The sequence below is a fragment of the Brevundimonas naejangsanensis DSM 23858 genome (assembly GCF_000421705.1).
GTDB classification, from domain to species: Bacteria; Pseudomonadota; Alphaproteobacteria; order Caulobacterales; family Caulobacteraceae; genus Brevundimonas; species Brevundimonas naejangsanensis.
In genome coordinates this window covers 284205-396333 of the sequence record NZ_ATXN01000003.1, presented here as the reverse complement: position 1 = coordinate 396333, position 112129 = coordinate 284205, and the positions used below count along the sequence as shown (strand labels likewise).

The 112129-nt window shown below is 65.1% G+C and carries 115 protein-coding genes, 8 tRNA genes and 1 other RNA gene (2 of these 124 only partly in view); 70 read left to right on the top strand and 54 right to left on the bottom strand.

Annotated features, from left to right (window positions below; translation table 11 throughout):
- From H556_RS0109430 to H556_RS0109345, 17 genes are all read left to right on the top strand, one after another.
- Positions 1-289: the final stretch of an NUMOD4 motif-containing HNH endonuclease gene (locus H556_RS0109430; protein ID WP_024354187.1), read on the top strand. The gene continues 308 nt to the left of window position 1, outside the view; 289 of the gene's 597 nt are visible here — the last part of the coding sequence; its start codon lies off the left edge, out of view; its stop codon occupies positions 287-289.
- On the top strand, positions 286-1236 hold the full coding sequence (locus tag H556_RS0109420) for a PD-(D/E)XK nuclease-like domain-containing protein (RefSeq protein WP_024354186.1): 951 nt from the start codon (positions 286-288) through the stop codon (positions 1234-1236). The genes H556_RS0109430 and H556_RS0109420 overlap by 4 nt, the downstream gene beginning before the upstream one ends.
- Positions 1237-1403: 167 nt before the next feature.
- The gene (locus tag H556_RS15885; RefSeq protein ID WP_051130248.1) at positions 1404-2270 is read left to right on the top strand and encodes a hypothetical protein; all 867 of its coding nucleotides are present in this window, start codon (positions 1404-1406) and stop codon (positions 2268-2270) included.
- Positions 2271-2273: 3 nt separating this feature from the next.
- On the top strand, positions 2274-2978 hold the full coding sequence (locus tag H556_RS0109410; protein WP_024354184.1) for a 3'-5' exonuclease: 705 nt from the start codon (positions 2274-2276) through the stop codon (positions 2976-2978).
- Positions 2975-3376, top strand: a complete 402-nt coding sequence (locus H556_RS0109405; protein ID WP_024354183.1) for a hypothetical protein — start codon at positions 2975-2977, stop codon at positions 3374-3376. The genes H556_RS0109410 and H556_RS0109405 overlap by 4 nt, the downstream gene beginning before the upstream one ends.
- The gene (locus tag H556_RS0109400; RefSeq protein WP_024354182.1) at positions 3376-3612 is read left to right on the top strand and encodes a hypothetical protein; all 237 of its coding nucleotides are present in this window, start codon (positions 3376-3378) and stop codon (positions 3610-3612) included. Before H556_RS0109405 ends, H556_RS0109400 begins: the two co-directional genes overlap by 1 nt.
- A complete protein-coding gene (locus tag H556_RS0109395; protein WP_024354181.1) occupies positions 3605-4120 on the top strand; it encodes a hypothetical protein in 516 nt (171 codons plus the stop codon). Before H556_RS0109400 ends, H556_RS0109395 begins: the two co-directional genes overlap by 8 nt.
- 468 nt (positions 4121-4588) lie before the next feature.
- Positions 4589-5137 carry a hypothetical protein gene (locus H556_RS0109390; protein WP_024354180.1) on the top strand — a complete coding sequence of 183 codons (549 nt, stop codon included), beginning with the start codon at positions 4589-4591 and terminating at the stop codon, positions 5135-5137.
- Positions 5130-5363 (top strand): hypothetical protein, encoded by a 234-nt coding sequence (locus H556_RS0109385; protein WP_024354179.1) that lies wholly within the window; start codon positions 5130-5132, stop codon positions 5361-5363. Before H556_RS0109390 ends, H556_RS0109385 begins: the two co-directional genes overlap by 8 nt.
- A 365-nt stretch (positions 5364-5728) precedes the next feature.
- Positions 5729-5902 carry a hypothetical protein gene (locus H556_RS16345; protein ID WP_155802457.1) on the top strand — a complete coding sequence of 58 codons (174 nt, stop codon included), beginning with the start codon at positions 5729-5731 and terminating at the stop codon, positions 5900-5902.
- On the top strand, positions 5899-6111 hold the full coding sequence (locus tag H556_RS0109375) for a hypothetical protein (RefSeq protein ID WP_024354178.1): 213 nt from the start codon (positions 5899-5901) through the stop codon (positions 6109-6111). Before H556_RS16345 ends, H556_RS0109375 begins: the two co-directional genes overlap by 4 nt.
- A complete protein-coding gene (locus H556_RS0109370) occupies positions 6104-6373 on the top strand; it encodes a hypothetical protein (RefSeq protein WP_155802455.1) in 270 nt (89 codons plus the stop codon). Before H556_RS0109375 ends, H556_RS0109370 begins: the two co-directional genes overlap by 8 nt.
- On the top strand, positions 6370-6669 hold the full coding sequence (locus H556_RS0109365; protein ID WP_024354176.1) for a hypothetical protein: 300 nt from the start codon (positions 6370-6372) through the stop codon (positions 6667-6669). Before H556_RS0109370 ends, H556_RS0109365 begins: the two co-directional genes overlap by 4 nt.
- The gene (locus H556_RS16340) at positions 6666-6836 is read left to right on the top strand and encodes a hypothetical protein (RefSeq protein ID WP_155802453.1); all 171 of its coding nucleotides are present in this window, start codon (positions 6666-6668) and stop codon (positions 6834-6836) included. Before H556_RS0109365 ends, H556_RS16340 begins: the two co-directional genes overlap by 4 nt.
- On the top strand, positions 6833-7297 hold the full coding sequence (locus H556_RS0109355) for a hypothetical protein (RefSeq protein WP_024354175.1): 465 nt from the start codon (positions 6833-6835) through the stop codon (positions 7295-7297). The genes H556_RS16340 and H556_RS0109355 overlap by 4 nt, the downstream gene beginning before the upstream one ends.
- Positions 7294-7713: a thermonuclease family protein gene (locus H556_RS15880; RefSeq protein WP_024354174.1), complete on the top strand. Its 420-nt coding sequence runs from the start codon at positions 7294-7296 to the stop codon at positions 7711-7713. Before H556_RS0109355 ends, H556_RS15880 begins: the two co-directional genes overlap by 4 nt.
- A gap of 217 nt (positions 7714-7930) precedes the next feature.
- Positions 7931-9088, top strand: coding sequence for a tyrosine-type recombinase/integrase (locus H556_RS0109345; RefSeq protein ID WP_024354173.1), 1158 nt, complete (start codon positions 7931-7933; stop codon positions 9086-9088).
- A 75-nt stretch (positions 9089-9163) separates the two neighbouring features.
- On the opposite strand, the gene H556_RS0109340 is transcribed toward H556_RS0109345, so the two are convergent.
- The 4 genes from H556_RS0109340 to clpX form a co-directional block, all read right to left on the bottom strand.
- Positions 9164-9240, bottom strand: a tRNA-Val gene (locus tag H556_RS0109340).
- Positions 9241-9289: 49 nt separating this feature from the next.
- Positions 9290-9565 (bottom strand): HU family DNA-binding protein, encoded by a 276-nt coding sequence (locus H556_RS0109335; RefSeq protein WP_003170215.1) that lies wholly within the window; start codon positions 9563-9565, stop codon positions 9290-9292.
- 122 nt (positions 9566-9687) lie between these two features.
- Positions 9688-12087 carry an endopeptidase La gene (gene lon, locus H556_RS0109330; RefSeq protein ID WP_024354172.1) on the bottom strand — a complete coding sequence of 800 codons (2400 nt, stop codon included), beginning with the start codon at positions 12085-12087 and terminating at the stop codon, positions 9688-9690.
- 273 nt (positions 12088-12360) lie between these two features.
- Positions 12361-13629: an ATP-dependent Clp protease ATP-binding subunit ClpX gene (gene clpX, locus H556_RS0109325; protein ID WP_024354171.1), complete on the bottom strand. Its 1269-nt coding sequence runs from the start codon at positions 13627-13629 to the stop codon at positions 12361-12363.
- A 196-nt stretch (positions 13630-13825) separates the two neighbouring features.
- On the opposite strand from clpX, the gene H556_RS0109320 reads away from it, so the two are divergent.
- Positions 13826-14473, top strand: coding sequence for an HAD-IB family hydrolase (locus H556_RS0109320; RefSeq protein WP_024354170.1), 648 nt, complete (start codon positions 13826-13828; stop codon positions 14471-14473).
- Between the two features lie 13 nt (positions 14474-14486).
- On the opposite strand, the gene H556_RS0109315 is transcribed toward H556_RS0109320, so the two are convergent.
- From H556_RS0109315 to tig, 4 genes are all read right to left on the bottom strand, one after another.
- Positions 14487-14987 (bottom strand): cytochrome b, encoded by a 501-nt coding sequence (locus H556_RS0109315; protein ID WP_245559457.1) that lies wholly within the window; start codon positions 14985-14987, stop codon positions 14487-14489.
- A 144-nt stretch (positions 14988-15131) separates the two neighbouring features.
- Positions 15132-15773: an ATP-dependent Clp protease proteolytic subunit gene (locus H556_RS0109310; protein ID WP_024354168.1), complete on the bottom strand. Its 642-nt coding sequence runs from the start codon at positions 15771-15773 to the stop codon at positions 15132-15134.
- 108 nt (positions 15774-15881) lie between these two features.
- Positions 15882-16787 (bottom strand): hypothetical protein, encoded by a 906-nt coding sequence (locus H556_RS15875; protein WP_155802452.1) that lies wholly within the window; start codon positions 16785-16787, stop codon positions 15882-15884.
- Positions 16788-16906: 119 nt separating this feature from the next.
- Entirely contained in the window at positions 16907-18250 is a 1344-nt protein-coding gene (tig, locus tag H556_RS0109300) for a trigger factor (RefSeq protein WP_024354166.1), read from the bottom strand.
- Between the two features lie 172 nt (positions 18251-18422).
- On the opposite strand from tig, the gene H556_RS0109295 reads away from it, so the two are divergent.
- On the top strand, positions 18423-19136 hold the full coding sequence (locus H556_RS0109295; RefSeq protein ID WP_024354165.1) for an MBL fold metallo-hydrolase: 714 nt from the start codon (positions 18423-18425) through the stop codon (positions 19134-19136).
- A 1-nt stretch (position 19137) separates the two neighbouring features.
- Here the strand turns inward: H556_RS0109295 and H556_RS0109290 are convergent, their stop codons facing one another.
- Positions 19138-19434, bottom strand: coding sequence for a hypothetical protein (locus tag H556_RS0109290; protein ID WP_024354164.1), 297 nt, complete (start codon positions 19432-19434; stop codon positions 19138-19140).
- 183 nt (positions 19435-19617) lie between these two features.
- On the opposite strand from H556_RS0109290, the gene H556_RS0109285 reads away from it, so the two are divergent.
- Positions 19618-19851 (top strand): con-10 family general stress protein, encoded by a 234-nt coding sequence (locus tag H556_RS0109285; RefSeq protein WP_029673451.1) that lies wholly within the window; start codon positions 19618-19620, stop codon positions 19849-19851.
- A gap of 79 nt (positions 19852-19930) precedes the next feature.
- Here the strand turns inward: H556_RS0109285 and egtB are convergent, their stop codons facing one another.
- Positions 19931-22096 carry an ergothioneine biosynthesis protein EgtB gene (egtB, locus tag H556_RS0109280; RefSeq protein ID WP_024354163.1) on the bottom strand — a complete coding sequence of 722 codons (2166 nt, stop codon included), beginning with the start codon at positions 22094-22096 and terminating at the stop codon, positions 19931-19933.
- Positions 22097-22650: 554 nt separating this feature from the next.
- The gene (locus H556_RS0109270) at positions 22651-22956 is read right to left on the bottom strand and encodes an SCP2 sterol-binding domain-containing protein (RefSeq protein ID WP_024354161.1); all 306 of its coding nucleotides are present in this window, start codon (positions 22954-22956) and stop codon (positions 22651-22653) included.
- Between the two features lie 199 nt (positions 22957-23155).
- Between H556_RS0109270 and H556_RS16475 the strand changes: the two genes are divergently transcribed.
- Complete coding sequence (locus H556_RS16475) at positions 23156-23332, top strand: hypothetical protein (protein ID WP_169469200.1); 177 nt, start codon at positions 23156-23158, stop codon at positions 23330-23332.
- Positions 23333-23365: 33 nt separating this feature from the next.
- On the opposite strand, the gene H556_RS0109260 is transcribed toward H556_RS16475, so the two are convergent.
- A tRNA-Ser gene (locus H556_RS0109260) sits at positions 23366-23457 on the bottom strand.
- A 132-nt stretch (positions 23458-23589) separates the two neighbouring features.
- Between H556_RS0109260 and H556_RS0109255 the strand changes: the two genes are divergently transcribed.
- The 4 genes from H556_RS0109255 to H556_RS0109240 are packed head-to-tail and all read left to right on the top strand — an operon-like array spanning position 23590 to position 28473.
- The gene (locus H556_RS0109255) at positions 23590-25143 is read left to right on the top strand and encodes an exopolysaccharide biosynthesis polyprenyl glycosylphosphotransferase (RefSeq protein WP_024354160.1); all 1554 of its coding nucleotides are present in this window, start codon (positions 23590-23592) and stop codon (positions 25141-25143) included.
- Positions 25143-26594, top strand: a complete 1452-nt coding sequence (locus H556_RS0109250; protein WP_024354159.1) for a lipopolysaccharide biosynthesis protein — start codon at positions 25143-25145, stop codon at positions 26592-26594. Before H556_RS0109255 ends, H556_RS0109250 begins: the two co-directional genes overlap by 1 nt.
- Complete coding sequence (locus H556_RS0109245) at positions 26591-27523, top strand: glycosyltransferase family 2 protein (RefSeq protein ID WP_024354158.1); 933 nt, start codon at positions 26591-26593, stop codon at positions 27521-27523. Before H556_RS0109250 ends, H556_RS0109245 begins: the two co-directional genes overlap by 4 nt.
- Positions 27520-28473, top strand: coding sequence for a glycosyltransferase family 2 protein (locus tag H556_RS0109240; RefSeq protein WP_024354157.1), 954 nt, complete (start codon positions 27520-27522; stop codon positions 28471-28473). The genes H556_RS0109245 and H556_RS0109240 overlap by 4 nt, the downstream gene beginning before the upstream one ends.
- Here H556_RS0109240 and H556_RS0109235 read toward each other — a convergent pair.
- Together H556_RS0109235 and H556_RS0109230 are read right to left on the bottom strand one after the other, a co-directional pair.
- Entirely contained in the window at positions 28466-29167 is a 702-nt protein-coding gene (locus tag H556_RS0109235) for a P-loop NTPase family protein (RefSeq protein WP_024354156.1), read from the bottom strand. The two genes, H556_RS0109240 and H556_RS0109235, sit on opposite strands and share 8 nt — an antisense overlap.
- Before the next feature lie 84 nt (positions 29168-29251).
- Positions 29252-30697, bottom strand: a complete 1446-nt coding sequence (locus H556_RS0109230; protein ID WP_024354155.1) for a GumC family protein — start codon at positions 30695-30697, stop codon at positions 29252-29254.
- 125 nt (positions 30698-30822) lie between these two features.
- Between H556_RS0109230 and H556_RS0109225 the strand changes: the two genes are divergently transcribed.
- Positions 30823-31551: a polysaccharide biosynthesis/export family protein gene (locus H556_RS0109225; RefSeq protein WP_024354154.1), complete on the top strand. Its 729-nt coding sequence runs from the start codon at positions 30823-30825 to the stop codon at positions 31549-31551.
- Between the two features lie 130 nt (positions 31552-31681).
- Here the strand turns inward: H556_RS0109225 and H556_RS0109220 are convergent, their stop codons facing one another.
- The 8 genes from H556_RS0109220 to H556_RS0109185 all read right to left on the bottom strand — a co-directional run bounded on the left by H556_RS0109220 (position 31682) and on the right by H556_RS0109185 (position 36790).
- Positions 31682-32368: an acyl carrier protein gene (locus H556_RS0109220; protein ID WP_024354153.1), complete on the bottom strand. Its 687-nt coding sequence runs from the start codon at positions 32366-32368 to the stop codon at positions 31682-31684.
- A gap of 172 nt (positions 32369-32540) precedes the next feature.
- Positions 32541-32617: transfer RNA gene (locus tag H556_RS0109215), tRNA-Pro, on the bottom strand.
- Positions 32618-32685: 68 nt separating this feature from the next.
- The gene (locus H556_RS0109210) at positions 32686-33165 is read right to left on the bottom strand and encodes a DUF192 domain-containing protein (RefSeq protein WP_051130254.1); all 480 of its coding nucleotides are present in this window, start codon (positions 33163-33165) and stop codon (positions 32686-32688) included.
- Positions 33166-33186: 21 nt separating this feature from the next.
- Complete coding sequence (locus tag H556_RS0109205) at positions 33187-33726, bottom strand: cold-shock protein (RefSeq protein ID WP_024354151.1); 540 nt, start codon at positions 33724-33726, stop codon at positions 33187-33189.
- A 181-nt stretch (positions 33727-33907) separates the two neighbouring features.
- Positions 33908-33982: transfer RNA gene (locus H556_RS0109200), tRNA-Glu, on the bottom strand.
- 183 nt (positions 33983-34165) lie between these two features.
- Positions 34166-34240, bottom strand: a tRNA-Glu gene (locus H556_RS0109195).
- Positions 34241-34355: 115 nt separating this feature from the next.
- A complete protein-coding gene (gene recJ, locus H556_RS0109190) occupies positions 34356-36158 on the bottom strand; it encodes a single-stranded-DNA-specific exonuclease RecJ (RefSeq protein ID WP_024354150.1) in 1803 nt (600 codons plus the stop codon).
- Positions 36159-36340: 182 nt separating this feature from the next.
- Complete coding sequence (locus H556_RS0109185; protein ID WP_245559456.1) at positions 36341-36790, bottom strand: hypothetical protein; 450 nt, start codon at positions 36788-36790, stop codon at positions 36341-36343.
- 88 nt (positions 36791-36878) lie between these two features.
- On the opposite strand from H556_RS0109185, the gene phaC reads away from it, so the two are divergent.
- Both phaC and H556_RS0109175 read left to right on the top strand, forming a co-directional pair.
- Positions 36879-38849, top strand: coding sequence for a class I poly(R)-hydroxyalkanoic acid synthase (phaC, locus tag H556_RS0109180; protein ID WP_024354148.1), 1971 nt, complete (start codon positions 36879-36881; stop codon positions 38847-38849).
- On the top strand, positions 38846-39223 hold the full coding sequence (locus H556_RS0109175; RefSeq protein ID WP_024354147.1) for a hypothetical protein: 378 nt from the start codon (positions 38846-38848) through the stop codon (positions 39221-39223). Before phaC ends, H556_RS0109175 begins: the two co-directional genes overlap by 4 nt.
- Positions 39224-39242: 19 nt before the next feature.
- Here the strand turns inward: H556_RS0109175 and argC are convergent, their stop codons facing one another.
- From argC to rplM, 4 genes are all read right to left on the bottom strand, one after another.
- Positions 39243-40178, bottom strand: coding sequence for an N-acetyl-gamma-glutamyl-phosphate reductase (gene argC / locus H556_RS0109170; RefSeq protein WP_024354146.1), 936 nt, complete (start codon positions 40176-40178; stop codon positions 39243-39245).
- A 121-nt stretch (positions 40179-40299) separates the two neighbouring features.
- A complete protein-coding gene (locus H556_RS16335; RefSeq protein ID WP_147399870.1) occupies positions 40300-40557 on the bottom strand; it encodes a hypothetical protein in 258 nt (85 codons plus the stop codon).
- A 96-nt stretch (positions 40558-40653) separates the two neighbouring features.
- Entirely contained in the window at positions 40654-41142 is a 489-nt protein-coding gene (rpsI, locus tag H556_RS0109165) for a 30S ribosomal protein S9 (RefSeq protein WP_024354145.1), read from the bottom strand.
- A 2-nt stretch (positions 41143-41144) separates the two neighbouring features.
- Entirely contained in the window at positions 41145-41618 is a 474-nt protein-coding gene (gene rplM / locus H556_RS0109160; RefSeq protein WP_181409293.1) for a 50S ribosomal protein L13, read from the bottom strand.
- 278 nt (positions 41619-41896) lie between these two features.
- Between rplM and H556_RS0109155 the strand changes: the two genes are divergently transcribed.
- From H556_RS0109155 to H556_RS0109115, 9 genes are all read left to right on the top strand, one after another.
- Positions 41897-42508 (top strand): TIGR02466 family protein, encoded by a 612-nt coding sequence (locus H556_RS0109155; RefSeq protein ID WP_024354143.1) that lies wholly within the window; start codon positions 41897-41899, stop codon positions 42506-42508.
- Positions 42509-42592: 84 nt separating this feature from the next.
- Positions 42593-43522, top strand: a complete 930-nt coding sequence (locus H556_RS0109150; RefSeq protein WP_024354142.1) for an alpha/beta hydrolase — start codon at positions 42593-42595, stop codon at positions 43520-43522.
- Between the two features lie 113 nt (positions 43523-43635).
- Positions 43636-45303: an energy-dependent translational throttle protein EttA gene (gene ettA, locus H556_RS0109145; protein ID WP_024354141.1), complete on the top strand. Its 1668-nt coding sequence runs from the start codon at positions 43636-43638 to the stop codon at positions 45301-45303.
- A gap of 219 nt (positions 45304-45522) precedes the next feature.
- Entirely contained in the window at positions 45523-46452 is a 930-nt protein-coding gene (locus H556_RS0109140; RefSeq protein ID WP_024354140.1) for a 2-hydroxyacid dehydrogenase, read from the top strand.
- Between the two features lie 136 nt (positions 46453-46588).
- Positions 46589-47551: an ArsR/SmtB family transcription factor gene (locus tag H556_RS0109135; RefSeq protein WP_024354139.1), complete on the top strand. Its 963-nt coding sequence runs from the start codon at positions 46589-46591 to the stop codon at positions 47549-47551.
- Positions 47551-48498 (top strand): methylenetetrahydrofolate reductase [NAD(P)H], encoded by a 948-nt coding sequence (metF, locus tag H556_RS0109130; RefSeq protein ID WP_024354138.1) that lies wholly within the window; start codon positions 47551-47553, stop codon positions 48496-48498. Before H556_RS0109135 ends, metF begins: the two co-directional genes overlap by 1 nt.
- On the top strand, positions 48499-49575 hold the full coding sequence (locus H556_RS0109125; protein ID WP_024354137.1) for a homocysteine S-methyltransferase family protein: 1077 nt from the start codon (positions 48499-48501) through the stop codon (positions 49573-49575).
- Between the two features lie 138 nt (positions 49576-49713).
- Positions 49714-52428, top strand: a complete 2715-nt coding sequence (gene metH / locus H556_RS0109120) for a methionine synthase (protein ID WP_155802451.1) — start codon at positions 49714-49716, stop codon at positions 52426-52428.
- 87 nt (positions 52429-52515) lie between these two features.
- The gene (locus H556_RS0109115) at positions 52516-53667 is read left to right on the top strand and encodes an amidohydrolase (protein ID WP_024354135.1); all 1152 of its coding nucleotides are present in this window, start codon (positions 52516-52518) and stop codon (positions 53665-53667) included.
- A gap of 22 nt (positions 53668-53689) precedes the next feature.
- On the opposite strand, the gene H556_RS0109110 is transcribed toward H556_RS0109115, so the two are convergent.
- Both H556_RS0109110 and H556_RS0109105 read right to left on the bottom strand, forming a co-directional pair.
- Complete coding sequence (locus tag H556_RS0109110; protein ID WP_024354134.1) at positions 53690-54103, bottom strand: ArsR/SmtB family transcription factor; 414 nt, start codon at positions 54101-54103, stop codon at positions 53690-53692.
- Positions 54100-54726, bottom strand: coding sequence for a peroxiredoxin (locus H556_RS0109105; protein WP_419185426.1), 627 nt, complete (start codon positions 54724-54726; stop codon positions 54100-54102). Before H556_RS0109105 ends, H556_RS0109110 begins: the two co-directional genes overlap by 4 nt.
- A gap of 107 nt (positions 54727-54833) precedes the next feature.
- Here H556_RS0109105 and H556_RS0109100 point away from each other — a divergent pair, with 107 nt between their 5' ends.
- From H556_RS0109100 to H556_RS0109085, 4 genes are read left to right on the top strand one after another with little or no spacing between them, the layout of a single operon-like run.
- Positions 54834-55790, top strand: a complete 957-nt coding sequence (locus H556_RS0109100) for an MBL fold metallo-hydrolase (RefSeq protein WP_029673447.1) — start codon at positions 54834-54836, stop codon at positions 55788-55790.
- Positions 55791-55831: 41 nt separating this feature from the next.
- Positions 55832-56245, top strand: coding sequence for a protein tyrosine phosphatase family protein (locus H556_RS16690; RefSeq protein WP_024354131.1), 414 nt, complete (start codon positions 55832-55834; stop codon positions 56243-56245).
- A gap of 3 nt (positions 56246-56248) precedes the next feature.
- Entirely contained in the window at positions 56249-57544 is a 1296-nt protein-coding gene (locus H556_RS0109090; protein ID WP_024354130.1) for an NAD(P)/FAD-dependent oxidoreductase, read from the top strand.
- Positions 57544-58338 (top strand): sulfite exporter TauE/SafE family protein, encoded by a 795-nt coding sequence (locus H556_RS0109085; RefSeq protein WP_024354129.1) that lies wholly within the window; start codon positions 57544-57546, stop codon positions 58336-58338. The genes H556_RS0109090 and H556_RS0109085 overlap by 1 nt, the downstream gene beginning before the upstream one ends.
- Positions 58339-58358: 20 nt before the next feature.
- Here H556_RS0109085 and hemA read toward each other — a convergent pair whose 3' ends face one another.
- Positions 58359-59606 (bottom strand): 5-aminolevulinate synthase, encoded by a 1248-nt coding sequence (hemA, locus tag H556_RS0109080; protein ID WP_024354128.1) that lies wholly within the window; start codon positions 59604-59606, stop codon positions 58359-58361.
- A gap of 129 nt (positions 59607-59735) precedes the next feature.
- Between hemA and pdxR (H556_RS0109075) the strand changes: the two genes are divergently transcribed.
- The 3 genes from pdxR (H556_RS0109075) (at position 59736) to H556_RS0109065 (ending at position 63319) form a co-directional block, all read left to right on the top strand.
- Positions 59736-61223 carry a MocR-like pyridoxine biosynthesis transcription factor PdxR gene (gene pdxR / locus H556_RS0109075; RefSeq protein WP_024354127.1) on the top strand — a complete coding sequence of 496 codons (1488 nt, stop codon included), beginning with the start codon at positions 59736-59738 and terminating at the stop codon, positions 61221-61223.
- Between the two features lie 133 nt (positions 61224-61356).
- The gene (locus tag H556_RS0109070) at positions 61357-62142 is read left to right on the top strand and encodes a YggS family pyridoxal phosphate-dependent enzyme (RefSeq protein WP_024354126.1); all 786 of its coding nucleotides are present in this window, start codon (positions 61357-61359) and stop codon (positions 62140-62142) included.
- Between the two features lie 19 nt (positions 62143-62161).
- Complete coding sequence (locus tag H556_RS0109065) at positions 62162-63319, top strand: DegT/DnrJ/EryC1/StrS family aminotransferase (protein ID WP_024354125.1); 1158 nt, start codon at positions 62162-62164, stop codon at positions 63317-63319.
- Between the two features lie 78 nt (positions 63320-63397).
- Here the strand turns inward: H556_RS0109065 and pdxY are convergent, their stop codons facing one another.
- The 3 genes from pdxY to H556_RS0109050 form a co-directional block, all read right to left on the bottom strand.
- Positions 63398-64198: a pyridoxal kinase gene (pdxY, locus tag H556_RS0109060; RefSeq protein WP_029673446.1), complete on the bottom strand. Its 801-nt coding sequence runs from the start codon at positions 64196-64198 to the stop codon at positions 63398-63400.
- Between the two features lie 13 nt (positions 64199-64211).
- Positions 64212-65480, bottom strand: coding sequence for a serine hydroxymethyltransferase (gene glyA, locus H556_RS0109055; protein ID WP_024354124.1), 1269 nt, complete (start codon positions 65478-65480; stop codon positions 64212-64214).
- A 109-nt stretch (positions 65481-65589) separates the two neighbouring features.
- Entirely contained in the window at positions 65590-65826 is a 237-nt protein-coding gene (locus H556_RS0109050) for a hypothetical protein (protein WP_024354123.1), read from the bottom strand.
- Positions 65827-65943: 117 nt separating this feature from the next.
- On the opposite strand from H556_RS0109050, the gene pdxR (H556_RS0109045) reads away from it, so the two are divergent.
- A complete protein-coding gene (gene pdxR, locus H556_RS0109045) occupies positions 65944-67380 on the top strand; it encodes a MocR-like pyridoxine biosynthesis transcription factor PdxR (RefSeq protein WP_024354122.1) in 1437 nt (478 codons plus the stop codon).
- 5 nt (positions 67381-67385) lie between these two features.
- Here pdxR (H556_RS0109045) and H556_RS0109040 read toward each other — a convergent pair whose 3' ends face one another.
- The 9 genes from H556_RS0109040 to H556_RS0109000 form a co-directional block, all read right to left on the bottom strand.
- Positions 67386-67871, bottom strand: coding sequence for a peroxiredoxin family protein (locus H556_RS0109040; RefSeq protein ID WP_024354121.1), 486 nt, complete (start codon positions 67869-67871; stop codon positions 67386-67388).
- An 82-nt stretch (positions 67872-67953) separates the two neighbouring features.
- Positions 67954-68027 (bottom strand) — tRNA-Cys (locus tag H556_RS0109035).
- A gap of 106 nt (positions 68028-68133) precedes the next feature.
- Entirely contained in the window at positions 68134-69435 is a 1302-nt protein-coding gene (locus H556_RS0109030) for an NAD(P)/FAD-dependent oxidoreductase (RefSeq protein WP_245559463.1), read from the bottom strand.
- A gap of 55 nt (positions 69436-69490) precedes the next feature.
- Positions 69491-69988 (bottom strand): MarR family winged helix-turn-helix transcriptional regulator, encoded by a 498-nt coding sequence (locus H556_RS0109025; RefSeq protein ID WP_024354119.1) that lies wholly within the window; start codon positions 69986-69988, stop codon positions 69491-69493.
- 4 nt (positions 69989-69992) lie between these two features.
- Positions 69993-70874, bottom strand: coding sequence for a bile acid:sodium symporter family protein (locus H556_RS0109020; protein WP_162140910.1), 882 nt, complete (start codon positions 70872-70874; stop codon positions 69993-69995).
- 34 nt (positions 70875-70908) lie between these two features.
- The gene (locus tag H556_RS0109015; RefSeq protein WP_024354117.1) at positions 70909-71388 is read right to left on the bottom strand and encodes a DUF3830 family protein; all 480 of its coding nucleotides are present in this window, start codon (positions 71386-71388) and stop codon (positions 70909-70911) included.
- 109 nt (positions 71389-71497) lie between these two features.
- Complete coding sequence (locus tag H556_RS0109010) at positions 71498-73156, bottom strand: DUF885 family protein (RefSeq protein WP_024354116.1); 1659 nt, start codon at positions 73154-73156, stop codon at positions 71498-71500.
- On the bottom strand, positions 73153-75360 hold the full coding sequence (locus H556_RS0109005; protein ID WP_162140909.1) for a prolyl oligopeptidase family serine peptidase: 2208 nt from the start codon (positions 75358-75360) through the stop codon (positions 73153-73155). Before H556_RS0109005 ends, H556_RS0109010 begins: the two co-directional genes overlap by 4 nt.
- 116 nt (positions 75361-75476) lie before the next feature.
- Positions 75477-78404 (bottom strand): TonB-dependent receptor plug domain-containing protein, encoded by a 2928-nt coding sequence (locus H556_RS0109000; RefSeq protein ID WP_081650929.1) that lies wholly within the window; start codon positions 78402-78404, stop codon positions 75477-75479.
- A 296-nt stretch (positions 78405-78700) separates the two neighbouring features.
- Here H556_RS0109000 and H556_RS0108995 point away from each other — a divergent pair, with 296 nt between their 5' ends.
- Complete coding sequence (locus H556_RS0108995) at positions 78701-80398, top strand: DUF885 family protein (protein WP_162140908.1); 1698 nt, start codon at positions 78701-78703, stop codon at positions 80396-80398.
- A 63-nt stretch (positions 80399-80461) separates the two neighbouring features.
- On the opposite strand, the gene H556_RS0108990 is transcribed toward H556_RS0108995, so the two are convergent.
- Positions 80462-82126, bottom strand: coding sequence for a DUF885 family protein (locus H556_RS0108990; RefSeq protein ID WP_035302843.1), 1665 nt, complete (start codon positions 82124-82126; stop codon positions 80462-80464).
- 76 nt (positions 82127-82202) lie between these two features.
- On the bottom strand, positions 82203-83393 hold the full coding sequence (locus H556_RS0108985) for a pyridoxal phosphate-dependent aminotransferase (protein ID WP_211216119.1): 1191 nt from the start codon (positions 83391-83393) through the stop codon (positions 82203-82205).
- 156 nt (positions 83394-83549) lie between these two features.
- Here H556_RS0108985 and H556_RS0108980 point away from each other — a divergent pair, with 156 nt between their 5' ends.
- Positions 83550-85325 carry a DUF885 domain-containing protein gene (locus H556_RS0108980; protein WP_081650926.1) on the top strand — a complete coding sequence of 592 codons (1776 nt, stop codon included), beginning with the start codon at positions 83550-83552 and terminating at the stop codon, positions 85323-85325.
- A 552-nt stretch (positions 85326-85877) separates the two neighbouring features.
- Here the strand turns inward: H556_RS0108980 and H556_RS0108975 are convergent.
- Positions 85878-85951: transfer RNA gene (locus H556_RS0108975), tRNA-Gln, on the bottom strand.
- A gap of 218 nt (positions 85952-86169) precedes the next feature.
- Here H556_RS0108975 and H556_RS0108970 point away from each other — a divergent pair.
- The 9 genes from H556_RS0108970 to H556_RS0108930 all read left to right on the top strand — a co-directional run bounded on the left by H556_RS0108970 (position 86170) and on the right by H556_RS0108930 (position 92345).
- Positions 86170-86246: transfer RNA gene (locus H556_RS0108970), tRNA-Pro, on the top strand.
- Between the two features lie 76 nt (positions 86247-86322).
- A complete protein-coding gene (locus tag H556_RS0108965; protein WP_024354109.1) occupies positions 86323-86871 on the top strand; it encodes a DUF924 family protein in 549 nt (182 codons plus the stop codon).
- A 68-nt stretch (positions 86872-86939) separates the two neighbouring features.
- Positions 86940-88223 carry a hypothetical protein gene (locus tag H556_RS0108960; protein WP_024354108.1) on the top strand — a complete coding sequence of 428 codons (1284 nt, stop codon included), beginning with the start codon at positions 86940-86942 and terminating at the stop codon, positions 88221-88223.
- 102 nt (positions 88224-88325) lie between these two features.
- Positions 88326-89270: a CsgG/HfaB family protein gene (locus H556_RS0108955; RefSeq protein ID WP_024354107.1), complete on the top strand. Its 945-nt coding sequence runs from the start codon at positions 88326-88328 to the stop codon at positions 89268-89270.
- Positions 89271-89498: 228 nt separating this feature from the next.
- Positions 89499-90356, top strand: coding sequence for a thymidylate synthase (locus H556_RS0108950; RefSeq protein ID WP_024354106.1), 858 nt, complete (start codon positions 89499-89501; stop codon positions 90354-90356).
- Positions 90357-90363: 7 nt separating this feature from the next.
- Positions 90364-90663: a nucleoside triphosphate pyrophosphohydrolase family protein gene (locus H556_RS0108945; RefSeq protein ID WP_024354105.1), complete on the top strand. Its 300-nt coding sequence runs from the start codon at positions 90364-90366 to the stop codon at positions 90661-90663.
- A gap of 91 nt (positions 90664-90754) precedes the next feature.
- On the top strand, positions 90755-91426 hold the full coding sequence (locus H556_RS0108940; protein ID WP_029673444.1) for an aquaporin: 672 nt from the start codon (positions 90755-90757) through the stop codon (positions 91424-91426).
- Between the two features lie 55 nt (positions 91427-91481).
- Positions 91482-92009, top strand: coding sequence for a dihydrofolate reductase (locus H556_RS0108935; protein WP_024354103.1), 528 nt, complete (start codon positions 91482-91484; stop codon positions 92007-92009).
- Between the two features lie 15 nt (positions 92010-92024).
- On the top strand, positions 92025-92345 hold the full coding sequence (locus H556_RS0108930; RefSeq protein ID WP_024354102.1) for a YbjQ family protein: 321 nt from the start codon (positions 92025-92027) through the stop codon (positions 92343-92345).
- Positions 92346-92347: 2 nt separating this feature from the next.
- Here the strand turns inward: H556_RS0108930 and H556_RS0108925 are convergent, their stop codons facing one another.
- Positions 92348-92773: a universal stress protein gene (locus H556_RS0108925; RefSeq protein WP_024354101.1), complete on the bottom strand. Its 426-nt coding sequence runs from the start codon at positions 92771-92773 to the stop codon at positions 92348-92350.
- A 24-nt stretch (positions 92774-92797) separates the two neighbouring features.
- A complete protein-coding gene (locus H556_RS0108920) occupies positions 92798-93868 on the bottom strand; it encodes an Mrp/NBP35 family ATP-binding protein (protein ID WP_024354100.1) in 1071 nt (356 codons plus the stop codon).
- Between the two features lie 87 nt (positions 93869-93955).
- On the opposite strand from H556_RS0108920, the gene miaA reads away from it, so the two are divergent.
- The 4 genes from miaA to H556_RS0108905 all read left to right on the top strand — a co-directional run bounded on the left by miaA (position 93956) and on the right by H556_RS0108905 (position 96394).
- Complete coding sequence (miaA, locus tag H556_RS0108915; RefSeq protein WP_024354099.1) at positions 93956-94837, top strand: tRNA (adenosine(37)-N6)-dimethylallyltransferase MiaA; 882 nt, start codon at positions 93956-93958, stop codon at positions 94835-94837.
- 13 nt (positions 94838-94850) lie between these two features.
- Positions 94851-95218, top strand: a transfer-messenger RNA (tmRNA) gene (ssrA, locus tag H556_RS16145).
- A gap of 97 nt (positions 95219-95315) precedes the next feature.
- Complete coding sequence (locus tag H556_RS0108910) at positions 95316-95813, top strand: SspB family protein (RefSeq protein ID WP_024354098.1); 498 nt, start codon at positions 95316-95318, stop codon at positions 95811-95813.
- An 80-nt stretch (positions 95814-95893) separates the two neighbouring features.
- The gene (locus H556_RS0108905; protein ID WP_024354097.1) at positions 95894-96394 is read left to right on the top strand and encodes a hypothetical protein; all 501 of its coding nucleotides are present in this window, start codon (positions 95894-95896) and stop codon (positions 96392-96394) included.
- 54 nt (positions 96395-96448) lie between these two features.
- Here H556_RS0108905 and H556_RS0108900 read toward each other — a convergent pair whose 3' ends face one another.
- Positions 96449-96799 carry a RusA family crossover junction endodeoxyribonuclease gene (locus tag H556_RS0108900; protein WP_024354096.1) on the bottom strand — a complete coding sequence of 117 codons (351 nt, stop codon included), beginning with the start codon at positions 96797-96799 and terminating at the stop codon, positions 96449-96451.
- Between the two features lie 105 nt (positions 96800-96904).
- On the opposite strand from H556_RS0108900, the gene fumC reads away from it, so the two are divergent.
- The gene (gene fumC / locus H556_RS0108895; protein ID WP_024354095.1) at positions 96905-98296 is read left to right on the top strand and encodes a class II fumarate hydratase; all 1392 of its coding nucleotides are present in this window, start codon (positions 96905-96907) and stop codon (positions 98294-98296) included.
- Between the two features lie 63 nt (positions 98297-98359).
- Here the strand turns inward: fumC and H556_RS0108890 are convergent, their stop codons facing one another.
- Both H556_RS0108890 and H556_RS0108885 read right to left on the bottom strand, forming a co-directional pair.
- On the bottom strand, positions 98360-98755 hold the full coding sequence (locus H556_RS0108890; RefSeq protein ID WP_024354094.1) for a YccF domain-containing protein: 396 nt from the start codon (positions 98753-98755) through the stop codon (positions 98360-98362).
- Positions 98756-98864: 109 nt separating this feature from the next.
- Positions 98865-99098: a DUF2171 domain-containing protein gene (locus H556_RS0108885; protein WP_003167222.1), complete on the bottom strand. Its 234-nt coding sequence runs from the start codon at positions 99096-99098 to the stop codon at positions 98865-98867.
- A gap of 123 nt (positions 99099-99221) precedes the next feature.
- Here H556_RS0108885 and H556_RS0108880 point away from each other — a divergent pair, with 123 nt between their 5' ends.
- Complete coding sequence (locus tag H556_RS0108880; RefSeq protein WP_024354093.1) at positions 99222-99407, top strand: DUF4169 family protein; 186 nt, start codon at positions 99222-99224, stop codon at positions 99405-99407.
- Here the strand turns inward: H556_RS0108880 and H556_RS0108875 are convergent.
- Positions 99404-100348: a DMT family transporter gene (locus tag H556_RS0108875; protein ID WP_245559455.1), complete on the bottom strand. Its 945-nt coding sequence runs from the start codon at positions 100346-100348 to the stop codon at positions 99404-99406. The two genes, H556_RS0108880 and H556_RS0108875, sit on opposite strands and share 4 nt — an antisense overlap.
- Before the next feature lie 130 nt (positions 100349-100478).
- Between H556_RS0108875 and H556_RS0108870 the strand changes: the two genes are divergently transcribed.
- Genes H556_RS0108870 through H556_RS0108860 form a run of 3 tightly spaced genes read left to right on the top strand, consistent with a single transcriptional unit; the run spans position 100479 to position 101866 of the window.
- On the top strand, positions 100479-100895 hold the full coding sequence (locus H556_RS0108870; protein ID WP_029673438.1) for a YbaY family lipoprotein: 417 nt from the start codon (positions 100479-100481) through the stop codon (positions 100893-100895).
- Between the two features lie 3 nt (positions 100896-100898).
- Positions 100899-101138 carry a ribbon-helix-helix domain-containing protein gene (locus H556_RS15680; RefSeq protein WP_024354090.1) on the top strand — a complete coding sequence of 80 codons (240 nt, stop codon included), beginning with the start codon at positions 100899-100901 and terminating at the stop codon, positions 101136-101138.
- Positions 101135-101866 carry an SIMPL domain-containing protein gene (locus H556_RS0108860; protein WP_024354089.1) on the top strand — a complete coding sequence of 244 codons (732 nt, stop codon included), beginning with the start codon at positions 101135-101137 and terminating at the stop codon, positions 101864-101866. The genes H556_RS15680 and H556_RS0108860 overlap by 4 nt, the downstream gene beginning before the upstream one ends.
- 16 nt (positions 101867-101882) lie before the next feature.
- On the opposite strand, the gene H556_RS0108855 is transcribed toward H556_RS0108860, so the two are convergent.
- Genes H556_RS0108855 through H556_RS0108845 form a run of 3 tightly spaced genes read right to left on the bottom strand, consistent with a single transcriptional unit; the run spans position 101883 to position 102732 of the window.
- On the bottom strand, positions 101883-102230 hold the full coding sequence (locus tag H556_RS0108855; RefSeq protein WP_024354088.1) for a DUF488 domain-containing protein: 348 nt from the start codon (positions 102228-102230) through the stop codon (positions 101883-101885).
- A 4-nt stretch (positions 102231-102234) separates the two neighbouring features.
- Positions 102235-102543: a hypothetical protein gene (locus H556_RS16555; RefSeq protein WP_211216118.1), complete on the bottom strand. Its 309-nt coding sequence runs from the start codon at positions 102541-102543 to the stop codon at positions 102235-102237.
- Between the two features lie 3 nt (positions 102544-102546).
- The gene (locus H556_RS0108845) at positions 102547-102732 is read right to left on the bottom strand and encodes a hypothetical protein (protein WP_024354086.1); all 186 of its coding nucleotides are present in this window, start codon (positions 102730-102732) and stop codon (positions 102547-102549) included.
- 173 nt (positions 102733-102905) lie between these two features.
- Between H556_RS0108845 and H556_RS0108840 the strand changes: the two genes are divergently transcribed.
- The 5 genes from H556_RS0108840 to H556_RS0108810 all read left to right on the top strand — a co-directional run bounded on the left by H556_RS0108840 (position 102906) and on the right by H556_RS0108810 (position 111762).
- The gene (locus tag H556_RS0108840) at positions 102906-105242 is read left to right on the top strand and encodes an ATP-dependent helicase (protein WP_024354085.1); all 2337 of its coding nucleotides are present in this window, start codon (positions 102906-102908) and stop codon (positions 105240-105242) included.
- The gene (locus H556_RS0108835; protein WP_024354084.1) at positions 105239-106486 is read left to right on the top strand and encodes an O-antigen ligase family protein; all 1248 of its coding nucleotides are present in this window, start codon (positions 105239-105241) and stop codon (positions 106484-106486) included. The genes H556_RS0108840 and H556_RS0108835 overlap by 4 nt, the downstream gene beginning before the upstream one ends.
- Positions 106487-106554: 68 nt before the next feature.
- Positions 106555-108669, top strand: a complete 2115-nt coding sequence (locus H556_RS0108830) for a DNA topoisomerase IV subunit B (protein WP_024354083.1) — start codon at positions 106555-106557, stop codon at positions 108667-108669.
- 91 nt (positions 108670-108760) lie between these two features.
- The gene (locus H556_RS0108825; RefSeq protein WP_024354082.1) at positions 108761-110581 is read left to right on the top strand and encodes a copper resistance system multicopper oxidase; all 1821 of its coding nucleotides are present in this window, start codon (positions 108761-108763) and stop codon (positions 110579-110581) included.
- Positions 110578-111762, top strand: a complete 1185-nt coding sequence (locus H556_RS0108810) for a copper resistance protein B (RefSeq protein WP_245559454.1) — start codon at positions 110578-110580, stop codon at positions 111760-111762. Before H556_RS0108825 ends, H556_RS0108810 begins: the two co-directional genes overlap by 4 nt.
- Positions 111763-111780: 18 nt before the next feature.
- On the opposite strand, the gene H556_RS0108805 is transcribed toward H556_RS0108810, so the two are convergent.
- On the bottom strand, positions 111781-112129 hold the 3' portion of the coding sequence (locus H556_RS0108805; protein ID WP_024354079.1) for a helix-turn-helix transcriptional regulator. Its footprint extends 230 nt past the window's final position; 349 of the gene's 579 nt are visible here — the last part of the coding sequence; its start codon lies off the right edge, out of view; its stop codon occupies positions 111781-111783.

Here is a 112129-nt window from a genome sequence, read left to right as displayed (position 1 = left end):
CTGCCACCACGACGGCGATCCGGCGAACAACCATCTCGTCAACCTCCGCTGGGGAACGCGCTCCGAGAACATGCAGGACGCGATCCGCCACGGAACGATCAATCGCGACGGCATGAAGGGCGAGGCCCACCCCCGCGCGAAACTGACTGACGCGGCGGTCCTGGCCATCCGCGCCGCGAACGACGCCAGCACCGAGCAACTCGCCAGCGCCTACGGCGTGAGCCGGTCGGCCATCAAGTCCGTCCGCTCGGGAAAATCTTGGACCCATCTCAAAGGAGAAGCTGCATGACCGGCATTCCCTACAACGGTGAGGTCATCACCGAGCCCGGCTGCTTCATCGACATGCCGATGGACGCCTATCACGGACAGCCCTGCGACGGGCCGAGCATCTCCAGCAGCGGGCTTCGCACCATCTGGAGCCAAAGCCCCGCCCATTACTTCCACGAGAGCAGCCTGAACCCGAACCGCGAGCCACAGAAGGAGCGGGCGCACTTCAGCCTGGGTCGAGCCGCGCACCATCTCCTTCTGATAGGCCGCAAGGGCTTCGACGAGGATTTCGTGGTTCGCCCCGACCAATGGAGCGACTGGCGCACTTCTGCATCGAAGGAGTGGAAGGCCGAGCAGCTGAAGGCCGGGAAGACGATCATCACAGACGCTGAACTGGCGTTGATCACCGGCATGGCAAGGTCGCTGGGCGCCCACCCTCTAGTTAAGGCGGGCATCCTCGACGGCGTGGTCGAGCGCAGCCTGATCTTCAAGGACAAGAAGACTGGCGTCTGGCTGAAGTCGCGTCCCGACGCCATTCCGCACGGTTCGGGCCTCTACTCTGACCTGAAGTCCTGCGACAGCGTTTCGGACGCCTCCCTTGAGCGCTCGCTAGGCACCTATGGCTACCACTGCCAGGGAGCTCTCGTAGGCTGGGCCTCGGAGGAGGTCTTGTCGCGCCCGATGGAGGAGTTCGCCCTCGTCTGGGTGGAGAAAGCCCCTCCCCACTGCGTCCGCGTCACGGTCCTGACCGGCGCCGATCTGGACCGCGGCCGGATGCAGCTGCGCCGCGCCATCGATCAGTTCGCGCACTGCGTGGAAACGGGCGTCTGGCCGGGCCCTGGCGGTGATCGCCAAGACGCCGAATACCTGACCCTCCCGCCTTGGGCGGCAAAGCAGATCGACCAGCGGCTCGAGGTCATCGCCGCTGAAGCCAACGACAACACCCCGAACAGCGAGATCGCGGCATGAACGCTCAAGTACCCGCAACCCGTCCGGCTGCGCCCAGACCGCCGATCATGGCAGGCGGAGCTGTCGCAGCATTGGTCCCGCAATCGCTCGACGAGGCCTTTCGTGTTGCCCAAGCCATCGCGGCGTCTGGCCTCGCTCCTCGCGGCCTCGACAAGCCAGAGCAGGTCATGGTCGCGATCATGGCTGGCGCAGAACTGGGCCTCGCCCCGTTCCAGGCGCTTCAGTCGTTCGCCATCGTCAACAACCGCCCGACACTCTGGGGCGATGGCCTGATGGCTGTCGCTCGCGCCCAAGGCATCAAGGCGCAGGAATGGATCGACGGCGAAGGCGACGCCGCCGTCGCTCACTGCGAGGTCACCCGCCCCGACACGGGAGAAACCATCCCCCGATCCTTCTCAGTCTCCGATGCCAAGAAGGCGGGCCTCTGGAACAAGCAAGGCCCTTGGCAGCAATACCCGAAGCGGATGCTTCAGATGCGCGCCCGCGCCTGGGCTCTGCGCGACGGCTGCGCGGACATGCTTCGCGGCTTCCAGGTTCGCGAGGAGGTTGAGGATTATCAGACCGTCTCTGCCCGCGCCGTCCCTGCCGAGCGCCCGAACCTCGCCGCCCGCCTGGCCGCGCCCAACGACGCACCGCGCGAAGGCTTCAGCGCCGTCCACGGCCTGAGCGACGATGACCACATTCCCGATTTCGACGCGGACACCCCCTCCGGCGCCGCGTCGAATAAGCCCGCGTCTGATCCCGCCTCCGACCCGTCAGACGCGGGCGACCCTTTCCCCGGCGATCTCCCCCCCGCCGAGGATACGACAGCCAGCGGCGCTGAGGCCGACGCCGATGAAGGGACGTCGCTGGCTGTCGACACTATCGCCTGGGCGGACCGGCTGATTGCGGACTTGCCGTTCCTGCGGCCAGAGCAGATCGAAGCCCTCGAAACCGACCGGAAGGAACTGGCCAAGTTCGCCGTCCTGAAGGCCACCGACATGGCGAAAGCGCGCGAGCTGGAAGCCGCCATCACTGCAGCGAAGGAGGGCTGATCCATGCCTCGCATCCGAGTGATCGACTTCGAGACGACAGGCATGGAACCGCCCAGCGCCGAGGTCATCGAGTACGGCTGGTGCGACCTGACCAATGACGGGTCTGGCTGGACCGTAGGAAAGCCGCAGGCTCACCTCTATAGCGTCGCGTCGATCCCGCCAGAGACCCGAGCCGTCCACCACATCGCCATGTCGGACTTAGCTGGCGTCGTGACCCATTTCGACGAGGCCGAGGTTCACAATCCGATTGAGGACGTGTCGGTCTTCGCGGCCCATAATCTGGCTTTTGAAGACCTCTTCATCCCTCGGCGCGTGCTGCCGGGAATCTGCACCCTGAAAGCCGCCCTGCGGGTCTGGGCCCACGCTCCGAGCCATTCGAACAGCGTCCTCCGCTACTGGCTGGAGGATCAGGGGCTTCTGTCCCTCGATCACGACACAGCCATGCCTCCGCACCGGGCCGGGCCCGACGCCTATGTCACTGCTCATATTCTCAAGGCGCTGCTGGCGGCCGGCGCGACTGGCCGCGAGATGATCGCCTGGACTCAAGAGCCCCGGCTGCTGCCCAAGATCACGTTCGGGAAGCACAAGGGGGCCGCATGGAAAGACGCTCCTCGCGACTACCTCGAATGGGTGGCCTTCAAGTCTGACCTGGACGGCGACACGAAATGGAACGCTGAACGCGAGCTTGAACGCCGGAGGTCGCAATGACCCCCGCTGCCCAGATCGAGAAGCGCCGCCCGCTCACCCGCGCCGAGTTCGGCCAGTTGATGATCGACCAGGAGGGCCGTTGCGCCTGCGGCTGTGGCGAGAAGCTCCAGCCCATGACCGAGGGTGTCATAGACGAACACCTGCGCGCCCTCGCCCTACTGGGGACCAACGCGCTCGAAAACCGCGCCCTCTACCGCAAGCCCTGCGCCCGGAAGAAGACGGACGAGCAGGACACGCCCCGCATCGCCAAGGCCAAGGCCCAGGCTGGCGAAACCGGCCAATACGCCCGCCGCCAGAAGCGCGGTCAGGGATCCATTCAATCACGCGGCTTCGACAAGACCCGGACCAAGCGGTTCGACGGCTCTGTTGTCGCGCGCCAATCACAGGAGACACGCTGATGCTATCCTACGACGACGCTTGGGAGCTTTCTCTGCTGATGCGGAAGAAGGCCGACGAATATGAGCGGTCCGCAGCAGATCTTGACCGCTGGGACAGCGAGAAGTCGGCAACCGAGGCGACGAAGGCCTGGGCCAAGAAGTGCCAGCAGGAGCTTCGCGAGCGCGCGGTGACCTTCCGCCGCTTCGCGCGCCAGACCCTGGATGCCGCCAAGCCCCAGGGGGCCGACCATGCCTGAATCAACCAAGAGCCCGGCAGAGGCTGCTGAGTGGATCACCGGCGATCAGTTGCACGAGATCATGCAGACGTTCACTGACCGTGCGGACGTGTCGGAGATTGCTGCGAAGATCAACGCCACCATCGCCCTCCGCGCCCAGCCGCCAGCCCGCGACGACGCGCAGCCGGTGGCGTGGCGGGTTGAATACCGGATGCCGAATGGTCGGATGTCTGGAGTTCAGTTGTTTGGAACTCGCGCGGCGGTTGAGTTTGCACAAGAGGAAGCGTCGCAGCCAACGACCGTATCCGCCATCTACACCCACCCCGCCCCCGACGCGCTGCGGGTAGCGGTGGAGGCGTTGGAGCCGTTCGCGAAAGCAGGAGAGCTTTTCGACACCGGGAAATACCAACAGCACGATGCTGCGATTTATAGCCCTGCTGCTGGGCGTGATTTCAACATTCACAGCGGCCACCTTCTGAAGGCCCGCCAAGCCCTCGCCGCCCTGCAAGCCGAACAGGGGGCGAAGTGATGGGCGGTCATGACTGGATCAGATCGACGTTGAACCACGGCGCGCTCCAGTGCCGCCGATGCCACTGCACTGACCGGGAAGCCGCGTTTGCCTTGGGGATGGAGTGCCGATCATCGTCACTGGCACCGTCGCTTCGCGTGATCGAAGGCGGGCGCTCGGATAAGGTGGGCGGGGAGTGAGCGGAGTGTGCTGGAACGCCCGCGCGGCCGAGCTATGGCCGGATCGATGGGCAGCGACGGAGGCCCTCACCGGAAAGCGGCGCTCGAACCGCCGTGCTTCTCTCCGCGCCCAGGCCAAGAACCACGACGCGCTAGCAGCCCTTCCGGCTATGGCCCGGTGCGGAACATGCGCGCACTTCATTAAGAGCCCTGTCGGACGCGCCTGCGATCTGGACAGCGATTTCCACGGCTACGCGCTCACGACGGCTGGCGCCCGATGCGCGCGCTGGAAGGGAAAGGAGCAACCCCAATGACCCACCCCCTCACCCCGCGCGAGAAGGTGATCGCGATACTGGACGAACACACGACTGTAGGCGGGACATCGGCTTACAGGACTGGCTCGGTAAATAGTGACGAGCTTTCCGGTCTGATCCTCACCGCCCTCGCATCCGGCTCCGGCGATCATTCTGGTGGCGTCACCGATATGATCGGCTCCGGCGATCATGCGGAACTGGCGAGGCTGGCTGAGACAGCGATCTGCTGTGAGGACGCTAACTATCCAGCAATCCGTGGCGACTTCGGAAAAGCCGCCAATCCCGCGACCGTCCTAGCCCTCCTCGCAGAGAACGTGGCGCTGCGGGCTGAGAGGGATGCACTGCTCGCCGTTGATGAAGCTGGTGAGCCTCTAAGGCAGGCACATCGAGACCGAGCCACCGAAGCAGAGCGCAAGCTGGCTGAGGCGGTGGGGCTGTTGAGGCGGATCGAAGACATGTGCCCGGCGACCTGTGAAACATCGCTGGCGCACGACATGGCTCAGATCGCGTCTGAATGGCTCAGCAAGGAGGCCGAACGTGGGTGAGATCACCGTACCACGCCAAATCCTCTACGCGGCCGTCAACAAGGGCGGCTGGATCTTGGCGTCAACTACCCGGTCGCGCCGGTCTGATGTGATCGCGGAATTGATGCGGCTGGAGCGGCAATACTATCCGGCCGACCCGTCGTCAGAGACTTGGGCCAAGGCCAGAAAACGCTGGGGCTATCGCATCATCCGCTTTGAAGTTGAGGGACCTGCCTATGTCTCGTGACCCTATGGAACTGGTGGGGCTGGTCGAGGGTCGCATCGGGCAGGACTTCGACGGCGAATGCCACCTGACCGCAGACGAGGCCCGGCAGATAGCCGCCTGCATCCGCGAGATGGTGGAGTGGCGGCCTATTGAGACGGCTCCGAGAGATGGATCGCTAATCATGATGGTCTGCACAGACCCGTCTGTTCAGAGCTTCGGCGTCAAGAAGTTTCCTCACGTCGTTCTTGGAAACTGGCAAGATCCCCGACCCGGCAGACCGGCCAGTGACGGAGCTTGGAACGTTCCGATGTGCGACTGGTGGATTGGTGAACATGACGGCGTCCTGACCCACTGGCTCCCCCTCCCTCCAGCACCAGGAGCAGAAGATGAATAGGGTTCATTCCGCCTCCGGCTCCATACCCCGCCAGTCTGACCTCTCCGTCGTCGCTGAACTTCAGGCCTTGGCGCTGGCGATCCGCATCTTCGGGCTGGATAATCTGGACAAGGTCGTCGTGGGCCAACCTGTAAGCGAGCCTTACAAGTTGGAGGGCCTGCCATGACGGAGCAACACGACCCCGTCGAGTTGATCGACCTTGCCTGTCGGGCGACCGGCTACATGGGCCACGATGACGACTGCACGGTCAACACCCGCCCGTGGTGCAACGATTGCTCCTGCGGGATGCGCGCGGTGATGACAGAAATCCAGACGCTGCGCGACGCCCTCGAACCCTTGAGCTATCCTCAACAGCTGGATGGCGGGCATGGCTGATCTGCGCGATTTCCCCGCTCTGCTGACCCGCGACAACCGCGCCAAGGGGCTGATGCAGGAACTGGCTGAGGCTATCGACGCCGAGGATAGCAGCCTGAACCTATGGCGCCTTGAGGCGGCCCTCCGCAGCGCCAGCCAGTACGCGCGCGGACGCCGGTGCGAGGTCGAAAAGCAGACCCGAGAACTGGAGCGGGCCAGACACGCCCGCCCGCGACGCCTTGCCAGCGTTGGCAAACCGATCAAGCGGAGGTGGCTGACATGACGAGAATAGACACCCCTCAAGCGATGGCTCAGCCATTCTTCACCATCGTTTTCGAGGGCCAGCTTCAGAGGTTTAAGGGCAACCCGTTTGCGACAGAGACGCCATTCGGAACGCCTTTTGCGATCGGATACGGCGACGCCTTTGAGAGAGAGCGGACTCTGGAGGAGGCGGCCGATGCTCTGGCTGTTGCTCTCACCGACATGATGCGGGTGTTTCCGCCGTCTGGCAGAACCCGCGAACAGAAGGACGCGTTTGTCGAGGCGGGCAAAGCCCTTGCCGTCTGGAGGGACCTATGACCGCTGACCTGTCCGCCCTCATCGCTAGACTGGTCGGTTATGCGGTCCATGACGACGACTGCACCGTCAACCGCTATCCGGGCCACGATGCCTGTTCGTGCGGGCTGTCCAGCACTTTGCAAGAGGCCCGTCACATCCTTCGCGCCAAACAGGGAGAGGGGGAATGACCCGCTACGCCGCCGAAACGTCCGTCTCTCAGGATCGCAGTCGGGCCGAGATCGAAGCGACTCTGAAGCGCTACGGAGCCACGTCCTTCATGTATGCAAGCGAGCCGACAGCGGCCATGATCGGCTTCCGCATCAGCGACCGCATGGTGAAGTTCGTCCTGCCGATGCCTGACCCGAAGTCGCGCGAGTTCACGCACCATTCGCGGGGCCAACGGACGCCGGATGCCGCGCTCAAGGCTTGGGAGCAGGCTGGCCGTCAGCGCTGGCGTGCCCTCGCCCTGGTCATCAAGGCGAAGCTGGAGGCGGTTGCGGCCGGGATCACGACCATCGAAGACGAGTTCCTGGCGCACACTGTCCTGCCAGACGGATCGACCGTGGGACAGTTCATGCAGCCCCAGCTCGCCATCGCCTATGAGCAGGGTTCGATGCCAACCACGCTGCTGCTCGGAGGGCCAGCATGACCCCCATCGTCCTGATCTGCGCCACGCTACTGATGTCTGATGGAGACAGCGGCAGATGCGTCACCGCTGACGGTGAGCGCCACCGCGTCCGGCTGGCCGGCATCGACGCTGGCGAGGTCGCGCCATTCTCGCGCTGCCGCCAACGGCCAAACGTGTGGGCATGCTCCCCCAAAGCTAAGGCCAGCGGGCCGGTAGCAACGACCCGAGCCCGCCAGCTCGCGGCCAACGGCGCCCGCTGCACCGTCCAGTCCCGCGACCGCTACCAGCGCATCGTGGCCACCTGCACGGTCAACGGTCGGGACTTGGGCGCCATCCTCGTCCGCGAGGGCCTGGCGATCTCGGAAACCAACTACGGCGATCCCTACCGCCGGCAAGAGAACGAAGCCCGAGAGAGAGGAAGGGGGATGTGGCAGTGAGCGCGCACGTCCAACAACGAATAGAACGACGCCCCTCCCCTGCCGATTGGGAGGACAACGACCCGATGACCCTGGTGGAGTTCGCGTCCGTCTTCGGCGAGATCTACCCGATCACCATCTCGGCCATGAGGACCGAGATCGCGCGTGGCCGCTTGACTGCATCGCGCGTCGGGGGCTCCTACTATGTCACACCGGCCAGCGTGAGGGCTCTTTTCCAATGTCCCGTCAGTCCAAGGGCCCCCGCCTCTACCTCCGAAAAGGCAGGGTCGACTCGCGTTCCGGCAAGCGGCTTCCCGACCGCTGGTTCATCCGTGACGGATCGGTTCAGATCAGCACGGGCTGCGGCCCTGAAAGCCTTCGAGACGCCGAAAGACAGCTCGCCACGTACATCGCGAGTAAGTGGGATCGACCGTCAGGCGAGAGTGATCCCTCTAAGGTCCTGATCGCTGACGCCTTGGCCCTCTATGCGCGCGAGCGCGGGTCAAAGCTGAAAGCCACTCCGGCTACTATGGCGGGGTTCGTCGCTCATCTGCTGGCGTGGTGGGGCGAGCGGACGCTTGCTGACGTTCGCAGGACTTCATGCCAAGCCTACGTCGCACACCGGACGGCACAGCCGATAGTGCACGGCAACACCGGTCGCACTGTCAGCGCCCAGACCGCCCGCCGAGAGTTGGAAGTGCTTTCCGCCGCCATCGGGTTCTGGGACAGCGAGCATCACCTGACACGACGCCCTGCCGTCATCCTGCCGGAGAAGCCGGAGTCGAACCGCGACGCGCTCTCTCGCAGTGACGCGGCCGCCCTCCTCCTGGCCGCGATGGGATGGCGCCTGGCAGATGGGAAGTGGGCGCCCATTCCAGGCGCGGCCAAAAGCAACCGCAAACATATGCGCCGCTTCATCCTGATCGGCCTCTACACCGGATCGCGATCAGGCGTGATCAAGCGGCTGCGCTGGACCGAAAGCCTCGATGACCCGTGGGTCGATCTTGCAAGCGGCGTGATCTACCGGCGCGGGCGCAACGAAACCGAGTCACGGACCAAGCGGCGCCCGATCGTAAAAATGCCGAGACGCCTCCTGGCGCACATGCGCCGCTGGTACGCGCAGGACCAGAAACGCGGGATAGACACCGTTCTGAATTTCGGCGGCGAGCCAGTGTCGGCTGTTCGGACCGGCTTCACCGGATGCGTAAAGGATGCCGGCCTCAGCGGCCCGACCCCGCACTGGCTGCGGCATACCTGCTGCACCTGGCTCATGGAGCGTGGCGTGGATATTTGGGAGGCTGCGGGCTACGCGGGCATGAGCCCGACGACGCTACAGCAGCACTACGGCCACCATCGACCGGACCACCAGTCCGCCGCCAGGAAGGCACTTGGATAGCGGATTAGCTGGAAAGCATTCTGGCAAGCAGCGCTAAATGCAGCGCCGAAACGCCAGCTAAGTAGTTGAAAATGATGGTAGGCGGCGACGGGTTCGAACCGCCGACCCCCTCGGTGTAAACGAGGTGCTCTGACCAGCTGAGCTAGCCGCCCACATCAAATCGACTCAACGTCGGGAACAGGGCTTCATGCCCTGTGGAGGTCAGCCGTTCAAGGCGCTTTTCAAGCCTTCGCCGGGACGAAAGCGCGCGGTGCGCGAGGCGGGACGAGCGATCTCCTGGCCGGTCTGGGGGTTGCGCGCCACGCCGGCCTTGCGCTCGGCTGCGACGAAGCTGCCGAAGCCGACCAGACGCACCACCCGCCCCTCGACAAGCGAAGCCGTCACCTGATCAGTGAAAGCCTCCAGCGCCAGCTTGGCCTGGTCGCGGCTGATGCCCGCCGCCTGAGCCATGCGGCCGATCAGTTCAGTCTTGGTCATGTCGAAAGCTCCCCTCGCGAACGAAGGCGGAACTTAAGCGGCTGTCAGCGCACAGGTCAAAAAAGAGGCGGCTCAGGTCGCCCCGAACCGCCTCTCTTCACTTCATCAGGCCAAGACCCGCATCAGTGGCTGATGCTGGTCCCTTCGCCCGCCGTCGGCGCGGGCGGCGTCGGAGTCATGGGTTCGGCCGCCTCGTCCCATTCGACAGGGGTCGGCGTGCCGGTCAGGGCCCACTTCAGCGCCTCGTCGGCCGTGGAGATCGGCACGATTTCCAGGGCCGCCTTGACGTTTTCCGGCACCTCTTCGAGGTCCTTCTCGTTCTCCTGCGGGATCAGCACGGTCTTCACGCCCGAGCGCAGGGCCGCCAGCAACTTCTCCTTCAGGCCGCCGATAGCCGTAACCCGCCCGCGCAGGGTGATCTCGCCGGTCATGGCGATGTCCTTGCGGATCGGAATGCCGGTCAGAACCGAGACCATGGCCACCGTCATGGCCACGCCGGCCGAGGGGCCGTCCTTGGGCGTGGCGCCGTCGGGGACGTGGACGTGGATGTCGGTCTTCTCGAACACCGGCGGCTTGACGCCGATGCTGAGGGCGCGGCTGCGGACGTAGGACGCCGCCGCCGAGATCGACTCCTTCATGACGTCCTTCAGGTTGCCGGTCACGGTCATGCGGCCGCGGCCCGGCATCTTCAGGGCCTCGATGGTCAGGATGTCGCCGCCGAACTCGGTCCAGGCCAGGCCGGTGACGATGCCGACCTGATCTTCCGCATCCGTCTCGCCATAGCGGAACTTCTTCACGCCCGCGTATTCGGCCAGCTTGGCCGCATCCACGGTGATCGAGGCGGCCTTGGTCCTGGCCATCTCTCGCACCGCCTTGCGGGCCAGACCGCCCAGAGCGCGCTCCAGCGAACGCACGCCTGCTTCACGCGTGTAGTAGCGGATCAGGTCGCGGATCGTGTCGTCAGGGACGATCAGCTCGCCCTCCTTCAGGCCGTGGTCCTTGAGCTGTTTGGGCAGGACGTGGCGGCGGGCGATCTCGACCTTCTCATCCTCAGTGTAGCCGGAGACGCGAATGATCTCCATGCGGTCCAGCAGGGGCTGGGGCATGTTCAGGCTGTTGGCCGTGGTGACGAACATCACCGGCGACAGGTCGTAGTCGACCTCCAGATAGTGGTCGCCGAAGGTCGAGTTCTGGGCCGGGTCCAGCACTTCCAGCAGGGCCGAGGAAGGGTCGCCGCGCCAGTCGGCGCCCAGCTTGTCGATCTCGTCCAGCAGGACGAAGGCGTTGGTGGTCTTGGCCTTCTTCATCGACTGGATGATCTTGCCGGGCATGGAGCCGATGTAGGTCCGGCGATGGCCGCGGATCTCGGCCTCGTCGCGCACGCCGCCCAGCGACATACGGACGTATTCACGCCCCGTCGCCTTGGCGATGGACTGGGCCAGCGAGGTCTTACCGACGCCGGGAGGCCCGACCAGGCACAGGATCGGCCCCTTCAGGCTGCCGGTGCGCGCCTGAACGGCCAGATACTCGATGATCCGTTCCTTGACCTTCTCCAGGCCGTAGTGATCCTCTTCGAGGATGTCCTCGGCCTTCTGCAGATCGATGGGCTTGGGGCGGGTCTTGGACCACGGGATCGACAGCAGCCAGTCGAGATAGTTGCGCACAACGGTCGATTCCGCCGACATCGGCGACATGTTACGCAGCTTCTTCAGCTCCGCCTCGGCCTTGATGCGGGCTTCCTTGGACAAGCGCGTCTTCTTGATGCGCTTTTCCAGCTCAAGCAGTTCGTCGCGGGCGTCGTCGGTCTCGCCCAGCTCGCGCTGGATCGCCTTCATCTGCTCGTTCAGATAGTACTCGCGCTGGGTCTTCTCCATCTGCCGCTTCACACGGCTGCGGATCTTCTTCTCGACCTGAAGGACGCTGATCTCGCCTTCCATCATGCCGTAGACCTTCTCCAGCCGCGCCGGGATGACGACGGTTTCGAGCAAGGCCTGCTTGTCGGCGATCTTGACCGACAGGTGGGCGGCGACCGAGTCCGCCAGCTTGGACGGGTCGGTGATCTGAGGAATGGCGCTGAGGGCCTCGGGCGGAACCTTCTTGTTCAGCTTCACATAGTTTTCGAACTGCTCGATCACGGCGCGCAGCAGGGCTTCGCTCTGCGACGGATCGCCGGCCTCGTCGTCGATCTCGACGGCTTCGGCTTCGTAGTAGTCTTCACGGTCGGTGAAACGGGTCAGGCGCGCGCGCGACTTGCCCTCGACCAGCACCTTCACCGTGCCGTCGGGCAGCTTCAGCAGTTGCAGCACAGAGGCCAGAACGCCGGTCGAATAGATGGCGTCCGTCGCGGGGTCGTCGTCGACCGAGTTCATCTGCGTAGCGAGCAGGATCTGCTTCTCGCCCTTCATGATCTCGTCGAGGGCGCGCACGGACTTTTCGCGGCCGACAAACAGCGGCACGACCATGTGCGGAAAGACGACGATGTCTCTCAGCGGCAGGACAGGGAGGATTTTGCTCTCGGTCATGATGCGTACTTTCCGGGGCCTTCGTGAATCTCCGGCCCGCCGAACCGGTCTGATTTGGCGCTACTGCCTCTTCGTCCCGACTCGACCCGCTGTTTTCAGCGGCTTTCGTGTGAGTATGTGGTTCTGTCTGGACGCGGTTCAAGCGTGGCGGGCCTGCAGCCCACAGAAGCGTGAAAAAGCGTGTGATTTCAGACGGGCGCCTGGACATCTCTGAAACGATGAAGGGGCGGCTCATGGCGAGCCGCCCCTTTTCGCTTGGATCAGACCGTGGCGTCAGGCGGCGCCGTCGGCCGTTTTCTTCTTGGTTTCCGAATAGATCAGCAGCGGCTGGGCCTTGCCATCGATCACCTCGGCGTTGACCACGACCTCTTCGACGCCCTCGAAGGTGGGCAGTTCGAACATCGTCTCCAGCAGCACGCCCTCCAGAATGGAGCGCAGGCCGCGGGCGCCGGTCTTGCGGGTGATCGCTTTCTTCGCCACCGCCGACAGAGCGTCGTCGGTGAAGGTCAGGGTGACGTTCTCCATCTCGAACAGTCGCTTGTACTGCTTGACCAGAGCGTTCTTCGGCTCGGTCAGGATGGTGATCAGCGCCGCCTCGTCCAGGTCTTCCAGCGTCGCCAGGACCGGCAGACGGCCGATGAATTCGGGGATCAGACCGAAGCGCATCAGGTCGTCCGGCTCGACGCCCTTGAGGATTTCGCCGGTGCGACGCTCGTCGATCTCCTTGACCTTGGCGCCGAAGCCGATGGAGGCCCCTGCACCACGCGCCGAGATCACCTTTTCAAGGCCGGCGAAGGCGCCGCCGACGATGAACAGAATGTTGGCGGTGTCGACCTGCAGGAACTCCTGCTGCGGATGCTTGCGGCCGCCTTGCGGAGGCACGGAGGCGACGGTGCCTTCCATGATCTTCAGCAAGGCCTGCTGCACGCCCTCGCCCGACACATCGCGAGTGATCGACGGATTGTCCGACTTGCGCGAAATCTTGTCGATTTCGTCGATGTAGACGATGCCGCGCTGGGCCCGCTCGACATTGTAGTCCGACGCCTGAAGCAGCTTCAGGATGATGTTCTCGACATCCTCGCCCACATAACCGGCTTCGGTCAGGGTCGTGGCGTCGGCCATGGTGAACGGCACGTCGATGATGCGCGCCAACGTCTGGGCCAGAAGCGTCTTGCCCGAGCCGGTCGGCCCGATCAGCATGATGTTCGACTTGGCCAGTTCGACGTCGTTGTTCTTCGTCGCGTGGTTCAGGCGCTTGTAGTGGTTGTGAACGGCGACGCTCAGCACCTTCTTGGCGTGGGCCTGGCCGATCACGTAATCGTCGAGGACGTCGCGAATCTCCTTGGGCGTAGGCACGCCGTCCTTGGAGGTCTTGAACGCGATCTTGTGCTCTTCGCGGATGATGTCCATGCACAGTTCGACGCATTCATCGCAGATGAAAACGGTCGGTCCGGCGATCAGTTTGCGGACTTCGTGCTGGCTCTTGCCGCAGAACGAGCAGTAGAGCGTGCTTTTGGCGTCTGTGCCGGCGGCTTTGGTCATAGACCCTTCTCACTATCCGCAATCCGCCCCGACATTGGGACGAAAGGCGCTTCCTTCGCGATCGATCCGAGGAATCTATCATCGAAGGTCTTCAAAAAATGACAATCACCCATCACACGTTCCGCCACAACCCCGTTGCGGCGCTGCAACGCGCTTCGGGGAACGGACAGGACAGATAATATGGGGATCACGGCTAATGTCTGACATGGGAAGCGAAAAAGGCTTTCACCAGTCCCCTGCCCCCGGCCAGGCCATCGTCGCCTTCGATTTCGACGGCACGCTAACGATTCGCGACAGCTTCACCAGTTTCCTGAAATGGCGGGCCGGGCCTGTGCGCTGGCTGACCGGTCTGGCGCAGATGGTCCCGGCGGTCTTCGCCTATCTGGGCGACCGGGACCGGGGCCGGATCAAGATCGCCTCGGTGCGCGAGTTCCTGATGGGCGCCGACCGCAAGTCGCTGGAGGCCGAGGCCGAGCGCTTCGCCGCCGAGATCTGGCCGCGCTTCATGCGCCCCGACGCCCTGGCGACGTGGGAAGACTGGGGCCGTCGCGGCGCCCACCGCGTCATCGTCACAGCCTCGCCCGAGACAACCGTCGCCCCCTTCGCCCGCCGTCTGGGGGCCGAGAACCTGATCGGCACCCGGTTGGCCTTCGACGCTCAGGATCGCGTGGCGGGAAGCTTCGTCGGCGGCAACTGTCGGGGCGAGGAGAAGATGAGCCGCCTTCGCGCCGTCTACGGCCCGGACATGAAGCTGGCCGCCGCCTATGGCGACACTTCGGGCGACGCCGAGATGATCGCGGCGGCCGACGAAAAGGGCTACCGCGTGTTCACCGGCCGCCCCTGAACGACACTTCACTCTAGCCGATCATCCGCCGGGTCGTCTCATCCTTCCAGATGAAGCGATGGACCAGCACCATCAGAATATGGCCCGCAATCGCGGCCAGCAGCACCCAGGCCAGCAGGCCATGCACGGCGTTGGCCGGGGCGGTCATCCACGACACCTCGGCCCAGCCGCCGTCGATCAGGCGCACCCCGAACACATCCAGCGGCTTGCCCGATCCATACTGCCGCAGCAGCGCCAGAGCCGGGACGATCAGCATCAGGGCGTAGAGCGCCAGATGCCCGACCTTGGCGGCCAGACCCCAAAAACCGCCGCCATGCGCCGGGCGCGCCTTCATATTGTACAGGCCCCAAAGCGCCCGCAGCACGATCAGGGTCAACAGAATGACGCCGATCCCCTTGTGCGTGCCAACCCAGAAGGCGGTGATCGGCGCCTTGCCGACGATCAGCTTGATCGCCATACCCGCGAACTGCCACGCCAGCAGCAGGGCCATCGCCCAGTGCAGGGCGCGCGTCACGGCACCATATCGGAATCCGTCGTCTCTCCACTGCATCATCATGAATCGCCCCCTTGCTGACAACGAATCTCAAACACGATTCGAGGCGGAATCCGTCGCCAGATCCCGCCTCGCAAATTGTCGCAGCCCGAGCGCGTTTAAGACTTAGGGAGCCTTCACGCCGTCGTCGTCGGCCTGGGTGCGCTTGTCATAGACGTGGTCGACGATGCCCCAGGCCTTGGCTTCCTCAGCCGTCATGAAGTGGTCGCGGTCCAGAGTGCGCTCGACCTCTTCATAGGTGCGGCCCGTGTGCTGGACGTAAATCTCGTTCAGACGGCGCTTGGTGGCGATGATGTCTTCGGCGTGGCGCTCGATGTCCGAAGCCGTGCCGCGGAAACCGCCCGAGGGCTGGTGCACCATGACGCGCGCGTTCGGCAGGGCGACGCGCTGGCCCGCTTCGCCGGCCGTCAGGATCAGCGAGCCGGCCGAGGCGGCCATGCCCATGACCACGGTCGATACCGGCGACTTGATGTATTGCATGGTGTCGTAGATCGCGAGCGCCGACGTCACCTGACCGCCGGGGCTGTTGATGTACATGCTGATCTCCTTCTTCGGGTTCTCCGATTCCAGGAACAGCAGTTGGGCGCAGATCAGCGAGGCCATGCCGTCCTCGAACGGGCCGGTCAGGAAGATGATCCGCTCGCGCAGCAGGCGCGAGAAGATGTCGAACGACCGTTCGCCGCGGCTGGATTGCTCCACCACCATCGGCACCAGGTTGTTGGAGATGTAGTCGATCGGATCGCGCATGAAGGCCTTCTCGAATTCAGGAGGGTCGCACGACTCATGGAACGCGCGCCTGTCTCCTACGATATCGCGTCGCTGGCCCGTCGGCGCAAGGCTCCCTTGCGCTCGACCTTATTGGCGTTGCGCGTTCCGCTCCGCTCGTCGGAGGTCACGCACGATCGAAGAGGCATGATTGTATCGGTCGATGCGCTCCGAGAACGCCCCGTATAGCGAAGCGAGGTAGGCCTTATCCCAGCCCGACAAGCCCTCGTCCCTACCCGTTTCGTGGAAAAGATTCAGCACCGTATCGAACCGACCCGTGCCGCCCTCGGGGTTAACCTGCGCCAACACCACCATCGCCAGATAGTCCCCTAAAAGGGGAAGTTCAGTCCCCTCGACCTTGGCGATATCGACGATGACGATCACCTTGCTTAACACGTCCGTGATAGGTCGCCCCTTGTTCGCCAGCCCCTCGCCCGGCACGTAAATCGGCTCGACGTCCCCCGGCATCCGGATGGCCCGCTGCCCCGAGATGCCGATGACCGGCATGCTGACGTGCCACCAGCGCACAGGCCAGTCGCCGTTCTGGAAGGCGTCCAACGCTTTCTGTCCCCGGTCCAGTTGGCTGGTCCAGCGCACGCGGAACGCATCGGCGTCGTGCTCCACCAGACCCCGCGCCAAGCCTGGAGCGTCGTCCGTGAAGACAATGATGACATTGGGCTGGCAGCCCAGCTCTCGTATGCGCACGTCGTAGCCGCTCGCCACCGTGGCGATGTGGTCGATCAGCGGGCGCGCGACGCTCTGCGACAGGCTGGCGACGCCGATGCAGATCGGCCCGCGCCATCGCGCCAGACCGCGCTTGGGCGGCGGAGCCGCCAGTTCCGCGACAAACGCCTCAGCCTCATCCTGCAGGCGTCGGCTGGATACGACCACATCCTCGACCCGGACGGGATCTTCCTGCGCCGACGGCGAGCCCGCAGCTTGCACCGGCGTGCCGGAAATCAGTGCTGATGCCATCAGCGTTGCCAGGCTCAGCATAGTCGTCTCCATGTCGAACCCCGACAAAACGCCGATATCCTACCGTCTCCGCTCTTCCATGCAAAGAGGGGCGGCCCATGCGGACCGCCCCTCAATAACGCTCGTCAGGAAAGAAGGGCTTACGCCTCGTCTTCTTCCTTCATCAGCTCTTCCTTGGTGATGGCTTCGTCCTTCACCTCGGCGACCGAGACGATCAGGTCGACGACCTTCTCTTCATAGATCGGGGCGCGCAGCTGGGCTGCGGCGTTCGGGTTCTGGCGGTAGAAGTCCAGCACCATCTTTTCCTGACCCGGATAGTTGCGGGCTTCGGCCATGATGGCGTTCGACAGTTCCTGATCCGTCACGCCGACGTTGTTGGCGCGGCCGATCTCGGCCAGGACCAGACCCAGGCGCACGCGGCGCTCGGCGATCTTCTTGTACTCGGCCTTCAGTTCGTCTTCCGACTTCTTGGCGTCTTCTTCCGGCAGCTGGCCGGCGTCCTTGTCGGCCGACACCTGGGCCCAGATGCCTTCGAACTCGGCGTCCACCATCTTCGGCGGCAGGGCGAAGTCGTGGCCTTCGTCCAGCAGGTCCAGCAGGGCGCGCTTCAGCTTGAAGCGGGCAGCGCCGGCGTACTGCTGGTTCAGGTTGGACTTCAGCAGTTCCTTCAGCTGGTCCAGCGACTCCAGGCCGATGCGCGTGGCGAACTCGTCGTCGATCTTGGATTCGACCTCGGCCTTGATGGCCTTGACGGTGACGTCGAAGGTCGCGGCCTTACCGGCCAGGTGCTTGGCCTGGTATTCTTCCGGGAAGGTCACTTCGATGGTCTTTTCTTCACCGACCTTGGAGCCCTTCAGCTGCTCTTCGAAGCCGGGGATGAAGCGGCCCGAGCCGATCACCAGGTCCGCGTCGGTGGCGGCGCCGCCGTCGAAGGCTTCGCCGTCGATCTTGCCAAGGAAGTCGATGGTCAGTTGGTCGCCGTCGGCGGCCTTGACCGTCTTGCCCTTCTTGTCCTCGTAGGACTTGGCCTGCGAGGCCAGTTCCTTCAGCGCCTCGTCCAGGTCCTCTTCCGAGGCCTCATAGGTCGGGCGGGTCAGCTTCAGGGTCTTGGGGTCGACCGGGGTGAATTCCGGCATGACTTCCAGCGACATCTCATAGGCCAGGTCTTCCTGACCGGCGATGACCTTGTCCATGTCGGAGGTCAGGTTCATCTCGGCCGGCGCGGCCGGACGCAGCTTCAGCTCTTCCAGAGCGCCCTGGCTGGTCTCGTTCAGCGAGGCGTTGATGATTTCGCCCATGAAGTCACGGCCGAAGGTCTTCTTGACGTACGAGGCCGGCACCTTGCCCGGACGGAAGCCCTTGAGCTTCATCTGGGGGGCCACTTCCTTGATGCGGGCTTCGAGCTTTTCATTCAGCTCGGCGACGGGAATGGTCACCGCAATCACGCGGCTGAGGCCTTCGTTCGACTTTTCGACGACTTGCATGGTCGGATATCTGACGCTCTGTGGCGACGCCGCAAAGGCGCGCGGTGGATAAAGCAACAGGGCCGCCCCTTTCGGGAGCGGCGCCTCGGAGCCCGCCCTTATGTCGAGAAGGGGCTGAAACGTCAACGCAACGCGGTTCCTTTGTGGTCATCGGGCCGCTATCTGAGGGCGCATGAGCCAGTCGTCAGCCTCTTCCGCAGCCCCCATCGGCGTCTTCGTCACGCCCGTGACCCCGCTTCAGCAGAACTGCACCACCGTCTGGTGCACGAAGACCAACAAGGCCGCCGTCATTGATCCGGGCGGCTCGGTCGACGCCATTCTGGGCGAGGTCGCACGACGCGGACTGACGCTGGACGCCATCTGGATCACCCACGGCCACCTGGACCACGCCGGCGCCGCCGCCGAGATGCAGGAGAAGACCGGCCTCGACATCGTCGGCCCGCACCTTGAGGACCAGTTCTGGATAGACCTGATTCCCACCCAGGGCCAGAAGTACGGCCTGCCCGAGGCCCGCACCTTCACCCCGACGCGCTGGCTGGACGACGGCGACGTTCTGACGCTGGGCGAGACGACGTGGGAGGTCTTCCACTGCCCCGGACACACGCCCGGCCACGTGATCTTCTTCAACCGCCAGGCCCGTTTCGCCCAGGTCGGCGACGTTCTGTTCCAGGGTTCGGTCGGTCGCACCGACTTCCCGCGCAGCGACCATCAGGCCCTGCTGAGCGCGATCACCACAAAGCTGTGGCCGCTGGGCGACGACGTAACCTTCGTGCCGGGCCACGGGCCGCATTCGACGTTCGGAGCCGAGCGACGCAGCAACCCCTTCGTCTCGGATCGGGCCATGCAGGCGGCGCCGATTGCGCGCCCGGCCTCCGGCCCAGCCTAATTCAGCGCGCGGCCAGCAGGCCGATCAGCACGCCTATCCCGAGGGCATAGAGCGTCATCCGGATCGGCTCGTCGCGAATCGCCTCGCAGGCCTCGGAGCCGCGATGGCGCGCCCAGTCGCGCACCTCGGCCGCATCCTCGCGAACGGCCTGACGCAGCGGGCGCGGCCGCGTCCCTGCGGTCAGAATCTCATCGGCCGCACCCTCCAGACGGTCGCCAAGGGTGGAGCGGCCTTCGGTGATGTCCTCCGGCGACGGCGCGCCGTCAGTATTGGCGAAGGGGTCGTTGGAAACCGGCATGAACTGAGCTCCTGAATGCTGCACTCCGAGCCTCGATGAACCCGCCGAAATCCGTGCGGTTCCGTCTTATCGCGCCTTGACGAGCCTGGCCGCCGAACAGGGTTTTAATCCTTTCTCGGAACCTCCGCGCCGGGGCCGGGTTCTCTTGCGCAAGCGCCACCGTCTACGAAAGGAACATCTGAAATGGCCGAAGGTCAGCCCACTCGCGGCTCCGGTGTTTCCAAGCGAGGTTTCGCCTCGATGGATCCGGAACGTCAGCGCGAAATCGCCCGCAAGGGCGGCGCCAGCGTCCCCAGCGAGAAGCGCAGCTTCTCTCAGGATCGCTCTCTTGCAGCCCAGGCCGGGCGTAAGGGCGGCGAAGCCTCCCACGGGGCGCGCAACAAGGCCGCTCAGGATCCGGCGACGCCGAAGCGCTGATCCCCAGCGACACAGTTTCAGACTTTAGAGACGGCGCGGGAAACCTCGCCGTTTTTCTTTGCCCGACATCCACCGAGGACTAGCTGGCCAGCAGCGCCAGGGCCACGCGCGGCGCGTCGCTGACCTCGAACGCCTCGACCCGCCAGCGCGCCGCCTCGGCCAGAGCGCGCACGCGGGCCTCGTCGAACTTGCGCGAGCTTTCGGTGTGGATCGTCTCGCCCTGCGCAAACCGGAAGACCAGCTTGCCGAGCCGCACCGTCATGGGGCGCAGGGCCTCCAGGTGCATCTCCATACGCGCCTCGGCCTCGTTCCAGACCGCCCGATGGGCGAAAGCGTCCAGATCAAAGTCCGTCCCCAGATCGCGGTTGGCCCGCGCCAGCACGTTCAGGTTGAAGCGGGCGGTCACGCCTTGCGCGTCGTCATAGGCGGGGATCAGGATCGACGGCTCCTTGATCAGATCGACGCCCAGAATAAACAGAGCGTCCGGCCCCAGCATGTCGCGCGCGCCGCGCAACAGGGCCTCGGCGACCTCTGGCGTCAGATTGCCGATGGTCGAACCCGGGAAAAAACCCACGCGCCGCCCCTGCCCCGCTTCAAGCGGCAGGACGCCGAGATGTTCGAAATCGCCGACCAGCGGCAAGACCTTCAGCGCGGGATAGGCCTGCCTCAAACGCGCGGCCGCGTCTTCCAGCGCTGTGGGACTGATGTCGATGGGGACGTAGGCCGCCAGATCGGACGCGGCGTCCAGCACGATCCGGGTCTTCTCGCTCGCGCCCGAGCCCAGTTCGACCAGGACGGCGTCAGGGCCGAACCGCCCCGCCCACTGCGGCGCGACCCGCCGCAGCAGCGCTGCTTCCTGTCGGGTCGGATAATATTCCGGCAGGCGCGTGATGGCCTCAAACAGGTCCGACCCCCGCGCGTCATAGAACCATTTGGGCGGCAGGCTCTTGGGCCGCGCCGCCAGACCTGAGACGAGATCGCGACGAAAGGCCTCATGCTCGTCGTCGCCCTCGCCCCGTCGCATCGCATCGTCGGCGTCCGACGCCAGCCGCACGCCGGTGAAGGCCCAGCGTTGGTCCGGATAGAAGAAGTTGCGATAGGTCGGCCGCGCATGGCCCGGCGCCGTGGCGAAGGCGCCGCCGCGCAGCACCATCTGATTGGCCATGAACTTGCCGTTGTACTCAGCCGCCGTGCCTTCGGTCGGGCGAAAGCCGGGGTAAGGGCCATAGGCGCTGGAGGTCCATTGCCATGCCTCAGTGTCCAGATTGGAGAAGGCCTCGGGCCGACTGCGAGCCGCGTGCTCCCATTCCGCCTCGGTCGGCAGGCGTCGCCCCGACCACCGCGCGAAGGCGTCGGCCTCATAGAAGCTGACATGACGCACCGGCGCCGCCGGATCGACCGGCCGCCGCCCCGCCAACGTCATCACCGTCCAGCCGTCGTCTTCCTCACGCCTCCAGTAGAGCGGGGCCGTCCAACCCTGCGCCTGAACCGTCGCCCAGCCGTCGCTCAGCCACAGATCAGCCCGCGCGTAGCCGCCGTCGTTGATGAAGGCCAGCCACTCGCTGTTGGCGACCAGATCGGCGGCCAGATCGAACGGCTCCAGCCAGACGCGATGGGCGGGCCGCTCATTGTCGAAGGCGAAACTCTCAGCGGCGTCGCCGATCTCAACCAGCCCGCCATCGAAGGTCCGCCACCCGTCGTGCGACGACTGCAGCGGCGCGCAGCGCGGCTCCTCGCCAAAGGCGGCCGGATCCAGCGGCGAGCGCGACATCAGATGCAGCATATCCATCAGGAAAAGCTCCTGATGCTGCTGTTCGTGGTTCAGGCCCAACTCAAAGAGATATCGCTCCAGCTCGCTGAACGGCGCCGAGGTGTCGGCGAGGCGCGCCTCCATTCGCCGATCGACCTCCTCCCGATAGGCCATGACCTCAGCCCGCGAAGGGCGCGTCATCAGGCCCCGTTCGGCGCGACCGATCCGCTCGCCCAGAGCATGATAATAGGAGTTGAAAACCCGCCTCAGCCTCGGGTCGATCGGCCGATAGCCCGGCCGTTCAAGCAGCATGGCCTCAAAGAACCAGCTTACATGGCCGAGATGCCATTTGCCGGGACTGGTCTCAGCCATCGACTGAGCCTGCAGGTCTTCATCCGACAGGGATGCAGCCAGTATCGGCAACACGCTACGCGTCCGCCGATAGCGTTCAAGGTCGCAGTCGGGGGCGGTCGCCCTATGCTGCATGCTGCCCATGAAGCCGTTTCGCCCCCATGCTGATTTCTTCGGTCGCCACCTTCTCGAAATGCAGGCCACGCGCAGGCGGTTCCGTCAGTCGTGATCCGGCCCTGGCGTGGGCTGACGGCCGCGACGACGCACACAGGGAAGAAGGTCATCGACCGCCGGCGCCGCCGGGAATGCAATAGCGCTCCATGACGCCAAAATAATAATGGCCGCGACAGCGGCGCCGAAGGAACAGCGCCCTTCTGAAAGGGTTTAATTCCCAACTTCAGGAGAGTCCGTAATGATGACTCCGCAACACCCCTCGTTCCCTCAAAGCCCCCGTCCGGCCAAGCGCGGCCTCATGGACTGGCTGTTCGGCCGCCCGCCTGCCCCGCCCAGCAAATCAAGCACGAACCTTTATCTGGGCGACATCGTCGATGGAGACTTCAGTTCGCCCTCCGTCCATCACCATCATAAAAATCCGCCTGATCAGGCGCGATAGCCAGAGTCGCGACAGCCCCGCACAAATGAAAACGGCGCGGCCCCGTCGGAGCTGCGCCGTTGATCATCAGGCCTTAAGCCCGTCGTCAGCCCTTGAGCAGCGGCGCCAGCTTCTGGGCGATCATCATGTCGCCGGCGATTTTCAGCTTGCCCTGCATGAAGGCCATCATCGGATCCAGGCGACCTTCGGCCAGGGCGACGAAATCGTCCCACTTGATCGAGACTGTGGCGTCGGCCGGCTTGTCGTCGTTGCTGACGGTGTTCGGAGCCGAGGCGCCGTCGATGAAGATCTTGCCGTCATCGCCGAAGTCCAGCTTCACGGTCTTGCCCAGACCCGAGTTTTCGCCGACGGCGGCGCGGATCTTGTCGGTGGCGAGGGCCAGATCGGCCATATGCGTCTCTCCCGTTGAGAAGTTGAGCCACAGGCCTAACCCGCGCGCCGCGCGGCGCCAAGATCACCCTAGGGAAGCTCGCCCCCGAATGCATTCCAAGGTGTGGGTTCCATCACATATGGCTCAGGTTACATGAGTTTGCGTTCGCGCCCGGCGGGACGGCCTAAAAGCAAAGAGTCTGCGTAACAAGGACTCCTCAATGACCCGCCTACTCACTCCCGAGGAAGTTCGCCTCGATCAACTGTGGCGCGAGCGTTTTGGCCAGCCTCTGCCCATGATCGGCGCGCCCGAAGTCGCGCGTCGCATCCTGCGCCAGCACGGCGTCGCCGTGCGCCGCCCTACCGACGCCAAAGCCGCTCCCTCCAAGGAAGGCTAAGGCTGCGTCATCATTTGTGAAGGTGAATGGTTCTGGCGGAGACGGAGGGATTCGAACCCTCGGTACCCCTTACAGGGTACGACGATTTAGCAAACCGTTGCCTTCAGCCACTCGGCCACGTCTCCGGCAGGCCGCGTGGATAGCGAGTCGCGCGACGCTTCGCAATGCGGAACTGACACCCTTTGTGTTAACCCGGCATAAGAGTGGCATGTGAGAGGGGATTATCGCCCCATTTTGCTCGATTTCGGGAAAGAGAATTGGCCATCACCCCTGCTGACACCCTGGCATCCGCGACGGATGGCGCGCGCGCATCTCGCGCCGCGACGACCGAATCGCGCGCCGCGGCGCCGACAGGGCCGACCGGGCGGACGCGGCGCGGGCCGCTGCGCCCAGAAGTCTGGCTGAACACCCGTCAACGCGCGGCCGCGCGGCGGCGCGTCTTCTATTTCCGAGGCATGGACATCGTCGCCTCTTCCTTCCTGTGCTTCGTGGCCATCGACCGGCTGAACCCAGGAGGTTTGACGAAGGTCACCCTGCTCCAGGCCCTGCCGATCCTGATCGGCGCACTGGTTACCCTGGGCCTGATGCGCTCGCTGGGCCTGTATCGTTTTGACAGCAGCCGGGCGCCGGCGCGCCATCTGGCGGGGGTCGCTGTCGTGGCCGCCCTGGGCGGAGCCATCGCCTGCGTGCTGGGGCTGGTCCTGCCCGGCGAAACGCCCGTGGCCGAATACGGCTGGTGGGCGATTGCGTCCACGGTAGTGGTGACCGGCCTGCACACCATCTGGCGGATGCTGGTGGCTCAATGGAGAAGCCGCGGCGACCTGACTCCCAATGTCGTCGTGGTCGGCGCCACGCGTCATGCCGAATCCCTGATCCGCGAGGCGCTGGATCGGCGCGACCTGAACATTCTGGGCGTCTTCGACGACCGCCTGGCCCGTACGCCTGACGCCCTGGCTGGAGTGCCGGTTCTGGGCGGCGCCGACGCCCTGCTGGACCATCGACTGACGCCCTATATCGACCGCGTCATCCTGGCCATCGACCCCAAGGCCGAAGAGCGGGTTCGCGCCCTGACGCGCCGGCTGGAAGTCCTGCCCATCCCGCTGACGCTTCTGGTCGACCCCAAGGGCGCTGCCCAACGCAATGAAGCGCTGGAGAAGCTGGCCTCGGCCTCCCTGCCCCTGCTGGGCGGCGCAGTGGACGGCGAGCGGCGCGCGTTCAACAAGCGGATCCTCGACATCATCCTGTCGGCGCTGGCTCTGGTCGCGCTCAGTCCGGTTCTGTTCCTGATCGGCCTGGCCGTGCAGTTGGACAGCAAGGGCCCGGCCCTGTTCCGTCAGCGCCGCCACGGCTTCAACCAGGAAGAGATCGTGGTGTGGAAGTTCCGCACCATGCGTCAGGAAGCCTCTGACGCCACCGCCAGCCGCCAGGTGACCGCCGGCGACGACCGCGTGACGCGCCTTGGCAGGTTTCTGCGCGCCACCAGTCTGGATGAACTGCCGCAGTTGGTGAATGTGCTGCGCGGCGAGATGTCGCTGGTGGGGCCGCGTCCGCACGCCATCGGCATGAAGACCGGAGACGCCGAGTCGGCGCGTCTGGTCGCTGAATACGCTCACCGTCACCGCATCAAGCCGGGCATGACCGGCTGGGCCGCCATTCAAGGCTCGCGCGGGCCGCTGCATACGGCCGACGAGGTGCGCCGCCGCGTGCAGCTCGATATCGAATACATCGAGCGCCAGTCCTTCTGGCTGGATCTGTGGATCATCGCCGTGACCGTTCCCGTTCTCCTGGGCGACCGGATGGCTGTCCGCTGATGTTCTGGCGAGGGGTTTTCGGCTACCTGCCGGCCAATATCGTGCAGGGCGTGGTCGGGTTTCTGACCATCATCATCTTTACACGCCTGCTGTCGCCCGAGGACTTCGGCCGCTACGCCCTGGCCTATTCGGTGCTGACGCTGGCCCATGTGGCGACGTTCAGCTGGCTGGAAGCTTCAATGGCCCGCTTCTGGGCGGCGCAATCCGATGAAGCGCAGATGGCCGGGCATTTCGCCAGCCTGTATCGCGCCGCCTTTCTGATCACCGCCGTCTTCGTGCCCGTCGTCGGCCTGCTGGTGTGGCTGTGGCCGATGCCGGACAGTTTCCGCCTGCCCCTGGCAGTGGCGTTGGCGGGCGTGCCCGTGCGTTGCTTCCTCAAGCTGGCGCAGGAACGGTTCCGCGCGGCGGGGAATGTCGGCCCCGCCGCCGCCATCGATATCTGGAGCGCGGTCGCCGGACTAATCTTCGGCGTCGGCCTGGCCCTGCTGGGGCTGGGGGCTGAGGCCCCGCTGGCGGGTATGCTGCTGGCGCCGCTGGCCGCCCTGCCCTTCATCCTTCCCGCCGAACTGCGCGAGGCCAGGCGCGGACGGCTGGATCGCCAGCGGCTGAAAGCCTACGCCGTCTATGGCTATCCCATCGCCGTCGGTCTGGGGCTGACCGTGGTGCTGGCCTCGACCGACCGCTTCCTGCTGGCCCTGTTCATGAACGAGGCGGCGGTCGGCGCCTATCACGCCGCCTACAGCATCGCCAATCGGACGCTGGACGTCATGTTCGTCTGGCTGGGCGCCGCAGGCGCTCCCGCCCTCGTCATGGCGCTGGAACGCGGCGGGCGCGCAGACCTTCAGGCCGCCGCGCGAGAACAGGCCTCGACCCTGGTGCTGATCGGCCTGCCCGCCGCCGTGGGCGTAGCCCTGGTCGCACGGCCGCTGGCCGAGTTCATGATCGGCGAAGACCTGCGCACTGTCGCCGCCTCCGTCACGCCGTGGGTCGCGCTGGGCGCATTCCTGTCGGGCATGACGACCTATTATTTCGGACAGGCTTTCACGCTGGGCCGCCGCACCGGCTGGCTGTTGCTCGCCATGAGCATTCCGGCGGGCAGCAACATCATCCTGAATATCCTGTTGATCCCGCGCTTCGGCGTCATGGGCGCGGCCTGGGCGACGGCGATCAGCTTTGCACTGGGCCTGAGCGCCTCCATGACCATCGGCCGCCGCATCCTGCCGCTGCCCGTGCCGTGGAACGCGCTGGCGCGCTGCGGCCTGGCGGCCGCCGTCATGGCCGCGGTCGTACTGTTGCTGCCGCCGATCGGAGGTTTCGCGGAACTCATGATGGACGCCGCCGTAGGCGTAGCCGTGTACGGCGTCGTCGCCTACGCCCTGAACGCCGCGGGCGTGCGCGACCTGCTGCGTCGCCTGCGCGGCTTCCTGCAGGCGCGAAAGGCGGCGGCATGAGCGTCTCGGTTCACGACAACACGGCATGGGCGGCGGCGACGCCCGTCCTGTCGGTGCTGATGCCCTTCCTGCGCGACGATCCGTCAGTGCTGCTGCGGATGCTGGACCGCGAGGCTCATGCCGTCGCAGAGCGCGCCGAGTTGATCATTCTCGACGACGGCACAGCGGACCCGGCCCTGACCGCGCGACTGACCGCCTTGATCGACGCCCTGTCCCTGCCCGCCCGATTGATCACCCTGAACGCCAACGAGGGGCGCTCAAAAGGCCGCAACCGCCTGGCTGAGGCCGCGCGCGGCCGCTTCCTTCTGTTCCTGGACAGCGACATGCGCCCCGACCATCCGCGCTTCCTCAGCGACTGGGTCGATCTGGCCATAAAGGATGACCCGGCCGTGGCCTTCGGCGGGTTCTCCCTGCTTCAGGCGCCGACCGACGCGCGCTTCGCCGTCCATCGCCAGATGGCCGCGCGCTCCGACTGCATCTCCGCCGATCAGAGGGCGCTGCAGCCAGAAAAATACGTCTTCACCTCCAACCTTCTGGTGCGCCGAGACGTGTTCGACACCGAGAGCTTCGACGCCGGTTTCAGCGGCTGGGGCTGGGAGGATGTCGAATGGGCCATGCGCGTCTCGCGCCGGTTCACGGTTACGCACATCGACAACCCGGCCACCCACATGGGTCTGGACACGGTCGAGGCCCTCGCCGCCAAATATGAGCAGTCGGCGCCCAACTTCGCTCGCGTGGCCGCCCGGCACCCCGACTTCGTCGCCGCCTATCCCAGCTATCGCGTGGCGAAAAAGCTGAAGGCCGTGCCCGGCCTGCACCTGATCCGGCCTCTGTTCAAACAGGCGGCGCGCATCGGCCTGCTGCCCCCCGCTGTTCGCGGCCTCAGCCTGCGGCTGTATCGCGCCGCACTCTATGCAGAGGCGATATGAGCAGCCCTGACGTAGCCGTCGTCATTCCGACCCTGCGTCGCCCGGACGAACTGACCCGCGCCCTGCGCTCGATCTTCGCTCAGCAGAACGTCGACAGCCGCCTGCGCGAAATCATCGTCGCCGACAATGACCCCGAGGCCAGCGCCCGTGCGACGGTCGAGGCGTTGAAGGGCGAATCGCCGGTCCCGCTGATCTGGACCCACGCGCCCCGCCCCGGCGTGGCCACCGCGCGAAACAGGGGCCTGGCCGCTACCCAAGCGCCGCTGATCGCTTTTCTGGACGATGACGAGGCCGCCAGCCCCGGCTGGCTGGCCGCCCTGTTGCGCGGTCAGGCAGCGACCGGCGCCGACGCCGTGTTCGGTCCGATCCTGGGTCGCGTGCCGGACGGAACCGGCTGGGCGACGGCCTATCTGGAACGCTTCTTCGGCCGCGAAGGCCCTGAAGGCGATCAACTGATCGACGAGCCCTACGGCTGCGGCAACTCGCTTCTGGTGCGCGCGACCGCCTTGCCGGGAGAGTCGCCCTTCCACGTCGGATCGGATCAAATCGGCGGCGAAGACGATGTCCTGTTCGCCGCCTTGAAGGCGCGCGGCGGCCGGTTCGGCTGGGCGGCCGACGCCTGGGTGGATGAGTTCGCTCCCCCGCATCGGGCCACCCTGCGCTACGCCCTGACCCGCGCCTTCGCCTATGGCCAAGGCCCCAGCCAGACGGCCGCTGAAGCGCGCGACTGGCTGGGCGTCGGCCGCTGGATGGCCATCGGCGCGATCCAGACGCTGGTCTGGGGCGCAGCGACGCTCGCCATGACCATTATGGGCCGCGCCAGCCGCGCCCAGATGGCCGACCGCGCCGCGCGCGGTCTGGGCAAGATCATGTGGATGAAGGGCTTCGAGCCGCGCTTCTACGGCCAGAGCGAACTGGACCGCCTGAACCGCCAGCGCGCGCCTAGCTGAAGAACCGCTTCAGCAGTTTGGGCGGGCTCCAGGTCGAACGGTTCATCACCAGACCCGCGACACGGCCCCCGGCGGCGTCGATCTCCTCGCGCAGGGCGGCAGGCGCGGCCGCGCCAGTACTGTCCGCCGCCACCACCATCACCGTTGAGTCCGCCAGCGGCGCCAGCGTCAGGGCCATGTCGCTACGGTCCGCCGCCGGGGCGTCGATCACCACGGTGTCGGCATGCGCCCGCAGCCGGGTCCAATAGCGCGGATCATCGACCGCCTCGACCCGCTGCCCTGCGCGCAGCAGCTCCATATGGAAGCGGGTGACATACAGCCGCCCTCCCAGACAGGCCTTGGCCGTCAGGATGCGTCCCGGCGCAGCGGGCTTGCCGTCACGGCCGCGCAACGGCGGTGACACGGCGTAGAAGGCCGATCCGTCCGGCGACGCCCGCACAGACGACCCCAGGCGCCCGAACCGGTCCGGCTCGGCGGCGATCTGTTCCATCTGCCCCTGCTGCGATAGGTCGCCGTCGATCAGCCAAACCGAACGGCGTCCACGCACGGCGGCCATACGGGCGAACTCTCGCGCCACCGTCGAGACGCCTTCGCCCGATGTCGCGGCGGCGAACAGGATCACGCGGCCGCGATGCGCCGGGGCCGGCCCCAGCGCAGCCCACAGGCCAGCCATCTCTGTCGTCAGATCGACCATGCGAATCGGTTACGCGCGCGCCATTTGGCGCAACCTAGCACGAGCCGTCCGCCGGTCATCGCCGCGTATCAGCGTCATACGCGCTCAGGCGCTCTTGGCCGGCGCCACGGCCAGCACCGGCGCATTGAGGGTGCGGCTCAGGGTCGCGGGCATGGCGAATCCCGGCCGCAGCAGCACCCGCAGCAGGCCGACGCACAGGGCGGTGAAGCCGGCGAACAGGAAGACGGCGATCATCAGCGGCGCCTTCAGGCTCTTGCCCTTCGACGGCGGCTGGGCGCGCTCGATGACGGTGACGTTATCGGCGCCCGCCTTGACCAGTTCGTTGTCGGCGCGGCTCTGGGTCTCGCGCTGCTGGAACTCGCGGATCGAGGCGGTCAGCACCTCGCGGTTGCCCGCCAGTGTCGAGTTGCGCGACTCCAGTTCGGTCAGGCGCGACTGACGCGCGCGCAGGTCCGACAGTTGCCGATCCAGCACGGCCAACCGCGCCGCCAGCGAGTCCCGCTCGGCCTGGGCGTTGATGCGGGTCGTCTCCAGCTCGACCCAGATCGGGTTCGGTCCCGTGCGGACCTCCTTGGCGCCGACCGCCGTGCCGGTGCCGACATAGGTCTGGAGCTGGGCGATCTTGGCGTCGATCTCGCGCACCGGCTGGGCGTCAGCCTGATAGCGGGCCAGCAGGCTCTCACGCTCGGTGCGCAGTTGCAGGATCAGGTCTTGAGCCGAGACGTTCAGATCCTTGTACAGGGCCACCTCCGACGGTGTCCGCGACAACTGGCTGACGAGGGTCGACAGGCGCTGCGACGCCTGTTGCAGTTGAGCCTGAACGCCCATCCGCTCGGTGAAGATCGACTGATAGGTGCTGGCGACCGTCGCCCGAGCCGTGGCGAAATCGCCGATGTTATTGGTGCGCAGGAAGTCTTCATAAGCGCGGTCAGCGTCGCCCAGCTCATCTTCGAACGTCTGGCGCTGAGTGCGGATCGCCGCCGTCGCGCGGTCCTGGAAGACCTCGCGGCGATAGGTCAGATACTGGTCAATGACCGTGTTTAGGACCCGCGCCGACTTGGCCGGATCATCGCTCTTGTAGCTCAGGCCGATCACCGGGCTCAGCGGCGTCACCTCGACGCCCAGACCGCTGGCGACCGCGCGAACCGCCGAGGCCTCGCGGCGGGCCGGATCGGCGGGCGGGGGCGCATCGGGGCTCTGGAAGCTCTCGACGCCCAGGGCGCGCACCACGCGACGCTTGACCTCCAGACTGTTCAGAATGGCGGCTTCGGACTGAGCCACCTCGGCGGCCGAAGGAGGCATAGCCCGCTCGCCCAAACCGACGCGCGGCTGGTAGACATATTCCTGGCCCACGCCGACAAACAGGCTGGCTCCAGCCGTGTAGGTCTTCTTCATCGTCATCACGACAGCGGCGCCGATGCCGAAGAGCACCGCGAAGATGACGATCATCAACAGCAGCTCCCGGAACAGCAGGGCCACGACGTCCATGACGCCGTACCGGGGACGGGTTGCTGTGACGTGCGAACGCATACGGGCCGGATTATCCACCAGTGTCAGACCGGGACACCTTGAAGCGTTGGCGTTAACCGGCCGTTACCCATAAGGCGTCAACTTGGAGGAACTTCAGTTTCGCAATCGATCGGACCCGGCCGCTCATGGACGTTGATCGCCGCCTGCTTCTTCTGGCGCTGGGCGCCGGCCTGACCGGCTGCGCGGCTGGCGGTCGCAACGGCGGGTCAGCCGCCCTGCCCCGGCCCCAGACGGTGGCGGACCTGCCGCGCGACCTGCCCTTTGCGCCGTGGACCGATATCGAACCTGAATACCGCCTCTACGCCGGAGACGAGATCGAGGTCGCCCTGCCCACCGCGACCGAACTGACTCGCCAGCTGAAGATCGGCCCCGATGGACGGGTCTCCCTGCCGCTCGTCGGACATGTGACCGCCGCCGAGCGCAGCCTGTCGGAGCTTGAGGACGACATCTCGGCCGGTTACGCCCCTCACCTGCTGCGCCCCGAGGTCGAGGTGACGTTGCGCCAGGCCGGTCCGCTCAAGGTCTGGATCGACGGCGAGGTCCGCAATCCCGGCATGTTCGACATGCCGGGCCAGATCGACGCCTATCAGGCCCTGATCATGGCGGGCGGCGTCCTGCCGACGTCCAACGCCCGCAACTGCGCCCTGATCCGACGCGGACCGGGCGATCTGCGCATGCTGAAGGTGCTGGACCTGCGCGCGCCGCGCGGCGAGATTCTGCCCCTGCGTCGCGGCGACATCATCTTCGTTCCGCGCTCGACGCTGGGCGAACTGGCGGCCTTCTTCACCCAGTTCCGCGCCGCCCTGCCGATCGGCTTCTCCTACGCCATCAACGGCGGCTACGCCTCGACGTAATGTGGGTCAGAGCGATGCGGCGATAAGTGAAGCCGCGTCATCGTCCATATGGATCGCGAAGCCCGTCTTACAGGCCCAAGCGAACTTCGCTTCACGACCCATAAGCGACGTTCGAATGGTCTGCTCGGCGCTACGCCAACAACCTTGTCTGGCGGGAAATCAACTCCGGACGAACGCCGGCTTCCTGCGCGAGCAGATCTCGAAATATCCGCCAGATTGTCGTCGGCCGAGCGTCGGCACCTTTGGCGGCGAAAACGGCGAAGTTGGACCGCGCAATTTCGGTCGAAAGATCGCCAACGGGCTTCATTCCGAATGATGCGGCGCCAGAGCGAACGACAACCCAGCCCGCAACAATTCCCATAGCCGAAAGAACAATCATGATCGGGGAATGAGAGACTAGAAGGCCGGCAATGCCGAATATCAGCAGCGCGATCCCCGGAAAAAACTTCCACCCCAAGGTCAAGGGAACAGGCGCCGTTTCCGTCTCTTCGGCCAACGCCTTCAGCACGGCAGCCTGACGTATCCGCGTTAGGTCCCGGAGCTTTGTCGACGGGCGGATAACACCAGCGCTTCCCCTGCTCCGTAGAAACCGCCGGACATCATAGAACGCCATCGAAGTCGAGCACTTGCCTTGAATCGCCGTCGTAGCGAGCTTGCTCAGAACGGCTTCGTAAAAATCGCCTACGGTTTGCCAGGAAGAAGTTTCCTCGTCCTCGAAAGAAAGACCGAACGACCGTTCAACCGCGACTAGAACGTCGAGGTCATCGCCATCGCCAGCTAACCCGAGCGTCGTCAATGGAGCCGTAGTCGCGATCATAGACCGAACTTCGCTCAAACCGGCCCTATCAACAAGTTCCGCTATCATCCATAGATGAAGTTCAAAGGGTCTGTTTTGGGGAAACCAAAACCAGCGAGAAAACCGATTGAGAGGCAGCGCTTGCGCGCGTGGACGCGTGTAAAACTCATCCAGCCCAAAAGGGCTTAAACCGTGGTCGGGGCGAGAGGATTCGAACCTCCGACCCTCTGGTCCCAAACCAGATGCGCTACCAGGCTGCGCCACACCCCGGACCGACGGAGCGCTCTCATGGCACGTCGGCGGCGGCGCCGCAACGGCCTAAGCGGCGCCTTAGTCGGTCAAGGGCGAAAGAAAGGGTGTTTCACCGTGTCGCCCGGCTTGGCGCCGATCTCGTCCGCCCGTCCCGCACGCAGTTCCAGCACCCCGTTGGCTGCGCCGTTCGAGGGAATCGGCGCCTCTGAGTTCGGCGTCGTGTGGCTGGCGATGGAGACGATGCGGCCGCGCGGATCGATGTAGAGGATGTCCAGCGAACTGGGCGTGTTCTTCATCCAGAAGCTCTGCTCGGACGCCGCCGGAAACTGGAACAGCATTCCGCGATCGTCTTCCAGCGGCGGGCGGAACATCAGACCGCGCGCGCGTTCGGCGTCGTCGTCCGCGATTTCCACCATGAATTTGTGCTCGCCCGTCGATGTAACGATGGACAGGGCCTCAAGCGGTCGCCCCGCGCCATCCATCGGCCCGGTGGGCGCGCAGGCCGAAGCCGTCACGGCGATCCCCAGGGCCGCCCCCAGAGCCAAACGGCGAGTAAGGTTCATCATCATCGTCCCTTACGGACGAACTCAGCCGCCCGGTCTGATATCAGCCACCACGAGGCCCTTGGGACCTTCGGCGAAGCGAACGCTGACCGGATCGCCCGGCAGCAGGTCGTCTAGGCCGCAGCGTCGCAGCGTCTCAACGTGAACGAAGATATCGCCATCCTGGCCGTCACGCACCACGAATCCATAGCCCTTGGTGCGATTGAACCATTTGACCACAGCCGCTTCCAGCGGCGTGTCAGCAGAGAAAGCCTGACCAATGGACGAGGGCCGGATGCTTTCCCGGCGCATCACAGGCGCCGCCACGGCCGCATCCAGATCAATGACCGTCACAACCTGCCAGCCCTTGGTCCGCTTGGCGCATTCGCAGGTGATGGCCGCGCCCTCGCCCGCCAGTTCGTGCCCGGCCTGGCGCAGGCTGGTGACATGAAGCAGGACATCACGAGATTCAGTCAGAGCCGGATCGTCAGGAACGATGAAGCCGTATCCCTTGCCCGCGTCGAACCATTTGACCGTGCCCGCGACCTTTACGGTCTCAAGCGTATCGCTCTCTTCGAAACTCATCACCTAACACCCCCGCCCGAACACACCGGGACAGTCACCATAACACGGGTACACCAAGATTGGCAATCTCGCTGCCCATTTTACGCCACATTATTGTCAAGAACGCAAGGCGGCGCGCAACTGCGCGTTGCAATGACGCGCTGAAGGATTTTGACGATGTCGGGGGAGATAAAACTCCGCGTGGCAGTCCCTAGGGGAATCGAACCCCTCTTTTCAGGTTGAAAACCTGACGTCCTAACCGATAGACGAAGGGACCGCTGCGCGGAGGAGCGGCCTGATAGCCGTCCCTTTTCGGCGACGCAAGAGGCTGCTGCGCGCTTTTTCAAAAAAACGGCAAGTCGACCGTCCGGCGCGGATCGGCGCGTACGAAACAAGTACGCAGACGCGCGAAATCACGGCGGTGAAACAGCTTGAATTGTCAGGGGAGATAAACTCCGCGTGGCAGTCCCTAGGGGAATCGAACCCCTCTTTCCAGGTTGAAAACCTGGCGTCCTAACCGATAGACGAAGGGACCGCTGCGCGGAGGACCGTGTAGATAGCCGCCGATTCCGCCTATGGCAAGCTCGGCGAAGCGGATTTATGCGACTTTTTCAAAGACCTGCGTCGTTTCACGGCCAAGGCTGACGGTTTCAGACCATGCGCGGATCGGCGACGTCCTCGATCTCGAACTGCACGCCGCGACGGCCGTTCCAATCGTCGGCTTTCAAGCGGCCCGCCAGGTTCAACCCGCCCTGCCCCGCCAGCAGCGCCTTGCCCGTCGGCAGATCGGCGCAGCGCCAGGCGATGGCCCGCACCGAGGCGCCGTCCGGCCCGACCAGACGGCACCGAACATGGCCGCCGTTCATGGCGACTGGCTCGCGCGCTTGCACCCCTTCCAGCGCGAACAAGGGTTCAGGGTTGGCGGGGCCGTAGGGGGCCAGTTGTTCGAACGCATCGAACAGATCGCGGGTGGCGGCGCGCGGATCGATCAGGGCGTCGATCTCGACCCAGTCCTGAGCCACCGCCTCGACGCGCTCGGCCGACAGGCGGTCGTTGAGGAAGGCGCGCAGTTCGTCGATGCGGTCGGCCGCGATCGTCAGCCCCGCCGCCATGGCGTGACCGCCGCCCGCGATCAGCAGCCCCTCGTTCCACGCCGCCTGCACCGCTCGGCCCAGATTCATGCCCGGCTGTGACCGACCCGAGCCCTTGCCCAAGCCATTGATGGCGTCGACGCCGATGACGATGACCGGCTTCCTCCAGCGTTCGCGCAGGCGCCCGGCGACGATGCCGACCACGCCGGGGTGCCAGTCTTCGCCGCTGACAACTACGGCGGCGCTATCGTCGGCATGGGCGCCCGTCGCCTCGACGTGGCGGACGGCCTGTTCCGTGACTTCGGTCTCGACCTCGCGCCGTGCGAGGTTCAGGGCGTCCAGCTCCTGCGCCAGCAACCTTGCTTCGTCGGCGTCGTCTGTGGACAACAGGCGCGCGCCCAGATCCGACTTGCCGATCCGACCGCCCGCATTGATGCGCGGCCCCAGAATAAAGCCCGCGTGGTTGGTCTTGGCCGGTCCCGGCTCGCTCCCCGCCGCCGCCAGTAGGGCGCGCAGACCCGGATTGCGCCAGTGCGACATCACTCCCAGCCCCAGACTGGTCAGGGCGCGGTTGAAGCCGGTCAGGCCCGTCACGTCGCAGATGGCGCCCATCGCCGCCAGGTCCAGCCACTGGCGGATATCCGGTTCAGACTTGCCTTCAAACAGGCCGCGCCCGCGCGCCTCGCGGTTCAGAGCCGCCAGCAGGACGAAGACCACGCCCGCCGCCGCCAGATTGCCCTGGCCAGAGCCGCAGCCCGGCCGGTTCGGATTGACCACGGCGAGGCAGGCGGGCGGTTCTTCGCGCATCATATGGTGATCGATAACCACGACCTTCAGGCCGATGGCGGCCGCATGGGCCACCGCCTCATTGGCCGCCGCGCCGCAGTCGACAGTGATAACCAGGTCGGCGCCGCGTGCCTTCAGCGTGTCAAAGGCCCGCGCGCTGGGGCCGTAACCCTCGGTCAGGCGATCCGGCACATAGATCGGCAGGTCGGCGCCCAGCGCCCGGAACCAGCGGACCAGCAGCGCCGCGCTGGACGCCCCGTCTACATCGTAATCGGCGAAGACGTGGATGCTGGCGTCGCCCTGCAAGGCATCGACGATCGCGGCGGCTGCGGCGTCCATGTCCATGAAGCTGGACGGATCGGGAAACAGCGCCTTCAGCGTCGGTTTCAGGAAGTCTGCGCCCTGATCCGCCGCCACGCCGCGCGCCGACAGGGCGCGGGCCATCACCTCGTCCAGCCCCAGCGCCTGCATATGGGCGCGGGTCGTCGCCGCTTCGGCCGGACGCTGCCGCCACGCCCGCCCCGACAGAGAGCGGCTGACGCCCAAAAAGGCGGACGCGCCGTAACCGTCCGCCATCAGAAGGTCCGTCCGACGAAAAAAGCGGCGATGAAGACAGAACGGGCCATGCGGACCTTTGCAGCAGATTCGAGCGACGGCCCTGCGGCCGAAGCGTTCAGGATCGCGGGATTCGAGACTGGACGCGATCTGCGCGCCTCATGCCTCCTAAATCGCGGCTGCGTCCAAGGCGGTCGTGCGCCTCAGAAACGCGGGCGGTCGATAGGCGGCGGCGGCGTGGCGCGACGGCGCAGCTCCTCGGCGTAGGCTTCGACCTCCTGCGCCGTCTTCAGCGTCTGGGGCGACATCTGGCTGGCGTCCAGGCGACGATTGATCTCGGCGAGAAACGCAGCCGGGTCGCTGTTCAGCGTCCAGTCGATACGGGCCATCTCGGCCGTCAGAGCAGCGCTGCGGCCTTGCAGGCGTCCCACATCGGCGGCGATTTCAGTCGGCGGCGGCAAGGGCGTACTGCTGCGCGGGAAATCGGCCCAGCGCGGATATTGGCGATTCTCATCGACCAGTTGCTGGATGCGGGGCGCCAACGGCGAGGTCGGGTCGGTTTTCGGCTCGAAAGCCCCGACGCAGCCGCCCAAAATCAGCGCTGAACTGAGGGTCGCCCCCCAGGCCGCCGTCCATCCCGTCTTTTTCAGCATAAGCGCGTTCATTTCCGTTACTGACATATGCCATCATCGCGTCGGGAGGAAGGCGCGCGCATTCGCTCGTCCCCAACGGAGGTTCGCCATGGCCAAGCGCCCGACCAAGGCCCCGCTCCAGCAGACAGCGCCCGCCGAGGCGCCCGCGCCGCGCAAGGCTGGCCGCCCGACCTCAGCCAAGCCGCGCGCCAGGAAGGCCGCTGCACCGCCTGAACAGCCGCAACCGGCGCCCGCCCCGGAACCGACGCCGCAGGACGAAGCCCCCTCCTCCGCGCCCGACTTCATGGCCTTCAGCACCGAACAGCGTCAGCAGCTGGAAACCCTGTCGTTGAACCTCGCCAAGGCGGCGATGATGGCTCAGACGGCGGTGGCCGAGGCGGCTCTATCGCAGGCCGACCGCCCCGCCGCCCTGTCGCCCGACCCGTTCAATGTGGCCCCGGCCATGTCCTCGGTCATGACCAGTCTGGCCGCCCGCCCCGAAAAGCTGTTTCAGGCCCAGGCCGACCTGTTCGGCCGCTATATGGAGCTGTGGTCGACCACGACCCGCCGGGCGATGGGTGAGACGGTCGACAGCCCCGCCCCGTCCGACAAGCGGTTCCGCGACCCTGCGTGGTCCGAGAACCCCATGTTCGACATGATGCGCCAGTCCTATCTAGCCACCTCGGACTGGATGAACAGCCTGGTCTCCAGCGTCGAGGATGTGGACCCGCGCGTGAAACGCCGCGCCGAGTTCTTCACCCGCCTGCTGACCGACGCCTTCTCGCCCGCCAACTTCCTGGCGTCGAACCCTGTGGCGCTGAAGGCCTTGGCCGAGACCAGCGGCGAATCCCTGGTGCGCGGGATGCAGAACTTCGCCGCCGATCTGGAGCGCGGCGCCGGGTCGCTGAAGATCAGTCAGGCCGATTATGGCCGCTTCGTCCTGGGCGAAAACGTCGCCACGGCGCCAGGCCAGGTCGTCTGGCGCGATGAGCTGTTCGAACTGATCCAGTACGACGCCGCGACGGATCAGCAGCACGCCGTCCCGCTGCTGATCTTCCCGCCGTGGATCAACAAATTCTACATCATGGACCTGCAGCCGGCGAATTCCCTGATCCGCTGGCTGAGCGCGCAGGGCTTCACCGTCTTCGTCTGCTCGTGGGTCAACCCGGACCGCGACAAGGCTGAGTTCGGCCTCGACGACTATATGAAGAAGGGCGTCTATCGCGCCGTCGAGAAGACGCTGGAGCAGACTGACCAGAAACATCTGAACGCCGTCGGCTACTGCATCGGCGGCACCATGCTGGGCGCCACCCTGGCGCACATGGCGGCCAAGGGGGACGACCGCGTCGCCTCCGCCACCTTCTTCGCGGCCCAGCACGACTTCGCCGAGGCGGGCGACCTGCTGCTGTTCACCGACGAGCACTGGCTGGCCGAGATCGAGCGGCTGATGGACGAGGCGGGCGGCGTCCTGCCCGGCACGGCGATGGCCGACACCTTCAACGCCTTGCGCGCCAATGACCTGATCTGGTCCTTCTTCGTGTCCAACTATCTGATGGGCAAGGCGCCGCCCGCCTTCGACCTTCTGGCGTGGAACGCCGACCAGACGCGGATGCCCAAGCGGCTTCACCTGCAATACCTGCGCCTGATGTACGGCCAGAACGCCCTGGCGAAGGGCGAACTGAAGATCGACGGCGAGGCCATCGACCTGTCGAAGGTCCACATCCCCCTCTACTTCCAGGCCAGCCGCGAGGATCACATCGCACCGATGAACTCGGTATATCGCTCGGCGCGGCTGTTCGGCGGGCCGGTGACCTATACGCTGGCCGGATCGGGCCACATCGCCGGGGTCATCAACCCGCCGTCCGCCAACAAGTATCAGCACTGGGTCAACGCCGCCCTTCCCGAAACGCTTGAGGAATGGCAAGCGGAGGCGCAGCAGCATCCAGGCAGTTGGTGGTCGCACTGGGCCGATTGGCTGGGCGCGAAGTCGGGCGAGAAAATCTCTGCTCGCGATCCTAAAGCCGGGCCGCTGAAGCCTATCGAACCGGCGCCCGGCGCCTATGTGAAAGTGAAGTCTTGAAGCGTATCGAGCCCAACCTGCTGCTGGCCGTCGCCACGGCCATTCCGCTGATCCTGCTGATCGCCACGGCGACCCTGTTCGGCGCGCCGGGCCAACTGATCAAATATCTGGCGATTGCGATCATCGTGCCCGCAGCCTTCGTGCCGCTGAACGGCATCATGGCCAGGCGGATGGGAATGCAGCGTCCGCCGATGATCCATCCTCACGCCGCCTCAACCGCCGTCTGGGCTAGCCTGTTTCCGGCGCTGATCATCCTGGCGGCGGGCGTGCCGCTGGTCTTCCCCGGACACGATTACGGCCTGCTGATCATCATCGCCGCCGTCTTCTTCGGCGGGACGGTGGAGTCGGCGGTCAAGGCGGCGCGGGCGCACTGACCGCGCGCTCCGGACGGCCTCACTTGAGGCCGGTCGCCTCGTCCAGACCCAGCATGATGTTGAGGTTCTGAACCGCCGCGCCCGAAGCGCCCTTGCCCAGATTGTCCAGCAGGGCGACCAGACGCGCCTGCTCCCCGCCTCGATCGCCGAAGACGTACAGGCGCATCCGGTTGGTGCCGTTCAGGCCCTCGGGCTCGATGCCGGTCATGGCATCAGCCTCGTCGATCTCCGCGACCTCGACGAAGCGCTGGCCCTCATAGGCCTCGACCAGAGCGCCGTGCAGCCGCTCGACCGACGGCGTTTCAGGCAAGGCCGACAGGTGCAGCGGGACCTCGACCAGCATCCCCTGCCGATAGTTCCCCACGGCGGGTGAGAACAGCACCGGACGTGACAAGCCCGCGTGCTTCGTCATTTCCGGCACGTGCTTGTGCTTCAGCGTCAGGCCATAGGCGCGGAAGGCGGTGGACGCGCCCTCAGCTTCAAACTCGGTGATCATGGCCTTGCCGCCGCCGGAATAGCCGGACACCGCATTGATCGTCACGGGCCAGTCAGCCGGAACCAATCCCGCCTTCACCAGCGGCCGCATCAGGCCGATGAAGCCGGTCGGATAACAGCCGGGGTTCGACACCCGCGTCGAGGCGGCGATGGCCGCGCGCTGGTCCGCATCCATCTCGGCGAAGCCATAGGTCCAGCCGTCCGCCACGCGATAGGCGGTCGAGGCGTCGATGACCCGCACCTTGGGATTCTCGATCATCGATACGGCTTCCTTCGCCGCATCGTCAGGCAGGCACAGGATGACCGCATCGGCGCTGTTCAGCGCCTCGCGCCGCGCCTCGACATCGCGTCGGCGGTCGCCCAGCAGCATCAGTTCCAGATCGCCGCGCGCCTCCAGACGCTCGCGGATCTCCAGACCGGTAGTTCCGGCCTCGCCGTCGATGAAGATGGTGTGGGTCATGCGCATCTCCTGCCCTTCTCCCCTTGTGGGAAAAGGTGGCCCGTCAGGGCCGGATGAGGGGTCAGACGAACCCCGAGAATTCAGCAGATTTGAGACGCTAGCTCAAATTGTTAGGTCGAGATCAAACGGCGCTTCTCTCGCGCGCCACTTGTCGCGCCTCAATCAAAAGATCGCGTATTCGACGCTCGCCATCGGCATTCACTGGTAAGTCGATGTTCGCTGCGGCAGCACGGATCGCTTCGAGTGCAGGATCTGCAATATCCACCGAAATGAAGTCGTCCCAATCATAAGGGGCGCCACGATTCTCGAGAAAGTTTGACAAGCAGGAGACAACGTCTTCCGGCGCCCGCTGCACTTTCCCTGAAAAAACACGCGCCATTATTTTCATCCAAGAAATCTACATTGCGCTCAAAAAAGAAAAAAGGCGCCCCGGGTTTCCCCGAAGCGCCCTTGTATTCCCACTCGCGGTTGCGAGTTAGCGCTTCGAGAACTGGAAGGACTTGCGCGCCTTGGCGCGGCCGTACTTCTTACGCTCGACGACGCGGCTGTCGCGGGTCAGGAAGCCGTGCGGCTTCAGAACCTTGCGCAGTTCCGGCTCGTAGTGAGTCAGGGCGTGCGACAGGCCGTGGCGGATGGCGCCGGCCTGGCCCGACAGGCCCGAGCCCTCGACGGTGCAGATCACGTCGTATTGGGTGGCGCGGTCCGAGACGTTCAGCGGCTGGGCGACCATCATCTGCAGCACGGGGCGAGCGAAATACGCAGCCACGTCCTTGCCGTTGACGGTGATCTTGCCGGTGCCGCGCTTCACCCACACGCGGGCGATGGCGTTCTTGCGCTTGCCGGTCGAGTACGAGCGGCCCAGGGCGTCGATCTTCGGCTCGCGGACGATTTCCTCGGCAGCAGCGGTGCCCAGGCCCTTCAGGGCGTCAAAGCCGGCGGCGGTGTCTTGAGTCACGTCGGTCATGCTCAGGCGCTCCGGGTGTTCTTGGACGACATCGACTTGAAGTCGATGGTCGTGGGCTGTTGGGCTTCGTGTTCGTGCGCCGCGCCGGCGAACAGGCGCAGGTGGGTCATCTGCTTGCGAGCCAGCGGCGACTCCTTGGGCAGCATGCGCTCAACGGCCTTCTCGAGCACGCGCTCAGGGAAACGACCGCCCAGAACCTTCTCCGGGGTGGTTTCCTTGATGCCGCCGGGGTGGCCGGTGTGGCGATAGTAGACCTTGTCGGTGTTCTTCTTGCCGGTGAACACCACCTTGTCGACGTTGGTGACGACGACGTAGTCGCCGCAGTCAACGTGCGGGGTGTAGGTCGGCAGGTGCTTGCCGCGCAGGCGGTTGGCGATGAAGGTCGCGAGGCGGCCCACCACGACGCCTTCGGCGTCGATGTGGATCCACTTCTTCTCGACCTCGGCCGGCTTCAGCGAAGCCGTAGTGCTCTTCAGCATGATGAGGGTCCTGGAAGACGAAAAACGCGGCTCGATCCGGACGGATTGAGCGGAGGCCGTGCTGATAGAGGGTCCGCACGCAGAGGTCAACGCCGCTCGCGACACCAATAACACACCAAAGCATTGAAAAATATCGACTATTTGTTAATGGTATTAAAATACCCACTCCATTCGGCGTAAAACACGTGGGCCAAGGACCGGAAAACGCCGCTCAACCCTCCCGGCGCGACGGTTTTCATCTTCTCGCACGAATCCAGACGCGGTAATCGCGGGCCATGCCCTCTCGCTTCCTGTTTCCGACCCAGGTGTATGAAGCCACCCTCGCCTCGGCGCGCGGATGGAGCGAACTGCACGAGGAGTTGCTGGACCTGTGCCTCGTCATGGCGGAGGAAGACGAGGCGGGGATCGAATGGTGCCGCGCCAACCACTATCCGGGCTACACATCCTACGGCTCGATCAACGACCTGCCTCAGCGATTTCCCGAGTTCGCCGAGCTGAAGAAGCTGCTGGACAAGCACGCGGCGCTCTTCGCCCAGAGCCTGCATTTCGATCTGGCGAAAAAGCTGCGGCTCGACAATCTGTGGGTCAATGTCCTGATGCCCGGCGGCGGGCATACCGGCCATATCCACCCACATGCCGTCCTGTCCGGCACGATCTATATCCACATCCCCGACGGCGCCTCATCGCTGAAGATCGAAGACCCGCGCCTGGCCATGATGATGGCCCGTCCCGGCCTGACCGCCGAAGCGAGCGAAGCGGAACAGCCCTTCGTCTATCTGAAGCCGGCGCCGGGCACGGTGCTGATGTGGGAAAGCTGGCTGCGTCACGAAGTGCCCGCCAACCGCGCCGAAGAACAGCGCATCTCCATCAGCTTCAACTACGCCTGAGGCCGACGAGGACCGATATACGCCCTTCCGCCGCCGCATTTCTCGCGAAACCTGCGTCAACGGCCAAGCTTTGGAGGGGAATGGATGCGGGTTTTCAACACGGCGGCGACGATCGCCATGTTTGCAACAGGCGCACTTCTGTTGGGTGCGTGCGGCGAGAAGGCGGACGCCGTGACCGCGACCTCGAACGCCTCTGCGAGCGCTGATGGCGCGCCCTATGTGTTGCAGGGCACCCAGGTCTGGAGCGTGCCGGACCCCGTATCCGGTCGGAACTATCAGGTCTTCGTCAGCTTGCCAGCCAGCTATGAGGCCGAGCCGAACCGCCGCTATCCGGTCCTCTATGTCACAGACGCCGATTACGCCTTTCCCATCATTCGCCAGATCGCCCGTCGAGTTAATCTGGAGGGGCCAGTGGTGCAGGACTTCATCCTGGTCGGCCTGTCCTACGCCGAGGGCGACAAGGGCGCCGAAAGCCGCCGCCGCGACTACACGCCTACGCCCAATGGGCCGAACAATTCCGCCGGAGACATTCACGGCGGCGGCGCGGCCTATCAGACCTATCTGAAGTCACAGGCCCTGCCGTTCATCGAGCAGAAATTCCGCGCCGATCCCACACAACGCGTGCTGTTGGGACATTCCTATGGCGGCCTGTTGGGCGCCCAGATCCTGTTCAGCGATCCGGCGATGTTCAGCGGCTATGTCCTGGGGAGTCCGTCGCTGTGGTACGATAAACGTCATATGCTCGGGGCCGAAGCCGACTATGCCCGCACCCATGATGATCTGAAGGCGCAGGTCTTCATGTATGTCGGCGGCTATGAGGTTCCCGGCCCTGACCGCCGCAACACCAGCGGCGCAAATCTGGTGGCTGATATGAAGACGCTGCAGGGCAATCTGCTGTCTCGCAACTATCCGGGTCTGAAGGTCAGTTCGATCGTGCTGGAAGACGAGGATCACCTGACGGTCGCTCCGATCGGCTTCACACGCGCACTGGAAGCGGTCTTGCCAGCTCGCTGAAGATCGCCATTGAAAAGCCGCGCCCCTGTCCGAAGATTTGCCCAAAGCCTTCGGGGTCGCTACATCCTCCGGCAACTTCCCATCCGCACTGAATCAAAGGCGCGACGCGACGCATGGCGCAACAATATATCTTCCAGATGCAGGGCCTGACCAAGGCCTATCCCGGCGGCAAGAAGGTCTTCGAGAACATCTGGCTCAGCTTCTACAACGACGCCAAGATCGGCGTCGTCGGGGTCAACGGCTCGGGTAAGTCGACCCTGCTGAAGATCATGGCCGGCCTGGACCACGAGTTCCAGGGCGAGGCGCGCGCCGCCGACGGCGTCAAGCGCGGCTATCTGGAACAGGAACCGCAGCTGGATCCGGCCCTGAACGTTCGCCAGAACGTCGAGGCCTGGTGCGAAGAGAAGCAGTGGGTCAACCGCTTCAACGAAGTCGCCAACGAGCTTGGCGAAAACTACACCGACGAACTGATGGAGGAGATGACCGCCCTCCAGGAGAAGATCGACGCCGGCGACGTCTGGGACATCGACAGCCGCATTGATCAGGCCATGGGCGCCCTGCGCTGCCCGCCGGACGACTGGGAAGTCACCAATCTGTCGGGCGGTGAAAAGCGCCGCGTGGCGCTGGCCCGCCTGCTGCTGTCCAAGCCCGACATGCTGCTGCTCGACGAACCGACCAACCACCTGGACGCCGAGTCGGTGGCCTGGCTGCAGCACCACCTGGAAAACTTCCCCGGCTGCGTCATCCTGGTGACCCACGACCGCTACTTCCTGGATCTGGTGACCAAGTGGACGCTGGAGCTGGACCGCGGCAAGGGCCACCCCCACGAGGGCAACTACTCCTCGTGGCTGGAAGCCAAGACCAAGCGCGTCGTGCAGGAGCAGTCGGAATCCGAAGCCCGCCAGCGCGCCCTCACCCGCGAGCTGGAATGGGTCCGCTCGGGCGCGAAGGCCCGTCAGGCCAAGTCCAAGGCCCGTCTGGCCGCCTATGAGAAGATGGTCGCCGAGCAGGAGAGTTCCGCCAAGGCTCAATCCTTCGCCGCCATCCAGATCCCGCCTGGCCCACGTCTGGGCAACGTCGTTCTGGAAGTGACCGGCCTGAAGAAGGCCTATGGCGACAAGGTTCTGTTTGACGACCTGAACTTCAAGCTGCCGCCCAACGGCATCGTCGGCGTCATCGGCCCCAACGGCGCCGGCAAGTCGACCATGTTCAAGCTGATCACCGGCCAGGAACAGCCCGATGGCGGCACGATCAAGGTGGGCGAAACGGTCAAGCTGGCCTATGTCGACCAGTCGCGCGACGACCTGAAGCCGGACGACACCATCTGGCAGGCCATCTCCGGCGGCACCGACGTGATGATGGTCGGCAAACGCGAGATCAACACGCGCGCCTATGTCGGCTCATTCAACTTCAAGGGCGGCGACCAGCAGAAGAAGGTCGGCCAACTGTCGGGCGGTGAGCGTAACCGCGTCCACCTGGCCAAGACCCTGGCCACCGGCGGCAACCTGATCCTGCTCGACGAACCGACCAACGACCTGGACATCGAAACTCTGCAGAACCTTGAAGAGGCGCTGGAAGAATTCGCCGGCTGCGCCGTGGTCATCAGCCACGACCGCTGGTTCCTGGACCGTCTGGCCACCCACATCCTGGCCTTTGAAGGCGACGGCCACGTCGAATGGTTCGAGGGCAACTTCGAAGCCTATGAACAGGACAAGATGCGCCGCCTGGGCGCGGACAGCATCATTCCCAAGCGCATCCAGCACCAGAAGTTCGGTCGCTGATCCAGCGCATAGACTGACAAGCGGCCCTCCGAGCAATCGGGGGGCCGTTTTTCTATGCCCTTCCCGCTCATCCCGGCGGACGCCGGGATCCAGTAAGAGCCCAAGTCACCAAGGGTCCAACATCGTTTCTGTCGCCAAAGCACTGGGTCCCGGCGTCCGCCGGGATGAGCGGTGAATGAGAAAGCTGGCGCTCCAGCGAAAGCGGGATAGTCTGCCCCCATGACCCAGCGTCCCGCCGTCCTGATCATGCAGCGGCATCTGGCCCCGCTGAGCGCCTTCCTGGAAGGTGCCTACGATGTCTATCGCTTCTGGGAAGGCCCGCCGATCGAGGCGGCAGACGACATTCGCGCCCTGATCGTCGCGGGCGAGTTCGAGTTGGACAAGGCGCTGATCGAACGCCTGCCCAATCTGTCGCTGATCGCCTGCTTCACGGCTGGATATGACGGCATCGATGTCGAGTGGTGCCGCGCGCGCGGCCTGCCCGTCACCCATGCGCCCGGCGTGAACCACGAGGACGTGGCCGACCACGCCATCGGCCTGATCCTGGCCGCGCGTCGACAGATCGCCGAGGGCGACCGCACCATCCGCGCTGGCGAATGGAAGTTGTCCACGCGCAGCATCACCACTTCGCTGGGCGGTCAGCGATTGGGGATCGTCGGCCTGGGCCATATCGGCGAAGCCGTGGCGCGCCGCGCCGAGGTCATGCGCATGGATGTCCGCTGGTGGGCGCCGCGCGCCAAGGAAGCCGTGTGGCCGCGCGCCGACAGCCTGATCGAACTGGCGCGCGGTTCCGACATCCTCGTCGTCGCCTGCCGGGCGGACGAGAGCAACCGGGGTCTGATCTCGGCCGAGGCGATCGAGGCGCTTGGACCGACGGGCCTGCTGGTCAACGTTGCGCGCGGACAGTTGGTCGATGAAGACTCCGTCATCGCCGCGCTGAAAGACGGCCGTCTGGGCGGCGCGGCCCTCGACGTCTTCGCCGAGGAACCGACCGAGGCCGCGCGTTGGGCGGGCGTGCCCAACACCGTCCTGACGCCTCACACCGGCGGCGCCACGACCGAAGCGGTGCAGGGGATGCTGATGCTGCTTCTACAGAATCTCTCGGTCCACTTTGCGGACGAGCCGCTGAAGACGCCTGTCGCAGACTGAAATTCTGCCCCTCGGGGGCTGTCTGCCCTCCATTCCAGACACGCAAAGAACGATCCGTGCCTGCATGACGTGGATAGAAGACGCGCGCGACCAGATTTTGCTTGCATAAGCGTATAAGGATATCTTTATACGACCTATGACACTGACTGCTGACCAGACCGTTGAAGCCCTGCGCGCCGCCGGCGAACCGACTCGCCTGCGCGTTCTGTCACTGCTGGCTGCCGAAGAGCTCTCGGTGATGGAGTTGTCGCGCGTTCTGGACCAGAGCCAGCCGCGTGTCTCGCGCCATCTAAAGCTGATGGCCGACGCCGGTCTGATCGAACGGTTCCCCGATGGCGCGCGCGTCTTCTACCGCCTGTCGCACGACGCCCTGTCGCGGCGCTTGGTCGACACCGTGCTGGATCTGCTGGACGACGGCGAGGGCGAGGCCGACCATCGCCGTCTGGACGAGGTGCGCAAGGAGCGCGCCATCGACGCCGCCCGCTACTTCGAGCAGATCGCGCCCCAGTGGGACCAGATGCGCAGCCTCTATGTCTGCGAAAGCGCAGTCGAGGCCGCGGTCGAGCGCGCGGCCGGGTCAGGCCCGTTCGAGCGCGTAGTCGATCTGGGCACCGGCTCGGGCCGGATGCTGACCCTGTTCGGCAAGAAGGCGAAGATGTCGGTCGGCCTCGACCTGTCGCAGAATATGCTGAACATCGCCCGCGCCAATGTCTCCAAGGCCGGGCTGGACAAGGTCGAGTTGCGCCACGGCGACATCTTCTCGACCCGCCTGCCGCACGAAAGCGCCGATCTGGTGATCGTCCACCAGGTGCTGCACTACCTCGCCGATCCGGCCGCCGCCGTGGCCGAGGCCGCGCGTCTGGTCATGCCGGGCGGCAAGCTACTGATCGTCGACTTCGCCCCCCATAAATTCGAGCACCTTCGCGAGGCGCATCAGCACCGCCGTCTGGGCTTCCCCGACGCCGAAATCCGGGAATGGCTGACCGAGGCGGGTCTCACGCCCTCGGCGCCCATCGCCCTGCCGCCCGACACGGAAGGCCTGACCGTTCACATCTGGACCGGCGAACGCGCCGCGAGCCCCGTCCGAAAGACCGCCTGATGGCCCCCTCCTCTCTCGCCGAAGCCCGCGCCCTGCTGCTGTCGCCGCTGGGTCCGGTGGCGCGCGCCGGATCGAACCGCAACGCCGTCAACGTCTCCTTCGAGTTCTTTCCGCCCAAGACCGACGCGGCCGAGGCCAATCTATGGTCGGCCATCCGGCGGCTGGAGCCTCTGAACCCGGCCTTCGTCTCCGTCACCTATGGGGCGGGCGGCTCAACGCGCGAGCGGACCCACCGCACGGTCCAGCGCATCATCAGCGAGACCACCCTGCGACCGGCCGCCCACCTGACCTGCGTCGAGGCCAGCCGCGCCGAGGTCGACGAGGTCATTGAAGGCTACAAGGTTATCGGCGTCGATCACATCGTCGCCCTGCGAGGCGACCCGCCCGGCGCGGCTGGCATCGGCGGCGCCTATACGCCCCGCGCCGACGGCTACGCCAACGCCACCGAACTGACCGCCGCCCTCAGCCGCATCGGTGGGTTCGAGGTTACGGTCGGCGCCTATCCGGAAAAGCACCCGGAAAGCCCCTCCATCGACCACGACATCGACGTGTTGAAGGCCAAGGTGGATGCAGGCGCCACGCGCGCCGTGACCCAGTTCTTCTTCGACATCGAGGCCTTCCTACGTTTCCGCGACCGGGTGCGGGCGGCGGGCGTGACCATACCCCTGATCCCCGGCGTCATGCCGGTGTCCAACTTCGCGGGGCTGAAGCGGATGACGGCGGCGTGCGGCGCCGCCCTACCCGACTGGCTGGCGGGCCATTTCGACGGGCTGGACGATGACCCGGAGACGCGCAAGCTTCTGGCCGCCTCCATCGCCGCCGAGACCTGCGCCCGCCTTCAGGAAGAGGGCTTTTCGGACTTCCACTTCTACACCCTGAATCGGGCCGAGCTGGTCTATGCGATCTGTCGCGTTCTGGGCGTGCGCGAAACCAAGGCTGTTGCGTAGATGACTTCTCCCCTGAGCCGCGCTGAACGGATCGCCGCCCTGCACGCGGCGGCGAAAGAGCGCATTCTGGTGCTGGACGGCAGCTGGGGCGTGATGATCCAGCGCCGCGACCTGACGGAAGAGGACTTCCGGGGCGAACGCTTCCGCGACCACAGCCATCCGCAGAAGGGCAACAACGACCTGTTGATCCTGACGCGGCCCGACATCATCGCCGACCTGCACGATGTCTATTACGCCGCCGGGGCCGATATTTCGGAGACCAACACCTTCTCCTCGACCACCATCGCCCAGGCCGACTATGGGCTGGAGGACGCGGTCTATGACCTGAACTATGAAGGCGCCCGCATCGCGCGCGAGGTCGCCGACCGCTGGACCGAAAAAGAGCCGCACAAGCCCCGCTTCGTCGCCGGCGCCATCGGCCCGACCAACCGCACCCTGTCGCTGAGCCCCGACGTCAACGACCCCGGCTATCGCGCCGTCACCTATGACGAGGTCTATGAGGCCTATAAGCAGCAGGCCCGCGCCCTGCACCACGGCGGCGTCGACATCTTCCTGATCGAGACGGTGTTCGACACCCTGAACTGCAAGGCCGCGATCAAGGCGATCAAGGATCTGGAGGACGAAGGACTGGAGCCCCTGCCCCTGTGGATCTCGGGCACCATCACCGACCGCTCGGGCCGGACGCTGAGCGGCCAGACGGCCGAGGCCTTCTGGAACTCGATCCGTCACGCCAAGCCTTTCGCTGTCGGCTTCAACTGCGCCCTGGGCGCCGAACTGATGCGGCCGCATATCGCCGAGCTGAGCCGCGTCGCCGACACCCTGGTCAGCGCCTATCCCAACGCGGGCCTGCCCAACGCCATGGGTCAGTATGACGAACAGCCGCACGAGACGGCCCACTTCCTCGAGGAATGGGCGAAGTCGGGCCTCGTCAACATCGTCGGCGGATGCTGCGGCACCACCCCCGACCACATCCGCCACGTCGCCGAAGAGGTCGCAGGCGTGACCCCGCGCGCCGTACCCAAACGCCCTGTCGCCCTGCGCCTGTCGGGTCTGGAACCGTTTGAGCTGGTGTCGTGACGACCCACTGTTCCTTCCTTCTCCCCTCGGGGGAGAAGGTGGGCCGCGCCAGCGGCTCGGATGAGGGGGCGGCCGGATGCGCGCTCATCCTCGGCCAGTCAGCCTGCGGAACCCTACCCCTCATCCGTCATGCTTTGCATGACACCTTCTCCCCCGAGGGGAGAAGGACTGCCTGCGGTCAATAAGATGCGTCCTGTCTTCATCAACGTCGGCGAGCGGACCAACGTCACCGGCTCGGCCAAGTTCAAGAAACTGATCATAGCGGGCGACTATCCCGCCGCCCTGTCGGTCGCGCGCCAGCAGGTCGAGGCGGGCGCCCAGGTCATTGACGTCAACATGGATGAAGGCCTGCTGGACGGCCCCGTCGCCATGCGGACCTTCCTGAACCTGATCGCGGCCGAGCCGGACATCGCCCGCGTGCCGATCATGATCGACAGCTCCAAATGGGAGGTGATCGAGGCGGGCCTGAAGTGCGTGCAGGGCAAGCCGATCGTCAACTCGATCTCAATGAAGGAGGGCGAGGACGCCTTCCGCCACCACGCCGTCCAGTGCCTGCGTTACGGCGCCGCCGTGGTGGTCATGGCCTTTGACGAGGTGGGTCAGGCCGACACCGCCGCGCGCAAGATCGAAATCTGCACACGCGCCTATAACATCCTGGTCAACGAGGTCGGCTTCCCGCCCGAGGACATCATCTTCGACCCCAATATCTTCGCCGTGGCGACGGGGATCGAGGAGCACGACAATTATGCCGTAGACTTCATCGAGGCGACGCGGGTCATCAAGCAGACCCTGCCCCACGCCCGCGTCTCGGGCGGGGTGTCGAACGTCTCGTTCAGCTTCCGGGGCAATGAGCCGGTGCGCCGGGCGATCCACAGCGTCTTCCTGTATCACGCCATCAACGCCGGTCTGGACATGGGCATCGTCAATGCGGGCGACCTGCCCGTCTATGACGACATCGACGCCGAACTGCGTGAAGCCGTCGAGGACGTGATCCTCAACCGGCCGCAGCGGACCAATGTGTCCAACACCGAGCGACTGGTGGACATGGCGCCCCGCTACAAGGGCGAGAAGGGCGCGGCCAAGGTCGTGGACCTGTCCTGGCGTCAGGCGACGGTCGCCAAGCGCATCGAACACGCCCTCGTCCACGGCATCACCGACTATATCGTCGAGGATACGGAGGAAGCCCGTCAGGCGTCCGAACGCCCGCTGCACGTCATCGAAGGCCCGCTGATGGACGGGATGAACGTGGTTGGCGACCTGTTCGGCTCGGGCCGGATGTTCCTGCCGCAGGTGGTGAAGTCGGCGCGGGTGATGAAGCAAGCCGTGGCCCACCTCGAACCCTTCATGGAGGCCGAAAAGACCGGTCAGGAGCGTCAGGCCGCGGGCAAGATCCTGATGGCCACGGTCAAGGGCGACGTCCACGACATCGGCAAGAACATCGTCGGCGTCGTGCTTCAGTGTAACAACTATGAGGTCGTCGATCTGGGCGTCATGGTCCCGGCCGACCGCATCCTGGACGCCGCCATCGAGCACAAGGTCGACATCGTCGGCCTGTCGGGCCTGATCACGCCTTCGCTGGACGAAATGACCTTTGTCGCCGCCGAGATGGAGCGGCGCGGCTTCGACATTCCGTTGCTGATCGGGGGCGCCACGACCAGCCGCACCCACACGGCGGTGAAGATCGAGCCGAAGTACCGTAAGGGCTCGACCACCTATGTCATCGACGCCAGCCGCGCCGTCGGCGTGGTGTCGGGCCTGCTGTCCCCGACCGACAAGGCCAAGAACGAGGCGGCCACCCGCGAGGAATACGTCCGCATCCGCGAGCAATACGCCCGTGGACAGGAGGTGAAGGCCCGCGCCGCCATCGAACAGGCGCGCGACAACCGCTGGCGGCCGGATGAGGGCCAGACGCCCGCCCCCGCGCCCTCCTTCCTCGGCGTGCGCGCCTATGAGGCCTGGGATCTTCAGGATCTGGCCGACCACATCGACTGGACGCCCTTCTTCGCCAGTTGGGAGCTGATCGGTCGCTATCCGCTGATCCTGGAGGACGAGATCGTCGGCGAGGCGGCGCAGGACCTGTTCCGCGACGCGCAGGCCATGCTGAAGCGTATCGTCGAAGAGAAGTGGTTCACGGCCAAGGGCGTGGTCGGCTTCTGGCCCGCCAATGCCCGCGGCGACGACGTGGTGGTCTGGACCGACGAGACTCGCACGACCGAAGCCGCCCGCTTCCACGGCCTGCGCCAGCAGATCAAGAAGTCCAACGGCAAGCCGAACCTGTGCCTGTCCGACTTCGTGGCCGAGGACGGCCCCGACTATCTGGGCGCCTTCGCCGTCACCGCTGGTCATGGCGAGTTGGAAAAGGCCGCCGAGTTCAAGGCGGCGGGCGACGACTATTCCGCCATCATGGCCACGGCTCTGGCCGACCGTCTGGCCGAGGCTTTCGCCGAGCGGCTGCACAAGGAAGTGCGCACCCAGCTCTGGGGCTACGTTCCTGACGAACAGACCTCGGTTCAGGATCTGATCGAAGAGAAGTATCAAGGCATCCGCCCCGCCCCCGGCTACCCAGCCCAACCCGACCACACGGAAAAGGCGACCCTGTTCCGCCTGCTGGACGCCGGGACCAACGCCGGGATGAGCCTGACGGAATCCTTCGCCATGTCGCCCCCGGCCTCGGTCAGCGGCCTCTACTTCGGCCATCCGGGCAGCCACTATTTCGGCGTCGGCAAGATCGACCGCGATCAGGTCGAGGATTACGCGACCCGCAAGGGCTGGGACGTGCAGACGGCCGAGCGCTGGCTGGCGCCGATCCTGAACTACGATCCGGCCGCCATCGGGCGAGACGCCGCCGCCTGATCCCGAGACCTGGGGCCGCCATGTCCCCGACAGCGCGGGGGTGCTAAGGGTCAGGGCGTCGTCTTTTTCGCCGGATGCCTGAGACCTATGAAGCCCCTGCCCGCCCTCGCCGCCCTCGCCTCAGACATGACCGCCTGGCGTCGGGATTTCCACGCCCACCCCGAGCTTTCGGGCGAGGAAAGCCGCACGGCGAAGATCGTCTTCGACGCCCTTAAGGACATGGGTCTGTCGCCTGAAGGCGGCATCGGCGGCGCGGGCGTCGTGGCGGTGGTTCAGGGACGCGAGACCGGCCCGTCCATCGGCCTGCGCGCCGACATGGACGCCCTGCCCATGAACGACGACAGCGGCGCCGAGCACGCCTCGACCAAGCCCGGCGTCTCGCACGCCTGCGGCCACGACGGCCACACAGCGACCCTGCTGGGCGTCGCCCGCTACCTGACGGCCAATCCGCCTGCGCGCGGCCGAGTGGTGCTGATCTTCCAGCCCGCCGAAGAGAACGGTCTGGGCGCCAAGGCCATGATCGACGACGGCCTGTTCGACCGCTATCCGTGCGATGAAATCTACGCCTATCACAACATGCCCCTGCTGCCGTTCGGCGAGGCGGCGGTGCGTCCGGGCGCGACCCTGAACGGCTACAAGATCTGGGAGATCGACATTCAGGGCGTCGGCGGCCACGGCGCCGCTCCGCACAAGACCAAGGATCCGCTTCAGGCGGCCGTCCGCGTCGCCTCGGAAATCTCGTCCATCATCGGCCGTCACGTCGATCCGATGGAGCCGGCTCTATTTACCGTCACCAAGCTTCAGGCGGGCGCCTCGCACAATGTCGTACCGCACGAAGCCAGCCTGGCGGGCACCCTGCGCGCCACCTCGCCCGAGGTGATCGAAACCATGTGGAGCCAGCTTCAGGCCATCTGCGACGGCGTCGGCCGCATGACCGGCTGCACCCTCACCGTGACCGAAATCGCCGGGGTGCCGCCCTGCATCAACGCCCCGGCCCAGGCCGCCATCGCCGCAGACGCCTGCGCCTCGGTGCTGGACGCGGACAAGGTGCTGCGCGATCTGAAGCCTTACCCCTTCACCGACGACTTCGCCTATATGCTGCAGCACGCGCCGGGAGCCTATATGTTCTTCGGCCAGGGCGGACCGATGGTCCACCAGACGGTCTATGACTTCAACGACGCCGTCCTGCCCGTCGCCTCCTCGATCTTCGCCCGCATCGTCGAGGACCGCCTGAGCTGAGGTTAGGTCAGCAAGAAGCGCATCAGGCGCGCGGAGGCAGAATCCGGGCGAACCGGGCCGCGTCGCCTGCGGGGCGCGTCGGCTCCGGCGCGGTCGCCTGATGCAGTCTTTCGGCCAGGGCCGCCGGGTCCTGGCAGAAGATCTCGAACAGCATGGCCATCACCCCCTGCGCCCGCTCGTCGGCGAGGGAATAGTAGATGGAGCGGGACGCCCGCCGGGTCTTCACCAGGCCCGACTGGCGCAGCTCAGCCAGTTGCTGCGACAACCCCGGCTGACGCAGGCCCAGCTCCTGTTCCAGCTGGCCCACCGAACGCTCTTCCTGCGCGATATGGCACAGGATCAGCAGGCGGTTGGCGTTGGCCAGTTGCCGCAAAAGTTCGGCCGCCTCGGGCGCGACGGCCTTCAACCGTTCCAGATCGACGTCGCCGCGCGTCATTTCGGCCCCGGCCGATAATACCAGGCGTCATCGCCCGCCAGCACGTCGCCGAAGTCGATCGGCGCCGCCTGAAGCAGGGCCGCGCCCGGAGTCCAGCCTTCGGGCGCCGAGGCCCCTTCCCGATCCGCCGTCTGCAGGGCCGTGATCAGCCGCAGCAACTCCTCGACGGAGCGTCCGACGTTCATCGGATACCAGCTGATGGCCCGCACCACCCCGTTCGGGTCGATGACGAAGGTGGCGCGCACCGAGGCGCTGTCGGGCGCCGCCGGGTCGATCATCCCATAGGCCTGGGCGATGACCATGGAGGGGTCCTCGATGATCGGGAACTCCACCGTCACGTCGAAGCGGTCGCGGATGTCCTTCAGCCACGCCAGGTGAGAATAGAGGCTGTCGACCGACAGTCCCAGCAGTTCGCAGCCGATGGCGGTGAAGTCCGCCTGACGCCGGGCCAGGGCGATGAACTCGCTGGTGCAGACCGGGGTGAAGTCCGCCGGATGCGAGAAGAAGGCCAACCAGCGCCCGCGATAGTCGCTCAGCCGACGCTGGCCCCGCGTCGTGCGCGCGGTGAAATCTGGCGCCGCCTCATTGATCCGCAGAGGCCGCAGGGAGGGCGTGTCCGTCATCGAGTCGGTTTCCATGTCATAGGGCTACGCGTCGCCGAGGCGCAGCGCACCTTGAAAACAATTACTTGCATATAATATGTAAATATCTAATTGCTTGATTCAGATCAATGCGGAGAGACGCCGTGAACGACGCCCCCATCGACCCCGCCCGCGATTATGCGAGGGAATTGATCGAGGCCGCCCTGACGAACGAGGCCCAGCGCCCTGTCGTCAAATCCTTCTTCGACCCCGCCACCTTCACCGTCAGTCATGTCGTGCGCGATTCCGGCTCGAACGCCTGCGCCATCATCGACAGCGTGCTGGATTATGATCAGGCGGCGGGCCGCACCTCGACCGCCTCAGCCGACGCCCTGATCGCCTACGTCGAGGCCGAGGATCTTGAGGTCCAGTGGCTGCTGGAGACGCACGCCCACGCCGACCACCTGTCGGCCGCGCCCTATCTGCAGGAGCGCCTCGGCGGCCGTCTGGCCATCGGCCGCGACATCATCAAGGTGCAGGACGTCTTCGGCAAAGTCTTCAACGAAGGGACCGAGTTCCGCCGCGACGGCAGCCAGTTCGACCAACTTTTCGACGACGGCGACCGCTTCGCCATCGGCGGGCTCCAGGCCACGGCCCTGCACGTGCCCGGCCACACCCCGGCCTGCCTGGCCTATGTGGTCGGCGACGCCGTCTTCCCCGGCGACACCCTGTTCATGCCCGATTACGGCACGGCGCGCTGCGACTTCCCCGGCGGCGATGCGCGGACGCTGTATCGCTCGATCCAGCGGCTGCTGTCCCTGCCCCCGGCGGCGCGAGTCTTCCTGTGCCACGACTACAAGGCGCCGCCCGCCCGCACCGAATTCGCGTGGGAAACGACCATCCGCGCCCAGCGCGAGGGCAATATCCATGTCCGCGACGGCGTCAGCGAGGATGAGTTCGTCGCCATGCGCACCGCCCGCGACGCCACCCTGTCCATGCCGCGCCTGATCCTGCCCTCGGTTCAGGTCAATATGAACGGCGGACGCATGCCCGAGCCGGAAGACAACGGCGTCCGCTACCTGAAAGTGCCCATCAACGCGCTCTAATTCCGCGCACCCCTTTTTTCCTCAAGCCAGAGAACCGCCTCATGGACATCCGCACCCTGGAAGACCGCCTGCACGTCTCGCCGCAGATCCTGCCTGAGGAGGTCCCGACGGCGGCCGCCCAGGGCTACCGCGCCATCATCTCCAACCGCCCCGACGCCGAAGAGCCGGGCCAGCCGATGACCGAGGACATCCGCGCCGCCGCCGAGGCCGCGGGCCTGTCCTTCATCCACATCCCCATTCGCGGCGGAGCCATGACGCCCGACGACATCGCCCGCTTCAAGGCCGCACTGGCCGAACTGCCCCAGCCCATCCTCGGCTACTGCCGCTCGGGCACCCGCACCACCTTCCTGTGGGCCCTGTCGCAGGCGGGCGAACGCCCGGCCGAAGAGATCGTCGCCCTTGCCGCCGCGGCCGGTTACGACGTCTCGCCGCTCGGCCCGCGTCTGGAGGGCTGAGGCATGGCCCATGCGCAAGCTTCCGAGACCTGCCCCGAGACTTGCGATGTCCTGATCGTCGGCGGGGGCGCCGCCGGGATCGCCACGGCGGCCAGCCTGCTGCGCCGCCGCCCCGGCCTTGACGTGGTGATCGTCGAGCCGTCCGAGCGCCACTATTACCAGCCCGGCTGGACGCTGGTCGGCGCCGGCGTCTTCACGCCCGAGCGCACCATGCGCGAGACCTGCCGCCTGATCCCCAAGGGCGCACGCTGGATCAAGGACAGCGTCGTCGACTTCGCGCCCGAGGCCGACCAGGTGCGCCTGTCGGACGGCCGCCGCATCGGCTATCGCGCCTTGGTCGCCGCACCAGGCATCAAGCTGGACTGGGACGCCATCCCCGGCCTGAATGAGACGCTGGGCCGCAACGGCGTGACCTCCAACTACCGCTTCGATCTGGCGCCCTATACGTGGAAGCTGGTGCAGGAGATGAAGGGCGGCCGCGCCCTGTTCACCCAGCCGCCCATGCCGATCAAATGTGCGGGCGCCCCGCAGAAGGCTCTCTATCTGTCAGCTGACCACTGGCAGTGCACCGGCGCCCTTCAGAACGTGGACATTGAATTCCACAACGCCGGGGCCGTGCTGTTCGGGGTCAAGGACTACGTCCCCGCCCTGATGAAATACATCGAGCGTTACGGCGTCGACCTGCGCTTCAACTCGCGCCTGACCGCTATCGACGGCGAGGCGCGCAAGGCGACCTTCGCCGTCACAGATGCCGACGGCGTCGTCAGTGAAGTCGTCCGCGACTTCAACATGATCCACGTCTGCCCGCCGCAGACCGCGCCCGACTTCATCCGCCACAGCCCGCTGGCGGCCGACAGCGGCTGGATCGACGTCGATCAGTCGACGCTGCACCACAACTGTCTCGACAACGTCTTCGGTCTGGGCGACGCCTGCTCGGCGCCCAACGCCAAGACCGCCGCCGCCGCCCGCAAACAGGCGCCGGTCGTGGCCGAGAACGTCATCTCCATGCTGGACGGCAAGGCGCTGAAGGCGGTCTACGACGGCTATGGTTCCTGCCCCCTAACGGTCGAGCGCGGCAAGATCGTGCTGGCCGAGTTCGGTTATGGCGGCAAGCTGCTGCCCAGCTTCCCGGCGTGGATGCTGGACGGGCGTCAGCCGACGCGCCGCGCTTGGCACCTAAAGGCGCAGGCCCTGCCGGAAATCTACTGGGTCGGAATGCTGAAGGGCCGCGAGTGGTTGTGCGCGCCTGAATGCGTCGAGCCGGGCGTCGCCCCCCGCGCACAAAAAAGCGCCGCATGATGGGCGAACCGCTCAGCCTGCTGCAATACGGACTGGGCGCCGGGGCGGGGTCGCTGGTCGGCTTCACCCTGGGCCTGGTGGGCGGGGGCGGCTCGATCCTGGCCGTGCCGCTGATCGTCTATCTGGTGGGGGTGAAGGACCCGCACCTGGCCATCGGCACCAGCGCCTTCGCCGTCGCCGCCAACGCCTTCGCCAATCTGCTGAACCACGCCCGCCACGGGTCGGTGAAATGGAAGATCGCCCTGCTGTTCGCGGCGGCGGGCGTGGTCGGGGCGGCGCTGGGCTCCAGCCTGGGTAAGGCGGTGGACGGGCAGAAGCTGCTGGCCCTGTTCGCGGTGCTCATGCTGGTCGTCGGCGCCCTGATGCTGCGCGGCCGCTCGGCGGCGGGCGACCCGCATGTGACCCTGACCGCGCGCAATGCGCCCAAGCTGGTCGGCACGGGGACGGCGACGGGGATGCTGTCGGGCTTCTTCGGCATCGGCGGCGGTTTCCTGATCGTGCCCAGCCTGATGGGTTCGACCGGCATGCCCATCTATTACGCCGTCGGCTCGTCGCTGGTCGGCGTCACCGCCTTCGGCCTGACCACCGCCTTCAACTATGCGCTGGCGGGATGGGTGAACTGGGCGCTGGCGGCGGTCTTCATCGGCGGGGGCGTTCTGGGCGGGTTGGCAGGCGCGCGGCTGGCCAAGACCATGTCCAGCCGCAAAGGCCTGCTGAACACCGTCTTCGCAGGCCTGATCTTCGTCGTGGCCCTCTACATGCTGTATCAGAGCGCGCAGGTCTTGATGGCGTAGACCACGGCGAGAGCCCTTCGTCAGACGGGCTCCAACTGACGCATCCCCATCGCGGAGCAGCGTCGCCACTCGGCGCTGTCGCGCCAGATTTCGGCCAGCGCCTCCAGCAGCTGTTCTTCGTCCTCGTCGGCATGAAGAGGCGTGGGCGTGACCCTGAGGCGCTCGGTCCCGCGTGCAACCGTCGGATAGTTGATCGGCTGGATATAGACGCCGAAATCCTCCATCAGCCGGTCGGTCACGCGCCTGGCCGTCGCCGCATCGCCGATCATCACCGGCAGGATATGGCTGAGGCTGGGCAGGACCGGCAGGCCGATCCTGACCATGCCTTCGCGGATGGACCTGGCCCGCGCGGCCAGGGCGCGCCGGGGTCCGCCGTCGGCTTTCAGATGCTTAAGCGCCGCGCGCACCCCCGCCACGACCGACGGCGGCAGGGCGGTGCTGAAGATAAAGCCCGGCGCATGGCTGCGGACAAAATCGACCGCATCCGCATCGCCCGCCAAATAGCCGCCCATCGCGCCGAAGCCCTTGCTGAGCGTGCCCTGGATCATGCTGATCCGGTGCGACTGGCCGTCGCGCTCGGCCACGCCCGCGCCCCGCTCGCCGTAAAGGCCCACGGCGTGGACCTCGTCCAGATAGGTGAAGGCGCCGTGGCGTTCGGCGACATCGCAGATCGCCGCGATCGGGGCGAAGTCGCCATCCATCGAATAGCAGCTCTCGAAACAGACCAGCTTGGGCCGATAGCGGCAGACGCTGTCCATTTGGCGCTCCAGATCGCGCCAGTCGTTGTGCGCGAACACCCGCCGCTCCGCCCCCGAACGCCGCATCCCCTCGATCATGGAGGCGTGGTTGAGAGCGTCGGAGAAGATCACCGCGCCGGGCAGGCGCTTGCCCAGCGTCGACAGGGCCGCATCGTTGGCCGCATATCCGGAGGTGAACAGCAGGGCCGCATCCTTGCCGTGCAGGTCGGCTAGCTCGCGCTCCAGCTGGACATGCTCATGGCTGGTGCCGGAAATGTTTCGTGTTCCGCCCGCCCCCGCACCGTATTTGTCGATCGCCTGCCGCGCGGCCGCCAGCACTTCGGGGTGGACGCCCATCGACAGATAGTCGTTGGAGCACCAGACGACGATCACGCGGTCCCTGCGATGGTCCCAGGCATAGGGGCCGCCGGTCGACAGCCGCTCCAGATCAGCGAACACCCGATACCGCCCTTCGTCGCGCAGGGCGTCCAGGTCGCTGCGAAAAAAGGTCGCGAAGTCAAAAGCCCTCATGATCGTCCGTCCGTCAGCCTTCCATGAAGGGTCGGACAGGAGGCGACATTGCCATCGCGCCGACGGCGTGAGACCTAGCCCCCCATTGGCCCGATCAATCCGGCCACTTTTGATAGATGAAGCAGACCAATGTTCAAGCGCGCCCAGCTGGATTCGGTGCAGACCTTCATGGATCACCCGGCCCAGGCCGGTCTGCCCCTGCACGCCCGGATCCAGCGCGCGGTGCGCCAGCTGATCATCGACCGTTCGCTGACGGCGGGGCGCCCCCTGCCCTCCTCACGCACCCTGGCGCGGTCGCTGGGCGTCTCGCGCGACACGGTCGAGACCGCCTATGCCCAGTTGCACGCCGAAGGCTTCATCGAGCGGCGGGTCGGCAGCGGTAGCTTCGTCTGCGAACTGACGGAACTGGGCCTGAAACGCGGCGTCCTGCGCCCCTCAGCCCGCCGCACCCCCGCAGGCGCGTCTCAGGCGCGCCTCAGCCGACGCGGCGCGGCGATGGCTCAGGCGGGCAGCGCGCGCGATCCCTTCACACCCCTGGCCTTCTCGCCCGGCGTGCCGGAGACCCGGCTCTTCCCCTTCGCCCAGTGGGAAAGACTGCACCGGCAGGTGCTGCGCGAAGAAGGCGCCAAGGCCCTGACCCACGGCGACCCGCAGGGCGACCCGCGCCTTCGTCAGGCCATCGCCGACTATGTGAACCTTGAGCGCGGCGCGCGCGCGACGCCTGAGCGGATTCTGGTGCTGACCAGCACACAGCAGGCCCTGAGCCTGTGCGCCCAGGTGTTGATGGACCCCGGCGACGGCGTCTTCATCGAGGATCCCGCCTATTCGGGCGCCAGCAGGGCCTTTGAAGCGGCGGGCTTGAAGCGCCTGCCCATCCCCGTCGATCATCAGGGCCTGCGCACCGACGACATTCTGGCGGCGCCGACTTCGGCGCGCGCCGCCTTCGTCACGCCCTCGCACCAGTTCCCGACCGGCCGCACCCTGTCGCTGGAGCGCCGCCTGGCCCTGATCCAATGGGCGGAGCAAGCCGGCGCCTGGATCATTGAGGACGATTACGACAGCGAGTTTCATTATACCGGCCGCCCCACGGCCTGCGTGCAGGGGCTCGATCCGCACGACCGCACCCTCTACCTCGGCACCTTCACCAAATCCCTCTTCCCCGGCCTGCGGCTGGCCTATCTGGTGCTTCCCCAGACGCTGGTGGAGCCGATGGTCACGGCGCGCAGCCTGATGGACGGCCACACCGCCTCCATCGCCCAACTCACCCTCGCCCGCTTCATCGAGGACGGGCGGTTCGGCGCCTATGTCCGCACCATGCGCGGCGTCTATGCGGAACGGCTGGAGGCTCTCGACGCCGCCATTAAGACCAGCCTTGGCCATGTAGTGATGCTGGACCGACCCGCAGGCGGGCTTCAGGCGCCGTGCTTCCTGATCAACGACCATGCCGAAGCCGAGACCCTGGTTCAGGCCCGACGCGCAGGCGTTCACCTGACCGGCCTGTCCAGCCTTCACGCCGATGGTCAGGGCCGACCGGGCTGGCTGATGGGCTTCGCCGCCTCCACGCCCAAAGAGATTCAAGCCGCCGTCGGTCGGCTGGCCAGCCTCTTCCCTGCGTGATCGGCGCTTACAAAGCGGTCTGCTTCATGGATCGAATGTGGCGGGCCTGACCTGCCAATCGGGCCTATAGTTTGCGGATGCGGCTCACCTCTCCGGCGCGCCGCCGTTCCCTTGTATCGGGAGGATACATCCCTTGCCCCAGGCCTCAGTCGCCTCCGCCTTATCGCCCGCCGACCTACAACGTTTCGGACCCAATCCGCGTGAGAGCTTCGCCGCCAATCTGGCGCTGGTTCATCGCCGCATCGCAGTCGCCTGCGAACAGGCGGGCCGACCGTTCGACAGCGTCCGCCTGCTGCCTGTCACCAAGACGGTGCCGGCCGATATTCTGCGTCTGGCGTGGAGCGCCGGCGTCACCGATTTCGCCGAGAACAAGCTGCAGGAAGCCCGCGACAAGGCCGAAGATCTCGCTGACCTGGCGATACGCTGGCACATCGTCGGCCACCTGCAGTCGAACAAGGTGAAATACCTCACCCGATTGGCCGACGAGTTCCACGCCCTCGACAGTCTGAAACTGGCCGACATCCTGAACCGCCGTCTTGAGGCCGACGACCGGGACATGAACGTCTATGTCCAGGTCAACACCTCGGGCGAGCAGAGCAAGTTCGGCCTGCACCCCGACGACGCGATGGACTTCATCGAACGGCTGGAAGCCTTTCCGCGCCTGAAGCCGCAGGGCCTGATGACGCTGGCCGTGTTCAGCGACGACCCTGATCGGGTACGCCCCTGTTTCACCCTGCTGCGCCGTCTGCGCGATCAGGCGCAGCGGCTTCATCCCCGGATGACCGGCCTGTCGATGGGCATGTCCGGCGACTACGAATTGGCGGTCCGCGAGGGCGCCACCGTGGTCCGCGTCGGCCAGGCCATTTTCGGCCCCCGTCCTACCCTCAACGCCCATTACTGGCCCGGCCTGGCCGAGTGACACGATCGGATCTCCCGCGTTGACCATTCCCTTCATCGACCTTCAATCCCAACGCCTTCGCATCGGCGCCGACATCGACGCCGCCCTGCTAAAGGTCGCCCGCAGCGGGCAGTACATCATGGGTCCGGCGGTCGCCGCCCTGGAGCGCGCCCTGTGTGAGTTCGGCCAGGCCCCGCACGCTCTGTCCTGCTCCAACGGCACCGACGCCCTGGTCCTGCTGATGATGGCCTGGGACATCGGGCCGGGCGACGCCGTCTTCTGCCCGGCCTTCACCTTCGCCGCCACGGCCGAGATCGTGGCCCTGGCCGGGGCTGTTCCTGTCTTCGTCGACATCTGTCCGGACACCTGGACACTCGACCCGCAGGCCCTGCGCGCCGCCGTAGATCAGGTCGAACGCGAAGGCCGACTGCGCCCGAGCGCCGTGATCGCCGTGGACCTGTTCGGCCAGCCCGCCGACTATCCGGCCCTTGCCGCCGTCGCCGCCGAACACGGCCTGAAGCTGATCGCGGATTCAGCGCAGGGTTTCGGCTGCACCCTGGATGGACGCCACCCGATCCATTGGGCCGACGTCTCCACCCTCAGCTTTTTTCCGGCCAAGCCTCTGGGCGCCTATGGCGACGGCGGGGCCATCCTGCTGAAGGACGAGACACTGCTGGATCATCTGATCTCCCTGCGGGTGCATGGACAGGCCACCGCCGCCGACGCCGCCGCGTGCGGGTTCGAGCATGACCCCAAATATCTGAACCTGAGACTGGGCATGAACGGGCGTCTGGACACCCTTCAGGCCGCCGTCCTCGTTGAAAAGCTCAAGATTTTCGAGGACGAGATCGAGCGCCGTAACCGCATCGCCGACCGCTATACCGAGGCCTTGCATCCCCATGTCGCTGCCGTGCCTTGCGTGATCCCCGGCGGCCGTTCGGTCTGGGCGCAATACACCATCGAACATGACGACCGCGCCGGTCTGGCCGCCGCCTTGAAGGCCAAGGGCATTCCCACAGCGGTCTATTATCCCATCCCGCTTCACCGCCAGCCCGCCTACAGCAGCCATCCGGTCGGCGCTGGCGGACTGGCGGTGACCGAGGCCAAGGCCGAGCGCGTGATCAGCCTGCCGATGAGCGCCTATCTGGATGAAGCCGTTCAGGACCGCGTCATCGAGGCTGTCATCGCTTACAACTAAGCTCGGCCCAATCACGAAAAGCCCGACCGTTGATGCAACGGCCGGGCTTCTTATTCCTCATGGACGCCTGACAGGCGGTCAATCGCCGATGACGCGCATCTCGAACGCGCCCGCATCCAGCGTTCGCCTGAGAACGCGCTGAACGTCTCTGGTGGCGCGCTCGGCGGCGCCCGCCAACGACACGCCCTTCAGCAACCACGTCGTCATGAAGGCGGTGAACAGGTCGCCCGTGCCGCTGGGTCGAATGGGCAGGCGTGGAATGGAGGTCCGGTGCGCCTTGCCGCCCTCCAGCGCCACGGTTTCGACCTCGCCGTGGCGAGTGTCGACAAGAACGCAGCCCGTGACCACGACGCGGCCCGTTCCACGACGGCTCAACTGATCCGCAGTAGCGCGCAGACCTTCGACCGTATCGGGCCTTTCGCCGACCAGCCGTCCCAGCTCGAACTGGTTCGGCGTCACGATGTCGGCCATCGGCGTCAACTCATCTCGGAACCGTTCGATCAGCCCGTCTTCGACAAAGACGCCTAGGTCGTCATCGCCGATCACCGGATCGCAGATCAGCACGAAATCAGGATTCAGCCGCCGGGCCCGGCGCAGGAAGTCCACGACCACCGACGCATTGCCCACCGAACCCATATAGCCGGTGAGGATCGCCGCCGCCTGCTGCGGCAACTGCCTTTCCTCGACGCCCAGCAGCAGGTCGGCCACCAGGTCCGCCTCCAGCACCCGCCCTCTCATGGTCGGATAGTGGGGATGGTTCGACAGCAGGGTCGTGGGGACGGCCGCCACCTCGAAACCAGCCGCCTGGAGTGGATAGACCGCCGCGCTGTTGCCGACGTGGCCATGAACCACCTGGCTCTGGATCGAGATGACCTGCATCACGCCTCCTGCATCAGGCGACCGCCGCGCCTGGAGCGGTCAGGGGATAGGCGCGCGTCAGGTCTGCGACCTGCGCCCTGATCTCGCTGCTGTCGGACCGTCCGTCGCGCACCCCGCGAAGGATGGAGAGGATCAACCCGCCAACGGTCCGGAACGCCGCCGCATCGAACCCTCTGGAGGTCGACGACGGCGAGCCCAGCCGCAGGCCTGACGTAATCATGGGCGACGCCGTATCAAAGGGGACAGAGTTCTTGTTGGCGATCAGATGATGCACTTCCAGAGCTTCCACCGCCTGCTTTCCGGTCACGCCAAAGGGACGCAGATCGACCAGCACCAGGTGGCAATCCGTGCCGCCCGAAACCAGCCGCAGGCCGCCTTCCACCAGAGTCGCGCCCAGAACCCGGGCGTTCTCGATCACCGCGCGCGAATAGTCCACGAACGAGGGCTGCTGCGCCTCATGAAAGGCGGCGGCCTTGCCGGCGATGACGTGCATCAGCGGCCCGCCCTGAGTGCCGGGAAACACCGCCTTGTCGATGCGGCGCGCCAGTTCGGGATCGTTACACAGGATCAGCCCGCCGCGCGGCCCGCGCAGGGTCTTGTGCGTGGTCGAGGTCGTCACATGCGCATGGGGCGTCGGATTGGGATACAGCCCCGCCGCGATCAGACCGGCGTAATGCGCCACATCCGCCACCAGCCAGGCCCCGACCTTGTCGGCAATCTGGCGCATACGGGCGAAGTCGATCCGCCGCGGATAGGCCGATCCGCCCGCATAGATCAGTTTCGGCCGATCCTGCAGAACGCGCCGCTCCATGTCGTCATAGTCGATCAGATCATCTTCTTCGCGCACCCGATAGGCGCTGACATCGAACCACTGGCCCGACAGGCTGACCGGCGAGCCGTGGGTCAAGTGCCCGCCGCAGGCGAGGTCCAGCCCCATGATCCGATCGCCCGGTTTGATCAGGGCGAACAGCACCGCCAGGTTGGCGTTCACGCCAGAGTGCGGCTGGACGTTGGCGTAATCGACGTCGAACAGGGCGCAAGCCCGGTCAATGGCCAGCTTCTCGGCGATATCGACCGCTTCACAACCGCCATAGTAGCGCCGCCCCGGATAACCCTCGGCGTATTTGTTGGTCAGGACCGAGCCCTGCGCCTGACGCACAGCCGCGCTGACGATGTTCTCCGAGGCGATCAGTTCGATGCTGTCCTGCTGGCGCTGCTGCTCCAGCGTCAGGGCGTACGCCAGGTCGGGGTCCAGAACCCGTGTTGCAAGGTCGGAGTGCATGTCTTCACCTCGGATCATGTAAAAAAGAGGCGGGCTGGAACTATGGGAGGGTTCCGGCCCGCCATGCGGACTTCCAAGAGGGGGGGGTGTCGGGAAGGCCGACTGGAGTTCAACTGAGCGCCGAAAGATCAGCGCCGTGATTGATGTGATAGACGGCGCCCTCCATGACGATGGCCGGCACGGACTTGACGCCGATCGCCTTCGCCTCGGGAAGGCGCTCGGGCGTTTTGCCCAGATGGACGACTTCTACCGCATAGACCGCCGGGTCCAGCGCGCCGACAAAGCGGCGCTGGGCGTCGACGCAGACAGAACAACCGGCATGATAGAAAACGGCATTCTTGGCCACGGGCCTGTCCTTTTCAAAAGGTCCGACAGCAGAGTTGCTGTGCTGGAGTGGTCGTGGGATACCCACATCACGGCCTAGCGATAAGGGCCGCTTTGACGAAGCGAGATAGGCCGGATCATGGGACGCAGCGCCGTGGTCATCGAGTTGATCGAGGACAGCTCCAAGGCCCTGTTCATCAATCTGGCGGGCTCGATCATCCGCGAAATCGAACGCGGTCGGCTCAAGCCTGGCGATCGCCTGCCGGGCACACGGACGCTCGCCCAGTCGCTCGGCGTTCATCGCAACACCATCGACGCCGCCTATCAGGAGCTCATCCTTCAGGGATGGCTGGTCGCCGAAGCGTCGCGCGGCACCTTTGTAGCCCGTGACCTGCCGGATCTCGGCGTTCGGACCTGGGGGCCGCCCAGAAAGTCCCAGACCTCGCCTCTGACCCGCCGCTCCGCCCTGCCGCCTCTCAGATTTTCAGACGGCGCGCCCGACGCGCGGCTTATGCCGGGGGTGGAGCTAGCGCGCGCCTTTCGCCGGGCGGTGTCGGCGGCCGGGCTCAAGCGGCTGACAGGATACGGCGACCCTCGCGGCGCCCCGCCTCTCCGCTCCGCCCTGGCGCGCTATCTGGAGGCAGAACGCGGCCTGACGATCGACGCGGACGACCTGCTGGTGACGCGAGGCAGCCAGATGGCGCTGTTTCTGGTGGCCGGCGCCGCCCTGCAACCCGGCGAAGCGATCGCGGTCGAGGACCCCGGCTATCCCCTGGCCTGGAAGGCGTTCCGAGCGGCCGGAGCCCGCGTTGTCAGCGCCCCGGTGGACGCGCAGGGCCTGGATATCGACCGTTTCGAACAACTTCTGGATCAGGAGCCAGGCGTTCGCGCCGTCTATGTGACGCCGCATCATCAGTATCCCACGACCGTGACCCTCGGCGCCGGGCGTCGGCTTCGGCTGCTCGAAATAGCGCGTCGTCGCGGTCTGATCTTGATCGAGGACGACTATGACCACGAATACCGCTTCGAGGGACGTCCGGTCCTGCCTCTGGCCGCGCGGGCCCTGGCTGACGATCGGGTGGTCCACATCGGGTCGGTGTCCAAACTGCTCGCCCCAGCTTTAAGGATCGGCTACGCGACGGGCCATCCCGACCTGCTCGCCAGGATGACAGACCTGCGCGAAGCCATTGATCGACAAGGCGATATTCCGCTCGAACACGCCTTGGCCAAGCTGATCGACGAAGGCGACCTGGGCCGCCACGCCCGCAAGGCCAGAAAGATCTACGAACATCGCCGCGACCTTCTGGCCGCAGAGATCACCGCCCAACTCGGCGACGCCGTCGCGTTCGACAGCCCCGCCGGGGGCCTGGCCCTCTGGCTGAAGGTCGCCCCCTCTATAGACGCTGCGGCCTGGGCCGAGGCGGCCGAGTGCGCAGGCCTTCTGCTGTCTCATGGCGGACAGCTTCGCCTTGATCAAAGCCGTCCGGCGAACGCCTTCCGCCTGGGCTTCGCCAGCCTGGACGACGCCGAACTGAGGCGCGCCGTCAAACTTCTGCGGGCGGCGCGACCCGCCTGAGACGACTACGACTCAGCCGGTTCCAGAAGCAGGGCCATGATCTCGGCGCCCAGACGCATATCCGACACCGGGCCGAAATGGCGCGCCCTCAGACGCCCCTGGCGATCGACCAGCACCAGGCTGGGCGTGCCCTGCAAATTATAGGCGGTCATGGTCTTCGGCGTCATCACGCGGCCGTCGGACTGCGCGTCGACAGCGACAGGAAACCTGCACCCCTGCTCCGTCAGCCAGCGGGACAGAGCCGCTTCGTCCGTCTGCTGCTCATGGTGTTCGAACACGCTGTGCACGCCCATGACCGCCACTTCGCCAGAGGTGAACGTCTCCACGACGCGCCGGGCCTGCGGCATCGCATAATGGGAACAGCCAGGGCACAGCCGCTGGAAAAACACCAAGCACGCCACCTTCCCGCGCAGGTCTTCCAGCACGACAGGCGATGAGGTGTTGAGCCAGGCGGACGCCTCCACCGGCGGCGCGGGTCGCAAACGCGGCATGATCTTCTCCTCAGCGGCCTCAGATCAGATTGGATGCAACAGGGATCAACACGCCTCACGCTTCAGCTCTGCGGGGCGCGCGTGGAGGCCGGACCTGGAATCGAACCAGGCTGGACGGATTTGCACTCCGCCGCGTAACCGCTCCGCCATCCGGCCCCTGAAGCGCGTCGCATTGACTAGCAGCGCCCCAGGCCAGACGCCTCGTCCGGTTTCAAAGTCCCGACTGGGCCGGTCACGCAACACATCAGGCGTCGCCAGCGCCTCACAGCCTGCCTTGCAGATAAGCGAGCGTCATCATCGCATAGGGTGCGAAGCGAGCCAGCGCATGGAAACGGATGGGTTCCGGCTCCTGCAAATCAACGGACAAGGTCTGGAAGCTGCCGGACGAAAGGCTGCGCGCGACCTCTTCTCCCAGCACGACATTCGTCGGCAGGCCTCGACCATTGCAGGCTTGAATGGCGTAAAGACCGTCATCTACGGCATAGACGCTGGGCAGGAATGACGTGTTCAGCCAGGCCGTGCCGACCCACAGATGTTCAATTCCTTCGCGACCCAGAGACGGGAAATGCCGCATCAATCGCCCCTGAGCCTCGCGCTCATAGGCTTGGCGTCCTTGCAGGGCCGCTGACAAGGGAACGGCGGAGATCAATCGCCCATCCTCGTCGTATCGCGCAGTGAACAGATAGGACTGTTTGTCGGTAAACGATCCGCCTTGCGGCAAGATGGCGGCCCTCTGCGCCATGCTCAACGGCATAGTGGCGAACTCCATCACATGGAGCGGCAAAGTCGTGCGCCTCAGGCGCGGATGCAGTTGCGCATTGCCCCCGTTCGCCGCCAACACGACTTTCGCAGCCCTGATGCTCCCGCCCGCTGTTCTGACGGTCCAACTGGCTCCATCACGCTCGATACCTGCGACAGGGCTATCGCCAAATACATGCGCGCCTCGCTCAATCGCCCGCTCGATCAGACCACAGGCCAAGGCCAGCGGATTCACCTGGCCGCCATCGGCAAAACATAACCCGCCATGATACCGATCAGAACCGAGCGCATCGCGAGTGTGATCCGCATCGACAAAGTCGACGGCGAAACCCCTCGCCTGCCACTGCTTTGCCTGAAGCCGCTGCTCTTGCGCCAAGGCCGGGGTGTGCGCGGGTGTCCAAAAGCCATCCTGGCGCGCGTCGCAAGCGATATCCAGACTGCGGATCAGATCGAAGAGCTGTGCGGCGGATCCCCCGATCAACTGCGTAAGGCGCGCTCCACGTTCCAGACCGAAAGCCTTATCGGCTCTGTCCGGGGTCATTCCGATAAAGTTCGGTGCCACCAGGCCGCCGCTCTGTCCTGTGGCGCCCGCTCCGGGCTGCTCAGCCTCAAGAACAGCCACATTCACGCCGGCTGAAGCCAGATGAAGAGCAGTCGAGGCGCCGGCCACACCTGCGCCGATTACGACCACATCCGCAGAACGATCCGCGGTCAGGGGCGCATAACGTTCGGGCGCGGAGGCAAGATAGGTCCACAGGGAACGGCGCAGGGAAACCCCGCCTCCGCCTGATGGCTGAGACTGCATATAGATCACCAGAAACTTGACCGCGTCGGCGCCGCTACAGGCGCCAACTTTCGGCCTACTCGATAGAAAGCTTGGACAGGTTGCCGATCAGGCGCTTGAGTATGCGAGTCAGCTCATCCAGGTCCGCAGCTTCCAGACCGGCGACTGCACGTTGCAACTGACGGCTGGCCAATTTCATCACCTCAGCCGACAAGGCCTTACCGCCAGGCGTCAGATAGACATCCGTGATCCGGTTGTCGTCTGCGTTCAGGAAGGTCTCAACCCATCCCTCACGGCCCATCCGCGTCAAGGCGCGGCTCACTGTCGATCTCTTCAGCAAGGAGAGATGAGCAAGCTCTTTGATGTTGATCGGACTCTTCTGCATCAGAACCGTGAGAATACGGTACGTGGCGCGGTCCAGATCGAATTTCAAAATCGCCTTATCAAGATCTTCATGATACTTGAACTCGGCATGAGCAATTAAGTAAAATGGCGACGAAAAAAGATCGAAGCTGTCTTTTGCGGGGTCATTTTTATCTGGAAGCATCGCCTCTCTCTCGCGCTTCAATTTCATTCCCCTATGCCCGAGCAATCTGAGGAGACGGCTTCGAGAAATAGCGCCGCGCCAGCGTCATGAAAATAAACGCTATCGGCAAGGCGACAGGCGTATTCATGATCATGGGCAGCGACATCTCATTACTCCCGATGATCGATACGGCGATATAGATAGCGGTCCCCTCCTGGCGGATAAGGTGCTCGACGCCGATCGCAGTGTTTTCGGGACCAGACAGGTTCATGAAACGGCATAACATCAGCACTGCGCCCAGGGTCAGAACATTGATGGCGACCGTTATCCACAATAGCTGTCCAAAATGATCTCGGATCATTGGAATCTGATCGACCAGTATAAAGCCGAACGCCGTGAAGAGAACAATGGCCCCGATCAGCTTCACGGGCCCCTTCAACTTCAAAGCAATAGCCGGATTATAATGCCGAAGAATGAAGCCCGCGCCGGCAGGAAGGATGGTTATGGAGAAAATCTGCCAGACAAAAGAGCCGAGAGGGACGGATACATCGGCCTGAACACCCATGAAATGGGACAGCGCAAGGTGAGCATAGAAGGGCACCACCAAAATATAGATAAGACTGACGATAATCGTCAGTGACATCGAAAGCGCCAGATCGCCCTTTGCCATATCGGTAAATAGGTTCGACAGCATCCCGCCTGGACACGTCGCCAGCAGCACAAATCCAACAGCCAAGGCTGCGCTGGGAGCAAACAGCGTGGCCATGGTCACCCCGATAACCGGGGGAATGATCAGCATCGCCGCAACACCTACGGCGAGCGCCTTCCGATTGCCGAAGACCGCCTGAAAGTCACGGACCGTCAAAGACAGGCCCATGGCGAACATGATGCAGATGAGGGAGCCGGGAAGGACCCAGTCTCCCAACAGGCTCATGATAGTGATCTCATTCATTCTCGCTGCGCCCCGATCAGTCCGTCTGAATGACGAGGCGGCATGCACCATTACGCCGAATGCTCTTCATATCGGCCTGCGCCTTCGCCAGGTCTTCCTGCACGATACGCGCGCAGACATTGGCTCTCAGCCAGCCGAACGGCATCAGCAGCCGCCCGCCCTCCCCGTAGAAGAGTCCGATGTCGAAGAAGGGCCCCGGCGGCAAACCCTTCAACGTACGTGCGCCCGCATAGGCCAGGACAATCTCGCCAACCGCAGGAAACGACGTTGCGTTCTCCTCCGGTATGACTCGACATGACAGATCCTCCGGCAGCGTCGCCGCCGGCATGGGGACGGAAATTTCCGGACCGGTCCACATGGCGTGGATCGCGTCGAAGCTCAGCCCTCGTTCCGCCAGTTCCCAAAAGAAAGCCGCCGACTCGGGCGCTTCGTTCTCCAAAAGATCGCAACGCGCGGACAGTCCTGAGCGCTCTTCAACAAATCGGATCCGACGCATTTCATCTCCCTCCGTCAGCGGAACGTTTCATGCTCACGCCGACTCCTTAATATGACCTTATTCGCATGATTTTGGTTATATTGTACAGAGCCCGGGCGCCCTGATCGGGCTAGCGCCGCTGGAAGTATTCCGACTTGAGCAAGCTGATCGGCACATTGCCGTTAAGCCAGAGGAAGTCATGAAACGCCTTCAGATCAAACGCATCGCCCTTACGCACCCGCGCTTCGGCCAGAAACTCAAGCGTCTGCAGCTTGCCGATCTGATAGCTGATCGCCTGGCCGGGCGCTGCGGCGAAGAAGACGGCTTCTTCCTCGGCGGTCTGCCGATCCATCGGCACCATGGTTTCCAGATAGTCGGCCGCCTGCGCGATGGTGAACTCGCCCAGGGCCAGTTTCACGTCCACCTCGACGCGCAAAGCGCGAAGACGCCCGAAGTTATAAATCACCTCGCGACTTTGAGGCGTTCCGTCGAAGAGACCCGCCTGCAGCATCATTTCCTCGGCGTAGAAGCCGGTCCCCTCGTTCGCGCCTGAATCATAATAGTGGCGCCGCAAGGGGTTGGGGTGGGACCAGGAGGTCGCCAACTGGAAATAATGCCCAGGCACTCCCTCATGCACGATGATCGGCTTCGGATCGCGCGTGATCGACAGATTGAAATAGCCCAGATTTGGCGACGGATCAGGCAGATAGACCGTCGCATTTTCGTCCAGACGATGCTGGCTCGTCAGATCAAAGGTTCGACCCAGCCAGCCGATCGGGCGCAGATAATCTGGAAAGGGCTGAGCGTTGTAGTGGCCCACGCCGTTGTTCACAGACAGCAGGCCCTCCGCCTCCAGGAAAGCGCGAACGTCTAGTTCTTCGACATCCAGGCGACTTGTCACCGCGTCGATAGGCGTCCGGATCGGCAGCGGCTCAAGCGCCCGATTGCGATTGCGTTCCAGTTCCTCGAACTGAACCATGCGCGCCCATTCCTGACGGCCCATGAGCTGAAGCTGTTCGGGCGAATAGGGATAGACCGCAACTTCCCGCAGGAAGAACTCATATCCTTCGCGACCGACCGCCGTCTGTTGCAGCAGCCCATCCTGACGGCTGACGACGAAATCTCTATAGGCTTCAAAGGCCGTCAATGCGCGATCGACCGCAGCATCCAGCCGCGCCTTGCGACGCCGATCAGCATAGGGCTTCAGACCCTCAGCCATGCCGCGCAGGCTGGCCGGCACGTCTTCCAACTGACCAAGAGCCGCAGCCGCAAAGGGAGAACGCATGTCATCCAGATTGGCCTTGCCCGCCTCCAGCACGGCCGGAGCCGCCTCCAGCAGGCGCAGCACCGTGTCGATTCTGTCCGCCTGAACCGGCGGCGGCGGCAGCAGCGCCTCAAAGATCGGGAGCAGGGCCTGCTCGATGTAGAAATGCGGCTGGCGACGCCAGGCCGCGACGTGATCGAGTTCCCAACGCACACGCGCAAGGGCAGAGCCGACCAGCCTATGGTCCGTTGCCGCCTCCGCTCCATTTGCTTCGCCTGCCAGCGCCTGCCAACGGGCCTCATAGGCGTCAAGGCGGCGATAGCGTTCCTCGATCGACGTCGCGCTCCAATCCGGCACCCAGACCGCAGGGCGAACGATACGAGGGATATCATCTCCCGAAGCCGGCTGCGTCTGGGCCCGCCAGGCCCAGAAGTCCGCCCCCAATTCGGCGACCGTTTCAGCCGATGCGGCCGAGCCTGCGCACAAGATCAGAGCCGCAGAGATTCCCGCCAGAACGCGCCTCATTTGACGCCTCCATCTGTGTCAGGCCGCAGCGCGCGGTTGAAGAAATCCACCATCTTTTTGAAGGCGTAACGGGTCTGGGCGAGATTGTCGGTCGCCCAGCTGTGGCTGCCCCCCGGAATCGTCAACACCTCATGAGGGGTCTCCGCGGCGATCAGCTTTTCCACGACCGCGACCGTGTCGGCATAGAGCACCACCTGATCGCGAGTGCCGTGGATGATCATCACCGGATCCTGAATGCCCTGGACCTGATAGAGCGCAGACTGAGCCTCGTAACGCGCCGGCATGTCCTCTCCGTCCGGCGGCCCCATGATCCACATTTGCGAAGGATAGGCGTGCCAGACATTGGTGGCCGGCGCGCCCGCTATGCCGACGGCATAGACATCCGGTTTCTTCGACAGCGACATCAGGGTCATCAGTCCGCCGTAGCTGGACCCCCATATGCCGACGCGCGCCGGATCGACCATGCCCTGCGCGACCAGGTGGCGGACCCCGCTCTCCAGATCGTCAATGTCCATCGTGCCGTAGGAATGATGCATGCGCTTGGCGTGCGCGCGCCCCTGCCCCCAGCTTCCGGCGATATTGACGTTCAGGACGATATAGCCCTGAGCCGCGAGATGCTGATCAAGCCCCCAGGTCGGGTGCGCGCGGCGGCCGCCCCACTGGTTCTTCACAGCGTCTGAATAGACCGATCCGACGATCAGCGGATAAAAGCGGGACGCATCATAATTCGGCGGCATGGTCAGGCGGCCCAACAATTGGGCGCCGTCCACATGGCTTTCGAACATGACATAACGGATGTCCGCCCAGTCGAACCGATCGAAATCCGGCTGAGGTGATCGCGTGACCTGCACGGCTCGCCCGCCCTGCGTGTCGAACACGAAGAGCTCCGGCGGCGTATTGTCTTCAGAAAAGAAACTCGCGACGCGGCGATGATCCGGTGAGAAAACTGGAGCATGCACGCCCGGCCGATCCGGGCTGACACGTTCGACAGGCCCGCCAGCCGCAGGGACCCGATACAATTGCCGCTCCGCCAGGTGCGATTGGTTCGAGGTGAAGTAGATTTGGCGGTTATCATAGTCGACTTGGAACTGTTCGATCTCCCACTCGCCGTCGGTCAGGCGTTTCAGCGGCTGCCCCCCTGACCGCTGGTGATAGAGGTGCAGGTATCCGTCCCGGTCCGTCAGGATGATCAGACCATCGTCATCCGGAGCCCAGGCCGCGCGCCAGTCCGGCCGCGTGTGGCCAAAATCGTACTCGTGATAAAAGACCTCCAGGGGGCCCGTCGCCGTGTCGGCCATGTAGATGATGTGGTCATCGGCCAGTTGGTCCGAACTGTTGATGAACAGCCGGCTTCCGTCCGTGTTTATCCCGATATCCCAGATATGGTGATCGTCGGCCGGACGTTCGAAATACCGGACCCCGCTCGCCGACAGGTCGACAACGCCCGCCGTGAACAAGGTGGTCGGCTCGCCGGGAAATGGCCGAGCTACCCGACTGACCTGCGCCTGCCCGCCGCTGGCGTCGTAGTGAATGTCACGAACCGGCAAAGGACGATTGTCGGCGCGAACGAACGCAATGTGCGAACCGTCGCCAGAGTAGCTGAACTGCTCGATATAGACCTTGGGGTCCTCGTAGCCAACTACATGACGTGAGGAGATATCGGCCTGCGCCGACACCGGCCTGATCCACAGGCCGCCTCCAGCCAGATAGCGATCCGCGCGGGAATCTATGGCGCCCCCGGAGACATAGGCCAGGCTCCGGCCATCCGGAGAGAGCGTGAGCTGACGGATGGCGCCTTTGTCGGATTCGATCCGGCGCCCCTCTCCTGAGGCTTCACGATGATACAACTCGCCCTGCAGGACGTAGAAGATCGAGCCATCGTCGTTCATGACGACCTGGCTGACCCCAGCGCCCGCTGCTTCAGCACTCCCCAGATGCGTCAAGCGGGTCTTGTCGCCCGTCGCAGGATCGAAAACCCAGACGTCACGGAACGGATATCCTTCCTCGTTCCAGAGGAAAGCGACCCGAGAACCGTCCGGCGACCAGGCAAAACCTTCGGGCGTCGTGCCGACCAGACTCTGCGTCCGATAAAGGTTGTCGATCGACATGTGAGGGGCGGCGGCGCTGGCGATCTGAGACGCCTCCGCCGCCCACGCCGCGCTCGCAGGCGCAGCCATTACAACCGCCATCGCTGCAGCGGCCATCAAACCCTTTATACGCATCATCCCCTCACTCAATCGAAAGCTCTCCCGAGACCAGGCTGCAGAATTTCGAGAAAAAAGGGGACGGACGCCGCCGTCCCCTTTCCAACACCAGGCGATCAGAACCGCGCGCGGACGCCGATGTTGAAGCGCCGCCCGAGGACGTCATAGGTCTGACGTTCGTGCAGATACGGCGGCTCCTGATCCAACAGATTGTCGATGCCGCCATACAGGGTGACGCGCTCGTTCACTTCCCAGTCGCCGCTCAGATCCACATAGTGAGTGGCAGGCGCGACAGGCTTGGCCAGCTTGGGCATAGCGGTCCCGGCGGCGATGGCGGCGGCATAACGACCATCCGTCACCTCCCCAATGTAGCGATGACGCAGCGACACGCTGGCCGGGCCATGCTCCCACGTCAGACGTTGGGTAAAGCGCCATTCCGGGTTGGCGCTGGCGCAACCTCCATTGGCCACATAGCCCGCGCAATCGATGGGATTGACGACGGGGCTGCCCTGAATCGTGTTCTCAAGCAGGTAGCTGCCGGCGATGAAGTAGGTCAGATCACCCCAGCTATCCAGCGAATGTCGATAGTCGACACGGAAGTCGACGCCCTTCGACGCGATGTCCGCGATGTTCTGGTTGAGCATCGGGAGATCTTGCAGCTGGCCGTCCGGGTTCCGGTTACGCAACGGAACGCAGAACGGGTTGTCCAACCGCATGTCAGCCTGACAGGCTGCAATAGTCGTCGGCAGTCCGCCGCCGAAGTTGGCGATCGCATCCTGAATTTGGATATCATAGTAGTCGAGGGTCAGCGTCGCATTGTTCAGGAAATGCGGCTGATAGACGAGACCCAGGGACCAGGTGTCCGAGGTCTCGACGCCCAGGTTTGGATTCCCCCCCGTGATGATGCGAATTTGAGTGTTTTCCTGCTGGAAAACATCAATCACCTGGGTCGGAACACCGAGTTGCAGGCAGAAGGCGCGTTCCGCCGCCGTGCGACCCGGACCGGCATTACAGAAGTCCGTCGCCACGGGCGCAGTGTTGGTCTGCCCAGAATACAGCTCAGTCACGTTCGGAGCGCGAACAGCTCGCTGCACCAGACCGCGGAACTTCAGGCCCGGCATCGGAGAGTATTCCCCACCGTACTTGTAGGACGTGACGGCCCCGGCGGTCGAATAGTCCGAAAAACGGATACCGCCCTCAAAGGCCAGCATCTCAATGCCTCGCCGATCGGCAATCAACGGCACATAGGCTTCCGCATAGATTTCCGAGACATCATATCCGCCGCCCGTCGGCTGCATCCCAGCCGACCGCGAAATGGCCTTGCCCTGGATATACAAGGCGTCCGGATTGAATTGGGCGCTCTCTTCGCGACGCTCGATGCCGACAGCGATGCCGAGATCACCGGCAGGCAGGGTGAACAGGGTCCCCGCAATGCTGGCGCCGAACTGCTTCTGCTCGACCTCATTACGGTTAGTCAGCGTCACGCCGTAATAGTCGCGCATCTCCTGAGTGAGGGAGTTCAGACCGAACGGGTTTATGGTGACGCACTTCGGGTCGCCGTTAGCGCACTTATAAGGATCGTTCGGATTGGTCAGGAACATTGCCGCGAAGTTATCGATCAGCAAGCCGCCGCCCTGAACTTCCGTCAGCTCATTCCGACCATAGTTGTAGAAGACGTCCCAGCTCATGCCATTGGCCAGAGTGCCTTCAAGGCCAAAGACCGTCCGGTAGAAATTGCGCGTCTGATCGTTTGTTCGCGGTCCGGATTCCACGATGCGGCGATTGATATTCACCGGAACCAGGTTGTCGCCATCCTGGTCGAGATTGGTGCTCAGGAAGTTACGCAGATCGCCGGGGAGGTAGGGATTGCGCAGGTCAAGCTGGAAGCCAGGGATGAAGCCTGAAGACCCCATCGGCAGGGCGCCCAGGGTCGAATTTACGGCCGTGCGCGCGAAGGACACTTCTCCATAAGCACGGACAGCATCCGTCAGATCATACTTGAAATGAGTATTGGCCTGGAACCGCTCCATCGGCAGTTGAATATTGCCGACCGGACGGTCGTTATAGCCGTCTGACGCCTGATAGGCGCGCCACCCTTCTGGAGCAAAGAAAATACCGGAGCCAGTAATCGTGGCGCCGAAAGGATCCTTCAGCCCCACCAGGCCCGGCGCTACAAGCGTGCCCTGCGGCGTGACCGCATTGCCGCCGGGCACAAGGACCGGATTACCATTGGCGTCCAAGGCGTCAACCAGATATTCAGACGTATAGTCCCGCGCCGCGCCAGTCGTCTGCTCTCGGTCGAAGTAGTTTAAGTATCCAACAATATTGCCGCGACCGTCGGCGAAGTTGGTCCCAACAGTAAAGTCAACGTTGACCCGCGCAGAGTCTCCATGTTGGGTGACGCCATACTGAACACCCAGCTCAGCGCCTTCAAAATCGTCCTTCATGATGAAGTTGACGACCCCGGCCATGGCGTCCGAACCATAAACAGCCGAGGCGCCGCCCGTTGCTACCTCAACGCGACTGACCAGAGACGGCGGGATGATGTTCAGGTCCACGACCCCGTCATTGCCTGAACCGACCACGCGGCGACCATTTACCAGGACCAGGGTGCGAACCGCGCCCAGATTACGCAGATCGACCGTCGCCGTGCCGTTTCCGGGATTGTTGGACTGAGCGCCGAAGCCGGCCACAACCTGCGGCAAGGTATTGAGCACCTGTTCCACCTCGCCGGTCCGAGAGCGCGCGATCTCTTCCGACGAAACGACAGACACCGGGCTGTTCGAAACGACGTCCGGACGCGGGATGCGCGACCCTGTCACGACAATATCGGCGACGCTGGACGCTTCTTCTTCCGATTGCGCGACCGCAGTCGACGCAAACGCCGTCACGGACAAGATGGCTGCCCCACACAGCAGCGACGCCCTGAATCCAAACACTCGATTATTCATTAGCTCCACCTCCATTTTGCGTCCGCCCCCTTCGGCGGCGGCAACGCTGAATCCGCACTCGGCCTGGATGCCGACATGCCGCCGCCCCTCCATGCCTCCCCTCGTCCCTCACGACGCTCTACATACCCATAAGCGTGTGATTTTGGTTATATTGTCATTCTGTATATGGACAAATTCCCGATCGTCAAGCGACCAGCGCTCGCCAGACAATTTCCACAACCATCTTCAGAAACCATCCAGCCAGCAATTTTCTATCAACACACACTTAATTGAAGCATCAATCTCTCGATATTGGCGCGGCAAAAATACTTTATCTCTAAAATAATTTTATGCAATCATCACCGAAATCGTATTACTTTGGTTATTCCAAAATGGAGGAGGGAGATTTCATGACCAAAGCGCGCCTATTCGCACTCAGCCTGACAGCCATCGGAGCTTTATCCATTGCGTCCGGAGCAACGGCCAGAATCACTACACCCGACGCGCAGGCCCAGGCTGGAGCGAGTCATTCCCAGTACAGCGCCCTGGTGAACCTGTTCGCCGAGTTTCGCGCCGTGACGGCGGACCAAGGCGTCGGCCCCTGGCCTGACCACAGCCCCGCCGCCAGCCAGCGCCGCCTTTCAGAACTTCAGGCCCTGCAGGCGCGCCTTGCGTCCCTGGAACCCGGTTCGTGGCAACGGTCCGAAAAGGTCGACTATCTGGCCGTACGCGCCCAGATGGACCAGCGCGACTTTCTGTTGCAGGTCACCAAGCCTTGGGCCCGTGATCCGGGCTATTACATCGATCAACTACAACAGCTCGCCTATACGAACCTCCCGCTCGCAGACGATGAAAAAGCCGCCTTCCGCGCACGCCTGGAGGCCATCCCGGCCTTTCTGACTCAGGCTCGGATCAATCTGGACACAGTCGCTGCCGACTACGCCGATCTAGCCATTCACAACCTGTCGAACGGCGACGGCGTCGGCCATGGCATGCCCTATCGAGCGGTCGAACCCGCCGGGCTGATGGGATGGTATGCTGATCTGGAGCAACGGGCAGCGACAGACCAGCCGGAACTGCTTCCCGCCATCCAGGCCTCGCGTAGAGCCATAGCTGACTACCAGGACTGGTTAATCAGGAATCGTCCTGCGATGACGGGAAAGGCCGGCGTCGGGCGCAAAGCCTATGACTGGTTCCTGACCAATGTCCGACTGATGCCCTACGACTCGGATCAGATCGTTGATCTCGCCCAACGTGAACTGGATCGAACCTGGGCCTTCTATGTATTGGAACGTCATCGCAATCGCGATCTGCCGGAGCTCGACCTGCCGACCTCGGCGGAGGCCTACCATGAGCAACTGGCCGGCAGCGACTCCCTGATCCGCAAATGGCTGGTCGAGGAAGGGTTCATCACCATTCCCGACTTCGTGCCGCAGACCTGGCAGGAGATGGGCTTCAACGCGCCCTGGGTCGTTCGCCGCGACGGGCCAATGTTCTGGGAGCAGATCATGTACCGGGACGTCTCCCCCGATCATCTGCACGCGACCATTCCCGGACACCGTTTTGACGGCCACATGGCCCGGCGCGTGACCCATCCGATCCGCGCGCACATAAGCGACAGCGGCCGGACCGAAGGCTGGGGCCTTTATGTCGAAGAAGTCCCGTTGCAACTGGGCCTGTTCGATGAGCGCCCCCGGACGCGGGAATTCATCTATGTCTTCGGCCTGTTTCGCGCCGCGCGCACCATCGGCGATGTCCGCATGCAGCGCAACGAAATGACCGTCGAGCAAACCATGGAATACTGGAAGACGTGGACGCCGTTCCTCGACGATAACGTGGCTCGGGTCGATGCCGCCATCTATCTGCGCCGACCGCCCGGCTATGGGATGAGCTATACGGTCGGAATGTTCCAGCTGCAGAAACTGCTCGTGGATCGCGCTCGACAACTGGGCGATCAATTCGTGCTGAAAGACTTCCACGACTACCTGATGCGCGCAGGCCGCCTCCCCGTGTCTTTGTTGCGTTACGACCTGACGGGTTACGACGACGAAATATCAAAGCTGTGGGATCACACTCCGCTGTGCGAGGTCGACCTGAGCCAGGATTGACCAAAAGAAAGGGCGGGTCTGCAACAGACCCGCCCGTTTTTTACGCTCAGGCTTCAGCCCCGCCTAAGGACGCGGCTGCGGTATAGGCGGCGCCTGACGCATTTCACGCACTTCATCGTCTCGGCCGGTCATCTCCCAACGGATAAGCGAGATAGGCAAGGCGCCCGAAGCACGGAATTCGTCGTGAAAACGGCCCAGGACAAAGTCGTCACGCTGATCCATGAACCGCTCAGAGAGCAGCTTCTCGAGCTCAACCTTGCCCATGTAATAGCCGATGCCATAGCCGGGCTGGCGCAGGTAAAGCTCGATATCGAAGGCGGCGATGGCGTCATCAGCCTCCATCCATCGAGGCGTGCCTTTCACCAAAGCGTCCTTCGCCTGAGCATAGGTCCAGCGGTTGGCGTGCATGTTCAGTTCGGGTTCCAGCCTGGCCGCGCGCTTGGCTGCGAGCACATAATCGATTTCGCGTCCCGTAGGCCGGCCGTCCAGCATGCCCATCTGCAGGATCAGTTCCTCCAGATAGAAGGCCCATCCTTCGGACCGCACGCCGCTGACAAAGAACAGCCGGGGCTTTCCGCGGATCGGACGTTCGTCCCGCATCCATTCCAGATGATCGAAGGCATGACCCGGCAGGTTATGAGCCCGTAACGGTCGCGGATCACGGAACTCGGCCTGAAAAAAGAAGTGCAGATCAAGCGGCGGCTCAAACAGGCCCTTTCGAGCCGGATCGCGTTCCGACGGCAGGATGTAAGGCCCCTCATCAGGATTGTATCTCAGATAATCCGGCACAGTGACGATCTGATTGTCGCGCAGAAAGGCCAGCAGTTCGTTGTCCGCTTCCTCCCGATTCCGGTCGAACCCCTCACGCGATCCAACGGGTTCAACCTGGGCAAGGTTGCGGTTCCGGTGTGCTTCCATAGCCAGCCAGCCGGTCGTCCGCTGATGCTCTCGCTGACCGATGATGCGGATTTCATCGGCGCTATAAGGAAACAGCAGGACGTACTTCAGATACCAGTCGTAGTTGGCGTCGCCGACACCAGCATAAACCGGAAGGTCCGCCTGGATTTCCTTCAACCAATCCCGGAACTCACGTGACGCCTCAGCCGCCGCTAACGCAGGCTGAACCAGTTCCGGATGATGAAGACGCGCCTGTTCCGCCAGACGCGAAAAGACATTGATCTCTACATCCTTCTGAATGATGGCCAACATCGCCAGATCACGATGCGGATCGGTCAGATTGCGCCGCGCCTGTGCAAGAATGGCTGGCGCCACTTCTAGGCTCGCCTTCAGCTGAGCGACCGCCGGAGCGGCGATCGGAAGCTGCGGCACATCAAAGGCGTTATGGAGCTTGGGCCCAAAGCCCAGGTTGGTGACGCTGTAATAGGCGGGATCGCGTTTCCACGGCTGAAGAACGCGATGCTGGAACTCCATTCCCCGCATCTCGGCGAGCACCAGCATGTAATCCGCCCGTTCCGACACCGGCCAGCGCGAATCGTCGATAGCCTCCAGCCGCGCCTGAAGCGCTTCAAGCGCTTCAAACTGACGCTCCATCGCGAGGGGCGTATAGTCCGGCACGCCGCGTTTGATCGCTGGCTGCGTCAGACTGCGGAACTCGTCATAGAGACCTATCAGGGCCGCATGATCACTTGCGCCGGCGACGCCGGCGCCCCCCCAGGCCAACACCAGCGCCAAAGCGCCGGCGAGCTGACCTACCCTCATCTTTTTCATCTGGTTTCCCCTCTCCTGCCAAATAGATCGCCCCTGCATCGCCTTTCCCTCCGGGCGATGCAGGGATGCGGGACGGTCAGAGCTTGCTGAAGAAGGCCGTCAGCCTCGCCATGCCTTCGACCAGCCGCTCCTGCGATTCCGACCCGAAGCAGACGCGCAGATGGCGATCACCCGCTGGACCGTAGAAGCCCCCAGCTTCGGTCACGACATGCACGTCGCGCAAAATCGCACGCGCCAGATCCGCGGACGCCATCCCCGTCGCGCTGATCTCCGGGAACGCATAAATGGCGCCCTGAGGCGCTTTGCAGGTTATGCCGGGAATGCGGTTCAATGCCTCGACCACGATGTCGCGTTTGCGTTGATCCGCTGCGACCATTGCCAGCATAGGCTCCTGAGGGCCCGTCACCGCCGCCAGAGCGCCCTCCTGAACGAAGACGTTGACGTGGGTGACGTCGTTCATCGTCACCGAAAGCAGAGCGGGCATCAACGCCTTGTCCGCCGCCACATAGCCGATCCGCCAGCCATCCATCGAATAGGCCTTGGTGAAGGCGTAGCAGGAAATGGTGCGCTCTCGCATTCCCGGCAGGGCCGCAATGCTCAGGTGCTGTTGGCCGTCATAGGTGATGAACTCATAAACCTCATCCGACAGGATCAGCAGATCGTAGTGGAGGGCCAGATCGGCGATGATCTGCAGTTCAGCGCGCGTATAGACCCGCCCCGTCGGATTGGACGGGTTCACCAGGACGATCATGCGCGTTCGCGGCGTGATCCGGCTTTCAATGAATTCGCGCTTGATTGAAAAATTGTCCGAGGCATCCAGAGGCGCAGACACCACGACGCCCCCCGCCATCTCCACCTTGCCGATGTGCTGCGGATAATAGGGCTCGAGCAGGATGACCTCGTCGCCGGGGTCGATAGCAGCCATAAAGGCCGCATAAGAGGCATGAGTCAGACCATTGGTAATCAGGATTTCGTCGGCATCAACGTCAATCCTGTTGAAGCTCTTCAACTTGGCCGCCAGCGCCTGACGAAGGCTGAGAGTCCCGCGAAAATCTCCATAATGCACAATGCCCGCATCAAGGGCGGCCTTCGCCGCCTCCTTGATATGCAGCGGCGTGTCGGCCCATGGGCGGCCGACCTCCAGGCGGATCAGGTCAGCACCGTTTCGCGCCAGTTCTGACGCCTCCTGATACATGCCGAAGCTCTTCTTGGATCCGCTCGCCAGACGTTGCGCAGGCCATTTCATGATCACTTTCCCCTCGATCAAATCGGCCAGCTCATAACGAGACCAGACCAACCAAAACCAAAATCGCGTGAATATGGTTATATAATTTCATCAGCCGCAATCAAGGACGATGCTAAAAAATACCTCTACAATCGCGTGATTTTGGTTATATTAATTTTAAATACGGGAGGAAAGACCATGATGGCGAACACTATCCAACTCGGCAGACGGCTTTTGCTGCCTCTCATCGTGGCAGGCGTTATATCGCCAACTGGCGCAGCATCGGCGACGTCGCCCGAGCTGCAGACCTTGTTTACTGATTACGAGCGCTTCAGCACCATCCATCCCATCGAAACGGGCCGGTCCGATCAACCTTCAGCGCGCCTGCACTGGCCAATGGAAGCCCCTCAGGACCTGGCGGCGCGTACGGAGGCGCTGAAGGCGCTGAAAGCACGTCTTGGGTCGTCGAACATCCAAGCACTGACGGGGGAAGATGCGCTCAACCGCGACTATATGGCTCGCCTGATCGACTGGCGGCTCGACGGCCTGGCGATGGACGAACATCGCTTCGCCTTCGTGGCGCACGACGGTTTCTACAATGTACCTTACTATACGGCGCGCGGCCTTCGAGCCCGCACAGAAGCCGAAGCCCAAGCCTGGATTGAGCGACTGAAAGCCATTCCCGCCTATTTCGAGCAGCAGCAGGCCAATCTACAGCGCGGCGTCACAACGGGCTGGACGCATCCCGATATCGTCGTCCGCGTCGCCATGGATGTTCTGGGCGCTCAGACCCGCCGCCCTGTCGAAGACGACGCCCTGCTCGCTCCATTGGAGCACCTGGCCTCGACCATTCCGGAGCAACGGCGCCGAGACCTTCGCCTCGAAGCCATAACTGCTCTGCGGGATCATGTTCGGCCCGCCCAACTCTCGGCCCTAGCCTACATCGAGGGGCCCTATCGGGCAGCCGCCCGCCCCGCACTCGGCATCAACACCGTACCAAACGGCCGAGCGTATTACGATTTCCTGCTCAGCTATTACACAACCACGGACATGACGGCTGAGCAGATCCACGCATTGGGCCTGTCCGAAGTCGCGCGGATTCGCAAGGAGATGGACGCGGTCATCGCCGAAACGGGCTTCCAAGGCGATTTCACGGCTTGGCTGGAGTTTCTCAGAACCGACCCTCAGTTCTACGCAACATCACGACAGGCCCTGCTGGACCAGGCCGCCATCATCGCCAAACGCATTGATGGGGTCCTGCCCGCCTGGTTCTCTCACCTCCCCCGCCAACCCTTCGCTGTTGAAGCCGTACCTCTGGATGTGGAAGAGAACTACACCACCGCCCGCTACGGCGGCGGTGACTTCGCGGCGGGCCAGCCCGGCCGGTTTCTGGTCAACACCTCCCACCTGGACCAGCGCCCCTTGTATGAATTGCCCGCTCTAGCCCTTCATGAGGCAGCGCCGGGTCACCACACTCATATGGCGCTGGCGAAAGAAAATCCGGAGCTGCCCGGCTTCCGCCAAGCGCGCGACATGCTGGCCTATCGCGAAGGCTGGGCCTTGTACGCGGAGCGCCTCGGCCACGAGATGGGCGTCTATCGCAGCCCTTACGAACGCTTTGGCAGCCTGTCGACCGAGATGTGGCGCGCCTGCCGGATGGTGGTCGATACGGGAATTCACGCCCTTGGCTGGACCTATGAACAGGCCCGCGCATGTTTCACTGAGAACTCCGCCCTGGCGGACATCAATATCGACACCGAGTTGGCTCGCTACATCGGCGCTCCCGCCGGGGCGGTTGCCTATAAGGTCGGCGAGTTGAAAATCATCGACCTCAGACGCCGCGCCGAAACGGCCCTGGACGAAGCTTTCGACATTCGCGCCTACCACGACCTTATCCTCCAGCAGGGGCAACTGCCGCTCGACCAGCTTGAAACGGTCGTCAACGATTGGATCGCCCTCAAGAAAGCCCCTTAACCACCCAAGATGAGCGATCCATAGTCAGGACTCATAATCAGAGAGCAAGGTCACGGCGAGGGCTATGAGGTCTGAGCCTCGGCAAACCTACGCGCTGGGCGTATAGCCTCCCCGGCCGTCATCTGCTTCGATTCTTCCAGGGCCTGGGCCCCTCTGCGCATCTCAGGAGACGCGAGACCGGGATGGTCCGACCGCGCGCTGTCGGCCATCTGAACCCATTTGGTCTGATGCGCGGCGCCAGCGACTGATCCGCGTCATGATCCCAAGGTGTTGCTGGGTGACCTGGATCGCGGCGAATGCCCCACCGTCCTCAAGACGTCAGGCGGTCTGCCCTGGACACCGCCCGGCAACGGCCTGGACAGCGGCGTAAGACGCGCTGGGAGCTCAATCGCGTGAAGGAGATCGCGCGGCGTTATGTAATGGGAGAGGCCATCGGCTTGGGCATGATCGCGCGGCTTCAGGAGACCCAGAACAGAAGGCCAACTGTAAAACCCGCTGTAAAACCTGAGCCCCGAAGGGGGCGCCCGGAGCGCTCAAACCCTTACAGGACGATGGCTGGGGAACTAGGACTCGAACCTAGAATGACGGTACCAAAAACCGTAGTGTTACCATTACACCATTCCCCAGCGGTCCGGTGTTCCCCGCCGCCGCAGTGCGTCGCGGCGAGGAGCGGTCAGATACGCCAAGGTTTCGGGGGATGCAACACCTGAAAAGGAAAGAATTTTCATCGACCCGAGAGTTTTTTCCGGAGGCTCATTTACCCGCTTGCGAGGGCCCGTCGGCATGGCTATAAGCCCCCTCCTCGACGCAAGCGGCGGCCCACGGGTCGCCTGATTGCGAAAGTCGGAGTGTGGCTCAGTCTGGTAGAGCACCGCGTTCGGGACGCGGGGGTCGCAGGTTCGAATCCTGCCACTCCGACCATTTCTTCCTTTAACATTGCGAACGCCGGGCCACCGCAAGGTCGTGCCTTTTGGCGCGCTGCTGCTAGGCTGGCCGCATGACCCAGCTTCAGACCCCCGCCGAAGTCATCGCCTTCTGGACCGACGCCGGACCCGAAAAATGGTTCGCCAAGGACGCCGCCTTCGATCGCGCCTTCACTGAGCGGTGCAGCGATACCCACTTCGCCGCCGCCGCCCGCCGGCTGGATCATTGGCTTGAGACGCCTGACGCCGCCCTGGCTCTGATCATCCTGCTGGACCAGTTGCCGCGAAACGCCTTTCGCGACACCGCCCATATGTTCGCAACCGATCCCCTGGCCGTCACCTTCGCCAAGAAGGCCATCGAGCGCGGACATGATCGCCAGGTCGCAGCCGAACTGCGCCCTTTCGTGCTGATGCCTCTGATGCATTCGGAATCATTGGAAGATCAGGAACAGCTGCTGACGCTGCTGGATGAGGCGACCGAAGCGCAGACCTACAAGTTCGCCGTGATTCACCGCGACATCATCGTCCGCTTCGGACGCTTCCCGCACAGAAACGATTGCCTGGGCCGCACGACCTCTCCAGAGGAAGCGGCCTTCCTCAGCGAGGGCGGTTTTTCTGGCTAGGCGTTTATTGCTTTGCTGCAACGGCAAAGCTAAGGGCGGGCCGGTTTTTCATAGTCGGCCTGTTCATAATGTATCGTTTCGCGTTCGCCTTGATGGCAACCTCGGCCCTGTTCACCGCCTCGGCCTCTCCGGCTGATGCACAGATCTTCGGCCGCCGGAACAATGCGGAATCGGCCCAGGTCATCAATGAAACCCCGCGCTGCACCCAGAACCTGGGCACTGTAGCGATCGCCGAAACCCAAGGCGTTCTGTTCGACCAGATGGGTCTGGGGGCGCCGACGGAACTGCTGCGCACCGTCATCCGCGATTCCGGCTGCTTCACCCTGATCGAGCGCGGGCCGGGCATGGATCTGGTCGAGCGCGAGCGCAACCTGGGCGGCGCCGCGCGCATCCGCACGGCAGACTTCGTTCTGGTCGCTGAATTGGCGAACCCCATTGAAGCGACAGACAGTGATCGAGGCTCCGGGCTGCTCGGTTCGCTGGCGGCGGTCGGCGGCCGCGCCCTGCTCACCGCAGGCCTGGCCGCAGCCACGGGCGCCGACCTTGGAGGTCTGGGCGGGCTGGGCGCTGAGGCCGGGCTCAATCCGCTGCAGATGCAGGCCATGAACGCGGCCATGAACATGGCGGGCAGCGCTCTTGGCGGTCAACAGAGCGCCCAGGCCCAACCCTTGAACACCAAGACGGTCGAGCGGATTCGCGACCTGAAGAAGGACATCGGTCGCGGCAAGGAAAACGCCCAGATCGCCTTTTCGCTGGCGAGCGTGCCCCTGGCCGAAACCGTCGGCAATACGCGCGCCGTGGCCAATAAGGACGAGTTGCGCGGCCTTCGTATCCGCGACAACAACTTCAACGGCCGCGTCGGCGCCGGCTATGAGAGCCAGGATGAGGGCAAGGTGATCGCCCTGGCCCTGGTGCGGGGATACGCCGATCTGGTGACCAGCCTCGGCGGCACGGGCGCCCAGACGCCGGAAGTCACGCTCGCCAACCGCGAGGCCGTCCGCGCCGCCGCCGCCGAGCGCGAAGCTGAAGCTGCCCGCAAGATCGAGGCTGAACGTCGTGAACAGGAACGTCTCGATCGCGCACGCGAAGAAGAACGTCGCCGCCTGCGCGACGAAATCCGGCAGGTGGACGAAGCCCGCCGCCGCGCCGAATCGCAATCGGCCATGTCGAGCCGCCAACTGGCCCTGCCCACGGTTCTGCGTGCAGCGCCCGATGGGGATGCGATCCGGCCGCTGGCCGCCGACACGACGGTTTTCCCGACCGGAAAGTCCGATGGTCAGTGGATCGAGGTGCTGGATGCCGACGACAACATCGGATGGCTGCAGCAGGAACGCCTGACCGCCGGTCAATAAACAAGGTTTCCTTAGCTCGACCGTATTGCTACGGCGTTTCCGCCCGCCGCGTGTCGGCGTCCAAGGGCCGTGAAGCTTGATAGCAAACCAGGAGATCACGTTTTGAAGACCTGTCTTATCGCCCCGGCCCTCGCCGTCCTGATCACCGCCTCGGTCCTGCCGACCGTATCGCAGGCCCAGGCCCGCAGCGGCGCGCAGCGCGCGCAGGACGCCCAGATGGCCCAGATCCCGCGCTGCCGCGCCAGCCTCGGCTCGATCACCATCGCCGACGGACAATCCGACTACTGGCGTGAGCTGCAGCTTTCGCCGCCGCAAAGCCTTCTGCGCGTCGTGATCCAGCGTTCGGGCTGCTTCACCCTGGTTGATCGCGGCGCTGGCATGAACGTCGCTCAACGCGAACGCGAGATGGCCTCGGGCGGCGACCTGCAGCGCGGCTCCAACGTCGGCGGCGGCCAGGTGCGCGCGGCCGACTATGTGCTGGTCGGCGAAATCGCCAGCCAGAACGCCAACAGCGGCGGCAACGCCCTAGCCGGTCTGGCCGGCGCGGCGCTGGGCGGCCGTGCAGGCGCCCTCGTCGGCGGTCTGCGCACGCGCAACATGGAAGCCAATACGGTCCTGTCGCTGACCAACGTCCGCACCTCGGAAACCGAGCTGGTGACCGAAGGTTACGCCTCCAAACGCGACATGAGCTGGGGCGCGGGCGCCGCAGGCTTCGGCGCGGGCGCCCTGGGCGGCGGCAGCTATGAAAACACCGAGATCGGCCGCATCGTGGCCCAGTCCTTCATCCAGGCCTACACCGACATGGTGACCCAGATGGGCGGCCTGGAAGGCGGTTCGGCGGCCCAGGCCGCTCCGATCCAGAGCTATACGGTCCAGGAGGCCTCGACTCTGCGTTCGGCGCCCAGCGGCGGCTCGGTCGTCCGCGCCTTGCCGGTCGGCCTGCGCCTCTACCCCACCGGCAACCGCGACGGCGCCTGGTGGGAAGTCATGGACGACAACGACAATGTCGGCTGGGTCCAGAACGAACGTCTCGCGCCCGGCAAGTAAGAGCCGAAAGCATAAGGACTGAGAGCGCCCGCCGAGCGATCGGCGGGCGTTTTCTATTCAAGTCAGTCTCTTGCTCCCCACCGCTCATCCCGGCGGACGCCGGGACCCAGTAAGAGCTGCAGGCAGGACGGCGGCCGGTGAGCCAGGCAGCCCAAGACCTGACTTTCCTGTGAGCAACCTGTCACCGCAGGTGACGAGGCGATTGATTCGGCCCCATGTTCACTTCCCATGAACGCCGCCGTCCAGATCGCAGACCTGCAAGCCCGCACGGCGGCCGCGCCCGCCGACCATCCCGAATGGCAGTATCTGAATCTGCTGCGGGACATCCTCGACAACGGCGTGCGGCGCGACGACCGCACCGGTACGGGGACGCTGGGCGTCTTCGGGCGTCAGATGCGCTTCGACCTTTCCAGGGGCTTCCCCCTGCTGACGACGAAGAAGCTGCATACGCGGTCGATCTTCATCGAACTGCTGTGGTTCCTGCGCGGCGAGACCAATATCGCCTGGCTCAAGGACAACGGCGTCAGCATCTGGGACGAGTGGGCCGACGCCGAGGGCGACCTCGGCCCCGTCTATGGCAAACAGTGGCGCTCCTGGGCCGCCCCGAACGGTTCGAGCATCGACCAGATCGCCAGACTGGTTCACGGACTGAAGACCAATCCCAACAGCCGCCGCCACATCGTCAGCGCCTGGAACCCGGCCGACGTGGACGACATGGCCCTGCCGCCCTGTCACTGCCTGTTCCAGTTCTTCGTCGCGGATGGAAGGCTGAGCTGCCAGTTGTATCAGCGCTCGGCCGATGTCTTCCTGGGCGTGCCCTTCAACATCGCCTCCTACGCCCTGCTGACCCATATGCTGGCCAGGGTCGTGGAGCTGGAGCCGGGCGACTTCGTCCACACCTTCGGCGACGCCCACCTGTATCTGAACCACCTGGAACAGGCCGAGCTGCAGCTAAGCCGCGCCCCCCTCCCCCTGCCGACCCTGACGGTGGCGGACAAGGACGACCTGTTCGGCTTTGAACTGTCGGACTTCGTGCTGAACGACTACCAATCCTGGCCGCACATCAAGGCCGCCGTCGCCGTCTGATCCCCGCATGAAGCTGACCGACCTCCAAGCGGATGTGCTGCGCATCTCCGACATCTACGCGCGCGAACACGCCATCGACCGTGATCGCGACTGGGCCCTGCTGAAGTTGCAGGAAGAGCTGGGCGAGCTGACCGCCGAACACCTGCGCCTGACCCAAAGGGCGCGCGGCGCCGCCGATGCTCAGGCCCTGGCCGATGAGGCGGCGGACGTATTGGGCATGCTGCTGATCTACTGCGACAGCGCCGGCGTCGACCTGAACGCCGCGATGCAGCGCAAATGGCTGAGCTGGCTCAAGACCGAAACGTAAACTCGCGTAACGGCGACTGGTGAAATTTCGGGTTTAGGCGCAACCTCCCCCCACTCCGCTCTCAGGCGGTGACTGGAAACGGGAGGGTTCCATGATCAAGAAGTTCGCCGCCGAACTGATCGGCACGCTGGTTCTGGTGCTGTTCGGGTGCGGCGCAGCCGTGCTGGGCGGGTTCGATCACGTCGGGCAGTTGGGCATCGCCCTGGCCTTCGGCTTCGCCATCATCGCCATGGCTTACGGCATCGGGCCGATCTCGGGGTGCCACGTCAATCCGGCCGTCAGCCTGGGCGCCTTCGTCGCCGGGCGCATGGGCGCCAAGGACATGGTCCTCTACTGGATCGCCCAGTTCATCGGCGCGATCATCGGCGCCGCCATCATCGGCATGATCGCCAAGACCGGCTTCGCCAGCCTGGGCCAGAACGGTTTCGACGCCGGATCGCCGGGCGGATACGGCCTGCAGGCGGCGCTGACGTTCGAGATCGTCGCCACCGCCATCTTCCTGATCGCCATTCTGGGCGTGACCGGCGCCAAGGGCCACGGCGCCTTCGCGGGCGTGGCCATCGGCATCACCCTGGCGGTCATCCACATCGTCGGCATTCAGGTGACCGGCGTTTCGGTCAACCCGGCGCGCAGCTTCGGCCCGGCGCTGCTGGCTGGGGGTCAGGCCCTGAGTCAGGTCTGGGTCTTCTTCGTCGCTCCGGCCATCGGCGCGGTGATCGGCGGTCTGTTCTTCCGCTTGAAACTGCTCGAGCCGGACGCCTAACTCCTACGAACGGGAGCGGCGTCGCGTCGCTCCCGATTCGCTCCGGAGAACCGCCTTGGCCCTGCCCCATATCGCCCTCGTCGTCGCCCGCGCCCGCAACGGCGTCATCGGCCAGGACGGCGACCTGCCCTGGCGGCTGCGCTCGGACCTGCAGCGCTTCAAGGCGGTGACGATGGGCAAGCCCTGCATCATGGGCCGCAAGACCTGGGAGAGCCTTCCCTTACGCCCCCTGCCCGGACGGCTGAACATCGTCCTGACCAAGGATGAATCCTACGCCGAGGCGGGCCTGGCCAAGGGCGCCGTCGTCTGTTCGACGCTGGACGAAGGCCTGTCCATCGCCCGCGAACAGGCGGCCGACGACGGCGTGGACGAGGTCTGCGTCATCGGCGGCACGGCCATATTCGCCGCCGCCCTGCCGCGCGCCAGACGCCTGTACATCACCGAGGTTGAGGCCGAACCGGAAGGCGACGCCGTCTTCCCGGCGTTTGACGAAACCGCCTTCGTCCGCACAGCGTTTGAACCGCATGAGGCGGACGAGAAGGACGACCACGCCTTCGCCTTCACCGTTCTGGACCGCCGCTGAACCTCAGGAGTTCTCATGATCGTCGCCACCACCAATGACCTGGCCGGTCATCGCATCGTGCGCCAACTGGGCGTGGTGCGCGGCATCACCGTACGCTCGCGCAACGTCATTTCCGACGCCATCGGCGGGGTCCAATCGATGATCGGCGGCAAGGTCGGCGCCTATGTCAAACTGGCCGAGGCCGCGCGCCAGGAAGCCTATGACGACCTGATCGCCCATGCGCAGGAGCGGGGCGCCAACGCCATCCTGGCCATGCGTTACGACGCCAATGAGATCATGCCGGGCGTGACCGAAGTCCTGGCCTACGGCACCGCCGTGGTGGTCGAGCCCGCTTAAGCCTAGCGCGCGATGGTCACGCTGACCGGCGCACGGGCGGCGACGGCCTTGGCGGTGGAGCCCATCAGCCAGTTCACCAGCCCTTTGCGGTCGCCTGTGCCCACCACGATGTGATCCGCGCCCAGGGCCACGGCGGCCGCGATCAGGGCGTCGGCCACGTCATGCCCCTCGGTCGTGACCGCTTCAACCGACGGGCAATGACGCCGCGCCTCGGTCATCGACCGCATCAGAATGGCGTCCTGCTCCTCGGCCTTCCAGGCGCGAATATCCGGGTGGCCGCTGGCCGAGCTGAGCGGATTGACCGCCACCAGCGCCAGTCGGGCGTGTTTCGCCCTGGCGAACTGCGCCGCGATGCGCACGGCGCTCTCAGCATGCGCGCTGCCGTCAATGCCGCAGACGACCACCGATTGTTCCTGCTCAGCCATCATGGCCTCCCTTTAAGACCCAGCGACCTAAAAACCCAAGGACTGGGCGACCTTCGCGGCGATCTGCCTGAAACGCTCGGACGCCGGATGCTGCGGGTCAACGGCGACCAATGGCCGCCCCGCGTCGCCCGCCCGCCGCAGCGCCCCGTCCAGCGGCAGATCACCCAGATAGGGCGCGCCCAGACGCGCGGCCTCGGCTTCGGCGCCGCCGGTCCCGAACACCTCGCCGCTCATGTTCTCGACCAAGCCTAGCGTGGGGACGCCGACCTTGTCGAACAGGGTGTGCGCCCGGCGCGCGTCGGCCAGGGCCACCTCCTGCGGCGTCGAGACGATGACCGCCCCGTCCAGCGGCGTCTTCTGGATCAGGGTCAGTTGCACGTCGCCGGTGCCGGGCGGCAGGTCGATGACCAGAACATCCAGCGGCTGCTCTTCCGTTCCCCAGCGCGTCTGGGTCAGCATCTGATTGATGGCCTGCGACGCCATCGGCCCGCGCCAGATCATGGCGTCCTCGGCCTTGGTCAGCAGGCCGACCGACATGGCCTTCAGCCCATGCGCCACGTGCGGAACCATCGCCCCGTCCTCATAGGCGGGCTGGCCCGAGATCCCCAACATGGTCGGCAGCGACGGGCCATAGACATCCGCATCCAGCACCCCGACCGACAAACCACGAGCCGCCAAGGCCGCCGCCAGATTGACCGAGACCGTCGACTTGCCGACCCCGCCCTTGCCGCTCGCCACGGCCAGAACGCGCTTCACATGGGCCGGGCGCTCGGTCGGAACCGGCGCCTTGGGGCGCCCCTGATCCGTCGCCGCCTTCGACAGTCCGGCCGTACGGCGCGCCGGCGCGGCGGTCACGGCTTCGGCGGTCAGGACGACCGACACCCGCTCCATGCCCGGCATAGCCTTCAGCGCCGCCTCGGCCGCATCGCGCACCGGAGCGTAAAGCGCCGTCTCCTTAGCGGGAACTTCCATGACGAAGCCCGCGCGCCCGTCGGCCACCACCAGTCCCTGCACCAGCCCGGCGGTCGCCAGCCCCTGCCCCGACCTGGGGTCGGTCACGGCGTCAAGGACAGCGAGGACGGCGGCGCGGTCAGTCACGATGAAGACTCCTTGAAGACCCGACGGACTTGCCGGGCCGGTGACAGGCGTTCTATCGCCCTAAGCGTCCGTCCGCGAGTTGATCCTTTGTCCCAACCCCTCATCACCCTGATCGCCGGCCCCACCGCCTCGGGCAAGTCGCGGCTGGCGATGCAGCGCGCGCGCGAAACGGGGGCCGTCATCATCAACGCCGACAGCCAGCAGCTTTACGCCGACCTGCGCGTGCTCAGCGCCCGACCGCCGGTCGAGGACGAGGCCGAGATTCCGCACCGCCTCTACGGCGTCGCCGACGCCGCCGATGCCTGGTCCGTCGGGCGCTGGAGTCGGGCGGTGATGGCCCTGCTGGCCGAACTGGCCGCCGAGGGCCGCCCGGCCCTGCTGGTCGGAGGGACGGGCCTCTACTTCAACGCCCTGACCAAGGGGCTGGCCGAAATCCCGCCTGTCCAGGCTGACATCCGCGACGCTGTTCAGGCCGAGTTCGACGCCGAGGGCGAGGCCGTCTTCCGCCGCCGCCTGGCCGAGGTCGACCCCGCCGCCGAGGCCGCCATCTTCCCCGCAGACCGCCAGCGGCTGGTCCGCGCCTTCAGCGTGCACCGCGCCAGCGGCCGCGCGCTCAGCGACTGGAAGGCCGGCACCCGCCCCCTGCTTGCGCCGGGCAGCTATGACGCCCTTGTCGTGGAGCCAGAACGCGATCGTCTCTACGTCTCATGCGACGTGCGTGTGGATGCGATGATGGCTCAGGGCGCGCTAGATGAGGTGCGCGCCCTTGTCGCCCGCGACCTGACCCCTGACCTGCCCGCCATGAAGGCCGTCGGCGTGCGCGAACTGGCGGCGCATCTTACTGGGCAACTGTCGCTGGACGACGCCGTCGCCGCCGTGAAGCAAGCCACCCGCAACTACGCCAAGCGTCAGTTGACCTGGTTCCGCAACCAGCAGCGAGACTGGCCCCGCTTCGCCGGTTTCGCCTGATCTTCTGCGCCAGCCTCTTGGAAGCCGAGGCCGCCCATACTATATTGATCCTGCTCGGGTTCGCCCGGGCTATGGCGATAAACGCGCCTGTAATAAGCGGACCGGACCCGGGTGCGAATCCCGGCGGCTCCACCAACTTCTTCCCCGCGTTATCGGCGGAGGCAGCATGGGGCCGACTAGCATCGACGGACGTGTAAAGAGGATTGCTTTCGCTCGTCCTGGCCCACCGTATCGGGCCTTTATCTAACTGCGAACGATAACTTCGCTGGAGAAGTCCGCCTCGCCGCGTAATGCGGTTCGGTTGATTTCGAACTTAAACTCCTAGGGGTTCAGATCCTTAGGCGGGGCCCGGGGGGCGCCTGGCAACAGAAGCCCCCCACTTCCGAAATCGAAATTCCTTCCGTGGCGGCGACTCTGCGTCTTCCGTCGCCTGCGCTTGGCGGGTAACAGTCACGCGTTCCCCTGTTTTGAGGCGCTGATGACGGATCAAACTCCCCCTGTCGACGAGATGCACTATGAGCAACTCGCCCAGGACGCCCTGCGCGGCGTGATCCGCTTGGCGCTGGAGCGGGCGGCCATGCCCGAGGGCATCCCCGGCGCCCACCACTTCTACATCACCTTCAAGACCCGCGCGGCGGGCGTCAGCGTCCCGCCCGACGTCCTGGCCAAATATCCGGACGAGATGACGGTGGTGCTGCAGCACCAGTACTGGGATCTGGCGGTCGAGCCTGACCTGTTCTCGGTGATGCTGAAGTTCGGCGGCGCGCCCAAGGTGCTGACCGTGCCCTACAGCGCCGTGGTCCGTTTCTACGATCCCAGCGTGCAGTTCCTGCTGCAGTTCGACGAACCCGAAATCATCGACGCCGAGATCGCGCCCCTCTCGCCGCCCGCGCGCGACCCGGACGCCGTGGCCCCGCCGCCGTCCGGCGACGACGGCCCCAAGGTCGTTTCCCTGGACCAATTCCGCAAAAAATAACGTCGCCGCGTCCGAGGGCGCGCAACCTTTGTCGGCAGGCAAGCATTGCCGTGACCTCCCCCATGCAAGCGAGGTCATTGATGCGCCTGTCCCTCATCTCCGTCGCCGCCGCGGCCCTGACGCTGGCCGCCTGCAACCAGCCGGAAACGACGCCGCCCGCCGAGACGCCCGCCGCGCCGGTTGAAATCGCTCCCGCCCCGACCGACGCCGCCCCCACGGCGACAGCGGACTGGAGCGCCCTGAACGCTCAGGTCGGCAAATATCCGAACGAAACCAAACTGCTCGAAGACAGCCCGATCACGGCTGACCTGAAGACGCTGCTGGGCGCCAAGTTCGACGTTCTGACGACCAATATGCAGACCCAGGCCCCGCTCCAGAAGGACGGCGCCGTCCTGTTCACCTCGGGCAACAAGCAGCATGAGGGCGGCGTCAACGCGGCCTATCTGCTGATCGACCCGGCGACCAGGGCGCTGGAAGTCGGCCTGTGGGAAGGCGGCAAGCTGACCACCTACAAGACCCCCGGCTCGAACCTCGCCAAGCCTAAGGACGTGCAGACGATGATCTCCAACGCCGCCGGCTGATGCGCGGCTGCTGATCACCGGATACTGGAATAGGGGTCGCGCCCGACGCGGCCCCTATTTTCGTGGAAACACCCTTATGCTGATCCGCTCGCGCTCGCCTTCGCGACGCTCGACCAGCAGGCGGGCGACCTGGCTGTCGTCGTGGAACAGATAGCCCTTGATGGCGTCCAGCAGGGCCTTGGCCAGGTTGTCCAAATCCATCCACGGCGGGTCGCCGACGTGCTCCATCACGATCTCGACGACGTAGTCGCCCCAGGAGGGGCGTGACGCCCACTCCTTGCGCATGAACTCATAGACCAACGGCTTGTAGTATTTGGCCTGGGTGGTCAGGCCGTCGATGGTGATTTCGACCGCCTCGCCCTGCTCGCGCGCCCTGACCTTTCCGGTTCCGATCCAGCCGTCCACGCGCCGTCCGCCTTTCGTGATCAGCGGCTCGCCTTGCTCCGCCGCGCCTGCGTGCTACACCGCCCGGCATCTTCCCGCCACGCCTGAGAGACGAGTCCCGCGCACATGAGCAAAGTTCGTATCGAAACCGACACCTTCGGCCCCATCGAAGTCGCCGCCGACCGCTATTGGGGCGCGCAAGCCCAGCGTTCGCTCGGCAACTTCAAGATCGGCTGGGAAAAGATGCCTCTGCCGATCGTGCGTGCGCTCGGCGTCGTCAAGCGCGCCGCCGCCGAAACCAACCGCGATCTGGGCAAGCTAGACGCCAAACTGGCGGACGCCATCATCGCCGCCGCTGATGAAGTGATCGAGGGCAAGTTGAACGATCACTTCCCGCTGGTCGTCTGGCAGACGGGTTCGGGCACCCAGTCGAACATGAACGCCAATGAGGTGATCTCGAACCGCGCCATCGAGATGCTGGGCGGCGAGATGGGCTCCAAGAAGCCGGTCCACCCCAACGACCACGTCAACATGAGCCAGTCGTCGAACGACACCTATCCGACGGCCATGCACGTCGCCTGCGCCGAGCAGGTGGTGAACGACCTGATCCCGGCCCTGAAGCACCTGCACGCCGCGCTGGACGCCAAGGCCAAGGCCTGGGCCCACATCATCAAGATCGGCCGCACCCACACCCAGGACGCCACGCCTCTGACGCTGGGCCAGGAGTTCGGCGGCTACGCCCATCAGGTCGCCATGGGCATCGAGCGCATTGAGCTGACCCTGCCGCGCCTGATGGAGCTGGCGCAGGGCGGCACCGCCGTCGGCACCGGCCTGAACGCGCCCGTGGGCTTTGCGGAGAAGGTCGCCGAGAACATCGGCAAGATCACCGGCCTGCCCTTCACCACGGCGCCGAACAAGTTCGAGGCCCTGGCCGCCCACGACGCCATGGTCTTCACCCACGGCGCGATCAACACGGTCGCCGCCTCGCTGTTCAAGATCGCCAACGACATCCGCTTCCTGGGCTCGGGCCCGCGCGCGGGTCTGGGCGAGCTGTCGCTGCCGGAAAACGAGCCAGGCTCGTCCATCATGCCGGGCAAGGTCAACCCGACCCAGAGCGAAGCCCTGACCCAGGTCTGCGCCCAGGTGTTCGGCAACAACGCCGCCCTGTCGTTCGCCGGCTCGCAAGGGCACTTCGAACTAAACGTCTACAACCCGGTGATGGCCTACAACTTCCTGCAGTCGGTCCGTCTGGTCGCCGATGCGGCCATCAGCTTCACCGACAACTGCGTCGTCGGCATCGAGCCGCGCGAGGACAACATCAAGCACGGTCTGGAAAACAGCCTGATGCTGGTCACCGCCCTGAACGCCAAGCTGGGCTATGACACCTGCGCCAAGATCGCCAAGACGGCGCACAAGAACGGCACCACCCTGCGCCAAGAGGCCGTCGGCGGCGGCTATCTGACCGACGCCGAGTTCGACGAATACGTCCGTCCTGAAAAGATGATCGCGCCGCAGTAAGCCGCGCTCATCACCAGATATGAAGACGCCGGTCGGGCTCGCCCCGGCCGGCGTTTTTCATGTTCAGCCCTTGTCGCGGATGGTCCGCCCGACCGGCGCCAGCGACAGCCGCGCCAGTTCGACGTTCTTCAGCGCGAAGGGAATGCCGATCAGGCTGACGAACTGCGGCACGGCGATCAGGATATGCGCCAGGGCGATGTACCAGCCCGCCAGCACCAGCCAGATCACGTTCAGCCCCACGCCCAGACAGCCTGCGCCCAGATCGGCCGGGTTCGGATCGCGCCAGACGATCTCACGCCCGAACGGCCAGAAGGAATAGCTGGCGATCCGCCATGCCGAAAACGCCCACGGCAGGCCGACCACCGTCAGCGCCAGCAGCAGTCCGCCGAACAGCCAAGCCAGGCCCGAGGCGAAACCGCCCAGGAAGAACCACAGCAGGTTCAGGATCAGTCGGATCAAATCAATCGCCCCTTCGCGTTGCTCTCCCTTCATATGGCGAAAGGCCCCGCTGAATACAGCGGGGCCTCTGATGAAATCGCGGTAAGGCGGCGCCAAAGCGAAATCCAGTCTAGTGCTTCTCGGTCCAGCGCGCCTTGGCCTCGTCCTTGCTCAGGTTGAGATGGACATGCTCGTCGACACGGGACACCCAGCTGACCGGGATCATATGGTGTTTCAGACCCGAACCCAGATCCAGTTTGGCGAGCTCGATCTGATCGCCCTTTACGTGATCCACCCGACCGACGTGGCCGCCGTCGGAACCGACGACTTCCTGATGTTCCTTGATCATCGAGGCGTTTATCATGGTCTACTCCAATGGCTGTGAGGACCGTAAGACAACGGGCCCGCCCGCCATGGGTTCACCGCCAAGCCTGTTGTGGGAGTTCACAATGTCGATGGTCCGTCGCCCGATGCCGGAGCGCGCCTGATGGGCGAGATCGTCAACCTGAACCGGGCGCGCAAGACGCGCGCCAAGGCTGACGCCAAACGCACGGCCGAGGCCAACCGCCTGACCTTCGGCCGCACCAAAGCCGAGCGCCTGACCACGCAGGCGGAACGCGAACGCGACGCCGCTCAGCTGGACGGCCACAAGCGGGACAAGCCTGACGCTTAAGCCGCCGATCGTTTCGGCGCGCGGATCAGGAACAACTGCCCCGCCAGCACCAGGGCCAGACCGACCAGAGCCAGGACGCCGAACCGCGCCCCCTCGAACATGACCGACACCAGCATGGCGATCGGCGGCGTCAGGGCCGAGATGTAGCTGGCCAGCGCATAGCCCCTCGCCCTGGCGATGGTGAAATACAGGCCGAAGGCGATCACCGAGCCGAACACCGCCAGATACAGCAGGGAAACGACATAGGCCGGGCTCCAGGCGACCGACCAGGATACGCCGGTGATCAAGGCGTACAGCGCCAGCGTCCCCGTGCCGTAGGCCATCGCCCATGCGGTCGACGGCAGCACCTGCGAGCCCGCCTGCTGGCCGCGCCAGGCGAACCAGTTGCCGAAGGCCGAGGCGACGACGGCGATGACGGCGAAGCTGACGCCCGCCACGGCGTGAACGCCCAGCCCCGCGCCCATGACCTCGCCCGCAGACAGAACCCCGACTCCCGCCACGCCCAGCCCCGCCCCCAGCCAGGCGGCAGGCGCCGCCTTCTGGCCCGAGGCGACGCGGAACAGGATCAGGTTCAGGAAGGCCAGGGCGGCGAAGATCACCGCCACCACCGCCGAGGCGATCTTCTCCTCCGAGGCGTAGACGAAGGCGTAGCTGATGGCGAAGGAGAACAGCCCCTGCCCCAGCGCCGCCAAATGCTGAGCGCGCGTCAGGGCCAGCCGCCCGCCGGTCGCCTTGACGATCAGGGCCAGCAGAGCCGAGGCGATGCCGAAGCGCAGCACCACCGACACCACCGGATCGACCGCCCCAAGCTGGAAGGTGATGGCGTACCAGGTCGTCCCCCAGATCAGGGCGCAGATCCCCACACCGCCGAAGGCCAGCATGGCGGGCGAACGGGTGATCGACGATCCGCCTTCCGGCGATGGAGCTTCAGACTGGGACACGCGGGCGGACTCGACAGGACCAAACGAGAAATCGCGATAGCACCGCTTCAGCCCCACGTCTCTCAACCGTTGCAGCCATATGTGAGGCTCATGCGTTCTGCTAAGCTGCCCCTTCACAATGGAGACGCTGATGCGCTCTTTCCTCGCCTCGCTCGTCATGATTCCGGCCCTGATGACGGCCGCCTGCGCCACCCTGCCGGAGGCCTCCCGGGACATGACCGACGTCAGCGTCAGCGCGACCTATCGTGAACGCATCATGCTGCCGCCGGGCCATACCCTCACGGTCAGGATCGAGGACGTCAGTCGTGCGGATGCTCCGTCGCTCGTGATCGCCGAAGCGCGCCAGCCGCTGGATGGCCGCGCTCCGCCCTACGCCGTCACCCTGTCGGTGCCGAACGACAGGATCGACAGCCGCATGGAATACGCCGCACGCGCGGAAATTCGTGATGCATCGGGCGCCCTGCGATTCACGACGGACACGCGCCATTCGGTGCTGACCCGCGGCGCGCCGAACAGCGCCGACATCGTCATGGTGGGCGTGCGCTAAGCCTTGAGCGGTCTGATCAAGCGATCCGTGCTGCTGTCAGGCCACGCCACCTCGGTGGCGCTGGAACCTGAATTCTGGGCCGTTCTGGACGCCATCGGGACGGAGCTTTCGCTTAGCCGCGCCGGCCTGATGATCCGCATCGACGCCTGGCGAGGCCGTCGTCCGCTGGCGTCTTCCTGTCGCCTTCTGGCCCTCCAGTGGGCCGGAGGGGACCGCAGCTTTGCAGAGGAAAAAACCTCATGAACGACAACCGCATCGACACCGCTCGCCTGATCCCGGCCGCTGTCTTCGGCGGACTGGTGGCTGTCGGCCTGATCGGCGGCGGCGCCTTGATCGGACAGGGCGTGATCAACGCCCGCGCGGGCGACCGCTCCGTCACCGTGCGCGGCCTTGCGGAAAAGGACGTGAAGGCCGACCTGGCCGTCCTGCCCATCCGCTTCACCACCTCGGGTGACGTCCTGTCCGAGGTTCAGAGCCGCATCGACGGCGACCTGGCCATCGTGCGCCAGTTCCTGAAGGCGCAGGGCTATCCCGACGACGCCGTGGATCTGGGCCAGTTGGGCGTTGCCGACACCCGATCGCGGGAATATATGAGCCAGACCGGCGGGCCGCGCTTCATCCTGACCCAGACCGTCATCGTGCGCACCACGGACGTGGACCGGGTCCAGACCACCACGCGCAATCTGAACGATCTGGTGCGTCAGGGCGTGGTGCTGCAGGACTTCAACGGCCCGTCCTACATCTTCACCAAGCTGAACGACGTGCGTCCCGCCATGATCGCCGAGGCCACCGCCGCCGCCCGCAGCGGCGCCGAACAGTTCGCCAAGGATTCCGGCGCGCCTCTCGGCCCCATCAAGACAGCGGGGCAAGGCTCGTTCGAAATCCTGTCGCGCGACGGCACGGGCGACGAGGCCGGCACGCCGAACAAGAAGGTGCGCGTCGTCACGACGATCAGCTATCGGCTGAAATAGGCGCGTCTCCGCCCGTTCAGACCTGGGCTAGATAATCCGCCAACACCACGGCGTCGTTGTGCGCTTCATCTTTCGCGCCATAGACGAGCGTCGCCGGACCATCGGCGAGCGCGGCTCTCAACTCGGACACGGCGTCGCCATTGGCCTTGAGCTCCGCGCGATAGCGCCGCTGAAACTCCGCCCATTTCTCCGGGTCATGGCCGAACCATTTCCGCAACTCCGTCGTCGGCGCGATTTCCTTCAGCCACAGGTCGACGCTAGCCTTGTCCTTGCTCAACCCGCGCGGCCACAGTCGGTCGACCAGGATGCGTGTCCCGTCCGTCTTCGCGGGAGCCTCATAGACGCGTTTCAGGACGACCTTCACAGCGTCAGGCCTTGGGTTCAGGCGCGGCCACCTGGGGCGGCTCGCTCGGCCGGGGCAGTTCCGGCGGCGCCGGGCGGTCCGGAACCTCGGGAAGGCGCGGCGTCGGCACGGTGATGTCGACGTTCAGGTCCGGCGTTTCCGGCACAGGCGCCCGTCCTCCGGCGAAGACCAACCAGGCGATGACAGCCACAGCGACCAGAAGCCCGCCGACAAGGAAAGCCAGGCCCGTCCCGCCGCCTTTTCGCGGCGCCGGAGCGTTATTGATCGTCGTCTGATGTACGACCCGTTCTGGCGGCATATCGGGATCAGTCATGGCTCACTCACCGCCCGGCGCAGCCGGGGCCGAGACCTCAGGCAGCTTGACCTCGACATCAACCTTTTTGGCGTCCGGCGCGCCGCCTCGTTCCAACAGGAACCAGGCCAGGATCGCCACCACCACGACCAGACCCCCCACGATGAAGGCCAGACCGGCGTTGCCGCCGCCGCTTGAGTTTTCCGCCATCAGGCATCCCTTCCCTCTATAGTCCCCGTCAGTTGGAAAAACGACGCTCTGGCTGCACGGTTCCTTTCACTGAGGCGGCGAAGGGGACTGACTTTGGCCGCTGTGCTGCTTATGTTCTCCCCTTCAGATTCCGACGGGGCGACCGCCCCAGACGCTGCCGAGTACCCGCCCCTGTGACCGACCTGCCCGCTCCCCGCATTTCCGACCTCGCCCGCGCCCAGGCTCCGCAAGGCGCGGCGAACGACTATCTGGCGGGCCTGAATCCCGAACAGCGCGAGGCGGTGGAGACGACCGAGGGGCCGGTGCTGGTGCTGGCGGGCGCCGGGACGGGCAAGACGCGCGTGCTGACCACCCGACTGGCGCATATTCTGGCGACCGGCCGGGCCAAACCGTGGGAACTGCTGGTCGTCACCTTCACCAACAAGGCCGCGCGCGAGATGCGCGAGCGGATCGGTCATCTGATCGGCCCGTCGTCCGAGGGGCTGCGCTGGCTGGGCACCTTCCACTCGGTCGCGGCGCAGATCCTGCGTCGCCATGCGGAACTGGTCGGGCTGAAGTCCAGCTTCACCATCCTGGACACCGACGATCAGGAACGGCTGCTGAAGCAGCTTCTGGAAGCGGCCAACATCGACACCAAGCGGTTCACGCCCAAGTCGCTGGCCCATATGATCGACCACTGGAAGAACCGCGGCTGGACGCCCGACAAACTGCCGCCCGGCGAGGATTTCGCCAACGGCAAGGGTCCGGCCCTCTACGCCGCCTATCAGGCGCGGCTGGCGACGCTGAACGCCTGCGACTTCGGCGATCTGCTGCTGCACAACATCACCATCCTGTCAAAACATGCTGATCTGGCAGAAGAATATCGCCGCCGGTTTCGCTACATCCTGGTGGACGAATATCAGGACACCAACGTCGCCCAGTATCTGTGGCTGCGGCTGCTGACGTCCTCGACCGGCAATGTCTGCTGCGTCGGCGACGACGATCAGTCGATCTATGGCTGGCGCGGGGCTGAGGTGGACAACATCCTGCGGTTCGAGCGCGACTTCCCCGGCGCCAAGGTCATCCGGCTGGAGCGCAACTATCGCTCGACCAAGCACATTCTGGGCGCGGCCTCGGCCCTGATCGCGGCCAATCAGGACCGGCTGGGCAAGACCCTGTGGACCGAGGACGACAGCGGCGACAAGGTCCGCGTGCGCGGCGTCTGGGACGGCGAGGCGGAGGCCCGCCTGATCGCCGACGAGATCGAGACTGCGCGCAAGCAGGGCATGAATTACAAGGACATGGCCGTTCTTGTTCGCGCGTCATTCCAGATGCGGGCGTTTGAAGAACGCTTCCTGATGCTGGCCATTCCCTATGTCGTCATCGGCGGGCCGCGTTTCTTCGAGCGGGCGGAAATCCGCGACGCCCACGCTTACTTGCGGCTGATCCAGTCCGAGGACAACGATCTGGCCTTCGAGCGCATCGTCAACACGCCTAAGCGCGGCATCGGCGACACCAGCGTCCAGAAGATTCTGCACATCGCGCGCGAGAACGGCGTCTCGGCCATGCGGGCGGTGCGCCATCTGATCACGACCGACGAGCTTCAGGCGCGCACCCGCACGCCGCTGGCCAACTTCGTGCGCGATCTGGACCGCTGGCGCGACCTGATGGCCATGGGCACGCCGCACTGGCAGGTGACGGAGACCCTGTTGGACGAGAGCGGCTATACCGCCATGCAGAAGGCCGACCGCACCAGCGGCCAGACCCGGTTGGACAACCTGAAGGAACTGACCCAGTCGATGCAGTCGTTCGAGACGCTGCAGGCCTATCTGGAGCACGTCTCACTGGTCATGGATCTGGAGCGTCGCGACGAGAACGCCGATGGCTCCGGATCGGTGCAGATCATGACGCTGCACGGCGCCAAGGGGCTGGAGTTCCCGCTGGTCTTCCTGCCGGGCTGGGAGGAAGGCGTCTTCCCCAGCCAGCGCAGCATCGACGAGAAAGGCGTGAAGGGTCTGGAGGAGGAACGCCGCCTGGCCTACGTCGGCGTCACCCGCGCCAAGCAGGACGCGCGCATCAGCTTCGCCGCCAACCGCATGGTCTATGGCCGCTGGACCTCGCAGCTGCCCAGCCGCTTCGTCGATGAACTGCCGATCGCCCACGTCGAGCCGCAGTCGGACACCGGCTATTACGGCGCCTCGACCGGCATGAAGGAGGCCAAGAGCCGCTGGGACGACGCCCCCTCCTTCGGCGGCAGCTATTCCAGCCCCGGCTGGAAACGCGCCCAGATCTTTACCGCGAACCAGACGCCCAAGCCCGCCTACGCCCGCCGCGCCGTGATCGAGGGCGAAGGCCGCCTGATCGCCACGGCCGATCCCAAGGCGGCGTCCGGCTGGTCCCGCGGCGATCGCGTTTTCCACCAGAAGTTCGGCTATGGTCAGGTCCGCGCGGTGGAGGGCAACAAGCTGGTCGTGAGCTTCGATAAGGCGGGCGAGAAGAAGGTCATCGACACCTTCGTGGAGAAGGCGTGACAGGGGCCCTCGCCCATTCACGTCACGACCCCGACGCCCCCACCCTGTGGGAACAGGCGGCGGCCGGGCTGATCCTGGCCCTGTTGTCCGGCGCCCTGCTGGGCCCGATCTTCTCGCCCCACCAGGAAGAGACGCCGGTGCTGCGGCTGATCTGGCCGCCGATCTATCTGGTGATCCTGGGGCTGGCCGCATTTCGCGCGCGGCGCATGGCGGCAGCCTGGCCCGCCTTCATTCCCCTGCTGCTGATGACGATTCTGGCGTTGGCGTCCAGCCTGTGGTCCCAGGCGCCGGAGGTGACCGAGCGACGCGTGCTGGCCCTGGTCCTGACCGGGGTGTTCGCCGTCTATCTCGGCGCGGTCTTTCGCGGGATCGCCCTGCCCCGGATGCTGACCGCCGCCTTCCTGGTCCTGGGCGTCGGCAGTCTGATCTCCGTCTTCGCCTTTCCCGGCTTCGGCGTGCACGCCGACGTCAACGCCGGGATGTGGCGCGGCCTGTGGTATGAAAAGAACCAGTTGGGCATGGTCATGGCCGTGGGCCTGATCTCCGCCGCCGCCCTGATGGCCGCTCAGGAGCAGAAGGCCGACCGGAACCTGGCGCTGATCGCGCTGGGCGTCTGCGCCCTGGCTCTGTTGGGATCGCAATCCAAGACCGCCCTCATCATGGCCATGCTGGGCGCCGGGCTGGTGGTCCTGTGTCTGGCGATCCGGCGGATGGGGCCAGTGTTCGGCGTCATCGCCGTCTGGTGTCTGGGCGTCGCCCTGTTCGGCGGCCTGTGGATCTGGAGCGAGTTCTCCGTCGAGATTCTGGCTCTGTTCGGCAAGGATCCCAGCCTGACCGGCCGGACCGAAATCTGGGACGCCATCGGCCGGATGACCGAGCGCAAACCCTGGCTCGGCTATGGCTACAGCGCCTTCTGGCTGCCGCACGCCGAGCCAATGGAATGGATCCGCCACGAGACGGGCTGGCGCGTGCCGTCCGCTCACCAGGGCTGGCTGGACCTCCGCGCCGAACTGGGCTGGACGGGCGTCGGCCTGGTCGGCGCCGTCGTCGCCGTGACCTCGGCCGCCGTCCTGATCCGCCTGCCCGGCCTGGGGAGGCAGGAGGGCTACTGGAGCCTGGCTTATCTGGCCGCCTTCCTTCTGCTCAGCCTGTCGGAAAGCGTGCTGATGCGGCACCAGGACCTGCCCTGGACCCTGTTCGTGGCCCTGATGACCCGCAACCTGATCGTCAACAGGGATGAATGAGGCGACGCTTGCCCCCGCTCTCTGCGAAGCCTACCAGACCCTGCCCCGAATCGCCGCAAAATGCCCTGATGGACGATCTGTTTTCCAAGCTCGACGACGCCGAACCGACCAAGCCCGCCGCTCCCGCTGCGGCGCCCGCTCCTGCGGCGAAGCCCCCGGCGGCCCCTCTAGCGGCCATGCAGGCGGCGCCTGCGCCGGTGCATGAGTCCAAGGTTGAGCTGACGTCCCATGCCAGCACGGCGACGGCGGCCGCCACCGGCTATTCCGCCTCCTCGATCGAGGTGCTGGAGGGGTTGGAGCCCGTCCGCAAACGCCCCGGCATGTATATCGGCGGCACCGACGAGCGCGCCCTGCACCACCTGTTCGCCGAAGTGCTCGACAATGCGATGGACGAAGCCGTTGCCAAGCACGCCAAACTGATCACCGTCGATCTGGATGCCGACGGCTATCTGTCGGTGCGCGATGACGGGCGCGGCATTCCGGTCGATCCGCACCCGCGCCATCCGGGCAAGTCGGCGCTGGAAGTCGTCATGACGGTGCTGCACTCGGGCGGCAAATTCTCGGGCAAGGCCTATGAGACCTCGGGCGGCCTGCACGGCGTCGGCGTCTCGGTCGTCAACGCCCTGTCGGAAAGCCTGGACGTCACCGTCTGGCGCGACGGCTTTGAATGGCGCCAGTCCTTCAGCCGGGGCCTGTCGCAAGGCCCGATCCAGCAGCTCGGCCCGTCGAAGAAGAAGGGCACCCTGATCCGGTTCAAGCCGGATGAGCAGATTTTCGGCGTCGGCGCGACCTTCAAGCCCGCCCGCCTGTTCCGCATGACGCGGGCCAAGGCCTATCTGTTCCGTGGCGTCGAAATCCGCTGGACCTGCGCCCCGGAGCGCATCACCGACCAGACGCCTGCTCAGGCGACCCTGCACTTCCCCGGCGGTCTGGCCGACGCCCTGGCCGAGCGCGTGGGCGAACTGGAAACCGTCACCCCCGTCTTCGCCGGGCGCGTCGAGCGCAAGGGCGAGGCCGGCGCGCTGGAATGGGCTGTCACCTGGTCGCCCATCGGCTTCGGCGACGCCGACAGCTTCGTCGCCTCCTACTGCAACACTGTCTCGACGCCCGACGGCGGCACGCACGAGGCCGGTTTCCGCGCCGCCCTGGTCAAGGGGCTGAAGGCCTATGGCGAGCTGATCAACGAAAAACGCGCCGCCCAGATCACGGCCGAGGACGTCATCGCCAATGCGGGCGCCCTGATCTCCATCTTCATCCGCAACCCCGAGTTCCAGGGCCAGACCAAGGACCGCCTGTCCTCGCCCGAGGGCGCGCGTCTGGCCGAACAACTGCTGCGCGACCCCTTCGACCACTGGCTGACCGAAAGCCCGAAACAGGCCAACGCCCTGCTCGGCTTCGTCGTCGACCGCGCCGAGGATCGCCTGCGCCGCCGCAAGGACAAGGAAGTCCAGCGCGCCGCCGCCACGCGGAAGCTGCGCCTGCCGGGCAAGCTGTCGGACTGCAGCCGGCAAGCCGCCGAGGGCACCGAACTGTTCATCGTCGAGGGCGACTCGGCTGGCGGCTCGGCCAAACAGGCGCGCGACCGCACGACCCAGGCCATCCTGCCCCTGCGCGGCAAGATCCTGAACGTCGCATCGGCTACGGCGGACAAGCTGCGCGCCAATGTCGAACTGACCGACCTGATGCTGGCCCTCGGCGTTCAGGCGGGCAGCCGCTTCAGCGTCGACGACCTTCGCTATGAGCGCGTGGTCATCATGACCGACGCCGACGTCGACGGCGCCCACATCGCGGCCCTGCTGATCACCTTCTTCTATCGCTCCATGCCGGACCTGATCCGTAAGGGGCGGCTGTACATGGCCCTGCCCCCGCTCTATCGGATTTCGGCGGGGCCGCTGTCGGAATACGCCCGCGACGACGCCCACCGCGACGAGCTTCTGGCCACAGTCTTCAAGGGCAAGAAGACCGAGATCGGCCGGTTCAAGGGTCTGGGCGAGATGATGGCCTCTCAGCTGAAAGAGACCACCATGGATCCGAAAAAGCGGACCCTGGCCCGCGTCTCCCTGCCCGACAGCGAGGAGGAGATCGAGGATCTGGTCGAGCGCCTGATGGGCCGCAAGGCCGAGGCGCGCTATCACTTCATCCAGGAAAACGCCCGCTTCGCCGTCGCCGACCTGGACGTCTGACCCGGCCCTTCCCGCGACAACTGCGCACGCTTGACCTTCCCCTTGTGGGAAGGCTCACAAACCGCGTCTGATTTCACGGGAAAGACGACGCATGGCCATCATCGGAACCGACCGGCGCAGCCTTCTGCGCGGCGCGGCTGGGGGTCTGGGCCTGCTGGCGGCGCAGGGGCTGGTTCCGGCCTGGGCGCGCAGCGGCACGACGGGACTGCGCGCCGACCTGCCGACCCTGCATGGCCCCGACGTGGCCTTGAGCGTCGGCCGTTCGCCCTTCACCGTCGGCGGGCGCACGGGCCATGCCGTGACCGTCAACGGCACGCTTCCGGCCCCGCTGATCCGCCTGCGCGAGGGACAGAACGTCCGCCTGTCGGTGACTAATCATCTGGACGAGGACACCTCGATCCACTGGCACGGCCTGCTGCTGCCGTTCCAGATGGACGGCGTGCCGGGCATCAGCTTCCCCGGCATCAAGCCGCACGAAACCTTCGTCTATGAGTTCCCGGTCAGGCAGTCGGGCACCTACTGGTATCACAGCCATTCCGGCCTGCAGGAAGCCATCGGCCATTTCGGCCCCATGATCATCGATCCGGCGGGCGCCGACCCGGTCGCCTATGACTGCGAACACGTCCTGGTCCTGTCGGACTGGAGCTTCCTGCATCCGCACGACATCCTCGACAAGCTGAAGAAGAGCCCCGGCTACTTCAACCAGCAGAAGACCACCCTGGCCGGACTGCTGGATGGATCGGATCGCATGAGCCTGTCCGAGCGCCGCATGTGGGGCCAGATGCGGATGGACCCGCGCGATATTCTAGACGTCAACGGCACGACCTACACCTATCTGGTCAACGGCCACGGCCCCGACGAGAACTGGACCGGCCTGTTCCAGCCGGGCGAGCGGGTGCGCCTGCGCATCATCAACGCCTCGGCCATGTCGATCTTCAACGTCCGCATCCCCGGCCTGCCGATGACCGTGGTCAACGCCGACGGCGAGAACGTCCAGCCGATCGAGGTGGACGAGTTCCAGATCTCGGTCGCCGAGACCTATGATGTCATCGTCCACCCTCGCGAGGACCGCGCCTACACCATCGTCTCCGAAGCCATCGACCGCTCGGGCATGGGCCGCGCCACCCTGTCGCCCCGCCTGGGCATGACCGCCGAGGTCCCGCCGCTGCGCCAGGTTCCGAACCTGACCATGAAGGACATGGGCATGGGTGGGAGCATGGGCGGCATGGATCACGGCGGAATGGATCACGCCGCTCACGGAGCCGCAGAGATGGACCACGCGGCCATGGGCCATGGAGCAGCGGCGGGCGCTACAGCATCTGCCGCGCCGATGGACCACGGCAGCATGAGCCACAGCATGCGCGATCCGAACAACGCCCCGGCAGACATGGCGGTCGGCGTCGGCGTGGACATGATCTCGTCCGCCCCGTCCAACCGTCTGGCCGACCGGCCGCAGGGGTTGGAAGACGTCGACCACCGCGTACTCGTCTACGCCGACCTGCGCGCCCTGACAGCCAACAGCGACACCCGCGCGCCCTCGCGCACGATGGAAATCCACCTGACCGGCAATATGGAGCGGTTCATGTGGGGCTTCGACGGCCGCAAGTTCTCAGAGTTGGTCGAGCCGATCCGCTTCGAGCTGAACGAGCGGGTGCGGGTGACGCTGGTCAACGACACCATGATGGCCCATCCCATCCACCTGCACGGCCACTTCTTCGAACTGGTCAACGGCCACGACGGCCACCAGCCGCTGAAGCACACGGTCAACGTCGCCCCCGGCGGCAAGGTCACTTTCCACCTGACGGCCGACGCGCCCGGCGACTGGGCCTTCCACTGCCACCTGCTGATGCACATGCATGCGGGCATGTTCAACGTCGTCACCGTGCGCCCGCTGGATGGAGCCGCCTCGTGAAGCCGCTAGCGCTCTCTCTGGCCCTCGCGCCCCTGATGCTGGCCGCTGGCGGCCCCGCCCTGGCGCAAAGCCACGCCGGTCATGCTGGGCACGCTGGTCATTCAAGCCAAGTCCCGGCGGCGCCCGCCCCGGCCGCCGCCCCAGCAGGCCACGGCATGGCTCCGGCTCAAAAACCGCAAGCCGATCCGCACGCCGGTCACGACATGGGCGGTCACGCTGGACACGGCGCCGCTCCGGCTGATCCCCATGCGGGTCATGACATGGCGCCTGCTCAAAATGCGCAGGCCGACCCGCACGCCGGTCACGACATGGGCGGTCACGCCGGGCATGACGCTGTCCAACCCCCCGATCCTCATGCGGGTCACGACATGGGCGCCATGCGCGGCGGACCGAACATCCCGACCAGCGTGGATGCTGTCGGCGACCGCCTGGTCGAGACCCCGCCTCCGGCCGCCGCTCGTACTGCCCCGGCCCATGCCGCCGATCTGCTTTACGACCCCGCCGTCATGGCGGCGGCGCGCAAACAGCTTCTGGCCGAGAACGGCGACATCCGCTCGACGGCCGTCTTCATCGACGCCCTCGAGGCCGGGTTCGGCGACAGCGCCGACAGCTACCGTTGGAGCGCCCAGGGCTGGACCGGCGGCGACATCAACCGCTTCTGGTGGAAGACCGAAGGCGAAGGCGAGATCGACGGCAAGCTGCACGAGGTCGAGTTCCAGGCTCTCTACAGCCGCGCCATCGCCCCCTTCTGGGACGTGCAGGCGGGCGTGCGTCAGGACTTCCGCCCGGATGGCGAGGATACGACCCACCTGACCGTCGGCCTTATCGGCGTGGCTCCCTACTGGTTCGAAATAGGCGCCGCCGCCTTCCTGTCGACCGAAGGGGACCTGACCGCGCGGATCGAGGCCGAATACGACCAGCGCCTCACCCAGAAATGGATCCTGCAGCCTGCGCTGGAACTGGCGCTGTCGGCCAGCGACATCCCGGAACTGGAAATCGGCTCGGGCGTCACTTCAGTTACGGCGAGCCTGCGCCTGCGCTACGAAATCCGCAAGGAGTTCGCTCCCTACGTCGGCCTCGAATGGAGCCGTTCGCTGGGAGACACCGCCGACTACGCCAGGGCTCGCGGCCATGACCCCGAGGACACGCGCCTCGTCGTCGGCGTCAAAGCCTGGTTCTGAGCCGTCTCAGCAGGCGGGTCAGCTCATCTGAAAGCTGAGCCGCAGGGCGCCGTTGATGCCCCTGACGCCCATCCGCATGCAGATCGAGCGCAGGTGCGCCCGCACGGTATGGATCGACATGTCCAGCTTGCGGCCGATGTCCTTGGGCGTGGCGCCCGCGGTCAAGTGCAGCAGCACCGCCGTCTCGGCGCGGGTCAGGCCGAAGACCGCCCCCAGAGCCGTGATTTTGGCCAGGTCCAGCGGTTTGACCGGCTGCGCCGTGGCGAACACCCTGCACGGCGCCTCGGGCGTCGTCATCAGATCCAGGATGCACCATTCGTCGTCGCCGGTGCGGAAAAGGATGCGTCCGCTCGTCCGATTTCCATGG

Coding starts and splice junctions, on each gene's coding strand:
- recJ (WP_024354150.1), bottom strand. CDS start 36,158: ATGGCGGACGGTTACGGCGCGTCCGCCTTTTTGGGCGTCAGCCGCTCT.
- H556_RS0109000 (WP_081650929.1), bottom strand. CDS start 78,404: ATGGAGGGGCGGCGGCATGTCGGCATCCAGGCCGAGTGCGGATTCAGC.
- rpsI (WP_024354145.1), bottom strand. CDS start 41,142: ATGACCGACGTGACTCAAGACACCGCCGCCGGCTTTGACGCCCTGAAG.
- H556_RS0109225 (WP_024354154.1), top strand. CDS start 30,823: ATGGACGTTGATCGCCGCCTGCTTCTTCTGGCGCTGGGCGCCGGCCTG.
- H556_RS0109370 (WP_155802455.1), top strand. CDS start 6,104: ATGGCTGATCTGCGCGATTTCCCCGCTCTGCTGACCCGCGACAACCGC.
- H556_RS0109400 (WP_024354182.1), top strand. CDS start 3,376: ATGCTATCCTACGACGACGCTTGGGAGCTTTCTCTGCTGATGCGGAAG.
- tig (WP_024354166.1), bottom strand. CDS start 18,250: ATGCAAGTCGTCGAAAAGTCGAACGAAGGCCTCAGCCGCGTGATTGCG.
- H556_RS0108910 (WP_024354098.1), top strand. CDS start 95,316: ATGACGGATCAAACTCCCCCTGTCGACGAGATGCACTATGAGCAACTC.
- H556_RS0109310 (WP_024354168.1), bottom strand. CDS start 15,773: ATGCGCGATCCGATCGACTACATCTCCAACAACCTGGTGCCGATGGTG.
- H556_RS0109355 (WP_024354175.1), top strand. CDS start 6,833: ATGACCCGCTACGCCGCCGAAACGTCCGTCTCTCAGGATCGCAGTCGG.
- H556_RS16335 (WP_147399870.1), bottom strand. CDS start 40,557: ATGGCGCGTGTTTTTTCAGGGAAAGTGCAGCGGGCGCCGGAAGACGTT.
- H556_RS0109250 (WP_024354159.1), top strand. CDS start 25,143: ATGTTCTGGCGAGGGGTTTTCGGCTACCTGCCGGCCAATATCGTGCAG.
- H556_RS0108980 (WP_081650926.1), top strand. CDS start 83,550: ATGATGGCGAACACTATCCAACTCGGCAGACGGCTTTTGCTGCCTCTC.
- H556_RS0109140 (WP_024354140.1), top strand. CDS start 45,523: ATGACCCAGCGTCCCGCCGTCCTGATCATGCAGCGGCATCTGGCCCCG.
- H556_RS0108825 (WP_024354082.1), top strand. CDS start 108,761: ATGGCCATCATCGGAACCGACCGGCGCAGCCTTCTGCGCGGCGCGGCT.
- phaC (WP_024354148.1), top strand. CDS start 36,879: ATGGCCAAGCGCCCGACCAAGGCCCCGCTCCAGCAGACAGCGCCCGCC.
- H556_RS15885 (WP_051130248.1), top strand. CDS start 1,404: ATGGTCGCGATCATGGCTGGCGCAGAACTGGGCCTCGCCCCGTTCCAG.
- argC (WP_024354146.1), bottom strand. CDS start 40,178: ATGACCCACACCATCTTCATCGACGGCGAGGCCGGAACTACCGGTCTG.
- H556_RS0109210 (WP_051130254.1), bottom strand. CDS start 33,165: ATGATGAACCTTACTCGCCGTTTGGCTCTGGGGGCGGCCCTGGGGATC.
- H556_RS0109135 (WP_024354139.1), top strand. CDS start 46,589: ATGACACTGACTGCTGACCAGACCGTTGAAGCCCTGCGCGCCGCCGGC.
- H556_RS0108885 (WP_003167222.1), bottom strand. CDS start 99,098: ATGATAAACGCCTCGATGATCAAGGAACATCAGGAAGTCGTCGGTTCC.
- H556_RS0108960 (WP_024354108.1), top strand. CDS start 86,940: ATGTATCGTTTCGCGTTCGCCTTGATGGCAACCTCGGCCCTGTTCACC.
- H556_RS0109320 (WP_024354170.1), top strand. CDS start 13,826: ATGTCTGACATGGGAAGCGAAAAAGGCTTTCACCAGTCCCCTGCCCCC.
- H556_RS0109025 (WP_024354119.1), bottom strand. CDS start 69,988: ATGAAATTGAAGCGCGAGAGAGAGGCGATGCTTCCAGATAAAAATGAC.
- H556_RS0109390 (WP_024354180.1), top strand. CDS start 4,589: ATGACCCACCCCCTCACCCCGCGCGAGAAGGTGATCGCGATACTGGAC.
- H556_RS0108990 (WP_035302843.1), bottom strand. CDS start 82,126: ATGAAAAAGATGAGGGTAGGTCAGCTCGCCGGCGCTTTGGCGCTGGTG.
- lon (WP_024354172.1), bottom strand. CDS start 12,087: ATGACCGAGAGCAAAATCCTCCCTGTCCTGCCGCTGAGAGACATCGTC.
- H556_RS0108925 (WP_024354101.1), bottom strand. CDS start 92,773: ATGATGGCTGAGCAGGAACAATCGGTGGTCGTCTGCGGCATTGACGGC.
- H556_RS15880 (WP_024354174.1), top strand. CDS start 7,294: ATGACCCCCATCGTCCTGATCTGCGCCACGCTACTGATGTCTGATGGA.
- H556_RS0108860 (WP_024354089.1), top strand. CDS start 101,135: ATGAACGACAACCGCATCGACACCGCTCGCCTGATCCCGGCCGCTGTC.
- ettA (WP_024354141.1), top strand. CDS start 43,636: ATGGCGCAACAATATATCTTCCAGATGCAGGGCCTGACCAAGGCCTAT.
- H556_RS0108995 (WP_162140908.1), top strand. CDS start 78,701: ATGACCAAAGCGCGCCTATTCGCACTCAGCCTGACAGCCATCGGAGCT.
- egtB (WP_024354163.1), bottom strand. CDS start 22,096: ATGGGCAGCATGCAGCATAGGGCGACCGCCCCCGACTGCGACCTTGAA.
- pdxY (WP_029673446.1), bottom strand. CDS start 64,198: ATGCAGGTCATCTCGATCCAGAGCCAGGTGGTTCATGGCCACGTCGGC.
- H556_RS0109205 (WP_024354151.1), bottom strand. CDS start 33,726: ATGAGTTTCGAAGAGAGCGATACGCTTGAGACCGTAAAGGTCGCGGGC.
- H556_RS0108845 (WP_024354086.1), bottom strand. CDS start 102,732: ATGGCGGAAAACTCAAGCGGCGGCGGCAACGCCGGTCTGGCCTTCATC.
- H556_RS0108880 (WP_024354093.1), top strand. CDS start 99,222: ATGGGCGAGATCGTCAACCTGAACCGGGCGCGCAAGACGCGCGCCAAG.
- H556_RS0109005 (WP_162140909.1), bottom strand. CDS start 75,360: ATGGCCGCTGCAGCGATGGCGGTTGTAATGGCTGCGCCTGCGAGCGCG.
- H556_RS0109365 (WP_024354176.1), top strand. CDS start 6,370: ATGACGAGAATAGACACCCCTCAAGCGATGGCTCAGCCATTCTTCACC.
- H556_RS0108830 (WP_024354083.1), top strand. CDS start 106,555: ATGGACGATCTGTTTTCCAAGCTCGACGACGCCGAACCGACCAAGCCC.
- H556_RS0109395 (WP_024354181.1), top strand. CDS start 3,605: ATGCCTGAATCAACCAAGAGCCCGGCAGAGGCTGCTGAGTGGATCACC.
- H556_RS0109125 (WP_024354137.1), top strand. CDS start 48,499: ATGACTTCTCCCCTGAGCCGCGCTGAACGGATCGCCGCCCTGCACGCG.
- H556_RS0109185 (WP_245559456.1), bottom strand. CDS start 36,790: ATGCTGAAAAAGACGGGATGGACGGCGGCCTGGGGGGCGACCCTCAGT.
- H556_RS0109020 (WP_162140910.1), bottom strand. CDS start 70,874: ATGAGCCTGTTGGGAGACTGGGTCCTTCCCGGCTCCCTCATCTGCATC.
- H556_RS0109240 (WP_024354157.1), top strand. CDS start 27,520: ATGAGCAGCCCTGACGTAGCCGTCGTCATTCCGACCCTGCGTCGCCCG.
- pdxR (WP_024354122.1), top strand. CDS start 65,944: ATGGGACGCAGCGCCGTGGTCATCGAGTTGATCGAGGACAGCTCCAAG.
- H556_RS0109295 (WP_024354165.1), top strand. CDS start 18,423: ATGAGCCAGTCGTCAGCCTCTTCCGCAGCCCCCATCGGCGTCTTCGTC.
- H556_RS0109245 (WP_024354158.1), top strand. CDS start 26,591: ATGAGCGTCTCGGTTCACGACAACACGGCATGGGCGGCGGCGACGCCC.
- H556_RS0109115 (WP_024354135.1), top strand. CDS start 52,516: ATGAAGCCCCTGCCCGCCCTCGCCGCCCTCGCCTCAGACATGACCGCC.
- hemA (WP_024354128.1), bottom strand. CDS start 59,606: ATGAGGGCTTTTGACTTCGCGACCTTTTTTCGCAGCGACCTGGACGCC.
- H556_RS0109040 (WP_024354121.1), bottom strand. CDS start 67,871: ATGCCGCGTTTGCGACCCGCGCCGCCGGTGGAGGCGTCCGCCTGGCTC.
- H556_RS0108930 (WP_024354102.1), top strand. CDS start 92,025: ATGATCGTCGCCACCACCAATGACCTGGCCGGTCATCGCATCGTGCGC.
- glyA (WP_024354124.1), bottom strand. CDS start 65,480: ATGCACTCCGACCTTGCAACACGGGTTCTGGACCCCGACCTGGCGTAC.
- H556_RS0109090 (WP_024354130.1), top strand. CDS start 56,249: ATGGCCCATGCGCAAGCTTCCGAGACCTGCCCCGAGACTTGCGATGTC.
- H556_RS0109410 (WP_024354184.1), top strand. CDS start 2,274: ATGCCTCGCATCCGAGTGATCGACTTCGAGACGACAGGCATGGAACCG.
- H556_RS0109285 (WP_029673451.1), top strand. CDS start 19,618: ATGGCCGAAGGTCAGCCCACTCGCGGCTCCGGTGTTTCCAAGCGAGGT.
- H556_RS0109335 (WP_003170215.1), bottom strand. CDS start 9,565: ATGACCAAGACTGAACTGATCGGCCGCATGGCTCAGGCGGCGGGCATC.
- H556_RS0109155 (WP_024354143.1), top strand. CDS start 41,897: ATGCCCTCTCGCTTCCTGTTTCCGACCCAGGTGTATGAAGCCACCCTC.
- H556_RS0109105 (WP_419185426.1), bottom strand. CDS start 54,726: ATGACGGACACGCCCTCCCTGCGGCCTCTGCGGATCAATGAGGCGGCG.
- H556_RS16555 (WP_211216118.1), bottom strand. CDS start 102,543: ATGACTGATCCCGATATGCCGCCAGAACGGGTCGTACATCAGACGACG.
- H556_RS16340 (WP_155802453.1), top strand. CDS start 6,666: ATGACCGCTGACCTGTCCGCCCTCATCGCTAGACTGGTCGGTTATGCG.
- H556_RS0108940 (WP_029673444.1), top strand. CDS start 90,755: ATGATCAAGAAGTTCGCCGCCGAACTGATCGGCACGCTGGTTCTGGTG.
- H556_RS16690 (WP_024354131.1), top strand. CDS start 55,832: ATGGACATCCGCACCCTGGAAGACCGCCTGCACGTCTCGCCGCAGATC.
- H556_RS16345 (WP_155802457.1), top strand. CDS start 5,729: ATGAATAGGGTTCATTCCGCCTCCGGCTCCATACCCCGCCAGTCTGAC.
- H556_RS0109375 (WP_024354178.1), top strand. CDS start 5,899: ATGACGGAGCAACACGACCCCGTCGAGTTGATCGACCTTGCCTGTCGG.
- H556_RS0109235 (WP_024354156.1), bottom strand. CDS start 29,167: ATGGTCGATCTGACGACAGAGATGGCTGGCCTGTGGGCTGCGCTGGGG.
- H556_RS0108905 (WP_024354097.1), top strand. CDS start 95,894: ATGCGCCTGTCCCTCATCTCCGTCGCCGCCGCGGCCCTGACGCTGGCC.
- metF (WP_024354138.1), top strand. CDS start 47,551: ATGGCCCCCTCCTCTCTCGCCGAAGCCCGCGCCCTGCTGCTGTCGCCG.
- H556_RS0109100 (WP_029673447.1), top strand. CDS start 54,834: ATGCGGAGAGACGCCGTGAACGACGCCCCCATCGACCCCGCCCGCGAT.
- fumC (WP_024354095.1), top strand. CDS start 96,905: ATGAGCAAAGTTCGTATCGAAACCGACACCTTCGGCCCCATCGAAGTC.
- H556_RS0109220 (WP_024354153.1), bottom strand. CDS start 32,368: ATGATCGCGACTACGGCTCCATTGACGACGCTCGGGTTAGCTGGCGAT.
- H556_RS0108870 (WP_029673438.1), top strand. CDS start 100,479: ATGCGCTCTTTCCTCGCCTCGCTCGTCATGATTCCGGCCCTGATGACG.
- H556_RS0109290 (WP_024354164.1), bottom strand. CDS start 19,434: ATGCCGGTTTCCAACGACCCCTTCGCCAATACTGACGGCGCGCCGTCG.
- H556_RS0109085 (WP_024354129.1), top strand. CDS start 57,544: ATGGGCGAACCGCTCAGCCTGCTGCAATACGGACTGGGCGCCGGGGCG.
- H556_RS0108950 (WP_024354106.1), top strand. CDS start 89,499: ATGAACGCCGCCGTCCAGATCGCAGACCTGCAAGCCCGCACGGCGGCC.
- clpX (WP_024354171.1), bottom strand. CDS start 13,629: ATGACCAAAGCCGCCGGCACAGACGCCAAAAGCACGCTCTACTGCTCG.
- pdxR (WP_024354127.1), top strand. CDS start 59,736: ATGTTCAAGCGCGCCCAGCTGGATTCGGTGCAGACCTTCATGGATCAC.
- H556_RS0109345 (WP_024354173.1), top strand. CDS start 7,931: ATGTCCCGTCAGTCCAAGGGCCCCCGCCTCTACCTCCGAAAAGGCAGG.
- H556_RS0109230 (WP_024354155.1), bottom strand. CDS start 30,697: ATGCGTTCGCACGTCACAGCAACCCGTCCCCGGTACGGCGTCATGGAC.
- H556_RS0109010 (WP_024354116.1), bottom strand. CDS start 73,156: ATGAGGCGCGTTCTGGCGGGAATCTCTGCGGCTCTGATCTTGTGCGCA.
- H556_RS0109405 (WP_024354183.1), top strand. CDS start 2,975: ATGACCCCCGCTGCCCAGATCGAGAAGCGCCGCCCGCTCACCCGCGCC.
- H556_RS0109270 (WP_024354161.1), bottom strand. CDS start 22,956: ATGGCCGATCTGGCCCTCGCCACCGACAAGATCCGCGCCGCCGTCGGC.
- H556_RS0109110 (WP_024354134.1), bottom strand. CDS start 54,103: ATGACGCGCGGCGACGTCGATCTGGAACGGTTGAAGGCCGTCGCGCCC.
- H556_RS0109015 (WP_024354117.1), bottom strand. CDS start 71,388: ATGCGTCGGATCCGATTTGTTGAAGAGCGCTCAGGACTGTCCGCGCGT.
- H556_RS0109030 (WP_245559463.1), bottom strand. CDS start 69,435: ATGCAGTCTCAGCCATCAGGCGGAGGCGGGGTTTCCCTGCGCCGTTCC.
- H556_RS0108945 (WP_024354105.1), top strand. CDS start 90,364: ATGAAGCTGACCGACCTCCAAGCGGATGTGCTGCGCATCTCCGACATC.
- H556_RS16475 (WP_169469200.1), top strand. CDS start 23,156: ATGACCCGCCTACTCACTCCCGAGGAAGTTCGCCTCGATCAACTGTGG.
- H556_RS0109420 (WP_024354186.1), top strand. CDS start 286: ATGACCGGCATTCCCTACAACGGTGAGGTCATCACCGAGCCCGGCTGC.
- H556_RS15875 (WP_155802452.1), bottom strand. CDS start 16,787: ATGCTGAGCCTGGCAACGCTGATGGCATCAGCACTGATTTCCGGCACG.
- H556_RS0108965 (WP_024354109.1), top strand. CDS start 86,323: ATGACCCAGCTTCAGACCCCCGCCGAAGTCATCGCCTTCTGGACCGAC.
- metH (WP_155802451.1), top strand. CDS start 49,714: ATGACACCTTCTCCCCCGAGGGGAGAAGGACTGCCTGCGGTCAATAAG.
- H556_RS0109150 (WP_024354142.1), top strand. CDS start 42,593: ATGCGGGTTTTCAACACGGCGGCGACGATCGCCATGTTTGCAACAGGC.